We start from the raw sequence: 110524 nt of genomic DNA, 5'->3' as shown, positions 1-110524 counted from the left end.
GTCGACCAGCTGCCCGGCGGCATCAAGCTGGACAAGGTGGAGGCCGCGCCGAACGGCGTGCGGATCAGCGTGAAGGGTTCGGACGTCAAGCTGGCGGGGTAGGCGGTCGGACACCGGCGGAGACGGACGCCGGTGGACGCGAGGACGGTGACCGGCCTTGTCCGACTGGCGAGACGAGCACGTCCGTAGCGCAGATGCGCTGACCTGAGCGAGCGCCCGGAGCCGCCGGACGGCTCTCCGGGCGCCCGCATGTCCCGCCATTCGGACGATCCTGTCTCGCCATGTGACACACCGGTGACACGCCCGCCCGGACGTCCCTACGATCGAGTCCATGAAGCGACAGGCGGATCTCACGAAGCGGCGGGCAGTGGACCTGTGCCGCGTTGCCGCCATGCTCTGTCGCCCCTTCTGAGCGGAAGCCCCGGCTCCCGCGCCTCACCCGCCCTGCTGCCAGGGCATCCGTGCGCCGCTCGGCACCGAGCGCGCCCCTGCCTACTCGCACGCCCCGCCGCGACTGCCCCGGAGGAGAAGAGCATGAGCCGCAGCGACGTCCTGGTCGACGCCGACTGGCTCCAGGAGCACCTGGACGACCCGACCATCGCGATCGTCGAGGTGGACGAGGACACGTCCGCCTACGACAAGAACCACATCAAGAACGCGATCCGCATCGACTGGACCAAGGACCTCCAGGACCCGGTCCGCCGTGACTTCATCGACCAGGAGGGCTTCGAGAAGCTCCTGTCGGAGAAGGGCATCGCCAACGACCACACGGTGGTCCTCTACGGCGGCAACAACAACTGGTTCGCGTCGTACGCCTACTGGTACTTCAAGCTGTACGGCCACGAGAACGTCAAGCTCCTCGACGGCGGCCGCAAGAAGTGGGAGCTGGACGCCCGTGAGCTGGTCGCCGGCGACGAGGTCCCCGAGCGCCCGAAGACGGACTACAAGGCCAAGCCGCAGGACACCTCGATCCGCGCCTTCCGCGACGACGTCGTGAACGCGATCGGCTCGCAGAACCTGGTCGACGTCCGCTCGCCCGACGAGTTCTCCGGCAAGCTGCTCGCCCCGGCGCACCTGCCGCAGGAGCAGTCGCAGCGGCCGGGCCACGTGCCGAGCGCCCGCAACATCCCGTGGTCGAAGAACGCCAACGACGACGGCACCTTCAAGTCGGACGAGGAGCTCAAGGAGCTCTACGCCGCCGAGAACGTGGACCTCGCCAAGGACACGATCGCCTACTGCCGCATCGGTGAGCGCTCGGCCCTGACCTGGTTCGTGCTGCACGAGCTGCTGGGCGTGGAGAACGTCAAGAACTACGACGGCTCCTGGACCGAGTACGGCTCCCTCGTCGGCGTGCCGATCGAGCTCGGCGCCGCCAAGTAACCCCGACCGACCTTCTGGTCAGACCGAGACCCCTCTGGAGAAACGCATGTGTGGAGCGAAGGCCGGCGGCCCGGACGCCTCGACGATCAAGCCCGGTGAGACCACGATCCAGGGCCAGGTGACCCGCGACGGCGAGCCGGTGACCGGATACGTCCGACTGCTCGACTCGACCGGCGAGTTCACCGCGGAGGTGCCCACCTCCGCGACCGGCCAGTTCCGCTTCTACGCGGCCGAGGGCACGTGGACGCTGCGGGCGCTGGTGCCGGGCGCGACCGCCGACCGCACGGTCGTGGCCCAGAAGGGCGGGCTGGCCGAGGTCGCCATCGCCGTCTGAGCGACCGTACGAGGGCCTGTGACGGGTTCAGTGACGGCTGAGGGCCGCATCCCCTGGGTTGGACGCCAGTGGGGGGTGCGGCCCTTCCGCTGTGCACGGGCCCGCGTCAGCAGCGCCGGACCGCCGAGAGCCCGATCGCCGCGAGCAGCGCGCCGACGCAGAGAGCGGCGAGGAATCCGCTGACGGCCGCACCGTCGGGCACGCGGCGCCCGGGACGGCGTCCGGGGCGGGGCGGGGGGCCCGGGTCGGGGACGTCGGGCGCACCACGCACCCCGGGACGGGGACCGGGCGCGAACGCGGGATGGAAGGGCGGCAGCGCGTAGGCCGGCGGGGTCGTGTCCCGGTCCCGTGGCGCCGGGTTCTCCCGCTGCCGGCGCCTGCACTCCTCGTACGGCAGACCGTCCCGCTCGGCCGTCATGCGCGGTGCTCCGTCCGCTGGTGCTGGCGCAGCAGCACGTTCGCGTCGGTCTCGGCGCTGCGGTCGTACGCCACCCGCGCCGTCTCCCGCCGCTCCGCCAGCTCCAGACAGGCGGCACAGCCCGGCACGGGGCGCGGTGGCCGGCTCGCCTCGTCCAGGGGCGGCGGCAGCGACGGCACACCCTTGGCGCGCTGGTTGACGGCCCGCACACCCGCCCCGATCCGCTCCCGGTCCGTGGCCGGACGCACCTTCTCCGGATCGGCCTGCCACTCCACCCCGCCGCCGACGGGGCGCAGCATCACGTAGGGGCCGGCCCGGTCCCGGTACTCGCCGACCCTGCCGGTGGCGGGGTCGTAGAGAAGTCGTCCCGGCTCGTGGGACTCGGGCGTCGTCGTCATCACGGCCTGCTCCTTTCCAAGAACGCGTGTGCGCAGCGCGAAGGTGCGGCTACGCTGCGTGTTCGGTCGGTGTTCAAGAGCATGGCGCACGGAAACGGCGTCCGGGCTGCTGAGCGGGCCAAATTCAACGCGGGGCCCGCCAAATTCAACAAATTCAACAGGAGCGCGATGCCACAGCGGTTGGTGGTCACGGGACGGAGCCAGGAGCCGAGGGCGCGGTTCAGCGAGGAGTTACGGCGCCTGCGGAGCGAACGGGGGCTGAGCCTGCGGGACCTGGCGAAGGAGGTCGGCTGGGACGCGTCCCAGTTCAGCAAGATGGAGAGCGGGCAGACGCTGGGCGGACCCGAGGTCGTCCAGGCGCTGGACCAGTTCTACGGAACGCCGGGGCTGCTGGTCACGCTGTGGGAGCTGGCGGTCATGGATCCCGCACAGTTCAAGGAGCAGTACCGGGGCTACATGGAGCTGGAGGCGGAGGCCATCAGCCTGTGGCACTACGGAGGCGGCACCCTTCACGGCTTGCTTCAGACTCCGCAGTACGCACGAGAGCTGCTCGCCGCGGGCGGCATCAGGGGTCGAGAACTCGAACGTCAGGTGGAGGCGCGCATCGGACGACGCCAGGTGCTGGAGGGGGAGGAAGCGCCGCCGTTCCGCGCTCTCCTCTCCGAAGGCGCTCTGCGGGCCTCATTGAGGCACCCGCGTGAGTGGAGGGATCAGTTGGCGCATCTGGCGGAGGTGTTGGAGCGCCCGAACATCACCCTCTACGTGTTGCCATTCGGTACCGGGCTGCACGGCCTGATGGACACCGCCGTGACCTTCCTGCGGTTGCCGGACGGTCGTACGGTTGCCTACGTGGAGAACGATGTGCGCGGCGAACTGATCGACGACATCAGCATGGTTGAGGGCTTGCAGCGCCGATATGATGCGATCCGCGACCTAGTTCTGGGCCCGGTCGAGTCGCGCAAGTTCATCTTGCAGATGTTGGAGGAAGTGCCGTGCGAGCCGTCGACCTGAGCAGCGTGACGTGGCGCAAGAGCAGTTACAGCAACTCGGACGGTGGCGCCTGCATAGAGGTCTCCGACGACGTCCCCTCCGTCGTCCCCGTCCGGGACAGCAAGGCCCCCGCCCGCGGAACCCTCCTTTTCCGGGCCGGGGCCTGGACGGCGTTCGTGGACGGGGTCAAGCGCCAATCGGCCTGATGTGAAGGGAGCGGGTGCCGTGCGAGCCATTGACCTGGACAAGCTGACGTGGCGCAAGAGCAGCTACAGCAACTCGGACGGCGGCAACTGCGTCGAAGTCGCCGACAACCTCCCCCTCGTCCCCGTCCGGGACAGCAAGGCCCCCGCCCGTGGAACCCTCGTCTTCGGGCCGGAGGCCTGGACCGCGTTCGTGGACGGGGTCAAGGGGAACGCCCGCTAGATCTCCAGCAGCACCGTGAACGGCCCGTCGTTCGTCAGTGACACCCTCATCCCGGCGCCGAAGCGGCCCGTCGCCACGGTCGCGCCCAGGGCGCGCAGCTGGGCCACCACCTCGTCGACCAGGGGCTCGGCGACGTCGCCGGGGGCCGCCGCGTTCCAGGTGGGACGGCGGCCCTTGCGGGCGTCGCCGTAGAGGGTGAACTGGCTGATCACCAGGAGCGGGGCGGCGGTGTCGCTGCACGACTTCTCGTCGTGCAGCATCCGGACCGTCCACAGTTTGCGGGCGAGCTGCGCCGCCTTCTCCTTGGTGTCCCCGTGGGTCACCCCGACGAGGACGCACAGCCCCTCGCCCTCGATCGCGCCCACCGTCTCGCCGTCCACGACGACGCTCGCGCCGTCCACCCTCTGCACCACCGCACGCATGCGGACCATCATGCCCGGTGCCCCGCACTAGCCCGCACGGGGTCCACTATGGATCTCTTACCGCCCATCTGGGGAAGTTCGCGGGCACTCGGTCACATTGCGGTCGGTTGGGGTGGCACGATGCTTTCCACACGCCGGTCGAGGGGACGGTCACAGGCACCATGAGCACACCGAGTACCAGCGGGCGGCTGCGGACGCAGGGGACGTACCGGCCGCCCGCCCAGCGCGCCGACGGCACCACGGGCCCGGCGCTGCCCGCCGAGCCTCCCGAGCACGACCTGGCCCGGCTGAGCCTGCCCGAGCTGCGGACCCTGCGCCGCGACGCCCAGCGCGACGAGGCGGACCTCAGCTATGTGCGGCGGCTGCTCCAGGGGCGGATCGACATCCTGCGCGCGGAGCTGGGCCGGCGCGGCCGGGCGTCCGTGCCGGCGCCGGCGGACGGCTCCGTGGTCGACCGGCTCCCGGAGATCCTTCAGGACGCACCGGCCCGGCAGCGCTCCTCGGCCCGCCATGTCACGCTCGGCACCCCGCACAACGAGGAGTACGGGCAACTGGCCGCCGAGATGCTCGCCGAGGTCGAGCTGTCGGACCTGACGGCGCGTACGGACCTGGAACTGAACGCCGCCATGGGGCGGCTGGTCCGTTACGAGCAGGAGGTCTCGCGGCGCCGCCAGCGGTTGCAGCGGACGGCCGACGACTGCAGCGGGGAGATCGCCCGCCGGTACCGGGTGGGCGAGGCCCAGGTGGACGACCTGCTGATGTGACGAAAGGGCGCCGCCTCGTGCGAGGTCGGCGCCCTGTCTGCGGTGTTTCCCTCCGCGTGCTCTGCATCCGTAGCGAGCTGTTCAGTTGTGGCTGTGCGATGTCGGTATTCAGATGTCGCTGTTCAGTTGTGGCTGTGCGCTCCGGCGGCCGTCCCCTGTCCGGGCTCCCGGCTCCCCTCCGGAAGGGAACCCGAGCGGCCAACCACTGGGAAGTCCGACCATGTCCCGCAAGTTGGTTGCCAACTTCACTGTACTTATGTCCCTGGAAAGCGGCTTATAACCAGCCGTCGGGGAACTGCCGCAAGTTGGCGGGAAGTTGTACTGTTCGACCGTGGACCCGGAGCACGCCTCCGCCAGTGGGCGGACGAGGCCCCAGCGGCACCGCTCGTCCCACCGCGAGATCGCCGACGAACTCCGCAGCCGGATCAGGTCCGGTGTGCTGCGGCCGGGCGAGCGCATGCCCACGCAGGCCAAGCTGGCCGACGAGTTCGGGGTCGAACGCGGCGCGGTGCGGCAGGCCCTGCGCATCCTCCAGTCGGAGCATCTGCTCACCAACGTTTCCAAGGGCAGCCCGGCCACCGTGGCGGCCGTCCCGGGGCCGGCGCGGCCCCCGGCGGGCCCCGCCGCGCCGCCGCAGCCCACCATGGTCGGCCTCGCGCCGCGCGTCGCCGCCGCCTTCGCCGCCCCGCACGTGCGGATCGACGCCCTCTGCCTGACCTCCGTCTCGCTCACCCTGGCGATCGGCGAACCGCTGCGACAGATCCACGCGGGGCAGCTGAAACCGGCCAAGATCGACGTGCGGCTGCTGCTGCCCAGCCGCGACATCGACCTGGCCTTCCCGACACCGGTGGACGCCGACGACGGCGGTCTGCTGCACCGGCGGTGGCTGGCCCAGCGCAACGCCCAGGGCCTGGTACTGCGGCAGAACCTGCTGGCGCTGTGCACCACGCACGGGATCGACGTCCGGGTCTCCTTCCGGGCGCTGCCGTTCACCCCGCCGGTCAAGCTCTACCTGCTGGGTGACTCCGAGGCGCTGTTCGCGTACTACACGCTGGGGCGCCGGGAGCGGGAGATCGAGCACGAGCACGTGCAGCTGTACGACGCCGACGGCACCCGGTCCATGCTGTTCGCCTTCGAACGGCGGGCCGGGCAGCGGGACGCGACGTTCGTGGAGCAGTCCCGCCTGTGGTTCGAGGCGCTGTGGGAGACCATCAGTTCGGACCTGGCGCTGACGCCGTAGCCCGGCGTGATCCAGACGAGAGGCCCTGGACGCCCTGGGCCGGCCCGGCCGGCGTCACAGCGCGGGACCGGCCAGCAGGACCGCCAGCAGGACCGCGCCGGCCGAGCTGACGGCCGGGCTGTTGGCCTTGACGCCGACGGTGAGCAGGAGCAGGCCGACGAGGCCCGCGGCGCCGAACCGCCACTGGACGAGCTGCTCGAAGCCGACCACGAAGAGGGCGGAGAGGAGCGCGAGGACAGGCATGGACGTTCCCCCTTTCGGTCTGCCAACTTGACCAAGTTGGCAGCCAACTCTGATTAAGTTGTCCCCACTTGGTCCCTATCCGCAAACAACTTTCCAACAACTGCCCGTAGACGGTTCAGGGTTGTAGCGTTTGGTCGTGACCCAGGAGAACGTGGCAGTGAATGGCAGCGGGCGGCTCACGCCCCAGCAGATCGCCGACACCCTGCGCCAACGCATCCGGACCGGTGCCCTCCGTGTCGGCGAGCGGCTGCCCACCCAGGCCGAACTGGCCGAGGAGTTCGGCGTGGAGCGCGGCACCGTACGCCAGGCGCTGCGCGTGCTCCAGGAGGCCGGACTGCTCAGCAACGTCAGCAAGGGCAGCCCGCCCCGGGTCGCCGAACCGGTCCCCGCGCGCGAGGAACCGCAGCCGACCATGGTGGCCCTCGCGCCCCGGCTGACCGATGCCTTCGCCGCGCCGCACGTGCGCATCGACGCCGTCTGCCTGACCGCGCAGAGCCTGATCCCCGCCCTCGGCGAACCGCTGCGCCTGATCCACGACGGCCGGCTGCGGCCGGAGCGGATCGACGTGCGCATCCTGCTGCCGTCCCGGGACATCAACCTGGCCTTCCCGGTATCGGTCGACGCCGGCAGCGACGACGACGCCGTCCACCAGCGGTGGCTGGCGATGCGCAACGCCCAGGGGCAGGTGCTCCAGTACAACCTCCAGGCCCTGCGCGGCACCCACGACATCGACGTCCACGTCGCCTTCCGGGCGTTGCCGTTCACCCCGCCGGCGAAGTTGTACCTGCTCAACGGCGCGGAGGCGCTGTACGCGTACTACATGGTCACCCGCCGCGAGGAGCCCACCGAGAGCGGGACGCTGGAGATGTACGACACCCTCGGCTCGGAGTCCCTGCTCTTCTCCTTCGAGAAGCGGACCGGGCGCCGGGACGCCGCGTTCGTGGAACAGTCCCAGAAGTGGTTCGACGCCCTCTGGGAAACCATCACCACGGACCTGACACTCTCCTAGTGACCACAGAGACAACGACTGACACGACGACCGGTACGGCGGCCGGCACGGCCACACAGCCCTGGGAACTGCTGCGCCGCGCCCGGGTGGTTCTCTGGGACTTCGACGGGCCCATCTGCCGCCTGTTCGCCGGGCACAAGGCGGAGCGGGTGGCGGCCGGGCTGGTGGAGTGGCTGGCCGGCCGCGGGCTGCACGGCCTGCTCGACGACGCCGAGCGCGAGGCGATGGACCCGCACGGGGTGCTGCGCGCCGTGGACCGCCGGCACCCCGGCAGCGACCTCGTCGCCGAACTGGAGGCTCGTCTCACCAAGGAGGAACTGCGGGCCGCCGCGTCCGCGCTGCCCACCGCCTACGCCGACCCGCTGATCCGCACCTGGACCGCGGTCGGCTCCCGCCTGGCCATCACCACGAACAACTCCCCCCGGGTGGTCACCGCCTACCTCGACACCCGGGGCCTCACGGCCTGCTTCAGCCCCCACATCTACGGCCGCACCACCGACCTGCACCTGCTCAAGCCCGACCCGCACTGTCTGAACCGGGCCCTGAGCGCGATGGGCGCCGCCCCCTCGGACGCCCTGATGATCGGTGACTCTCCCTCCGACCTGACCGCCGCGCGCGACGCCGGCGTGCCGTTCCTCGGCTACGCGCGTAACGAACAGAAGGGGAAGCTTTTGCGGGAGGCCGGAGCCGAGTGCGTCGTCGGGTCGCTGGAACCCCTGCTGCTGGCGCTGCGCCGCCGGTGACCGCGGCCCGCGCCGGGCCCGGGAGCCCGGCCGCCCGCCGGCGCCGTGCCCGCCCGCGGACCCAGGCGGTGAGGGGCGTCAGCAGGCCGGCGCCCCAGAAGGCCAGTTGGACCAGGTCGTCTATCCGCACGTCCATCCCGAGCACATGGACCGTCAAGGCCGCCACCCCCGTACACCGCCGCTGATCAGTCAACCGCTCAGGTCCTGCCTGTTGACTGGTGAAGTTGACTGCTTGTTGCTGCATTCCCTGTCAACTAGATCCAGTAACAAGCAGGTTGACTTGACTGGTTGACTGGTCGCCGGTGTTTGCCGCGGGCCCGCCAGAGGTACGTACCGGCTGTGACGGGCAGGACGGGCAGGACGGGCAGGACGGGCAGGACGGGCAGGAAGGACGACGAGGCCGGCGGCAAGGCGTTCCGCCGGGTCTCCGACGAGCTGCGGGTGCGGATCGCCGACGGCGGTTACCCGCTGGGCACCGAGCTGCCCTCGCAGAACGCGCTCGCGCAGGAGTTCGGGGTCTCGCGGTTCACCGTGCAGCGGGTGCTGACGGAGCTGGGCAACGAGGGCTGGATCGAGTCGCAGCAGGGCAAGCGCTCACGGGTCGTCAGGAACCAGCGCATCCACTCGGCCGCGCCCCGGGCCAGCCGGTCCCGGCACCCGATGACCCTGGGTCCGCTGATCGCCGAGGCGTTCGAGCGCGACGAGGTGACGCTGGACATCTACACCCTGACCTCCGAGAGCCTCGACACCCACATCCACGCGCAGGCCGAGCGCATCCGGGCCCGCATCATCGCGCCGGAGCGCATCGCCCTGCGCATGGTGCTCCCGTCCCCGTCCATCATCGAGCTGCTGCCCTACCCGCGGGGCAAGGATCCCGCGGACGACGCCCGGCTGCTGGACCGGCTGCGCGGCATCACCGGACGGCACACCGCATCGCTGCACAAGGTCCTCGGCGAACTGCGCACCGAGAAGCTGGTCGAGTCGGTGGAGTACGAGTTCCGGCACGTCTCTCTCGCCCCGTCGTTCAAGCTGTACGTCATCAACGGCGAGGAGGTGCTGCACGGCACCTACACGCCGGTGGAGCGCCCGGTGATGCTGGAGACGGGTGAGGAGATCGACGCCGTCGACGTCCTCGGCCTCGGCGCCACGCTCACCCACCACGTCCGCGACGGCCGTCCCGACTCGCCGGGCACCACCTTCGTGGACAAGATGACGGGCTGGTTCGAGGGAGTCTGGACGTTGCTCACCGACGAGGCCCGTGCCCATGCGATAGCATCCGCGCACGCGGGCTGAGCGACCGTTCGGATCCCTGCGCGAGGGCCGGCGGACGAGCCGGCCCCGGACGACCCCGCACAGGTGAGTGGCCGACCACCGTTGGGCTACTCGGCTGGGCGCCCGGTCGTGCCGGTCGCCAAGCGGACTTACCGTTTCCCCAGCCTTCCCCTTTTCGTGTTCTCGCGCGATCGAACCTCCGGAGCGGCCAGTGGGCGCACCTCCCGTCCCCCTCGACACGACCGGGGGCCGCGCCGACGGAGCCCGCAGCCAGGCCGTCCTGCGGACGTTCCTGGAGTACGCCGCCGCCGAGGGTGCGGCCAGCGGCGGCTTCCACAACCAGAACTACGTGGTCCCGCTGTCCGAACCGGTGGCCCGGCTGCTCGGCCGGGAGCCGGGCGTCCCCGTGACCGTGCGGGTGCGGCGCAAGGGCGCGCTGCCGGTGGTGATCCGCACCTGGCAGAACGAGTCGGCGATCCTGCGGGCCGTCAACGGCGTGCTGCCCAACGTGCCCGAATGCCTCGCCGAGGGCGACGGCTTCGCCATCCACAGCTATGTGGACGGCGTACCGCTGTCCAGCGTGTGCGGGGACGGCAAGCCGGTCGACGGCCTGCTGATAAGAGCGCTGGCGGGGCTGCTCGCCGAGACGGCCCAGGTGCGCAGCAGCGCCACGCTGCCGCCGCTGCCGTCGCTGTGGCCGCGCAACTACACCGACAGCCAGGGCTTCCTCCAGGCCCTCGCCCGCATGGCCGACCTCCAGATCCGGCAGCCCAACTGGAGCGCGTTCGGCGGTCTGTTCGCCGCCCTCGGCATCCCGGAGGACGCGCTGGTGCGGCTGGCCGAACGGGTTCCGGCCATGGCACGCCGGCCGTACAGCCTGCTCCACGCCGATCTGCACCGCGACAACGTGATCATGTCGTACGGCGGTGATCCGCCCCTGATCTGCGTGGACTGGGAGCTGGCGAGCTACGGCGACCCGCTGCACGACCTCGCCACCCACCTGGTCCGGATGCGCTACCCGGACCACCAGGAGAAGGAGGTCGTCGACGCCTGGGCGCACGCCGTGCAGGCGGTGCGCCCCGCCGCCGTCAACGGGGTGGCCAGGGACCTGCCCCATTACCTCGCCTTCGAGCGGGCCCAGTCGGTGTACCCCGACGTGATGAGGGCGGCGCGGTCCCTCCAGGACTCCTTCGACCAGAAGAGCCTGGACGAGGCGACGGCCCGCGTGCACCGCGCCCTGGAGCTGGCCGCCGAGCCGCTGCGCCTGGGCCAGGTGCCCCGGGAGCGGGAGATCGAGGGCATCCTCTACCGCTGGCGGGCCGCGGCGAGCGACGCGGTGTGGCGTGGCGGCGCGGGGCGCGGCGGGCGGGTCGCCCGGGCCATCGACTGGAAGCCGGACGGGCGCGTCCCGGAGCACCCCGACTTCCCCCGCCCGGCCGTCGGGGACGCCCTGCTCCTGGAGGGCGCGGCCCCGGCCGAGCGGGTGTTCAAGGGCACGGTGCACCTCAACACGGTGGTGTGGGCTCCCGGCACCGGCTTCCCCGTCATCGTGCGGCGCAGGGTGGCGGACGCCCGCCGGCTCGAACGCAGCTTCCTCAGCGAGCACGCGGTGCTGCGGGCGATCGAGCAGTCCGGGGCGGCGGTGGCCGCGCCCAGGATCCTGGCGCTGGGGGAGAGCCACTGCGGCAACCGGGCGTACTCCGGGGACCGCTTCGCGATCCACACCTACGAGGGTCCGCGCGATCCCGGCCGCAAGCCCGCCCACCCGGTCCACGGGCTCCTTCCGCAGGAGGCGGACGGACTCGTGGACCAGCTGGCCGCGCTCACCGAGGTCGACCACGCCCAGCTCGACCCCGTCGCCGTCCGTCTGGACTTCTACGACTGGCTCAGCGACCAGCTCGTCCTGCTCGTCGCCGGCCTGCCCCAGGAGTCGCAGCAGCTGGCCCGCTTCCTCGGGCTGCCCGGCGCGCCCCGGCTGCGCGAGATCCTCGGCCGGCACCGGCTCACCCGCCGCACCCCGGCCCTGCTGCACGGCGACCTCAACCCCTGGAACCTGGTGCGCCGGGACGACGGCCTGGCGCTGACCCTGATCGACTGGGAGATGGCACTGGTCGGGGACCCGCTCTACGACCTGGTCCGGCACATGCACCTGACTCCCACCCGGCCGGAGATCCGGGACCGCATGTTCCGCCGCTGGGAGAGCCGCCTGCCACGGGAGTGCACCCGGAACTGGCGTCAGGACTGGCGGGTGTACCGGTGGATCGAGACCGTCCGCTCGGCGTACGTGGACCTGGACCGGCTGGTCACCGGGGCGAGCAGGGAGGCGCCCAACGTCCGCCGGGCGCTGGACTCGTACGCGATGACCCTGGCGGCGGCCACCGCGTCGCTGGGCCTGACCATCCCGCCCCGTTCCAACCCCTACCTGACCCGCGCCCTGGGCCTGCGGACCGGTCCGGACAGCCCTGCGTAGGCTCGCCCCCATGGGTGAGATGGGTCTGCGCGAGCGCAAGAAGCAGCGGATGTACCAGGACGTGTCGGACATCGCCGTAGGGCTGTTCCTGGAGCGGGGCTTCGACGCGGTGTCCGTGGCGGAGGTCGCCGCCGCGGCCGGGATCTCCAAGCCGACCCTCTTCCGGTACTTCCCGGCCAAGGAGGACCTGGTCCTGCACCGGATCGCGGACCACGAGACGGAGGCCGCGGGGGTGGTCGCCGGGGCGGCCGACCCGGTGGACGCGCTGCGCCGGCACTTCCTCGCCGGCCTGGAGCGGCGCGACCCGGTCACCGGGCTGAACGACCACCCCGGCGTGCTCGCCTTCCACCGTCTGCTCTACGGCACCCCGTCCCTGGTGGCGCGCGCGTACGCCCACCAGGAGCGGTCGGAGGCCGCGCTCGCCGAGGCGCTCGGGGGCGATCTGGACGCACGGCTGGCCGCCGCGCAGATGATCGCCGTGCAGCGCGTCCTCGCCCTGGAGAACTGGCGGCGGATCGCGGCGGGGGAGCCGCTGGCGGAGGTGGCGCAGGACGCGGTGGAGGCGGCGGAGCGGGCGTTCCGGCGGCTGGCCGAGGGGCTGCCGGGGCTGCGGGGCCGGGACCTGTCGTGAGACTCGGTTAAAAATGTAACTCGGTAACGTTATGGCGGTACGCTGGCGCCATGACGTCACTCGACCCCGCCCTCACGGACGCCCTGCACACCGAGCGCGCCTACCACGACGCCTGCCGTACGGCCCTCGCCGCGATGGTCGAGGGCGCCGCCGAACAGGTCGTCATCGGGGAGGACGTCTCCGCCTCGGGAGCCGACGCCGAGGTCCTCGGCCGCCGGCTGCGCAGCCAGGCCAAGGCCCTGCGCGAACTCCCGCCCGGCCCGCTGTTCTTCGGGCGGCTCGACTTCGCCGACGGCGCCCCCGGACACGGCGGGCAGAGCTACCACGTCGGCCGGGTCCGCATCACCGAGGACCCGGCCGCCCCTCCGCTCGTCGTCGACTGGCGGGCCCCCGTCTCCCGCGCCTTCTACCAGGCGAGCGCCCGCGAACCGCAGGGCGTGGCGGTCCGGCGCCGGTTCGGCTGGGCGCCCGGCAGCCGCGGCGACTCCGCCGACCTCACCGGCCTGGAGGACGAGCACCTGGGCCGGGGCGAGTCCCGCACCAGCGACATGGTGGCCCGCGAGATCGAACGGCCCCGCGTCGGCCCCATGCGGGACATCGCCGCGACCATCCAGCCCGAGCAGGACGACCTCGTCCGCGCCGCCCTCACCGAATCCGTCTGCGTGCAGGGCGCCCCCGGCACCGGCAAGACCGCCGTCGGCCTGCACCGCGCCGCGTACCTGCTCTACACCCACCCCAAGCGGCTCCAGCGCTCCGGCCTGCTGATCCTCGGCCCCAACCGCACCTTCCTCACCTACATCGCCGAGGTGCTGCCCTCCCTCGGCGAGACCGGCGTCCGCCAGTCCACCCTGCTGGAGGAGATCGCCCGCCACCCGGTCACCGGCACCGACCCGCTGAGGACCGCGGCGGTCAAGCACGATCCGCGCATGGCCGAGGTGCTGCGCCGGGCGCTGTACGCGCGCGTCACCACCGGCGCCGCCACCGACCTGGAGGTACCCGACGGCTCCTACCGCTGGCGCGTCCGAGCCGCCGAACTCGCCGCCCTGGTCGCCCAGGTGCGCGCCGAGGAACCGCCGTACGCCGTCGGACGGGAGCGGGTGCGCACCCGGGTGGTGCGGATGCTGCGCGACCGGGCCGAACGGCGTTCCGGGGTGCTGCCCGCCTCCTGGGTGCGCCGCGTCGAGCGCTGCCGGCCGCTGACCGAGCACCTCGACGCCGTGTGGCCGAAGGTCAGGCCCGAGGAGGTCCTCGCCGGACTCCTCACCGGCGGCGAGGCGCTGGCCCGTGCGGCGGACGGCCTGCTCGACCCGGACGAGCAGGCGGCACTGCCGTGGTCCCGGCCGCCACGCTCGTACAAGTCGGCCCGCTGGTCGGCCGCCGACCTGGTCCTGCTCGACGAACTCGCCGGGCTCGTCGAACACCCCGAGGGCTACGGCCACCTCGTCGTGGACGAGGCGCAGGACCTGTCGCCGATGGAGTGCCGCGCCATCGCCCGCCGGGCCGCTTTCGGCTCCCTGACCGTCCTCGGCGACCTCGCCCAGGGCACCACCCCGTGGGCCGCCCGCGACTGGTCCGTCCAGTTGCGCCACCTCGGCCGGCCGGACGCGGCCGTGATCCCGCTGACCACCGGGTTCCGGGTGCCGGCGGCCGTCCTGGCGCTCGCCAACCGGCTGCTCGCCCGCCTCGACGTCGCCGTGCCCGCCGCCACCTCCCTGCGCACCGACGGGGAACTGACCCTGCGGCCCACCGGGGACCTGCTCGCCACCACCGTGGCCGCCGTACGCGACGCCCTCGCCCGGGAGGGTTCGGTCGGCGTGGTCACGGCCGACGCGGACACCGGCCGGGTGCGGGCGGCGCTCGACCGGGCCGGCCTCGCCCCGGCCGGACCCGACACGCCCGGCGCCCGGCTGACCGTCGTCCCCGCGAGCGTGGTCAAGGGCCTGGAGTACGACCACGTCGTCGCCGTGGAACCGGCGGCCGTGGCCGAGGCGGAGGAACGCGGCGCCCACCGGCTGTACGTGGTGCTCACCCGGGCGGTGTCCCGGCTGGACGTCGTCCACAGCCGGCCGCTGCCGTTCTGACCGGGCCGGCCCCTGGACGGCCGGTGCCACGGGGACGAACCTGAAGGGTGATGCTGCTCTTCCTCGACGTCGACGGCCCGCTCATCCCCTTCGGGGCGGCGGACCACGCCTACCCGCTGTACGACGGCCCGCCGGTGCCGGTGCACCACCCGCTGCTGCCACGCGTCGATCCCGCGCTCGGCCCCCGGCTGACGGCGCTGGGCTGCGAGCTGGTGTGGGCCACGACGTGGACGGACGACGCCAACGACTGCCTCGCGCCGTGGCTGGGCCTGCCGCCGCTGCCGGTCGTGCGGTGGCCGGACGTGGACGAGCGGCCCGCCTCCCGGCACTGGAAGACCCGGCCGCTGGCCCGCTGGGCGGCGGGCCGGCCTTTCGTCTGGGTGGACGACGAGATCACCGGGGCCGACCGCGCCTGGCTCGCCGCCCACCACCCGGCCCCGGCCCTGCCGTACCGCGTCGACCACCGGTACGGCCTGACGGAGGCCGACTTCACCGCGCTGGAGCAGTGGCTGGAGACCCACTGAGGCGGCGTGCGCGCCTCACGCGCCCACGTACTCCGCCAGGTGCTCGCCGGTGACCGTGGAGCGGGCCGCGACCAGGTCCGCGGGGGTGCCCTCGAAGACGACCCGGCCGCCGTCGTGACCGGCGCCGGGGCCGAGGTCGATGATCCAGTCGGCGTGCGCCATGACCGCCTGGTGGTGCTCGATGACGATCACCGACTTGCCGGCGTCGACCAGCCGGTCGAGCAGGCCCAGCAACTGCTCCACGTCGGCGAGGTGGAGCCCGGTGGTCGGCTCGTCCAGGACGTAGACCCCGCCCTTCTCCGCCATGTGCGTGGCCAGCTTCAGCCGCTGCCGCTCGCCGCCGGACAGGGTGGTGAGCGGCTGGCCCAGGGTCAGGTAGCCGAGGCCGACGTCGGCCATGTTCCGCAGGACGCGGTGGGCGGCCGGGGTGCGGGCCTCGCCGTCGCCGAAGAACTCCTCGGCCTCGGTCACCGGCATCGCCAGCACCTCGCTGATGTCCCGCCCGCCCAGGCGGTACTCCAGCACCGAGGCGTCGAACCGCTTGCCCTCGCAGTCCTCGCAGGTGGTGGCCACCCCGGCCATCATCGCCAGGTCGGTGTAGACGACCCCGGCGCCGTTGCACGACGGGCAGGCGCCCTCGGAGTTGGCGCTGAACAGCGCCGGCTTCACCCCGTTGGCCTTGGCGAACGCCTTGCGGATGGGCTCCAGCAGACCGGTGTACGTCGCCGGGTTGCTGCGCCGCGAGCCACGGATCGGCGCCTGGTCCACCGTCACCACACCCTCGCGGGCCGGGATCGACCCGTGCACGAGCGAGCTCTTGCCGGAACCGGCGACCCCGGTGACGACCGTGAGCACGCCGAGCGGGATGTCGACGTCCACGTTCCGCAGGTTGTGGGTGGTGGCGCCGCGGATCTCCAGGGCCCCGGTCGGCCTGCGCACCGTCTTCTTCAGCGCCGCCCGGTCGTCCAGGTGCCGCCCGGTGAGCGTGCCGCTCGCCCGCAGCCCGGCGACGGAGCCCTCGAAGCAGACGGTGCCGCCCGCCGTGCCGGCGCCCGGACCGAGGTCCACCACGTGGTCGGCGATCGCGATGACCTCCGGCTTGTGCTCCACCACCAGCACCGTGTTGCCCTTGTCGCGCAGCCGCAGCAGCAGGTCGTTCATCCGCCGGATGTCATGCGGGTGCAGTCCGGTGGTCGGCTCGTCGAAGACGTACGTGACGTCGGTCAGCGAGGAGCCGAGGTGGCGGATCATCTTCGTCCGCTGCGCCTCGCCGCCGGAGAGCGTGCCCGCGGGCCGGTCCAGGGAGAGGTAGCCGAGGCCGATCTCCACGAACGAGTCCAGCGTCCCGCCCAGCGCGGTCAGCAGCGGCGCGACGGACGGCTCGTCCAGGCCGCGCACCCACGCGGCCAGATCGCTGATCTGCATCGCGCAGGCGTCGGCGATGCTCATCCCCTTGATCTTCGAGGACCGGGCCGCCTCGCTGAGCCGGGTGCCGCCGCAGTCGGGGCAGGTGGTGAAGGTGACCGCCCGGTCCACGAACTCCCGGATGTGCGGCTGCATCGCCTCCCGGTCCTTGGCGAGCATCGACTTCTGGATGCGCGGCACCAGGCCCTCGTAGGTCATGTTGATGCCCGCGATCTTCATCCGGACCGGCTCGCGGTACAGGAAGTCGTCCAGCTGCCGCCGGCTGAACGTGCGGATCGGCTTGTCCGGGGCGAAGAGGCCCGACTCGGCGTAGAGACGGTGGTTCCAGCCGCCGGGCTTGTAGCCGGGGATGGTGAGCGCGCCCTCGCTGAGCGACTTGTCCTCGTCGTAGAGCTGGGACAGGTCGATGTCCGTGACCGCGCCCCGGCCCTCGCAGCGCGGGCACATGCCGCCGGTGATGCTGAACGCGCGGCGCTCCTTCACCGTCTTCCCGCCGCGCTCCACGGTGACCGCGCCCGCCCCGCTGATCGAGGCCACGTTGAAGGAGAACGCCTTGGGCGAACCGATGTGCGGGGTGCCGAGCCGGCTGAACAGGATGCGCAGCATCGCGTGGGCGTCGGTCGCGGTGCCGACCGTGGAGCGCGGGTCGGCGCCCATCCGCTGCTGGTCGACGATGATCGCGGTGGTCAGCCCGTCGAGCACGTCGACCTCGGGCCGCGCCAGCGTGGGCATGAAGCCCTGGACGAACGCGCTGTACGTCTCGTTGATCAGCCGTTGCGACTCGGCGGCGATGGTGTCGAACACCAGCGAGCTCTTGCCCGAGCCGGAGACCCCGGTGAACACCGTGAGCCGGCGCTTGGGGATCTCGACGCTCACGTCCTTGAGGTTGTTCTCACGTGCCCCGTGCACACGGATCAGGTCATGACTGTCGGCGGCGTGCTGTGCGATGGCGTCGTCCATGCCGGCCACCGTAGCGGCGGCCGGCCGGGAGGCGCTTCTCCATTCCTGACGCTTTCCGTCCGGGCCCGCGGGCGCGGCCGGCACCCCTGCCTCCGGTCCGAACCGGTGACACGACACACTCTTGCAAGCGGGTGCTTGCAATTGTTAGCGAGGGTGGGGCAAGGTGGAGGCATGGCATCGCTGAACGTCGGCAACCTCGGTGAGTACCTGCGCGAACAGCGGCGGAACGCCCAGCTGTCGCTGCGGCAGCTCGCCGACGCCGCCGGGGTGTCCAATCCGTACCTGAGCCAGATCGAGCGCGGGCTGCGCAAGCCCAGCGCGGAGGTGCTCCAGCAGGTCGCCAAGGCCCTGCGCATCTCCGCCGAGACGCTGTACGTCCGCGCCGGCATCCTCGACGCCGAACGGGACCGGGACGAGGTCGAGACGCGCGCCGTCATCCTCGCCGACCCCACGCTCAACGAGCGGCAGAAGCAGGTGCTGCTCCAGATCTACGAGTCGTTCCGCAAGGAGAACGGCTTCGGGATCGGCGAGCGCGCCGAGGAGGACGGCCCCGGGGACGGGCCCGTGGACCAGGGGACCGGCGGCGGCAGCCCTGCGGCCGGCTCGGGCGATGCCACCGGAAGTGACACGGACGCCGGCCCGCGGCGGACGGCCGGCTGACGCCGGACCAGGGCTCCGGACGCCCGCCGTGGACCACACCCACCCAGCCGAACGCGAATCCGATCCGGGAGGACCCTCACCATGGCCATCACCGACGACCTGCGCAAGACCCTCAGCGACCCGACCCCGTTCTACTTCGCCGCCGGCACCGCCGACCTGGCGCTCCAGCAGGCCAAGAAGGTGCCGGCCCTGGTCGACCAGCTGCGCGCCGAGGCCCCGGCGCGCATCGAGGCCGTGCGCAACACCGACCCGAAGGCCGTGCAGGAGAAGGCCGCCGCCCGCGCCAAGGAGGCGCAGGAGACCCTTCAGGCCAAGGTCACCGAGTTCATCGGGACCATCGACGTCGACCTCAAGAAGCTCGGCGAGACCGCCCAGGACCTCGCCCTGCGCAGCGTCGGCGTCGCCGCCGAGTACGCCGTCAAGGCCCGCGAGACCTACGAGCGGGTCGCCGAGCACGGCGAGCAGGCCGTGAAGACCTGGCGCGGCGAGGCGGCCGAGGAGATCGAGGAACTGGCGATCGCGGTCGAGGGCAAGGCCGAGCCGGTCGAGGTCAAGGACGACCAGCCGAAGCCGGCCGAGGCGACGGCCGACCCGGTCGCGGACAAGAAGCCGGCGGCGAAGAAGGCCCCGGCCCCCCGCAAGACCACCGCCACCCCGACCACCACGGCGAAGAGGACGATCCCGCCGGCCAAGTGACCATGGCCGACGAGACGGGTCCGGGCCGGGCACCTTTGGGGTGTCCGGCCCGTTCTATGGGTACGGTGGCGGCGTAGCAGGGATCGGTCATCAACGGGCGGTGGGCAGCATGCTGATGTTGGGCTTCGCGGGTTTCATGGGCATCTTGAAGATCATTCTGATGGCCCTGGCCGCGTTCGGGCTGTTCGACGCCGCGTTCCGGCGCGAGGACGCCTTCCGTGCCGCCGACAAGCAGAACAAGGTCTTCTGGCTGATCATCCTCGCCATCGCCCTCGTGGTCAGCTACCTGTTCTCGATCCTGTCCATCCTCCCCATCGCCGGCGCGGTGGCGAGCATCGTCTACCTCGTCGACGTCCGCCCCGCCCTCCAGCAGGTGGGCGGCGGCCGCGGGTGGGGCCGCCGCCGGGGCGGAAGCAGCAGCGACGGCCCGTACGGCCCGTACAACGGCGGTCGCTGACGGCGCCCCGCCGCGGGGCTCGCCGGGTGCGTGCGGGCCGGCCCCCGGCCGCACGGCGCGGAGCCGCCGGACGGCGGGGCCGCGCCTACCGCGTCCGGTCCAGCAGCACCACCGCGACGTCGTCGGTCAGCTCGCCCCCGTTGAGGTCACGCACCTCGCTCACCGCGGCCCGCAGCAGCTCCTCGCCCCGCAGACCCTCGGACAGCTGCCGGCGGATCATCTCCAGCATGCCCTCCTGACCGAGCCGCTCCCCGCCCTCACCGACCCGGCCCTCGATCAGCCCGTCGGTGTAGAGCATCAGGCTCCACTCGGCACCCAGCTCCACCTGCATCCGCGGCCAGCGGGCGCCGGGCAGCAGCCCCAGGGCCGGGCCGTTGTTCTCGTAGGGGAGCAGCCGCGCCGGCCGGCCCGGGCGGGCGACCAGCGGGGCCGGATGGCCGGCCAGGCACAGACCCGCCCGCCGTCCGTCGGGTGCGATGTCCACCGTGCACAGCGTCGCGAAGATCTCCTCGTCGGCGCGCTCGTGCTCCAGCACCTGCTGCAACGTGTTCAGCAGCTCGTCCCCGCACAGCCCGGCCAGGGTCAGCGCCCGCCAGGCGATGCGCAGCTCCACGCCGAGCGCGGCCTCGTCCGGGCCGTGCCCGCACACGTCGCCGATCATGGCGTGCACGGTGCCGTCGGGGGTGCGGACGGCGTCGTAGAAGTCACCGCCGAGCAGCGCCCGGGACCGGCCGGGACGGTAGCGCGCGGCGAACCGCAGCGAGGAGCCCTCCAGCAGCGGAGTCGGCAGCAGGCCGCGCTCCAGCCGGCGGTTCTCCTGCGCGCGCATCTTGCCCTCGGCGAGCCGCCGCTCGGCCGTGTCGGACCGCTTCCGCTCCACCGCGTAGCGGATGGCGCGGCTGAGCAGCCGGCCGTCCAGCTCGTCCCGGAAGAGGTAGTCCTGGGCGCCCACGCGCACGGCCTCGGCGCCGCGCTCGGCATCGCCGGAGGCGGTCAGCGCGAGCACGGCGTGCCGGGGCGCGAGCCGGAGGACGTGCCGGAGCACGGCCAGCTCGTCGTCGCTGCCACTGCCGCCGGGCGCCGGGAGCGCCAGGTCCAGCAGGATGCAGTGGACGTCGTCGGTGAGCAGCCGCTCGGCCTCGGTGAGGTTGCGGGCGGTGCGGACGCGGATCGGCTTGCCGGCCGGGTCCAGCAGGTCGGGCACGATCGGCGAGCCGGCCGGATCGTCCTCGATCAGCAGCAGGGTGAGAGTGGCGCCGGTGCCGTTCACGGCCGTGGCGTCGCGGTGGGCCTCTTCCTTGAGGGGGCCGCCGGCTGCGCGGGCGGGCTGCGCCTGACCACTCTCCACGGCCGGGATCGCTCTCTGCCGCGGTACGGGTACGGGCATTGTCCTGGGTTCCTTCCCTCCCCCCGAGGGCACGGCGGCGTCGAGGGTCTCGACCCACCGACCGGGACCATAGCGGCTGGGACCGCCCCGACGGAATGGTGTGAGCCGCGTCGCTCCGCTGCCCGCCACCGTCATATGCCGCTTTCCGTACCGCAGTTGGACACGCCGACGACTGGCAGGGGATGACGAAGCTCACGTCCTGGGGGAGTTTGGGGGGGATCGGGCGTGCGACGGGTCACATGACGTGCGTCACCGGGGACATGACCCGCACCGCACCACGCGCGCGGCCGGTCACGCGTCCGGTCGCACGACCCCGAGGATCGGCATCGATCCGGCGCCCGTGATCGTCACCGTCCGCCCGGGGCGCGGCGCGTGGATGATCGAGCCCTCGCCGATGTACATCCCGACATGGCTGGCGTCGTCGAAGTAGACGACGAGGTCACCGGGCCGCATGTCCTTCACCGGGACGTGCTTGAGCTGCTTCCACTGCTCCTGCGAGGTGCGCGGGACGGGGTGGCCGGCCGCCGCCCAGGCCTGGGAGGTCAGGCCCGAGCAGTCGAAGGAGTCCGGGCCCTCGGCGCCCCACACGTACGGTTTGCCGAGCTGCCGGGTGGCGTACCGCACGGCCTTCTCGCCCTGTGCGGAGGCCTTTCCGTGGACGTCCCCGAGGGCGCCGGTGCCGAGCCAGGCGGTCTGCGCCCTGGCCGCGGCCTCCCGCTCCAGCTCGGCGAGCCGCTCCTTCTCCTTCTCCTCCAGCCGGGACTGGAGCTTCTCGGCCGCGTCGATCTGCTTCTCGATCTTCTTCCTGGCGGCGTCCTTCGCCTTGCGGTTCGCCTCCAGCTCCTTCCAGCGGGCGGAGGCGTCGTCGGCGTAACTCTGCAACTCCTGCTGGGTGCGGGCCTTTTCCGCCATCAGCTTCTTCGCCGCCTGCTGCCCCTGGAGCACCCGTCCGGCGCCGTCCAGGAACTGGCCCGGGTCGTCGCTGAGCAGGAACCGGGCGGTGTCGGACAGGCCACCCGTGCGGTACTGGTCGCGGGCGGCGGCGCCCGCCCGGTCCTTGAGCTCCTCCAGTTTCCGCCGGCCGTCGACGATCTTCTTCGCCAGCGCCGCGATCTCGGCGGACTGCTTCTCCGCCTTCTCCTCCGCGGCGTTGTACGCGTCGGTGGCCACCGCCGCGTCGTGGTAGAGCTTGTCGAGCTTCGCGCGGACCTCTTCGAGATCCTTGCCGGGCGCGGGGGTCGCGGCCGGTCCGGGGGTCGCCGTGGGGGCGGGGGTTCCCGACGGGGTGCGGGAGGGCTCGGGCGCGGCGAACGCCGTGCCGGGCGCCGACAGGACGGTCACCGCGCAGATCACGGTCAGGGCGGCCGTGAGCAGGCCGCGCTTGCCCGGTCCCATACCTCTTCCCCCCAACTGATTTACCGTCAGTAACTTACGGGCGTCTGAGGGATCGTGCCACGGCCGCGCGCAAAGCGACAGAGGCCGTCGGAAACCGGAATTCCCCCGCTCATCGCCGGATACGACGATCTCCTCGCCGGTGTGACGAACGGCGCACGGAGATCGTTCCGTTCCCGGCTCCACGAACGGGTGATTCCGACGTGGGGTCAGGTACGGGATGACGTCGCCGGGTTCAGGGCGCGGGGGTGAGCCGGGGGGTGTTGCCGCGGGGCGTCGGAGGGCCGGGCCCGCGCCCGGTGCGCGGGGCCCCAGCCCGGAACGTCGCCGTCGGACCCGGCGCGCGGAGTCAGAGTCGGGGTGCCAACGCGGCCCAGGCGAGCGTCACTTCGCCCTGTCGCCAGCGGGCCGGGGTGTCGGTGACGGGCCAGTCGGCGCTCAGGTCCCGCACCGTGCGCAGCCAGCGCTGCCGGGCGCCGTAGGAGGCGTAGGGCGCGGCGGCGGCCCAGGCGCGGTCGAAGTCGCGCAGGAAGGCGTGCACCGGCTCGCCCGGGACGTTGCGGTGGATCAGCGCCTTCGGCAGGCGCTCGGCGAGGTCGGAGGGGCGGTCCAGGGAGCCCAGCCGGGTGGCGAAGGTGACCGTGCGCGGACCCTCCGGGCCGAGCGCCACCCATACGTGCCGCCGCCCGATCTCGTCGCACGTCCCCTCGACCAGCAGCCCGCCGCGCGAGCCGCCGGCCGCCGGGGCGAGCCGGGCGCACAGCCGCTCCCACACCGCCGCGACCTCGCCCTCGTCGTACTGGCGCAGCACGTTGGCGGCCCGGATCAGCACCGGTCGCCCGGGGACCGGGACCTCGAAGCCGCCGTGCCGGAAGGTCAGCCCCTCCCGCTCGTACGGCCGGGCCGCCGCCACCCGCTCCGGTTCGATCTCCACACCGACGACACGCGTGCGGGGCGCTGCCGCGCGGAGCCGGGTCAGCAGCTCGACGGCGGTCCAGGGGGCGGCGCCGTATCCCAGGTCGATCGCCACCGGGTCGCCCGCGCGGCGCAGCTCGGCCCCGTGCGTGGCCGCGATCCAGCGGTCCATGCGGCGGAGCCGGTTGGGGTTGGTGGTCCCGCGTGTCACCGCTCCGACGGGCCGGGTGGCTGTGCGGGCTGTCATGGGTACGAGGGTAAGCGCGCCGGGGCCCGCGGGGACGCGGGGCTGTGCCGGTGCGCGGCCCTCCGCGACGCCCTCCGGGGCCCGCTGCCGCCGACGTCGACCGCGTTCGAACGGTTGATCGACCACGGGTAATGATTCGGCAAAGCCGTCTGAGGGGGAAATGGCCGGGCACCCGTTCGCTGTTGGACCAGGCTGGAGGGCGAGCCGGGCCCTCGCCAGGCATGCCCGCGACAAGGAGGAACGCCAGGTGAGCCAGTACGTCAGCAGGCTCGGGCGACGCTCCCCGTCGGCCGGCACGCGCCTGCGGCTGTACCGCAGGCCCCGCCGGGTCGCCATGCTCTCCGTGCACACCTCCCCGCTCCACCAGCCCGGCACCGGAGACGCGGGCGGCATGAACGTCTACATCGTGGAGCTGGCCCAGCGGCTGGCCGCGATCAACATCGAGGTCGAGATCTTCACCCGGGCCACGGCCGGCGGCCTGCCCCCCACCGTCGAACTGGCCCCCGGCGTCCTCGTCCGGCACGTCGACGCGGGCCCTTACGAGGGCCTGGCCAAGGAGGACCTCCCGGCCCAGCTGTGCGCCTTCACCCACGGCGTCATGCAGGCCTGGGCCGGTCACCGCCCCGGCCACTACGACCTCGTCCACTCCCACTACTGGCTCTCCGGCCACGTCGGCTGGCTCGCCGCCCAGCGCTGGGGCGTGCCCCTGGTGCACGCCATGCACACCATGGCCAAGGTCAAGAACGCCAACCTGGCCGAAGGCGACACCCCCGAGCCGCCCGCCCGGGTCATCGGGGAGACCCAGATCGTGGCCGCCGCCGACCGGCTGATCGCCAACACGGCGGAGGAGGCCGGCGAGCTGGTCCAGCACTACGCCGCCGACCCCGCCAAGGTCGCCGTCGTCCACCCCGGTGTGAACCTGGACCGCTTCCGCCCCTTCCCGCAGGGCGGCGCGTGGGACGGCGGTGCAGCGAAGGACGGCTCGTCCGCCGCGGCCGAGGCCCGCGCCGCCGCCCGGGCCCGTCTCGGTCTCCCGCGGGACGCCGTGATCCCGCTCTTCGCGGGCCGCATACAGCCCCTGAAGGCGCCGGACGTCCTGCTGCGCGCCGTGGCCGTACTGCTGGACGAGCGCCCCGAGCTGCGCTCCCGCATCCTCGTCCCGGTCGTCGGCGGCCCCAGCGGCAGTGGGCTCGCCAAGCCGGAGGGGCTCCAGAAGCTCGCGGCCCGGCTGGGCATCGCGGACGTCGTACGGTTCCGCCCGCCGGTCTGCCAGGAGCAGCTGGTGGACTGGTTCCGGGCCGCGTCCGTCCTGGTCATGCCGTCGTACAGCGAGTCCTTCGGGCTGGTCGCCATCGAGGCGCAGGCGTCCGGGACGCCGGTGCTCGCGGCCGCGGTCGGCGGGCTGCCGGTGGCCGTGCGGGACGGCGAGACCGGCTTCCTCGTCGAGGGCCACGACCCGGCCGACTACGCGCGCGTGCTGGCCCGGTTCGCCGACGAGCCGGGCCTCTCGGCGCGCATGGGCCGGGCCGCCGCCCGGCACGCCCAGTCCTTCGGCTGGGACGCGGCCGCCGCCGCCACCGCCGACGTCTACACGGCCGCGACCCAGTCCCACCGCCGTCGCGTACGCTCCCACCATGGGTGATGTCGAGAAGGCCGGACAGGTCCTGGAGAGCGTCTTCCAGGACGCGGAGCTGGAGTGGGAGAGCCCCGAGCCCGGGAACTACGTGGTCAAACTCCCCGGCACGCGCAAGCTGTCCACCACGGTGTCCTTCCTCGCCGGCCGCCACTCCCTCTCGCTCAACGCCTTCGTCATCCGCCACCCCGACGAGAACGAGGCGGGCGTCCACCGCTGGCTGCTGGAGCGCAACCTCAAGCTGTACGGCGTGAGTTACGCCGTGGACCACCTCGGCGACGTCTACGTCACCGCCCGGCTGCCGCTCGCCGCCGTCACCCCGGACGGGGTGGACCGGCTCCTCGGCCAGGTCCTCGAAGCGGCCGACGGCGCCTTCAACACCCTGCTGGAGCTGGGCTTCGCCTCCTCGATCCGCAAGGAGTACGCCTGGCGCGTGGCGCGCGGCGAGTCCACGCGCAACCTGGAGGCGTTCATGCACCTGATCGACCGTCCGGCGGACTGACGTCTCGCTTTTCTTTCGCACGACCCCTTTCCCGCCCGCCGGGCTCAGTGGCATGCTCACCGCCAACGCATTCCTGAACGTCATTCATGTGCATGAACAAGGGAAGTTGAAGGGGCGGGTGGACATGAGCAACGCGCACCTCACCAGACGGACCCTGCTCGCCGGCGCCACCGCGGTGGCCCTGGGCGCCGCGACCGGCACCGCGCGGGCCGCCGAACCCCCCGGCCTCTGGCGGGAGTTCACCCGCACCCCGCTCACCCACCCGCAGATCCCGTACGTCGGCCGGGCGGGCTGCCGGGCCGGAGCGAGCCGCTTCCCCCGTTACCGGGTCGTCGCCGACGTCACCGCGTACGGCGCCGTGCCCGACGGCACCACGGACTGCGCCCCCGCGATCAACCGTGCCATCGCCGCCGCCGGAAGGGCCGGCGGTGGCACGGTCACCATCCCGCCCGGCACCTACCGCATCGACGACGTCATCCGCCTCGGCGAGTCCGGCGTCGTGCTGCGCGGCGCCGGCAGCGGCCGTACGACCCTGTACGCGACGAAGAACCTCACCGAACTGATCGGCGTCTACGGCTCCCGTTACGGCGGCGACAAGTCCTCCTGGTCCTGGGCGGGCGGTCTCGTCTGGCTGGCGCCGAGGGCCCGTTGGGAATCCCTGACCGCCGCCATCAGGGACCGGGCCTGGCCCTTCGAGGGCTGGACCGGCAACAGGCGGGACGAGTGGACGACCCTCACCACCGTCGCCCCGGCGAAACGCGGCTCGTGGACGGTCACGGTCGCCGACCCCTCCGCCCTCCGCCCCGGCCGGCTCGTCCTGCTCCGCCTCGCCGACGACTCCGCCCACACCCTCCTGCGGCACATGGCGGGCGACGGCCCCGGCCCGGCGGCGTACGTCTGGGACGACAAGACGAAGCTGACCTCGTACGTCCCCTACGAATGGCCCGTCCGCGTCCGCCGCGTCCACGGCCGGCGCGTCACCCTGGAACGCCCCCTGCCCCTCGACATCCGCCCGGAGTGGGACCCGCGCCTGACCACGCACGTGCCGGAACTGACCGGCTCGGGCGTCGAGGGCCTGACCCTGGAAGCGGTGCAGACCCCGCAGTCCCCCCACCTCCTCGACAAGGGCTACAACGGCGTCGTCCTCCAGTGCGCCTACGACTGCTGGGTGGACGACGTCACGGTCCGCCACGTCGACAACGGCTTCGGCCTGGTCGCCGCCTCCGCCTGCACCCTGCGCCGCACCCGGGTCGCCGGCCGTGGCTCGCACCACCCGTACTTCTGCCGCGAGGGCTCCCACGACAACCTGATCGAGGACTTCACCATCGAGGAGCGCACGGTCCCCGCGCCCGCGAACACCCAACTGCACGGCATCAACGTCGAAGGACTCTCCTCCCACAACGTCTGGTCGCGCGGCGACATGCGGATGGGCACCTTCGACAGCCACCGCGGCCTGCCCTTCGCCAACGTCCGCACCGACATCACCGTGAACAACAACGGCCGCCACGGCGGGGACGCCAGCGCCGGCCCGCTCTTCGGCGCCCGCTTCACCCACTGGAACATCCGGGTCACCAACGGCCGCGCCGGCCTCGTGAAGATCGACGGGCTCGCCCCGTACTCCGCCACCGTCGGCATCAACGAGGTCCGCGAGTTCGACCAGACCGACGTCCCCGACTTCACCGGCGACCTGCACTCCCGGCTGGAGCTGTACGGCACCACGGACGCCGTGCGCCCGCGCAACCTGTACGAGGCTCAGCGCGCCCTGCTCCGGTAACGCCCCGGTGTCACCCCGACCAGCTTCTTGAAGTGCCGGGTGAGATGGGCCTGGTCGTAGAACCCGGCGACCGGGGCCACCTCGCCCGGCGGCACCCCGTCCAGCAGCAGCCGCCGGGCCCGCCCGACCCGCCGTGACATCAGGTACTGGTGCGGGGCGATGCCGTACGCGCCGCTGAACGCCCGGATGAGGTGCGCCGGATGGGCGTGCAGCAACCGGCCGGCCTCCTCCAGCGAGAGCCCCTCGACGACCCGCGCGTCCAGCAACTCCCGCAGCCGGCGGGCGAGAACGGGACTCAGGTGCCGTTCCCCGGCCGCGTGCCGCCGCAGCCGGAGCCGCAGCTGCTCAGCGACGAGTGCCAGCCTGCTCTCCGCCTCCAGCTCGTCGCCGGGTCGTGCGAGGGCGGCGTGCAACTGCCCGACGCGCAGCCGCAGCACGGGGTCCCGGAGGTCGGGGGAGTCCACGGCGGGCCCGATGAACTCCTCCCCGAGCCGGCTGCTGTCCAGATAGAGGACCCGCTTGCGGAACCCCCCGGGCGTGGCCGGCGACCCGTTGTGCGGCACGTGCGGCGGCAGCAGCGACACGGTGTCGAGCGGGGTGCCGTGCTCATGCCGGTCGAGGTCGTACCGTACGGCCCCGTCGTCCACGATGAGCAGCGTCCAGGCGTCGTGGACGTGCATCGGATAGGCGTACTCGGTGAAGCGGGCGTGGAAGACCTCGGTGACGCCCGGCACCCGGGGACGCCACGCGCTGACGAGTTCCTGCCCGGCGGCCATGCAAAAAACGTACAAGACGCGACCGGGACCCGGCCGCGAGTCTCAGTCCATGAACACTGAACCCATCCGTTTCGACACGAAGATCGCCGTGCTGCTGCGCGAGGACCTGGAACCCTGGCAGCGCCTGAACGTGACCGCGTTCCTGGTCAGCGGCCTCGGCCCGACCCTCCCCGAGGTGGTCGGCGACCCGTACGAGGACGCGGACGGGGTGCCGTACCTGCCGATGTTCCGCCAGCCGGTGCTGGTCTTCGAGGGCACCAAGGAGACCCTGAAGGCGGCGCACGGCAGGGCGCTGACCCGTGCCCTGCCGTGCGCGGTGTTCACGGCGGACCTGTTCACCACGGGCAACGACCGCGACAACCGCGCGGCCGTCCGCGCCGTCCCGACCGCCGAGCTGGACCTGGTGGGCCTGGCGGTGTACGGCCCGAGGAACGGGGTGGACAAGGTCCTGAAGGGCGCGCGCATGCACCCGTGAGACCGCTCCCCGGTGCTTCAGGCGAACATGCCGGGAACGTAGTCGCCGGCGGGCTGGCGGGCGACGACGTTGAGGCGGTTGTAGGCGTTGATCACGGCGATGAGGATGACCAGGGCGGCGAGCTGCTCCTCGTCGTGGTGCTCGGCGGCGTTCGCCCAGACCTCGTCCGGCACCCCGCCGGCCCCGTCGGCGATCCGGGTTCCCTGCTCCACCAGCTCCAGCGCGGCCCGCTCGGCGTCGGTGAAGACGGTGGCCTCCCGCCAGGCCGCGACCAGGTGCAGCCGGGTCGGGGTCTCCCCGGCCTCCAGGGCCTCCTTGGTGTGCATGTCGAGGCAGAACCCGCACCCGTTGATCTGGCTGGCGCGGATCTTCACCAGCTCCTGCGTGGCGGCGGGCAGCGAGGACTCCGTGATCGCCTTGCCGGCCGCGGCGAAGTGCTTGAACACCTTGCCGGCGACGGGACTGGCGAAGAGGTCGAGCCGAGCGTCCATGGTGTGCTCCTGGGTGGATGGCGACTGCTTGCACCTCACTGACGGAGGGAAGGCCGGGCATGTGACGTGCCCGCGTGTGACCCGCGTCACCTCCCCTGCTGCATTGGCACCACGTCCGTCACCGGGACGTGGGACGGGCGCGCTCCCCGCCAGGACGGCCGCCGGAACCGGTGTGACGATCACAGGGAGATGGCGGGTCGTCCACCATCCGTCATGGTGACTGCCAGGGAGACCACTTGATGAACCGCACCCCGCACCGTCTGCTGGGCACCGCCGCGGCGGTGGCCATGGGCGCCGCGGCGCTGCTCGGCACCGGCGCCGGCACCGCCGCCGCATCCGGGAAGGCGCACTGCGAGCGCGCCGAACGCCCGATATGGAGTGAAGGGCCGAGCCGCAACGTCACCGCCCACGGCTGCGACATCCCGGAGCAGAGACACCGCTGGTACGTCATCGACATCGACACCCTCGTCCAGCCCCGCCACAAGACGGACTACCTGGACGAGGACATCGCCGGGACCAGCACCCTGCACGACAAGACGCTGAGGTGCCTGGGCTACACGAAGGACGAGCACGCGGTGAACTGGTTCGGCTGCGTACCGCAACTGAAGTGACCCGAACCGATGTGAAGGCGAGTCGGACACGCGCCCGGCGCCGGGGAACGGCGCCGGGCGCGTGCGCTGTCGTGTGGAAACGGGCTGATCCCCGATCCGTGATCGGCACGCCGAAGGACCGATGGGAACGTCTGATCCAATGAAGGGATGACGGACGCGAGCGCATCTCTGGGACCGTTGGAACCGTTCCACGGCCGGTGGGTGGTGGGGGACACCGGCAAGGGCCACTGGGTGGAATTCCGAAGCGACGGGCTGTACCAGCACGAGCCCGACTCCGCAGGACTCCTGGTCCCGTGGTCCCGGATCATGCTGGGCATGAACCTCACCATGGGCGGCAAGTACCCGGCCAGGGGGTCGAACGGCTTCGGGGGGCTCTTGGGCGGCCTACCCGGCCCCTGGCGAGGGCGCGGCAGCGGTTACCTGCACATGACCCTGCGCCACCCCTACGAGAACTGGATCGCGCGCTTCGACCGGCACCCCCGCTCCTACCCCGGCGCCCACCTCGTCTTCCTCCAGCTGCTGACGACGCAGGTCATCGACGCGGGGCAGGCACACCTCCTGGGCGATCCCGACTGGCTGGGCCGCGTGGTCGCACGGTTGGCACCGCAGCGGCCCCGGACGTGGCGCGCGATGAGGGACGCGGTGACGCAAGCCGTGGAGGCTCAGGCATGAGGGCTGCCTGAGCCGTGGGGGAGTTCCTGGTCTGGACGTTGTTCGCGGTGGTGTTCGCCGGCGCCGCCGTGGCGATGGGTCGCGAGGCCTGGCGCATCCATGGAGTGCGCCGGCACGGCATCCGGACCACGGGCGTCGTCGTCGGCATCTGGGAAACGACCGACGGGGACGGGGACGCCCAGTTGTACCCCCAGGTCCGTTACGCGCTCCCCGGCGGCCGAGAGGTCGTGGGTGAGGGCGGGGCCCACGCGATACGCAGCCCACTGTCGGAGGGCGACACGGTGGAGCTTCTGTATCGGCCGGAGGACCCGGAGCGGATCATCCTGATCGCCTACGACAGACACATGAACATCTGGGTTCACGGCGGGCTCTCCCTGGTCCTCGGAGCCCTGGCACTGCTCTGGACACTCTCGGCGATCATTTCCCTGCCGTGAGGGGCGACCGGATCTCTTGCCGGTCTGCTCGGCGCCGGCCGACCGCGCTGTCACCCGAATGGCCCAACGTGACGTGCCACCCACATGGGTGAAGATCAAGCTGATTAGTGCCCCAACCGAGGCAATCCGTGAAAGGGGAACCACATGCGGATTCGACGAACCCTCGCCGCCGTCATCGCCACGGCAGCCCTCACCGGCCTCGGCCTCACAGGCGCCGCCAACGCCATCGCCGCCACCGCGCAGGGCGCCCACTCCTACGTCACCCCTTCCGAGTGCAAGCAGGGCGGCGGAACGGCCGATCTGACGGACAACGTCTGTAAGGGCGGTTCGCACGACGGAGAGAAGATCGACTGACGCCTCCGAGGCAGAAATTGGCCCCTTGCCCGCGAGAAACGCGCAGGCAAGGGGCCTGGCCCGCTGAGAGTCTCAGCGCTTGAAGGCGCTCTTGGCCCCCTCTTTCGCGCCGCGCAACCTGCCCCGCGCTTCGAGGGCGGCACCCTTTACCGCGAGATCATCCTTGTGCACCGCGTGAGCCAGCGTTCGCACGGCCCTTCCCACAACCTGTTCGGTCTTTGCCTTGGCCTTCTCTCCGGCACTCATCTCGGTACCTCCACGCTCACCGACCGAGTGCCCTTAAGGGCGAGCAGGCATGTCCGGCTTACGCGCCGGGAGTGCGGAAGGCGACCTCCCGGCGGGCGGCCTCGTCGATCTCTTCGAGCGTGAGGAGGGGAGTGGCCCGCGTGCGGAGGGCGCCGCTGGCCTTGACGGTGAGGCTGACGGCGGCCATCGACAAGGGGTCGGGCAGGTCGATGATGCACACGAGGTCGTCCTCCCCGAAGGCGAAGTACATGGCCTCGACCGTCCCACCGAGGTCGGCGACGACCCGGTCGACGGCGTCGCGGCGACCGCTGGCACCTTCCTTGAGCAGCCCCTTCGTGCCCTCCGGCGTGTAGGTGGCCTGAATGAGGAACTTCGCTCGGCCAGTTGGCGTTGGGTGAGTCTGGCGAGTCTGCGTTGTTCCCTGATGCGCGCGCCCGTGTGGTCATCGTCCCGAGACGGCATGGAGCCTCCGTTCTGAACACCCGATGGAACGGTACCTGCGTGGCTCTGCGCGTACGTGCCTTCCGTTCTCATCGCCCGGGTGTGGCCGCGTGTGATCGGATAAGCGCATGACGACAACGCGCCCTGTCCTCTACCTGTTCGGCTCCGCTGCCCCGCCGGTGTTCGACGTGGCGGAGGTCGTCGTGGATGCGCAGGGGCGGGGGTTCGACGTGTGTCTCGGGCTGACTCCGACCGCGGCACGCTGGCTGGAGCCGCGGAGGGCCGAGTTGGAGCGGATCACCGGGCACCCCGTGCGCAGCGCGTACAAGCTGCCGGGTGACCCGGACGTGTGGCCGAAGGCGGACGTGATCGCGGTGGCGCCCGCGACCTTCAACACGGTCAACGCGTGGGCGCTCGGTATCACTCGTGACTTCGTGGTCGCGTGGTCGCCGAGGGCATCGGCAAGGGCATCCCCATGGTCGCGATGCCCTGTGTGAACGCGGCCTACGCGCAGCACCGGCAGTTCGAGCGGAGCATCGCCGAACTGCGTGAGACGGGTGTGCGCGTCCTGTACGGCGAGGGCGGCTTCGTCCCGAACCAGCCGGGGCAGGGCGAACCGCGCGAGTACCCGTGGCACCTGGTCCTCGGTGCGGTCGAGGAGATCATCGCGCAGCGGTAGCGGCCGGTGGGCCGGCACCGCTCGCGTCCGGCGGACCCGCCGAGCGGCCGGGGGCGGCCTCACGACAGGGCGGAGACACGGACAAGCCCCTTGCCCGCGAGAAACCCGCAGGCAAGGGGCTTGATCGAACAGGGTTACTTCTTCTTCCCCTGGGCCTTGCCGGAGATCTCGGGGAGCTGGGAATTGCCTGTTCAAGAGCCGTGGGCTCGCCCGCCTGGCGGTCGTCGTTGGTCGTCATTGGCCACTGTTGAGCGGCCTCGGACGGCCCAGAGACGGCCCGGATCACGGCTCGACTGGGCCCGTGTACGCCGTCTGATCTCAGCGCGACGGACGCTTTGGAGGGACCGGTCCCGGGATCACGTCCTTGCCTAGGTGTTCCTTGATCAGGTACTTGAGCTCCGGTCCTTCGATGAGCTGAAGCCGACCATGCTGACGGGCGAAGTCGTGGCTGGCCCTGCCGAACCATGAAGTAGTGATCAGGATGCCCTTGGCAGCGCGCTTGTGCTCCACAACGCCGGCCAGCGCCTGAACTGCCTCGACACCTACGAGCTTGCTGTAGCGCTTGGCTTGGATGATGCACTCGCCGTTGAAGACTGGGTCCTTGCTGACGGCCACCGCATCGACACCTTCGTCTTTGGAGGCCTGGGTGTTCCATGCCTCCATCCCGATCGCTTCGAAGAGTTGGCGGATCAGGTGTTCGAACTCGGTGGGGGTCAGCTTGACCAGTACGGGCCTGCTGTCGAGGTCAGCCACCACGTCCATGCTGTCCATCAGGCGGTACTTGGTCAGATCGAACTCGATGATGGGCCGAATGGGTTCGAGGTCGTAAGGGTTGGGAGAGACAAGGGCATTGAGTCCCTTGAGACAGGCGGCTGGATCGACCTGGCTGAGGCGCAGCTTGCCGAACTGTTCCCTGCTGGCGCTCAGTGTGACGAGACAGGGTGAGACCTCCTGACCAGTAGCTCGGTCGATGGTCTTGACGCGACCGTTCAGGATGACGCCGTTGACTACCCGGTCGGGGTCGCTAGCCAGGATTTCGTGGACAGTCCGTAATGCGACCTGTGCCAAGACAGACGAGTAGATCTCCTTGCGTTCCTTCTCCGGCCTGGGTACCGCGGTCGTCTCATCCCGGCTCTTCACATACCTGTAGCCGCGCGCGGCGGGCACGATCGATCCCGGCGGCAGCTGAATCTCGACAAGGACGTCCCCTGTAGCGGGCCGGAAGGCGATGCGGTGCTCGTGTGGGAAGCCCATCGGGTAGGGCGAAGCATCGAGGACGGCCCCCAGGTGCGCTTCCACTGCTTCAGGATCGCCAGCGCGATACGCCTCGCGCTGCTCATCCAACTGCCTGTTGAAGGCCTCGACCTCCTCAGCGGCCCGCTGCTCCGCCTGACGGTGCTCCGCGCGCTTCTGCTCCAGCGTCTCCCGGCGCTTTTCCTCAGCTCGCGCGTGCCGCTGCTGCGCTTCGCTGAAGCGTTCACGGGCCTCGGCGACCTGTGCCTCGTATCGCTTCCTGCCGATGCCCAGGACGGCAGCGAGCCCGCCGGGCTCTGGGGGTGCGAAGTCTTCCCACCGTGGTGAAGGCTCTGGTCGGGACCAAGGCCGTTCATCTAACACTGTCGGCGTATGAGTCCTCCGCCGGCGCTCGAACGTTGTGGGCGGGTCACCGACCAGAGCGTCACGCAGCAACTGGCTCAGCTGCTCGACCTCGTGCTCGACCCCGATCGTCCGCACCTTGGCCTGTTCGGCTTGCTGCTCCAGATACGCAGCCTTCCGCTCTTGCTCCCGCCGTTTGCTGGCCGCTTCAGCAGTCTTGCGGGCACGCTCCGCTTGGCGGGTCTGTTGCTCCTGGGCCCGTCGCAAAGCCTGCTGCTGCCGTTGGTACTCGTTGCCTCGGCCACCACTGCGCTGCGCCACTCGCTAGCCCCTCCCCTGGCTCGGCTCCCCAGAGCTGCATTCCCCTCTCATCGCGCAGAATCACGCACCTTGGGGACGTGGATCCTCGCTGGGTGCGGCAGTTGCGCCACGGCAACGAGCCTAGGGACGAGTTCGGAGCCATCAACTTGGGAAGCTTGGGTTGTCTATGGATGCCTACCGGGCTGATCTGCGGTGGAGCGGCCAGAAGGCCTGCTTATCCGGCGGCCTGGTCCCCGCCATTTCCCATGGTTCCCCGCATAATCTGGCACGCCTCTGGCACGGCATGGCCGTCTGGGGTGTGCGCTCGTCGCACCAGCGACCGGCGACGCCCCGGCCTGTCCCGAGTGCAGTCAACCCATGAAGTCCGGTGGCTTCGTGCTCTCTGGCCGGGAGGACGACAATCGGCCGCGCCTGCCCGCGCGTTGTGGAGGTGTGCCGGGTTGCACATCTGGTGGAGCAGGGCCGACCGGCCTGATGAGGCTGGTCATGCAGCGCACCCTATTGGAGAGAGGCCGCGGCCTCCATCCTGGAATGCGGTAGGTCGTCCGAGGCCTGAACCTCAGCCGACGACAGTCAGCCACAATGGCGGGTGCGCTGACCGACTACGCACGCATGTGCCTCGCTGTATCCCCACCATCCTCAGCCACGCTGCCATGCCGTCGACCAGAGCAAGCCGCGCTGGCGGAAGCGTGGTGGTGAGACTTTGGGTGATGACCTCTTCGCCCCGAAGCAACTTGTGTGTGGCTGCTGCCTTGGGCTGGCGTGCCTCTCACCTGCGCTGATGGTTCAGGACCGTTTGTGCTCGTCCCTTGGTGTTTCTGGCCTGTCACAGAGTTAGGCGCTCACCGGTACTGCTCCAGCCGGCGAACCAAGAGCAGCGGCTGAAACGTCAGCATGTGCTCCGCAGACTTGGCTAGACGTACCTGTCGAGAAACGGTTGCTCTACACCCGCGAAGTGCACGAGAATCCCAGGGGCGTTGCCTGCCAAGCTTGGACCGCTACGGGATGGCTGGCGTAGCCCACTCGGAAAAAGTTCCTGACGGGAACAGGTCACGGAAGACGGTGAGTCGTTAAGTGGAAATTATCTCCTTCTTCAATCACAAGGGTGGAGTGGGAAAAACGACTCTGGTGTACAACATCGGCATCGCCTTGGCAAAGAAAGGGAAGAAAATTGTTTTTTTGGACCTTGACGCACAGGCCAACCTGACGGCTGCCGCTCTTGACCCCAAGAGAATTCTCGATTCTTGGAATGAAGGGAAAACAATCTGGAGTTGTTTGAAGCCAGTTGTTGACCGGTCTGGTGAGCTGCGCGAGGTCGACCTCCAGCAAATCCGGGACAACGTGTGGATACTTCCTGGCGATATTCGGTTGAGCGAGTTCGAGGAGATCTGCCCTCAAGGGTGGACCGAGGCTCTGGCGGGTAATGCTGGAGGGTTTCGCGTCAGTACTACAGTTCATCGATTGGCAGTCCTTCTGGGTGAAAAGGTATCGGCGGACTACGTCCTTGCTGACCTGGGTCCTAACGTGGGGGCGCTGAATCGAACCGCACTGCTTGCCTCTGATGGATTTGTTATTCCAATGGCGCCTGACCTGTTCTCGATCACCGCTCTTCCTAGCGTCGGGAAGAGTACATCTCTATGGGTTGAAGAGTGGAGGGCTGCAAAGGGATCTGCGAAACGCAGAGAATTGGACCTCGATTTTGACCTTCCGCTGGGAGAGCCGTCACCTCTAGGCTATATTAGCCAACAGTTCACGACCTATAGGCAGGTACCGGCAGCCGCATATAAGCAGTGGATTGACAGAATCCCCCAAGAGTATGAGGACGGAGTCGTTGGGCCATTGAGGAGGGCAGGGGTGCCAATTCCGCTACAACGGCCGCAGATTGGCGAGGTTAGAAACCTGTCAAGTCTGATTCCAATGGCTCAGCGTTCTCAGAGCGCTGTCTTTGAGTTGAGCGGTACAGAAGCGCGCGGATCGCAGTTCACCCGCGCCCGCGACACGTTCTCTCTCTTTGAGGGGCTCGCATCGGAAATTATCGGGCGCCTCACCCCGAGGAGTGAGTGAGCTGTGATTTTTCTAGACACCAATGTGCTTCCCAGAGTGGGGTCCCTTAAGAATGTTCTGATGTCCGCAGTTTTAAAGGTGGCGTCACATAACAAACTAAAAATACATATTTCTGAGGTGGTGCTTGAAGAGTCGGTCAACATCAGGAAAGATTTGGCGTCGGAGGCTATCCAGAAGTTGCAGGATGCTTTCAATCAAGCATCTAAGGTCATGGACCTCGATTCAATTTATATCCCTGACTTGCAGGAGATTGCCTCCTCGTGGAGAGCGGAGCTAGAAGCAGCCTTCGAGGTTTTTCCCGTCAAGGGAACACAGGCAATCGAAGCACTGAAGCGCGAAGCGGCTCGCAAACGGCCCGCTCGCGAAGGAAAGGGTGCCAGGGACAGTGCCATATGGCTCAGCATGTTGGACTCGGCTTCCGGCTATGAGGCTCCGATTCATTTCGTATCTGACAACAAGGAAGACTTCGCCGACACGGCTGACGCAAAACGACTGCATCCCGACCTTCTTGAAGACTGCAAAGCGCGAGGCGTAGAAGTTGTCTATCACAGAAACCTAGACTCTTTGCTTGATTCACTGTCGAAGAAAGTAGCCACAGCACCCGACAGTGAAAGCATCAATGGCACACTCGAAATTCTTCTGGAAGCGCTGTTCGATATCGGCCTCCCGCACGAGATCTCTCACCAATATCATTCCGGTCGGGGGTTCCTCATCGATGTTAGAGTTTCCAGCATTCGCAAAATTAAGTCGTACCAGGTGGAGGATACGGTTCTAAGTATTGTTGATCTACATTTGGATGTAGATACGGAATTGGCCGACGAGGTGGATCCTCCGAAGGTGGCACTGTTCGCGGAGTGCCGGGCGTGGGTTCAAATGAATTCCCAGACGGGCTCTATTGTCACCATAGACGTTGAGGAGATCACGTCGTTGCGCACTCGATAGCGGATATCGCGGAGTCGACCGCTCCGTCATCATGTACCCCCTTTTCCGGTGTCAGGCGGCTGATTGCCGCGCGCGGGGAGCGGAGCGACCCGCCTTGAACCAGTAGAGAAAGTTGTAACTCAGTCTGTCTCGAGGGGCTTGAAGTCGTGTGTACACCCCGGGAGTTCGACTGCCTGTCGGTGCGCGAGCGGCAGGAAGAGCACCGGTCGGATCGTCCAGGTGATGCGGGTCTTGGCGTGGGTCACTGACACCGTGCACGGCTCGGCGCGCAACAAAGCTCGGCGGGTCTCGATGCGGCCCTCGTACAGCCACTCCCATGCCTCATCGGAGGCGTCCGCGTCCAGGGTCGGTGAGATCGTGCGGAGTGCGACCGCTACCCAACGGTCCGCCTGGGGTGCCGAGTACGCATCGAACGATGCCGTCAGCGCCGACCCCCACTGCTCGGTCAGGTCCTCGGTCCAGCACTCACACCAGTAGCCCCGCTGCGGCGGTTTCAGCATGGGTGGCCTCCCAGCCGAGTGTCCGCGTACAGCTCCGCGGTGACCGTGTGGCCCTGGTCGCTGTCGCGGACGACGACCCGGTGAGCGATGGCACTGACCATGCCCAGCCCGCGGCCGTGCTCGGCGTCCTGGTCCTGGTGCTCGACCTTCGGGGCCGTGGCCATGCCGCCGTCGTCCGTGACCGACACCGCCACCACCTGAGCCGAGACGGCGACCGCCAGGTGGAAGCTGCCGTACTCCCGGCCGCTGGCCGTGTGGAGGATCGCGTACGCCGAGAAGTGGGTGACCCACGCGCCGGACCCGAACACTCAGGCCTCGATGGAGTCGCAGCTCCGGTTGCACGCCTATCCCTACCTGGGGTCGCGCCCTCTCGGCTCCTTCCAGCCCGCTCACATCCGCGACTGGGTGCGGCAGCTTCAGGACAACGGCGTTCGCGGTTCGTATGCCCGGACGATCTACTCCAACGTGCGCGCCGCCCTCAGCGCGGCCGTGGATGACGGGCACCTTCCCCGGAACCCGTGCGCCGCCCGCTCAGTCCGTCCACCGTCTGTGGACAACAAGCGCGTCGTGCCCTGGACGCCGGAACGGGTCTTCGCCGTCCGGGCCGGCATGCCAGAGCGGTACCAGGCCATGGTCGACCTGGGCGGCGGCTGCGGCCTCCGTCAGGGCGAAATCCTCGGCCTTGCCGCCGACGCGATCGACTTCGAGTCGGAGACACTTCACGTGGTTCAGCAGCTCAAGCTGAGCCGCAGCAAGCCGGTCTTCGCTCCGCCGAAGGGTGGCAAGCTCCGGGACGTACCGCTGCCCGGTCCAGTCGCTGACGCCCTCCGCGCCCACATGAAGCGATTCCCGCCGGTCGAGATCACCTTGCCGTGGAAGGTGGCGGACGGGTCTGCGGTGACCAAGCGGCTGATCTTCACCGGGCTGCGCGGCGGGCACGTCTGGCGTACGTCGCTCAACGAGGAGGTTTGGAAGCGGACCCTCGCCTCGGCCGACGTGATCCCCGAGAGGAAGCCGGGCGGGTCGTACGCCGCGTCCCGTGAGAACGGGCATGCACGCCCTCCGCCGCTTCTACACCTCGGTGCTCAAGGCGCTCGCCGAGTACCTCGGCCACTCGGACCCCGGCCTGACCCTGCGTGTGTACGCGCACCTCATGCCGTCCAACCAGGAGCGCACTCGAAAAGCCGTGGCTGCCGTCTTCGAGGGCGCATACGCTCCCGTTCGCTGAGGCAGGAGGGCGAGATGTCCGACGAGGAGTCCGCCGAGTACTACACGCTGCTCTGCGACGACCCGTCCCACGAGGTGGTGCTCGTCGACTGCGGACCCCGCGAGATGGATGTGATCCTCGCAGTGCGCAAGGTGACCGGGCAGAGCTTGTGGCACAGCCGGGTCCTGGCGCGCCAGGCGCCCGTCACTCTCCTTGGGGGGCTCTCTGCGTACAGGGCGCAGTCCGCTGTCGCTGTGCTCCAGAGCGCCGGCGCCAGAGCGGGGTGGAGGCAGGAGCCGGAGCCCGGAGAGCGCACGGCCCCATCGCCCTGAAGGTCCAGAGACGGCCCAGCGGCAGCGAAAAGCCCCTCGCCCGCGAGAAACCCGCAGGCAAGGGGCTTGATCGAACAGGGTTACTTCTTCTTCCCCTGGTTCTTGACCGCCTCGATCGCGGCCGCCGCCGCCTCCGGGTCCAGGTACGTGCCGCCGGGGGTGACCGGCTTGAAGTCGGCGTCCAGCTCGTAGTAGAGGGGGATGCCCGTCGGGATGTTCAGGCCCGCGATGTCCGCGTCCGAGATGCCGTCCAGGTGCTTGACCAGGGCGCGCAGGCTGTTGCCGTGGGCGGCGACCAGGACCGTGCGGCCGGTCAGCAGGTCCGGGACGATCGCGTCGTACCAGTACGGGAGCATCCGGAAGACGACGTCCTTCAGGCACTCCGTGCGCGGGCGCAGCTCCGGCGGGATCGTCGCGTAGCGCGCGTCGTGGGCCTGGGAGAACTCCGAGTCGTCCGACAGCGGCGGGGGCGGGGTGTCGTACGAGCGGCGCCAGAGCATGAACTGCTCCTCGCCGAACTCGGCCAGCGTCGCCGCCTTGTCCTTGCCCTGGAGGGCGCCGTAGTGGCGCTCGTTCAGGCGCCAGGAGCGGTGGACCGGGATCCAGTGGCGGTCCGCGGCCTCCAGCGCCAGCTGGGCCGTGCGGATCGCGCGCTTCTGGAGGGACGTGTGGACCACGTCGGGCAGGAGGTCGGCGTCCTTCAGGAGCTCGCCACCGCGGACTGCCTCCTTCTCGCCCTTCTCGTTCAGGTTCACGTCCACCCAGCCGGTGAACAGGTTCTTCGCGTTCCACTCGCTCTCGCCGTGGCGGAGGAGGATCAGCTTGTACGGTGCGTCGGCCATGGCCTTGAGCCTACCTAAGGGGGATGGGGGGCCGCGCCGGGCACGGGGACCCCGCTCCGTCGCCGCGCGGCGGCCGGCCGGCGACGCACCACGCTTCGGTAACGGGCTCGCCACGTCCGGGTTGATTCCCGTACAACGATTCGCCACATCCGTGTGTCTCCTCAACGCCGGGAGGTTGAGGGCTCGGGAAGAGGAGTACACGACGTGACCGTGCGTTCCTTTGCGCGGCGGATGCGACCGCGGGTCCAGCGGAAGGCCGCCGAGCGGATCTGGCAGCTGCGCACCCTGCGACGGCGCCGCAGGGCGGCGGTCGCCGATCCGGCGCTGCGCCCGGTCGTGGTGCGGGGCCAGCGGTCCTACGGCCGGGTCGTGGACCGGTTCAGCGCCGCCGAGGCCGCCGCCTCCAACCTGGATCTCGTGGTCGGGGCACTGGAACAGGAGGGCATCCCCTACTTCCTGGTGTCCGCCCGGACCCGGTGCACGATCGGCGTGAACGCCGTGGACCGGGCGCGGTTACTCGCCGCGCTGGAGGCGCGCAACGCGGGCACGGCCGTGTTCATCGGCCGGCCGCTGCCCGGCGGCCGGCTCCGGCACCCGGCCCTGTTCCTGGACGGCGTCCTGCCCGCCGCGCTGCGCACCGCCCCCGTGCTGCGCGTCGGCGAGAACCACCTCGGCCCGGCCGGCCAGCTGCTCGGCGGGCCGGAGCTGGCCTGTGACGTCGAGTTCTGGGAGGACGGCGCGGGGCTGCTCGCCTCCGCCGACGGGCCCCGGCGGCTGGCCAGGGTGCAGCCGCAGGCGTCCGCCGACATCTTCGCCGAGTCGCTCGTGGCACCGCGCAACAACGGGGTGACCGACGTGCTCCCGGCGAGCGAGCAGAAGCTGGTGACCGTGCGGGTCGGCGAGCGGGAGCTGCCCGGGTTCGCCCCGCTCACCGTGCCCACCGTGAACCAGGTGACCTTCCCCGTCGACGTCGTCTACACCTGGGTGGACGGCGAGGAACCGGCGATGCGCGCCAAGCGGGCCCGGTACCAGGACAACGGCATCGCCGAGATCCTGGACAAGGAGACGGGCGCCTCCCGCTACACGAGCCACGACGAGCTGAGGTACTCGCTGCGCTCGCTCGCGATGTACGCCGGTTTCGTCCGGCACGTGTACCTCGTCACCGACGGCCAGAAGCCGCACTGGCTGGACGACACCGCCCCCGGGATCACGGTCGTCGACCACCGGGACATCTTCCCGGCCGACGTGCTGCCCGTCTTCAACTCGCACGCGATCGAGACGCGGCTGCACCACATACCCGGCCTGTCCGAGCACTACCTCTACTTCAACGACGACGTCTTCGTCGGCCGCCCGGTCACCCCGGAGCACTTCTTCCACGGCAGCGGTCTGATGAGGATCCCGGTGTCGCCGCTCAAGATCGGCGTCGGCAAGCCGCACGCCGAGGAGACCGCCACCAACTCCGCGAGCAAGAACGTACGGCGGCTGCTGCTGGAGAGGTTCGGGCGGATGACCACGAACAACTTCATGCACACCCCGCTGCCGCAGCAGCGCGGCACGCTGCACACGCTGGAGGAGCTGTTCCCGCAGGACGTGCGGCGCACCACCGCCTCCCGGTTCCGCTCGCCGCAGGACATCGCGATGACGGCGCCGCTGCTCTACCAGTACGCGCTGATGGCCGGCCGGGGCGTCCCGGGCAGGTTCAGCTTCCGGTACGTCAACATCAGCCGGCCGGACGCCGAGCGGCGCCTGGCCGACCTGCGCCGCAACCGCCGCTTCGACTTCTTCTGTCTCAACGACGTCGACGTGCCGCCACAGGAGCGGGACGCGGTCGGGATGCGGATGCACGAGTTCCTTGAGCACTACTTCCCCTTCCCGGGTCCCTTCGAGAAGCAGGGCTGACGGTGGCGGTCATGGCCATCGACTCCCGTCACCGCCTCGTGTCACCGCCGCCCGTGCTGCGGGCCGCCCGGGACCTGCCGCTGCGCCTGTTGTCACGCCTGCGGCTGTGGCTCGCGGCCCAGCTCTGGGCGCTGCGCGCAGCCCCGGCCCGCCGCCGGCTGCGCACCGCCGTCCCGGGGCTGCGCCGGGTCGCCTGCGGACCGGTACGGCTGTACGGGCGTACGGTCGCCTCCTACACCGCCGCGGGCGCCGCCGCCGACGACCTGGAGCAGGTGCGCGCCGTGCTGGAGGCGGCCGGCGTCCCCTGCTTCCTGGTCCCGGCCGAGCGGGGGCCCGGGGTGCCGCGGCCGGTGGTCGGGGTGGAGGAGTCGTACCGTGGCGCGGTCCTCGCCCGGGGCCTCGAACACTTCGCGCGCGGCGCCGGGTACGTCGGTGCGGTGGGGCCGGACGGCGCCGTGACCAGCGCGGTGCTGTGGGCCGACGGCAAGCTGCCGCGGGCGCTGCGCCGTGCCCCCGTGCTGCGCGCCGGTGTGGTCCGGCTGGGACCCGGCGGGCAGGTGCTCGGCGGGCTGGAGGCGGGCTGCGACATCGAGTTCTGGCGGTACGGGCGTGAGCTGGGCGCGGACCCCGGGCACCTGACGGTGCCCGGCACGATCCTCCAGGGCGATTTCGGTCCGGCACTGGTCGCCCCACGCCGCAACGCCGTCTCGGAAGTCCTGCCGGCGGCGGCTCGGCAGCCGGCGGGGGAGGGCGCTGGGGTGCCGGGGCAGCGACCTCCGGCCGCGGTCCCGGTGCGGCAGCCGTCAGCGTGGTGCACCCCGGCGGCCTTCGCCGTGTTCGCCGAGCCCGGTGTCGACCAGGTGTGCTTCCCCGTCGACGCCGTGTACACCTGGGTGGACGGGGACGACCCGGCGATGGCCGTGAAGCGCCGGGCCCACCGGGCGCTGTCCGACGACGTCATCGCCCCGCGTGAGACCGGTGCCTCCCGCTACACCAGCCACGACGAGCTGAGGTACGCGCTGCGCTCGCTGGAGATGTACGCCGGTTTCATCCGGAACATCTACCTCGTGACCGACGCGCAGACACCGGCCTGGCTGGACCCGGACGCGGCGGGGCTGACCGTGATCGACCACCGGGACATCCTCCCGGCCGACGCGCTGCCCGTCTTCAACTCGCACGCGATAGAGAGCCGGCTGCACCACATCCCGGGCCTGTCGGAGCACTACCTCTACTTCAACGACGACGTCTTCATCAACCATCCGGTGTGCGCGGAGACGTTCTTCCACGGCAACGGCATCGCCCGCATCCCGTTGTCCCCGCTCAAGCTCGGGGTCGGCGCCCCGCACCCGCTGGAGCCGGCGCCGAACTCGGCCGGGAAGAACGCCCGCGAGGTGATCCGCCGCTTCCACGGCAGGTACGTCACGCACAAGTCGCTGCACACCCCGCACCCCCAGCTGCTGGCGGTCATGCGGGAGATGGAGCACCTCGGCATCGAGGAGCTGGAGCGGACGGCGTACTCCCGCTTCCGGTCCACCACCGACGTCGCGCCGGCGTCCACGCTCCACCATCACTGGGCCATCGCGACGGGCCGGGCGGTGCCGGCCGACTACAGCTTCCGGTACGTCCAGCTGGGCACGCCGGACATGCGGCGGCGGCTGGCGCGGCTCGCGGCCGGCGAGGACGTGGACTTCTTCTGCCTCAACGACGTGGACACCGACCCGGCGGACCGGGCGGCGGCACGGTCGGCCCTCCGCGCCTTCCTGGAGCGGAAGTATCCGTTCCCGAGCCGTTTCGAGCGGGCGGCACGGACGGCGTCGTACCCCGCTCCACCCGGTCGTGGCCCGATTGACGTGAACCGTTAATCGACTGGCGTTCCCAAGGCCCCCACTCGTAAGTTGTGATCACCGCTTGAGCCGCTTACCTGCATGGGGGATCCTCGATGTCACCAGCCCGTGTGAGACGCGCTGTCCACGAATCCGTCTCCGGGCTCCCCAAGGAGTTCTGGTGGCTGTGGACCAGCACCCTCGTCAACCGGCTGGGCGCGTTCGTGGCCACGTTCATGGCCCTGTACCTCACGCTCGACCGCGGCTACTCCGCCTCGTACGCCGGTCTCGTCGCCTCCCTGCACGGGCTCGGCGGGGTCGTCTCCTCGCTGGGCGGCGGGGTGATGGCCGACCGGCTCGGCCGGCGGCCCACGCTGCTCATCGCGCAGACCGCCACCGCCGCCGCGGTCGCCCTGCTCGGCTTCGTGACCGACCCGGTCGCCATCGCCGCCGTCGCCTTCCTCGTCGGCATGGCCTCCAACGCCTCCCGGCCGGCCGTGCAGGCGATGATGGCCGACATCGTCCGGCCCGAGGACCGGGTGCGGGCCTTCTCCCTCAACTACTGGGCGATCAACCTGGGCTTCGCCGTGTCCTCCACGGCCGCCGGGTTCATCGCCGAGTTCAGTTATCTCGCCGGGTTCCTGATCGAGGCCGGGATGACCCTGGCCTGCGCGGTCGTCGTCTTCGCCAAGCTGCCGGAGTCGCGGCCGGCGGCCACGGCCAAGCAGACGGAGGACGGCGTCAGCCTGGGCACGGTGCTGCGGGACGGGCGGTACATGGCCGTCGTCGGGCTGTCCTTCCTCGTCGCCCTGGTCTTCCAGCAGGGCTCGGTCGGACTGCCGGTGGCGATGGGGCGGGCCGGGTTCTCCCCGGCCGACTACGGCCTCGCCATCGCCGTCAACGGCATCCTGATCGTCGCCCTGCAGATCCCCGTCACCCGGTTCATCGAGCACCGCGACCCGCGCACCCTCCTGGTCGCCTCCTCGCTCCTCGCGGGGTACGGCTTCGGGCTGACCGCGTTCGCCGGCTCGGTCGGCGTCTTCATGGTCACCGTGTGCGTGTGGACGCTGGCCGAGATCGTCAACGCCCCGACCCAGACGAGCCTCGTCGTCCGCCTGTCCCCGGTCCACGGCCGCGGACGCTACCAGGGCATGTACACGCTCTCCTGGTCCGTCGCCGCCCTGATCGCGCCCCTGATGTCGGGCGTGGTCATCGACCACCTCGGCGCCGGATGGCTGTGGGGGACGTGCGCGGTGGTGGGGACGGCGGCCGGGCTCGGCTACGGCGTCCTGATGCGCCGCCTGCCCCCGGAACGGCCGGCCCCGGCCCCGGCCCCGGCGGACACCGCGACCGAGGTCAGTACGGCCTAGATGTGCTGTCCCGGACCCGGTCGTGTGGATCGTCCTCGTCCCGGCGTCGATGGCCCCGGTGCGGCCGGACCAAGGCGGACCTGGACCCCGAGCAGGCCCCGGACCGGTTAGGGGCCCGCGCGTACGCCTCCGGCCGCACGGCCGCACGGCCAACCAGTGACCCGAGATCAGCAGATCCGCCGGCCGACGCGGAACGCAGCGGGTGCCGTCGGCCGAGTGGAAGGCAGCGGGTGCCCGACCGCCGACGCGCAAGGCAAGCGCCGGGTGTCCGTCCGCCGACGCGCAAGGCAAGCGCGGGGTGTCCGTCCGCCGACGCCGGAGGCGAGCCCGCGCTCACGCCTCCAGCGGCACGGGGTGCACCTCGTCCGCCCGGTGGCCGGCGCGCTCGTGGACGCGCTGGACGGCTTCCGCCGAGGGCGCTTCGGAGAGGCAGTAGACGAGGCCGGACTCCGGGTCCGCCCAGGCGTGCTCGAAGTGCACGGACTCGTCCGCCTCGATGGCGAGGTCGGCCCGGTGCGCCTCCATCAGCTGGTCGGCCGTGATGCCCTCCATGCCACGGTGCACGTCGATGAACTTGGCCATGGCCCGCCACCTCCTGTCGCCGGCTGCCGTCCCACCCGCACCTTCCATGCTGCGCCCGGGGTGCGGGAGGGGCATCCGGTACGCCGGGGGCCGGTGCGAGACGCGCTCACACCGGCCCGTACGAGCCGTTCAGCCGCACTGGCAGGGGTTGCCCGACTGGCAGCCGCAGCCGCAGCCGGAGCCGCAGCCGCACGCGCCGAACAGCGGAAGGGTCCTGATCTCGGCGGGCTGCCCGGTCTCGCGCTCCTGCGTCGGGTCGGGCGTGGTGCTGGGGGATTCGGCCATGGGTCCCTCCTAGACCTGGGGCAGGGTGCCCTCGCCCATTTCATGCCCGTCGTGCCGGGCGCATCAACGGCGCACGGAGGCGTTCACGGATCCGGACGGCCCCGGCCCGCAGGGGTCACACCCCCTCGGTGCCCGTCACCGGCTGGATGTCCGGCTGCAACTCGTCCGCGTGCTCACCGGTCACCAGGTAGACCACGCGCTTGGCGACGGCCACGGCGTGGTCGGCGTACCGCTCGTAGTAGCGGCCCAGCAGGGTGACGTCCACGGCCGTCTCGATGCCGTGCTTCCAGCGCTCGTCGATCAGGTGCTGGAAGAGCGTGCGGTGCAGCAGGTCCATGTCGTCGTCGTCCTGCTCCAGCTGGAGGGCCAGGTCGACGTCCTTGGTCACGAGCACTTCGGCCGCCTTGGCCATCAGGCGCTGCGCGAGCTGGCCCATCTCCAGGATGGTGGCGTGCAGGTCGTACGGGACGGCCCGGTTCGGGAAGCGCAGCCGCGCGAGCTTCGCCACGTGCTGGGCGAGGTCGCCCGAGCGCTCCAGGTCGGCGGACATCCGCAGCGACGTGACGACGATCCGCAGGTCCGTCGCCACCGGCTGCTGCCGGGCCAGCAGGGCTATCGCCCGGGCCTCCAGGTCGTGCTGGAGTTCGTCGACCTTCTTGTCGGCCTCGATCACGCTCTCGGCCAGCTTCAGGTCGGAGTCGAGGATGGCGGTCGTGGCGCGCCCGATCGCCGATCCGACCAGCCGGGCCATCTCCACCAGTCCGTCGCCGATCGAGTCCAGTTCCTCGTGGTACGCGTCCCGCATCAGGGTTCCCTCTCATCGGTGTGCTTGGTCCCCACGCTCCCACGTTGTGCCCCGCACCCGTCCGTTTCCGCCACCCCGAATGAACCGGTACTGGCTGCAAGGTGAACTCTGGGCGACGAGTGTCCGAGGTCGCACGGTGACGGCTGTGGTCATGTCCTGCGCCGTGCCTAACCTGGTGGCATGGACGTGAACGCGGCGGTCGCCGCAGCGGCAGCGATCGCCGGGGTGCTCACCGGTGTCATCGCCGTGCTGGCGTTCCGCTGGAGCGAACGCGACCAGAAGCGACCGACCAGGACTTCCTTGCACACCGATCCCGTACTCCCGCCCGGCGTGGACACCGTACTGTCCGTGCTCCGCTCCTCCGCCGTCGTCCTCGACGAGGCCGACGCCGTGGTCAAGGCCAGCTCCGCCGCCTACGCCCTCGGACTGGTCCGCGGCGGCAAGCTCTCGGTGGAGCCCATGCTCCAGATGGCCCGGGACACCAGACGGGACGGGGAGATACGGCAGGTCGAGCTGGACCTGCCCCGGCGCGGCACCGGCCGGGGCGAGGCCCTCGCCGTCTCCGCGCGCGTGGCCCCGCTCGGCTCCCGCCTGGTCCTGCTGCTGGTCGAGGACCTGACCGAGGCCCGCCGGATCGAGGCGGTGCGCCGCGACTTCGTGGCGAACGTCAGCCATGAGCTGAAGACGCCCGTCGGCGCGCTGTCCCTGCTCTCCGAGGCGGTGATGGACGCCTCCGACGACCCGGAGGCGGTGCAGCGCTTCGCCGGCCGGATGCAGATCGAGGCGACCCGCCTGACCAACCTGGTGCAGGAGCTGATCGACCTCTCCCGGGTGCAGAACGACGACCCGCTGGAGGACGCCGAGCCCGTCCGGGTGGACGAGCTGGTCGCCGAGGCCATGGACCGCTGCCGTCACCAGGCGGGCACGAAGCAGATCACGATGGCCTCGAACGTATGGGTGCCCGAAGGACCCGATCAGGGCGGTGGCGGGCGGCGGGCGGACGGAGCGGCGGACCTGCACGTCTGGGGCAACCGGGGCCAGCTGGCCGCCGCCCTCGGCAACCTGGTCGAGAACGCCGTCAACTACTCCCCGGCCCGCACCCGCGTCGGCATCGCCGCACGCCGGATCAGCGCGCCCGGCGGCGACATGATCGAGCTGGCGGTCACCGACCAGGGCATCGGCATCTCGGACAAGGACAAGGAGCGCATCTTCGAGCGCTTCTACCGCGTCGACCCGGCCCGCTCCCGGGCCACCGGCGGCACCGGTCTGGGTCTCGCCATCGTCAAGCACGTGGTCGCCTCGCACGGCGGGGAGGTCACGGTCTGGAGCGCCGAAGGCCAGGGCTCCACCTTCACCCTCAGGCTGCCGGAGGCGGGCGCGGCCCGCGACCGCGCACAGCAGCACCCCGACCTCGACGACGAGGCCGGCCCCACCGACCCACCCCCGTACGCATCGCTTCCCGCCCCGGAGGTCCTTCCGTGACCCGTGTGCTCGTCGTCGAGGACGAGGAGTCCTTCTCCGACGCCCTGTCGTACATGCTCCGCAAGGAGGGCTTCGAGGTCGCCGTCGCGGCGACCGGCCCTGACGGCCTGGACGAGTTCGAGCGCAACGGCGCCGACCTGGTCCTCCTGGACCTGATGCTGCCGGGCCTGCCCGGCACCGAGGTCTGCCGCCAGCTGCGCGGCCGCTCCAACGTCCCCGTGATCATGGTGACCGCCAAGGACAGCGAGATCGACAAGGTCGTGGGGCTCGAGATAGGAGCCGACGACTACGTCACCAAGCCGTTCTCCTCCCGCGAGCTGGTCGCCCGCATCCGCGCGGTGCTGCGCCGGCGCGGCGAGCCGGAGGAGGTCACCCCGGCCGCGCTGGAGGCGGGGCCGGTCCGCATGGACGTCGACCGGCACGTGGTCACCGTCGGCGGCTCCAAGGTCGACCTCCCGCTCAAGGAGTTCGACCTCCTGGAGATGCTGCTGCGCAACGCGGGCCGTGTGCTCACCCGTATGCAGCTCATCGACCGCGTCTGGGGCGCCGACTACGTGGGCGACACCAAGACCCTCGACGTCCACGTCAAGCGCCTGCGCGCCAAGATCGAGCCGGACCCGGGTGCGCCGCGGTACCTGGTGACGGTGCGGGGCCTGGGCTACAAGTTCGAGCCGTAGACCGCGAGCGCTCGCGGCTGGGTGAGCGCCCGACGCATGCCGAAGGGCGGCACCCCCGTGGGGGTACCGCCCTTCGGCGTACGGCTGGTCAGTGACCGGCGGCCGACGCCGACGCCGAGTCGTGCGGGGTGGCGGGCGCACCGGAGGCGGTGTCCGACGGGCTCGTCCCGTGGCCGCTCCCCGGCTTGCCGCTGGCGGACGCGCTCGCGCTGCCGGACGGGGTGGCCGTGGCGCCGCCGGCACCGGCCGGGGCGGACGGGACCTGGCTCGGGCCCCACTTGTCGAAGTAGCTGGTGGCCGGGACGACGAAGGCGCGCAGGCTCACCTTGCCGGTCTTGCTGAAGGTGAAGGTGATCCTCTGGGCGTTGCCGTCCTGGACGGCCTCGCGGCCGCTGGGCAGCGTCGCGGACGCGTTGTCCTTGCCGCCGAGGATCAGCGAGCCGTGCGCCGGAACGGTCAGGCTCTGGCCCTTGGCGGGCTTCAGCTCGGCGGACGTCCCGCTCCCGTCCAGCGTGATCGACTGGAGGGTCTGGTCGGTGCTCCCGGAGTTGAACACGGTCGCGGAGATCACCGCGGGGCCCGTCGACTGGAGGTCGGGCTGGGTGATGACCAGGGCGTTCTGGACCTTGATGTCGCCCACGCTGGTCGCCGCGTTGTCCGGCTTGATCTCCAGGGTCTGGGCGTTGTTTCCGGCGCCGCAGGCGGCGAGCGAGGCGATCGAGAAGACGATGGCGGAGGCGGCGAGGGCGCCGCGTCGAAGGCTGCTGCTCACGGCGGCGGCAACTCCTTGAACGCGCGGGCGGCTCCCCTTGTAAAGCCGCCCTAAGTGTCTGTCAGCGGCTTCAGGCTACCGAGCCGTTCCGGCGCCGTCGCACCCGACCCTCCCCCTGGCCGCGGGCTTCCCTCCGGCTGGGGGTACTCCGCGGGGCCCGCGTGACCCCGCGGCCGCATTGCGGAGCCGCTGGTCCGTCATTCACATAACGCGACGGCGACCGCCTTGCGGGCCCTCACAACGAGGGTCGCGAAATTTCCGTGAAGGAATGCGCGAGCCTCCCCGATATTGATCACGACGCACCCCTCCGGCAGCCGTTGATCAATTCCGGAATCGTCCGGTACCCGGCCCTGGTCACCGAACGGAGTAGCGGAAGTCGCACGCTTGAGACCCGACAAAACGGGATGTTCCGCCACTTGAGGTGGCCTCCTGGGACGTGTGACGTACGTGTTTCGCCCCGCCCGCAGAGCCCCTCCGACCTGCGAATACCCCGTTCCGGAGGCTCCCCGCAGCACGTTCCGGTTGCTGTTGTCAAGCCCTGAGATATGCCCTGACCTGCGAAAACGCCATTCAGAAGACGCCGTATCCGTGTTACCCTGGATAGCCACGGAAGGGGTACCTGTCACATGACGTTCAAGGTTGGCGACACCGTGGTCTATCCCCATCACGGGGCCGCGCTGATCGAGGCCATCGAAACTCGCCAGATCAAAGGCGTGGACAAGACCTACTTGGTGCTGAAGGTCGCCCAGGGTGACCTCACGGTGCGTGTGCCAGCGGACAATGCGGAGTTCGTCGGCGTGCGTGATGTGGTCGGTCAGGACGGGCTGGACCGGGTCTTCGAGGTGCTGCGCGCGCCGTACGCCGAGGAGCCCACGAACTGGTCGCGTCGTTACAAGGCAAACCTGGAGAAGCTCGCCTCCGGCGATGTCATCAAGGTCGCGGAAGTCGTGCGTGACCTGTGGCGCCGCGAGCGCGAGCGCGGACTGTCCGCCGGTGAGAAGCGCATGCTCGCCAAGGCCCGCCAGATCCTGGTGAGCGAACTGGCTCTCGCGGAGAACACGAACGAGGACAAGGCCGAGGCCCTGCTCGACGAGGTGCTCGCCTCCTGACGCGCGACGGCAGCGAACCCTCGCTTCCGGCCCGCTCAGCACACTGAAATGCCGCGGTGCCCGATGACACTGATCCTGTCGCCGGGCGCTGCGGCATGTTGCGTCCCCGCGGCGCTCCTCGGGAAGCCGGTGGACGGGATGCCTGAGGACGGGCCCACCCGACACGCGGTCCCCCGATAATCGATCACCGGTCGATACGCGATCCCCCGGTACTCGATCTGCCGGTACTCGATGTGCCGGCCCGGGCGGATGGCTCGACCAGGGTCACGGAAAGGGTCCGGTCAAGGCGTCGCGCCCGGCACTCCTCCAGGCCATACCCACCTAGGTCGAGCACACAAACCTGACAGGAACCGATGTCTGACGAATCGCGCCCCACCCCCGCGCAGACCCCCGTCGCCGCCGTGATTCCCGCCGCCGGCCGGGGCGTACGGCTCGGCCCGGGCGCCCCCAAGGCGCTCCGCGCGCTGAACGGCACACCCATGCTCATCCACGCGGTCCGCGCCCTCGCCGCGTCCCGCCACGTCTCGCTGGTGATCGTCGTGGCCCCGCCGGACGGCGCCGCCGAGGTCAAGTCCCTGCTCGACGCGCACGCGCTGCCGGAGCGGACGGACTTCCAGGTCGTCCCCGGCGGCCCGTCCCGCCAGGAGTCGGTCCGCATCGGCCTGGACGCCCTGCCCCCGCACTACCGGATCGTCCTCGTCCACGACGCGGCCCGGCCGCTGGTCCCGGTCGACACCGTCGACGCGGTGATCGAGGCCGTACGCGACGGCGCCCCCGCCGTGGTGCCCGCGCTGCCGCTGGCCGACACGGTCAAGGAGGTCGCGCCCGCGGCCGTGGCCGGCGACCCGGAGCCGGTCGTCGCCACCCCCGAGCGGGGCCGGCTGCGGGCCGTGCAGACCCCGCAGGGCTTCGACCGGGCGACCCTGGTCCGCGCCCACGAGAGCGTCACCGAGAACGTCACCGACGACGCGAGCATGGTGGAACAGCTGGGGCTGCCGGTCGTGGCCGTCCCCGGCCACGAGGAGGCGTTCAAGGTCACCCGCCCCCTCGACCTGATCCTCGCCGAGGCGGTCCTGGCCCGCAGGAGGCTGACCGATGGCTTCTGAGGCCGGCTTCGTGCTTCCCCAGGTCGGCATCGGCACCGACATCCACGCCTTCGAGGAGGGCCGCGAGCTGTGGTGCGCTGGCCTGAAGTGGGAGGGCGAGGGGCCCGGCCTGGCCGGCCACTCCGACGCCGACGTCGTCGCCCACGCGGCCTGCAACGCCCTCTTCTCCGCCGCCGGGCTCGGTGACCTGGGGCAGCACTTCGGCACCGGCCGCCCCGAGTGGTCCGGCGCGTCCGGGGTCACCCTGCTCACCGAGGCCGCCCGGATCGTGCGCGCGGCGGGCTTCACCATCGGCAACGTCGCCGTCCAGGTGGTCGGCCCCCGCCCGAAGATCGGCAAGCGGCGCGACGAGGCGCAGAAGATCCTCTCCGAGGCGGCCGGCGCGCCCGTGTCGGTCTCCGGCGCCACGACGGACGGGCTCGGCTTCCCGGGGCGCGGGGAAGGGCTGATGGCGGTGGCCACGGCACTCGTGGTGCGGGTGAGCTGACGGCGTGGCAGGGTACCCACACGACCACCAGTGATCGTGTACTCCGGAGGGTGCCCATGTCCGCCGTACTGTCCGACCGCCTGAAGTCCGTGCTCGACGGCAAGGTGTTCGTCGTCCTCGGCACCGTCCAGCCCGACGGAAGCCCGCAGATGTCCCCGGTGTGGGTGAAGCGCGACGGCGACGACCTCCTGGTCTCCACGACGGTCGACCGCCGCAAGTACCACAACCTGGAGCGCGAGCCCCGGGTGACGGTCGTCGTCGTGAACCCCGACGAGCCGTACGAGTACGCCGAGATCCGCGGCACCGCCGAGACCACGACCGAGGGCGGCCAGGAACTCATCGACGACCTCAGCCGCAAGTACACGGGCAAGGACTACGCGGACTTCAACCCGGCATCCGGCCAGGACGCCGAGCGGGTGGTCGTACGGATCCGGCCGCGGAAGGTCGTCGGGCGGTTGTGACGGTGGCCGGGGGCGGCCGGTGAGGACCGCGCCGCCGGTGGCCGGAGACCGTGGCCGGGTGCGGTGACCGGCAGCGGGCCGGGACGCCGGGCGGGTGGTCGTAGGGAGCCGGCCGGGGCCCGGTCCCGTGGTGAGGCGGCTTCCTCGTGGGAAGGCGCATGGCACTGCCCAGGGCCCACTACTCTGGAGTGGTGACTATTCGCCTGTACGACACCAGCGCCCGGCAGATCCGTGACTTCACCCCGCTCAAGCCGGGCTGTGTCTCGATCTACCTCTGTGGCGCCACCGTGCAGGCGGCACCCCACATCGGCCACATCCGCTCGGGCCTCAACTTCGACATCATGCGCCGCTGGTTCGCCTACCGCGGCTACGAGGTGACGTTCATCCGCAACGTCACCGACATCGACGACAAGATCATCGCCAAGAGCCACGAGCAGAACCGGCCCTGGTGGTCGATCGGGTACGAGAACGAGCGCGCGTTCAACGAGGGCTACGCCGCCCTCGGCTGCCTCCCGCCGACCTACGAACCCCGCGCCACCGGCCACATCACCGAGATGGTCGAGATGATGCGGGGCCTCATCGAGCGCGGGCACGCCTACGAGGCCGACGGCAACGTCTACTTCGACGTGCGGTCCTTCCCGCACTACCTGGAGCTGTCCCGGCAGGAGCTGGACAACCTGCTCCAGCCGTCCGGCGAGGGCGAGACCGGCAAGCGGGACCCGCGCGACTTCGCCATGTGGAAGTCCGCCAAGCCGGGCGAGCCGACCTGGCCGACCCCCTGGGGACCGGGCCGCCCCGGCTGGCACCTGGAGTGCTCGGCGATGGCCCACAAGTACCTGGGCAGCGCCTTCGACATCCACGGCGGCGGCCTCGACCTGATCTTCCCGCACCACGAGAACGAGATCGCCCAGGCCAAGGCCTACGGCGACGAGTTCGCCCGGTACTGGGTGCACAACGCCTGGGTGACCATGGCCGGCGACAAGATGTCCAAGTCACTCGGCAACAGCGTGCTGGTCAGTGAGATGGTCAAGCAGTGGCGGCCCGTCGTGCTGCGCTACTACCTGGGCACCCCGCACTACCGCTCGATGATCGAGTACAGCGAGGAGTCCCTGCGCGAGGCCGAGTCCGCGTTCGCGCGGATCGAGGGCTTCGTGCAGCGGGTCACCGAGCTGGCCGGGAAGCCGGTCGAGCCGGCCGCCGAGGTCCCGCCGGCCTTCGCCGAGGCGATGGACGACGACCTGGGCGTCCCGCAGGCCCTCGCCGTCGTGCACACCACCGTCCGGCAGGGCAACAGCGCGCTGGCCGCCGACGACAAGGAGGGCGCCGTCGCCCGGCTCGCCGAGGTGCGGGCCATGCTCGGCGTCCTCGGCCTCGACCCGCTCGACCCGCACTGGGCCGGTGAGGCCGGCGACCGGGGCGAGGACCTGAACGGCGTGGTCGACAGCCTCGTACGCCTCGTCCTCGACCAGCGCGAGTCCGCCCGCGCCCGCAAGGACTGGGCCACCGCCGACGCCATCCGCGACCAGCTCGGCCAGGCCGGGCTGGCCATCGAGGACAGCCCGCAGGGTCCGCGCTGGAGCCTCGGCCCGCGCTAGCCCCCGCTTGATCGATTGTGCCGCCCGGCCCTCCGGGCGGCACACTGCATAAGACGTACGTACGAAAGCTCACGAAGACAGGTAGGTCATGGCCGCGAACAACCGTCGCATGTCCGGCAAGAAGGGCGCGCAGGTCGGCAGTGGCGGCCAGCGGCGCCGGGGCCTGGAAGGCAAGGGCCCGACCCCGCCCGCCGAGATGCGCAAGGGGCACGCCAAGCAGCGCGCCGCCGCGGCCAAGGCCCGCCGCGCGCAGGGCCGCACGCCGCAGCGCCGGGGCGGTGGCAGGTCCACCTCCGAACTGGTGGTCGGCCGCAACCCGGTCGTCGAGGCGCTCCGCGAGGGCGTCCCCGCCTCCACCCTCTACGTCCAGCAGTTCATCGACAACGACGAGCGCGTCCGCGAGGCCCTCCAGCTCGCCGCCGAGCGCGGTGGCATCAACCTCATGGAGGCCCCGCGCCCCGAGCTGGACCGCATGACGAACGGCCTCAACCACCAGGGCCTGGTCCTCCAGGTCCCGCCGTACGAGTACGCGCACCCGGAGGACCTGCTCGACGCCGCGGCCGAGGAGGGCGAGGACCCGCTGGTCGTGGCCCTGGACGGGGTCACCGACCCGCGCAACCTCGGCGCCGTCGTCCGCTCCGTCTCCGCCTTCGGCGGCCACGGCGTCATCGTGCCCGAGCGCCGCTCGGCCGGCATGACCGCCGGTGCCTGGAAGACCTCCGCCGGTACGGCCGCCCGTACGCCGGTCGCCCGCGCCACCAACCTCACCCGGACCCTGGAGGCCTACAAGAAGGCCGGCCTCACGGTGGTCGGTCTGGCGGCGGACGGCGAGGTCGAACTCGGTGACCTGGAGGCCCTTCAGGGTCCGGTCGCCATCGTCGTCGGCAGCGAGGGCAAGGGCCTGTCCCGGCTGGTCGGCGAGACCTGCGACTTCCGCGTCCGCATCCCGATGCCGGGCGGCGCCGAGTCGCTCAACGCGGGTGTGGCCGCCGGCGTCGTGCTGTACGAGGCCGCACGCAGGCGCAGCTGAACAACCGTCCGGACGGGCCTGAACACCCGTCCGGAAGTTCACACCTGCGGGGTAATTCGGGCGGCCATATGGCGCTCCGGGCCGCTTTGACGGGGTCCGGACACATCCGGGCGGTCAAAGCAGTGTCCTAACGCCACGTCACTCGGTTAGATGAGTGTGGACACCAGAACACCCCGCACACCCACGGGGGACCGTTCGTCGGGATTCGACGACGCTCCCGCGCTGAGCATGGTGAAGGTGCCGAGCGATCCGGCGCAGGTCATCGTCAATCACGCCAGCTTCCGCGTGCAGCTGGGCGCGGCGGCCAAGCGCACCCAATCCCCGCGGATCGCCCGGCATCTGAGTGCCGCCCAGGACACCGCCCGGATGCCCGTCGTGGGCACGGCGGGCCGGGCCGGCGCCACCGGCCGCCGCCGCCCCGTCGTGTGGAGCGGCAGGTCCGCCCCCGACGACACCGGCGCCCACCGGCTCCTCCAGGCCGTGCGGGGCAGCAGCGTCCGCCACGCCGACGAGCCCGAGGCCGGCGCCACCCAGGTCATCCCGCGCGTCCAGACGGGTTACGCCGACGCCTACGACGCACGCGACCTGACCGTCGAGACCCCCGTCGTCGGCCACCAGCGCACCGCCCCGGGCGCCGACGGCACCCGCCTCCTGCCGCACATGCGCACGGCCACCGGCGCCTACGACGACCCGGCCTACCCCGCCTACCCCGACGACGAGCCGTACGACACCTACCCGGCCGACACCGACCCCGGCGCGGACGGCGACGCCCCGCGCCGCGCCAAGCGCCAGGGCGACGACCCGGCCCGGCACGCCTACTACCCCGGCCGCCGGCTCAACCTCGGCGTCGTCCTGCTCCCCCTGCGCGTCTTCCTCGGCTTCATCTCCATCTACGCCGGCATGGGCAAGCTGTGCGACCCCGTCTACTTCGACGGCGGCAAGCGCGGCTCCATGGTGACCTGGCTCAACACGCTGCACCCCTGGGACGTCGCCGAGCCGCTGCGCCAGTTCGCCCTGCACCACCCGGTCGGCTCCGGCCTGGTCATCGCGTTCCTCCAGGTCGTCGTCGGCGTCCTGACCATCCTCGGCTGCTGGCAGCGCGTCGCGGCGGTCGTCGGCGTGCTGCTCTCCGCCGCCCTGATCGTCACCGTCAGCTGGAAGACCGTCCCGGTCTACGACGCCCCGGACATCATCTACCTCGCCGCCTGGTCCCCGCTGATCATCGCCGGCGCGCCCGTCTACTCCGTGGACGGCCGACTCGCGGGCGGTGCCTGGCGCCGTCTCGGCCCCCGCGCCGACATCTGGGAGCTGCGCCGCTACGTCCTGCGCCGTGGCGCGCTGATCACGGCCGTCACGGTCGGCCTGACCCTGTTCATCGGGTCCCTGCTGGGCGGCGCGGTCCGCGACTCCAGCCGCGTGGTCGTCCCCGGACCCGGCGAGGCGCCCCGCAACCAGCTCCCCGGCTCCCCGCTCCCGCAGGAGCCCGGCACGCGGCACGAGAAGACCCCGTCGGCGTCCACCTCCCCGACGGACGGCGCCACGGCCGGCGCGAGCCCCTCGGGGGCGGCGACGACCCCGGGCACCAGCCGGGCCACCTCCGGCGGAACCACCACTGCCCCGACCCAGACCCAGGGCACCACGGGTCAGGTCCCGCCCCGCCGGACGTCCCCGACGACGGGTGGCGCCCCCAGCACGACGGCGGGCCCGACGAGCACGGGCGGCGGCACGAGCACCGGCGGGTCGACGACGGGCGGCGGCAGCACGTCCACGGGCGGCGGCACCTCCACCGGCCAGCCGGGTCTGGTGGGCGGCCTGCTGGGCTGACGGAACAGGAACAGGACAGGGCCCCGTACCGGGAAAGGTACGGGGCCCTCTTCGCTCTCGGCGGGCCCGGGCCGGTCGTCCCGCCCAGGGGCCCGCGCGCCGGTCAGCGGCCGAGCGCCGCCAGTTCCTTGGCCGCCTCCGTCAGGTCCTTCGCCGTGTCGATGGCCCGCCAGTACGCCCCCTGCGGAATGGGGAACCCGGCCAGTTTCTTCTCCCTGGCCAGCCGGGGGAACGTGGTCCGCTCGTGGTCACCCCGCTCGGGCAGCAGGGAGGAGAACTCCGGCGAGAACACGTAGACACCCGCGTTGATCTCGAACGTCGACGGCGGTGCCTCGATGAAGTCGGTGATGTGCCCGAACCCGTCGGTCTTCACCGCACCCCACGGAATCCGCGGCCGGGCGAGCGCCAGCGTGGCGACGGCGTCCCGCTCGGTATGGAAGTCGGCCATGTCCCGCAGGGAGAACCGCGTCCAGATGTCGCCGTTCGTGGCGTACCAGGGCCGTTCGGGGTGCGGCAGACGGGCCGCCGCGTACCGCAGGCCGCCGCCGCGGCCGAGGGGTTCGCTCTCCACGACGGTGGTGACGGAGACGGGAAGGTCGGCCGAGTCCAGCCACTTCTGCAGGACGTCGGCGAGGTGGCCGCAGGAGACCACGACGTCCGTCACACCTTCCTCGGCCAGCCAGGTCAGCTGGTGGCCGATGATCGGAGTGCCCGTACCGGGGATCTCGACCATCGGCTTGGGCCGGTCGTCGGTGTACGGACGCAGCCGGGAGCCCTGGCCACCGGCCAGGACCACGGCTTGAGTGGGGCGCGACGCGGCGTTCGGATGGGTCATGACCGCACTGTACGTGGCGCCCCACCGCTGTCCACGGGCGGCGGCGCGCTCCTTGGGGAGCCGTTACCCGGTTCACACCGGGAACCCGCCGCCGGGGCTCAGCTGTGCGCGGCCAGCACGCCCGAGGCGAAGGCCGTGTCGCACACCGGGCGGGCGTACGACTGGGCGCGGGAGGCGCCGTAGAGGTGCACCGCGGCCCTGCCGAGGGCGCGGGCGATGGAGGAGCAGTGCCGGGCCAGCGAGGGGCGGCCGTTGACGGCCTGCTGGAGGTGGGTGAGGACCACCCCCGGGTTCTTGTGCTGCAGCTCGGTCATCAGCTGGTCGCGGAGCACGTCCTGCGGGGCCCGGGTGGTCTTCCTGGCGGAGACCTCGACCGACGAGACGTCGGAGGCGGCCAGCACCGAGCTGGAGGGGCTCCCCGTCCAGTTGACCCGGGTGACCGCGAGGGTCCCGGAGAGCACCAGGACGACGGGCAGGACGAGGGCGAGAGTGCGGCCGATACGGCGGGCAGGGCCGCCCCGGTGGCCGCGTCGTGTCTGTGGGGTGGTGGAGTGCTTCACGCGTGTGAGGTTAGCGCCCTGTGATGATTTGGAGACATTGAGTCACCCTTACGGGGGATGAGAAGGCGCTGATTTCCGGGTAACGGGTTGACGGAAGGCCCCACCGCAAGATCGACGGGAAGGGCCCCGCACGCCGAGCGCGCGGGGCCCTTGCGATGCCGTCGGCCGTCAGTCGGACAGCCGCTCGCCGGTGGACGTGGAGAAGACGTGGGTCTCGCCCGGCCGCGGCACGACGTGCAGCGTGGAGCCCTTCTCCGGCACGGAGCGGCTGCTGACGCGGACCACGAGGTCCTTGGTCTCGCCGCCGACCTCGACGGTGCCGTAGACGTAGCCGTCGGCGCCGGTCTCCTCGACGACGTTCACGGAGACGGCGAGGCCGGCCGGGGCGTCGGAGGCGTCCTTGGACAGGGAGGCGGCGACGGAGCCGTTGTGCTCGACCACGTCGAAGTGCTCGGGACGCACGCCGACGGTGACCGTGCGGTCACCCTTGTCCGCGGCGGCCTTCAGGGCCTCCCGGTTGACCGGGACGACGCTGTTGCCGAACTTCACGCCGCCGTCGGTGATCGGCACCTCGATCAGGTTCATGGCGGGGGAGCCGATGAAGCCGGCGACGAAGAGGTTCGCGGGCTTGTCGTACATGTTCCGCGGCGAGTCGACCTGCTGGAGGATGCCGTCCTTGAGCACGGCCACCCGGTCGCCCATCGTCATGGCCTCGACCTGGTCGTGGGTGACGTAGACCGTGGTGATGCCGAGGCGGCGCTGGAGGGACGCGATCTGCGTACGGGTGGAGACGCGGAGCTTGGCGTCCAGGTTGGACAGCGGCTCGTCCATGAGGAAGACCTGCGGCTCGCGGACGATCGCGCGGCCCATGGCGACACGCTGGCGCTGACCGCCGGAGAGTGCCTTCGGCTTGCGGTCCAGGTACTCGGTGAGGTCGAGGATCTTCGCGGCCTCCTCGACCTTCTGCCGGATCTCCGCCTTGTTCACGCCGGCGATCTTGAGCGCGAAGCCCATGTTGTCGGCGACCGTCATGTGCGGGTACAGGGCGTAGTTCTGGAACACCATGGCGATGTCCCGGTCCTTGGGCGGCAGGTGCGTGACGTCGCGGTCACCGATGCGGATGGCGCCGCCGTTGACGTCCTCCAGGCCCGCGAGCATCCGCAGGGAGGTGGACTTTCCGCAACCGGACGGGCCGACCAGGACGAGGAACTCGCCGTCCTCGATCGCGATGTCGAGTGCGTCGACGGCGGGCTTGGTGGAACCCGGGTAGATCCGGGTCGCCTTGTCGAACGTGACTGTGGCCATGGTGATGGACCCCTTCTACCGGCAGGAACGTGCCGGACGATCCGTTGTAGGAAGGTGGTTGGTGTAGTCCACGCGAGTGAACTGGATCAGGACGGTACCTGGCGTTCACTCGATCTGTCAGTAGTCCGGCCGGTGTGAACTTCGCGGAAATTCTCGACGGACCGGCCCCGAGACGTGGGTACACTGCACGGGCACCCAGGTGTACGCCTCCTTAGCTCAGCTGGTCAGAGCGCCGCTCTTGTAAAGCGAAGGTCGTCGGTTCGAATCCGACAGGGGGCTCGTGCGGTCCAGGTGGGACGTCGTCCCACCTGGGCTTTCCTATGTGAGCAGGCGGGCGATCTCCAGTCGCCGGGCCTCGATCGGGCGGCCGTCCTCCACGTCCCACAGGGCGTTCTGGAGCAGGCGGCCGAGGGTCCACGCGCGGGCCCGGGCGCGGTCCAGACCGAGGACGTCGGTCATCGCGTCGAAGCGCCAGCGCACCTCGGCCGCGTCGAAGCGGTTGTCCAGGGCGGGCCACAGCTCGAAGCCGGGGTCGCCGGCCAGCGGCTTGGGGTCGATGGCGAGCCAGTCGGCGCGGTCGGCGGCGAGGACGTTCTCGTCGTGCAGGTCCCAGTGGAGCAGCCGGTCGCCGGGCTCGTGGACGACCTCGCGCACGGCGGCGGCGCAGTCGGCGACGATCCGGCGGACCCCGGGGTCCGGGATGCGCGGCAGCGCCCGCGGGGTCCGTTCCAGCATGGCCTCGGCCATGTCGCCCAGGCGGCGCAGGCCGGGCGGGGCGGGGAAGGACGTGAGGTGGGCCAGCAGCCGGGCGATGACCAGGACGGCCTCGCGGGTGTCGCCGAGGCCAGCGAGCATCCGGGACTCGTCCAGGCGCTCCAGGAGCATGGTGCCGGTGGCCGGGTCGTGGTCCAGGAGCCGTACCGCCCCGTCGCCGTCCCACACGCGCAGCGCGACCGGTTCGCCCACGCTCTCCTCGTCCGTCAGCTGGAGCTTGAGGACCGCGCGGAGGCCGTCGGCGCGGACGACCGGCAGGACCAGGGCGCTGACGCCGTTCATCGACGGCCCGTCGAGCGTGAGCCGCCAGCGGTGCAGGAACGCGGTCGCGAGGTCCGGCAGCGCGGCGATGAACGCCCGTCCCGCCGCGCCGTTGTACGTCTCCTGTGCCTTGGCCAGCTCGCCGGGGATGTCAATCACGAAGCGGACGATACTGGCGTGCGTCAATCGGCTCATGCGAATTCTCCGGGGCCTGAGCGGGGTGTGGGCGTATGTCCGCGCTGCTCCCGGCACGTACGTGTGGCTGGGGGTCCTGGTCGTGACGACCGTCGCGCTGCACCACATGTCGCCGGAGTTCGAGGAGCACTTCCTGCGGCGGCGGTCGACCAACATCCATGAGCTGTCCCGCAATCCGGTGCGGGTGCTGGTGGCCAGCGCGATGTGGATCGAGAGCGGGTACTGGGTGCCGTACGCCGTGCTGTACACGGTGTTCCACGCGCCGGCCGAGCGCTGGCTGGGCACGGCCCGCTGGCTGGCGGTGTGCGCGCTGGCGCACGTGCTGGCCTCGCTGATCAGCGAGGGGGCGCTGCTGGAGGCGATCCGCCGGGGCATGGCCCCGCACTCGGCGGTGAACACCCTGGACATCGGGGTGAGTTACGCGCTGGCCGGGGTGATGGCGGTGCTCACCTACCGGATCGCGGCGCCCTGGCGGTACGTGTACCTGCCGGTGGTGCTGGCCGTGTTCGGGCTGCCGCCGGCCGCCGGGCCGACCTTCACCGACGTCGGTCACATCGTCGCCGTACTGATCGGTCTGGCCTGCTATCCGCTGGTCAGGGACCGCGGAAAAGCATGGAATCCGAAGGAGACACTGGGCGGGCTCAGGGGTTAACGTCCCGGCCATGAGCAGCTCGGTGAGCAGTGTCGTGAACGGTGGCATCTCCTTCTGGTACGCGGACGACGGCCTTCCGGCGGTGCGGGAGCCGCTGCCCGGGGACGCGTCCGCCGACGTCGTGATCGTGGGCGGCGGCTACACGGGCCTGTGGACCGCGTACTACCTGAAGAAGGCCGCGCCCTTCCTGCGCATCACCGTCCTGGAGCAGAAGTTCTGCGGCTACGGCGCCTCCGGCCGCAACGGCGGCTGGCTGTACAACGGGGTCGCGGGCCGCGACCGGTACGCGAAGCTGCACGGTCACGAGGCCGCCGTACGGCTCCAGCGGGCGATGAACGACACCGTGGCCGAGGTGATCGCGGTGGCCGAGGCGGAGGGCATCGACGCCGACGTGCACCGGGGCGGCGTCCTGGAGGTGGCCACCACCCCGGCGCAGCTGGCCCGGCTGAAGGCGTTCCACCGGCACGAGCTGTCGTACGGGGAGAAGGACCGGGAGCTGTACGGCGCCCGGGAGACCGCCGAGCGGATCCGGGTCGCGGACGCGGTCGGCTCGGCCTGGACCCCGCACGGGGCCCGGTTGCACCCGGTGAAGCTGGTCAAGGGGCTCGCGGCGGCCGTGGAGGCGCTCGGGGTGATCATCCACGAGTCCACGCCGGTGACGGAGATCCGCCCCAAGCACGCGGTCACTCCCTACGGGACCGTCCGCGCGCCCTACGTGCTGCGCTGCACCGAGGGCTTCACCGCCTCCCTGAAGGGGCAGCGGCGGACCTGGCTGCCGATGAACTCCTCGATGATCGCGACCGAGCCGCTGACCGAGGAGCAGTGGGCGGGGATCGGCTGGTCGGGCCGGGAGACCCTCGGCGACATGGCGCACGCCTACATGTACGCCCAGCGCACGGCGGACGGCCGGATCGCGCTCGGCGGGCGCGGAGTGCCGTACCGCTTCGGTTCGCGCACCGACAACGACGGCCGGACGCAGGCGGCGACGGTCGAGGCCCTGCGGGAGATCCTGACCCGCTTCTTCCCGTCCCTGGCCGGGGTGCGGATCGAGCACGCGTGGTCGGGCGTGCTCGGGGTGCCGCGCGACTGGTGCGCCACGGTGACGCTCGACAGCTCCACTGGCCTGGGCTGGGCGGGCGGCTACGTCGGCTCCGGCGTCGCCACCGCCAACCTGGCCGCCCGCACCCTGCGCGACCTGGTGCAGCGGGACTCCGGACAGGGCGGGCGGACCGGGCTGACGGACCTGCCCTGGGTGAACCACAGGGTCCGCAAGTGGGAGCCGGAACCCTTCCGCTGGCTGGGCGTCCAGGGCATGTACGCCACCTACCGCGCCGCCGACCAGCGCGAACGCCTCCGTCCGGGCACGGAGTCCTCGCGGCTGGCGAAGGTGGCCGACCGGGTGGCGGGACGGCACTGAGGCCCGGTGCGCGGGCCGGTTACCCTCGCGGCATGATTCGTACCGCGACCCCCGACGACGTCCCCGTCATCCACGCCATGGTCCGTGAGCTGGCCGAGTACGAGAAGGCGCCCGAGGAGGCCCGGGCGAGCGAGGCGCAGTTGCGGGAGGCGCTGTTCGGGGAGCGGCCGGCCGCGTTCGCGCACATGGCGGTGGACGAGACGGGCGGGGAGCCGGTCGGGTTCGCGCTGTGGTTCCTCAGCTTCTCCACCTGGCGCGGGGTGCACGGCATCCACCTGGAGGACCTGTACGTCCGTCCGGAGGCGCGCGGCGGCGGCCACGGCCGGGCGCTGCTGGCCGAGCTGGCGCGGATCTGCGGGGAGCGCGGGTACGAGCGGCTGGAGTGGTCGGTGCTGGACTGGAACCGGCCGGCGATCGGCTTCTACGAGGCGCTGGGCGCCCGGCCCCAGGACGGGTGGACGGTGTACCGGCTCACGGACGGGGCGCTGACCGCACTGGGCTCGGCCGGCTGACACCGGTTCCCGGGCGGCGGGGCGCCCTCGCTCCATGCCGTCCCGGCCGTCGTCCGTCAGGGTTCCAGTACGACCTTGCCGATCGTTCGCCGTCCCTCCAGTGCCCGGTGGGCGGTGGCGGCCTGTGCGAGGGGGAAGCGGGTGACGGCCGGGCGCAGCCGGCCCCGGGCGGCCTCGGCGAGGGCGCGCATTTCCAGCGCGCGCAGGCCGCCGGCGCGTTCCAGCATCGCCGGGCCGAGCACCGACTCCGAGACGCCCTCGACGTGGTACCCCCGGCCGTGTCCGATGCCCTCCGCCGACCAGCCGAACACCAGATGCCGGCCGCCGGGGCCGAGCAGGGCGACGGCGTCCCGGGCGACCCGGCCGCCCACGCCGTCGTAGACGAGGGTCGCCGGCCGCCCGCCGAGGTGGGCGCGGACCTCGGCGGGCCAGCCGGGGTCGGTGTAGTCGACGGCGAGGCCGGCGCCGTTCGCGCGTACCCGGGCGGTCTTCTCCGGGCCGCCCGCGAGCCCGATCACGGTCGCCCCGGCGTTCCCGGCGTGCTGCACGAGCAGCGTGCCGATGCCGCCGGCCGCGGCCGGTACGACCACCACGTCGTCCGGTCCCGGCTCGGCGAACCGCGCGATGCCCAGCGCCGTACGGCCCGTGCCGATCATGGCGACGGCGGCGGCGAAGTCCAGGCCGTCCGGGATGTCGTGCACACGCTCGACCTCGGTGACGGCCAGTTCGGCGTAGCCGCCGGGCGCGAAGCCAAGGTGGGCCACCACCCGCCGGCCGAGCCACAGGCCGTCCACGCCGTCGCCGAGCGCGTCCACGACCCCGGCGACCTCCCGGCCGGGCACGGTCGGCAGGCGGGGAGGTTCGGGCAGCGGGCCCTGGTGGCCCTCCCGCAGGGCCGCGTCGAGCAGGTGCACACCGGCAGCGGCGACCGCGATCCGCACCTGGCCGGGGCCGGGGACGGGGTCCGGGAGCTCCTCGTAGGCCAGGTTCTCGGCCGGACCGAAGGCGTACAGGCGGACGGCGTGCATGGGACCCCCAGGAAGACGAGGTTCGGTGTGATCCCCACCCTCGGACCTCAAGCGCGCTTGAGGTCAAGGGCGGGCCGGCCGAGGATCAGGGACACCGCCGTCACCGCGCTGTTGAAGGACACCTCGGCGAGCACGCCCGGGGCCGCCACCTGGTCCCCCACGAGGTAGATCCCGTCGCCGCGGTCCACGGCGGGCCGGTCCCGCCAGCTGCGGCCCGGCAGGTCCACGGCTCCCGTACGGCCGTCCGCCACGGCCTCCCGCCGCCAGGTCACCCGCTCCCGCCACCCCCGGAACCCGAGGTCCAGCAGGTGCTCGGCGCGGGCCACGCCGTCGGCCCGGGCCTGGCCGGGCCCGATCGGGAACTGCCCCTGGATCAGCTGCTCCCCGGCGGGCGCGAGGGACGGGTCCTGCGCCGTGAAGCGCTCGATCCAGCCGGGCGCGTCCAGGTCGGAGACGGCGAAGGCGTCCCCGCGCCGGGTGCGTACGGCGAGGTCGAGCAGGACGGTGCGGCCGCCCGGCCACTCCAGCGCGTCGTCGCGGAGCAGCCGACGGGCGGCGGGCAGGCCGGTGGCGACGACCACCGGGGTGTCCGCCGGCAGTTCGTCCACCCGGGCGCCGGTCTCGATCCGCACGCCCATGTCCCAGGCCCGCGCGGCCATCCGGTCGATCACCCCGCCCCAGCCGCCGCGCGGGTAGTGCGCCTCCGGCGGCAGCTTGGCGGCCCGGCGCAGCCGCTCCTGCACGAAGGCGGCGGACAGGCCGCCCGGGTCGTGGTGGAACAGGGCCACCGCCGCGTAGTGCGCAGCCGCGCGGGCGCCCTCCTCCCCGGCGATCGAGCTCGCCCAGCCGAGGAAGTCGGCGTCGACGGGGGCCGGGCCGACCCGGCGCCGCAGCAGCCTGAGCATGGCGAAGGGCGGGGTGCGGCGCAGCGCGCCGTGGTGGCGCAGCCGCAGCCGGGCGGCCTCCAGGGGCGGCAGGGCGGCGAGCGGACCGATCAGGTCCCGCTGCCTCAGCCAGGTCCAGTGCGGGCCGCCGGCGTAGAGGGCGTGCGGGCCCTCGTTGGTCCGGTACGGCCCCTGTGCCGTCCGGGCCCGCCCGCCCAGGGTGCCGTGGGCCTCGTACACGGTGACCCGGGCGCCGGCCTCGGCGGCGGTGATCGCGGCGGTGAGTCCGGCGAAGCCGCCGCCGATGACGGTGATGTGGTGCGCGGGCTTGTGCATGGTTCTCCCTGCGGTCGGTGCGCCTGTCCGGCGGTACGACGGCCCGTGCCCCGCCGTGTGTGACATGCCGGGTGTCCTTGCAGGTCGGCGCCGGTTGTCAGTGGTGGGGTGCAGCATGGGCGCATGGTGAGGCGAGCGACGGGGAGCCGGTCCGCGGGCCGGGAGGCGGTGCGGGGCGCGCGGCGGCCGGAGGTGCGGCTGCCGCCGTTGGAGCCCTGGACCGAGGGAGAGCTGGCGCCGGACGGCGACTACGACGGGCTGGAGTTCCGGGAGTGCGACCTCGCCGGGCAGGACGGCGCGGGTGCCCGGTTCATGGACTGTGCGCTGACGGGCTGCGCGGTGGACGAGACCGCGCTGGGCCGGGCCCGGGTGCTGGACTCGGTGCTGACCGGACTGCGCGGGGTCGGGACGCGGCTGGCCGAGGCCACGCTCAGGGACGTCGAGCTGGTCGACGCCCGTCTGGGCGGGACGCAGTTGCACGGCGCCGTGCTGGAGAGAGTCGTGATCCGGGGCGGCAAGATCGACTACCTGAACCTGCGCGAGGCCCGCCTCAAGGACGTCGTCTTCGAGTCCTGCGTGCTGGTCGAGCCGGACTTCGCGGGCGCGCGCCTGGAGCGGGTGGAGTTCACCGACTGCGCCCTGAAGGGGGCCGACTTCGGCGGGGCGACCCTGACCGACGTCGACCTGCGCGGGGCCGCTCCGCTGGAGATCACCCGGGGCCTGGACCGGCTCTCCGGAGCGGTGATCAGCACGGGCCAGCTGCTCGACCTCGCCCCGGTGCTGGCGGCGGCGATGGGCATCCGGGTCATGTGACCGGTGCCGCTCCAGGGCCGGCCGAGGGGGCGGTGTGGCCGCCCGGGCTCGCGCGGCTGCCCGGCGCGCGAAGAGGCGTGCCGGGTGTGACGTTCCGCGCCTCAAGTGCGCTGTAACAGACGGAGGTTGAGGCCGAACCTGGCGTCCGTATAACGGATTCCGCAGCACGGAATTCGGATACGAACACGTAAAGTCTTGACGGTGGCCTGTCAAACAAACGGGTTTCGGTGTCACTCTCTCCTCGCCCGCCGCACGTCTGTACGTCCCCTGTGGCCCCTCTGTGTCTCCACCCCACGAGACCGGACAGAAGGAGATCGAGTGAGACAGCAGTCCCACGACACCGGCGCCTCCCGTGCTCCCCGCAAGACCGCCGTGCGCGCCGCCGCCCTGGCCGGCTCCGCGGCGATGGTCGTCCTCGCCCTGCAGACCGGCGCCGCGACCGCCGCGCCCGCGCCGCACCCCTCCGGCGCCAGGGCCGTCGCGCTCAGCGCCCCGGCCCGTGCCGCCGCGCTGGAGTCGGCCCGGCGGAACGCCGGTACCGCGGCCCGCGAACTCGGGCTCGGCGCCCGGGAGAAGCTCGTCGTCCGGGATGTCGTCAAGGACGCGGACGGCACCGTCCACACCCGCTACGAGCGCACGTACGCCGGTCTGCCGGTGCTCGGCGGCGACCTCGTCGTCCACGCGGCGAAGGACGGCTCGCTGAAGGGCGTCAGCAAGGCGACCAAGGCCCGGATATCCGTGCCGAGCACGACCGCGGCCGTGTCCCCGGCCGCCGCGAAGCAGACCGCCCTCAAGGCCGCCGGTACCGCGAAGGCCACCGCCGCCACCGCCCGCGAGGTCGTGTGGGCCGCTGCCGGCAAGCCGGTCCTCGCCTACGAGACCGTCGTCAAGGGCCGGCAGCACGACGGCACCCCGAGCGACCTGCACGTCATCACCGACGCGCGCACCGGCGAGCGGCTGTACTCCTTCGAGGCCGTCGACACCGGCACGGGCACCAGCCAGTACAGCGGCACCGTCCCGCTCGACACCACCGCCGCCTCCGGCGGCTACGACCTGACCGACGGCGGACGCGGCGGCCACAAGACGTACGACCTGAACGGCGGCACCACCGGCACCGGCACCCTCTTCCACGACGCCGACGACCTCTGGGGCGACGGCACCGTGAACAACCGCCAGACCGCCGCCGTCGACGCCGCCTACGGCGCCGCCGTCACCTGGGACTTCTACAAGGCCGCGTTCAACCGCAACGGCATCGCGGGCGACGGCAGGGCCGCCTACTCCCGCGTCCACTACGGCAACGCCTACGTCAACGCGTTCTGGAACGACAGCTGCTTCTGCATGACGTACGGCGACGGCGCGAACAACGCCGACCCGCTGACCTCGCTCGACGTCGCCGGACACGAGATGAGCCACGGTCTGACCGCGGCCACCGCCGGACTGAAGTACAGCCGCGAGTCGGGCGGCCTGAACGAGGCCACCTCCGACATCTTCGGCACCTCGGTGGAGTTCTTCGCGAACAACGCGTCCGACCCCGGTGACTACCTCATCGGCGAGAAGATCGACATCAACGGCGACGGCACCCCGCTGCGCTACATGGACAAGCCCAGCAAGGACGGCGCCTCAGCCGACTACTGGTCGCGCACGGTCGGCCGGCTGGACGTGCACTACTCGTCCGGTGTCGCCAACCACTTCTTCTACCTGCTGTCCGAGGGCAGCGGCGCGAAGACGGTCAACGGGGTCTCCTACAACTCCCCGACGTACGACGGCTCCACGGTCACCGGCATCGGCCGGGACAAGGCGGTCCAGATCTGGTACAAGGCCCTGACCACGTACTTCACCTCGTCCACGGACTACGCGGGCGCCCGCACCGGCACCCTGCAGGCCGCGGCCGACCTGTACGGCCAGGGCAGCGCGGAATACAACGCGGTGGCGGCGGCCTGGGCGGCCGTGAACGTCAAGTAGCCGCGCGCGTACGGCGTCCCGGCGGCCGGGCCACCCGTCCTCACGGGTGGTCCGGCTTCCCGTCGCCGTACAGCCAGTCCTTCCAGATCCCGCCGAAGTCCTGGTCCGGGGCCTTCTCCTCGACGTACGCGGTGAAGTCGGCGGTGCTCGCGCCGGCGTGGCGGTGGGCGGCGGCCCAGCCCCGGAGGATGGCGTGGAAGGTGTCGTCGCCGACCTTCCGGCGGATCTTCTGCAGGACCATCGCGCCGCGCTCGTAGACCGGGCTGCCCGAGATGTGCGCGGCGTCCGGCTGCTTCGCCGGCGGGAACGCCCAGATGTCCTCGCGGTCGCCCTCGTACAGCCGGGTGAACGTCTCCTGGGCGGTGGGCCCGCCGTGGTCCTCCTGGTACAGCCACTCCGCGTACGTCGCGAAGCCCTCGCTCAGCCACATGTCCCGCCACGACCGCGGGGTGACCGAGTCGCCGTACCACTGGTGCGCGAGTTCGTGCACGAGGATCGAGGTGTTCAGCTGGTCGGCGGGGAAGACGGGCCGGTTCTGGGTCTCCAGCGCGTAGCCCGCGTCGTGCGGGCGGTCGACGATCGCCCCGGCCGAGGAGAACGGGTACGGCCCGAAGTTGTACTCCTCCCAGTCGAGGATCTCCGGGAGCTTCGCGAGCACCTTCGCGCTCGCCCCGGCCTGGGTGGGGTCGACGGCGGTGAGGACGGGCAGGCCGTGCGGGCCGGTGCTCCGGGTGATGTCGTAGTGGCCGATGGCCACGGTGGCGACATAGCTCGCCATGGGCCGGCCGCTGTGCCAGTGGTACGTGCTCCGGCCGCCCTTCGTGCTCTGTTCCGTCAACTCCCCGTTGGAGACGGCCTGCAGACCCTTCGGCACGGTGACCGTGATGTCGTACGTCGCCTTGTCGGAGGGGTGGTGGTTGCCGGGGAACCAGGCCATGGAGCCGACGGGCTCACCGAGGGCGAGGGCACCGTCGGCGGTGGGCAGCCAGCCCTCCTCGGAGCCGTCGGGGTCGGTGAGGGTGCGCGGGGTGCCCGAGTAGCGGACGGTGGTGCGGAAGGTTCCGCCCCGGGCGAGGTCGTCGTGCGGGCGGACGGTGAGTTCCTGGCCGGCGCGGTTCCAGCGGGCCTCCCGGCCCTCGACGGTGACCGAGTCGACGTGCAGCCCCGCGAGGTCGAGGTCGAAGGCGGGCAGGTCCCGGGTGGCCCGGGCGGTGATGACGGCCGTGCCGGTGAGCCGGCGAGTGGCCGGGGTGTAGTCCAGGGCGAGGGCGTAGTGGCCGACGTCGTAGCCGCCGTTGCCCGCCTTCGGGAAGTACGGGTCGCGCACCCCGGAGCCGCCCGGGGTGCCCCGCACGCCGCCGTCGCACGCGGTGCCGGTGAGGGCGAGGGCAAGGAGCGCGGCGAGGACCGGGACAAGGCGCACGGATCTGGACATGTCATCGATCTTAGGCACGGGGGCCCGTCCGGGCAGGGTCCACCGCGTCGACGGCGAGGCCGGGGTGGCGGGGAGCCGGGTGGGGCAGGGGCTGGGGGAGCGCGGCTGGGCCGGGGTGGCAGGGCTTGGGGGTCGGTGAGTGGCCCGGGTCAGCGGGTGCCGAGGCGGCCCGTCCCGGACAGGGCCCGCCGCGTCGACGGCGAGGCCGGGTCGGCAGGGAGCCGGGTGGACCGGGGGTCGGGGGACCGCGGCGAGGCCGGGTCGGCAGGGGCCGCTGCTGCGAAGGCGGGAGCCGGGTGCTCCGGGGAGGTCGGCGGGGCCCGGGGCGGCAGGGCTCCGGGTGGGTGAGTCGGGCCGGGGCGGCGGGTCCGGAGGTGGCCCGTCCCGGACAGGGTCCGCCGCGTCGACGGCGAGGCCGGGGTGGCGGGGAGCCGGGTGGGGCAGGGGCCGGGGGAGCGCGGCTGGGCCGGGGTCGGCAGGGGGCGCTGCTGCGAAGGCGGGAGTCGGGTGGGGCCGGGGCTTCGGAGGCGGCGCGGGTCGGCCGGGGCCGGGTGAGTGGCGGTGAGGCCGGGTGACCGGGGGCGGGGGCGGGTGGGGTGGCGTGACACCATCTCCTCCGTGCTCGACATCGGCTACGCCCTCTCCAACCGGTTCCCGGACCCTCCGCAGACCGACTACCGCCGCGCGGACGTCCACGCGCTGCGGTACGACCTGTTCTGCGGGGACGTCTATCTCGCGGACACCGAGTCAGACCGGGAGCTGTCCACAGCCTGGGGATGGGTGCCGGTGCTGGACTTCGCGTGGGCGCTGTGCGACATCGTGGAACGGCTGGACCGGGACCCGATGGGCTCCCGCGCCGCCCGCCCGCAGCGCGCGGAGCTGGACTTCACCGAGTCCACCGACCGCATGCTCTTCGAGCGCCGCTTCGGCTGGGTCGACATCACCGCCGACTGGATGCCGGCCGAGGAGTCCCCGCTGACCTTCTCGCACGCCGAACTCCGCCGCGAGGCCCGTGACTTCCTGCACGATCTGCTCGCGGACCTCACCGACCTCCACGAGGACCTGGCGGAGAACCCCGCGGTCTGGACCCTCCAGGCCCGCTTCCCCCGGGTGCCGTGAAGCGGGTGCGGTGAAGAAGGCCCCCGGGGTGTGCGCCGGGGGCCTCCTCGCACGGCTCACACCCGTCAGACGTTCACGCCGAAGTCCTGGGCGATGCCCACCAGGCCCGAGGCGTAACCCTGGCCCACCGCGCGGAACTTCCATTCCGCGCCGTTGCGGTACAGCTCACCGAAGATCATGGCCGTCTCGGTGGCCGCGTCCTCGGACAGGTCGTAGCGCGCGATCTCGGCGCCGCCCGCCTGGTTGACGATGCGGATGTAGGCGTTGCGGACCTGGCCGAAGTTCTGGCCGCGGTTCTCGGCGTCGTAGATGGAGACCGGGAAGACGACCTTCTCGATGTCGGCCGGGAGCGCGGCCAGGTCGACGTTGATCGCCTCGTCGTCGCCGGCGCCCTCGCCCGTGCGGTTGTCGCCCGTGTGGACGATCGAGTTGTCCGGGGTCTGCTTGTTGTTGAAGAAGACGAAGTGGGCGTCCGAGTAGACCCTGCCCTGGCCGTTCACCGCGATGGCGGAGGCGTCCAGGTCGAAGTCCGTGCCGGTCGTGGTGCGGACGTCCCAGCCGAGGCCCACGGTGACGGCGGTCAGGCCCGGAGCCTCCTTGGTGAGCGAGACGTTGCCACCCTTGGACAGGCTTACAGCCATTGTTGGGAGTCCCTTCCTTAGATATCCGTGCGTATCCGTGCACTCTGTGCCGACGAAGCTACCGTCACCCGGGACAACGTCGAGGGGGGTCCCCGTGGTTCCGGATCGCTTTACCTTTTTTACCGAACCGGAAATCCAGGTGACGTGAGGCGGGCCGGGCCGGGAACATGAAAGACATGTCCGGGCCCTACCTCATCCGTGGCTCCGTCTCGCTTCCCGAGGCCGAGCTGATGTGGCGTTTCTCCAGGTCGTCCGGGCCCGGTGGACAGCACGTCAACACCAGCGACTCCCAGGTCGAGCTGCGCTTCGACCTCGCCCGCACGGAGGCGCTCCCTCCGGTGTGGAAGGAGCGGGCACTGCGGCGGCTGGCCGGCCGCCTCGCCGACGGGGTGGTGTCCGTACGGGCCTCGGAGCACCGTTCCCAGTGGCGCAACCGCGAGGCCGCCGCCGTACGCCTCGCCGCGCTCCTCGCGGAGGCCACCGCGCCACCGCCCAAGCCCCGCAAGCCGACCCGCATCCCGCGCGGCATCAACGAACGCCGCTTGCGGGAGAAGAAGCAGCGCGCGGAGACCAAGCGTGGCCGCACGGGCCGGGACTGGGGCTAGGGTCTTTCGTCCGGCGGGCCGGGGCCGCACCCCGTCGCGTCTCCCCGGGCCATGTCACATCTCCCCGCTCCCCGCCGTCAGGGTGGTGCAGGAGGACCCGGGACCGCCGGGGACGACGACGGAGAGGCCGCGGCCACCCATGACCGACGACGACTTTCTCGCCCAGCGCTTCGAGGCGCACCGGGGGCACCTGCGGGCCGTCGCCCACCGGATGCTCGGTTCCGCCGCCGAGGCCGAGGACGCCGTCCAGGAGGCCTGGTTCCGGCTGAGCCGGTCCGACACCCGCGAGGTGGAGAACCTCGGCGGCTGGCTGACGACCGTCGTCGGCCGGGTCTGCCTCGACATGCTCCGCTCCCGCCGCTCCCGGGGCGAGCAGCCCCTGGAGACCTGGCGGCCGGCGCCCTCCGCGGAGCCGGACCCGGTGCGGGACGCCCTGCTCGCCGACTCGGTCGGGCCGGCCCTCCTCGTCGTCCTGGACACGCTCTCCCCGGCCGAGCGGCTCGCCTTCGTGCTGCACGACCTGTTCGGGGTGCCCTTCGAGGAGATCGGCGACATCCTGGACCGCAGCCCGGCCGCGGCCCGGCAGCTCGCCAGCCGGGCCCGGCGCCGGGTGCGGGGCGTGCAGGTGCCGGAGGCCGACCTGGCCCGGCAGCGGAAGGTGGTGGACGCCTTCCTGGCCGCCGCGCGCAACGGCGACTTCGACGGGCTGCTGGCGGTGCTCGACCCCGGGGTGGAGGCCCGTGGCGAGGCCGGTGTGAACAGCGGCGCGGCCCGGGTCGCCGCCGGCGCGGCGACCTTCGCCCATCTGGCGCGCGTCGCGCGTCCGGTCCTGGTGGACGGCGCGACCGGCCTTGCCGTGTTCGCCGGCGGCCGCCCGGAGCGGGTCCTGGTCTTCACCTTCGCCGCCGACCGCATCTCGGCGATCGACATCATCACCGGGCCCGCCCGGCTGGCGGAGCTCACCGTCGAGGAGCTCTGAACGGGCCTGCTCAGGACAGGTCCAGCACCCCCACCGTCTGGTCCCCGCTCGTCTCGCCGTTCTTCCGGAAGCCCAGGCGGAGGTAGAACTCCTCGGGGCCGTGCGGGCCGGGGTGCCAGCTGACGTACATCCGCGTGCCGCCCCGGCGGCGGATCTCGCCGGCCACGGCGTCGACGGCGAAGCGGCCGTAGCCCCTGCCCTGCTCGCCGGCGGCGATGTTCAGGCGCCACAGCCCGGAGCGGCGCACGCTGCCGTCGCCGTGCCAGTCGATGCCGAAGAAGGCCATCAGGAAGCCGGTCGTGCGGCCGTCGTCGACGATCAGGCGGGGCCAGGCGACACCGGCGGGGTGGACGTACGCCTCGGCGAGGGAGCGTACGACCGGTGAGACGGCGTGTTCCTGGTCGGGGCGGACGCGGAGGGCGACGGCGGTGTCGAAGTTCTCCGGGGTGACTTCTTCCAGACGTGGTGTCATCCGCGCACCGTAGGCGGGCGCTCCCCGGTGCCGCCACGGGATTCGCCGGCCGGCCCGGCGGGACGGCGCGGCACCCGGCTCAGCCCAACTGCCGGTACCGTCCCCGGAAGTACAGCAGCGGGCCGCCCTCGGCGCTCGGCACCCGGGCGGTGAGGACGCGGCCGATGACCAGGGTGTGGTCGCCGGCGGTCACCCGCTGCTCGGTCCGGCACTCCAGGGTGGCCAGGGCGCCGCCGACCAGCGGGGCGCCGGTGACCTCGCCCCGGACGTAGGGGATGTCCTCGAAGAGCAGCCGGTCGCTGATGCGTCCCCTCATGGCGAAGCGGCCGGCGATGTGCCGCTGGCTCTCGGTGAGGACCGACACCGCCCACAGCGGCTGCTCGTCGAGCAGGTCGTCCATGCGGGCGCCCGTGCGCAGGCTGACCAGGACCAGCGGCGGGTCGAGGGAGACGGACATGAACGCGGTGGCGGTCATGCCGACGTCCTCCACGCCCGGCGCCTCGGGGTCGTCCGGGTCCAGCGGCGGTTCCTGCGCGGTGACCAGGACCACGCCGGCGGCCAGCCGGGACATCGCGGCCCGGAACTCGTCGTTGCTCACCCCCTCAGCATGCCCGGTAGGCAGGGGGGTCGTGGGGGAGGGAGTCTTCAGCACGCCGGAAACGCTAGTCGCCGCCCCGCGCGGCCCGCATCGGCCCTCCGCCCGAGCCGGGACCTAGGACCAGCGGCGCACACAGGCGGCAACCGGCCAGATGCGTGCATCATGTGAGCACGGGCGCACGCTGTGCGTTCAGGAAACGCACAGGGCAAACGCAGAAACTCCACTCAATTGTTCACGTTCTTCTGTGACTTGAGTCACAAGAGGCAGGAATTGTTGACCCTGTGTACCGAGTGGGCTTCGCGCTGTGATTCAGTGGCGGGGAAGCCACGAAGAGGTTCAGACACAACCCTTGATTCGCTACGAGGTCTCGGGGGGAGGGTGAGCATGGAGACCGAGTCGGAGCCGTATGTCCGTCTTGCGTCCCTGCGACAGCTGCACCAGGTCATGGCCGACATGAACACGGCACGCAGCCTGGCGGACACACTGCAGACAGTCGCCGACGGCGCCGTGTCCGCCCTCGGTTACGAGATGGCGGCCGTCAACCTGGTCCGCCAGGACGGCGACCTCGTGGTCGCCGCCTTCTCCGGCAACTCCGCCGCCGAGGCCCTGATCACCGGCCGGGCCGGCTCACGCGAGTCCTGGGACCGGCGGCTGAGCATGGGCGAACGCTGGGGCGACCTCGTCTTCATACCGCACACCGAGGGCTGGGTCCTCGACGACGACGACGTCCCCCAGTGGTACACCGACGGGCCCGCGCCGCGCTTCGAGGACGAGTGGCACCCCTCCGACCGGCTCTTCGCGCCCATGTACACCCCCGGCGTGCAGGGCGGCTCCTGCGGCGAACTGCTCGGCGTCATATCCGTCGACCGGCCGCGCAACGGCCGCCGCCCCGGCGCCTGGGGCCGCGAGGCCCTCCAGATGTACGCCTTCCAGGCCGCCATCGCGATCAGCAACGCCCGCCTGCGCGCCAACATGCAGCGCGCCCTGGTCCGCCTGGAGCGCGAGCAGCAGGCCCTGCGCGCCAGCGAGGAATCCTTCCGGCAGGCCTTCGAGTACGCCCCCTCCGGCATGGCCATCGCCGAGATGGGCGGTGACCAGCACGGCCGCATCCTGCGTACCAACGACGCCCTGTGCCGGCTGCTCGGCCGGCCCGCCTCCGCGATGCGCCGCTACTCCTTCGCCGACCTCGTCCATCCCGAGGACGTCGGCACCCTGCTGCGGACCTCCGCGGAGGGCGGCCGTGCGGAACTGCGCCTGGGCCGCCGCGACGGCACCTACGTCTGGGTTTCCCTGCGCAACAGCGTCGTCGCCGACGCCGCCGACGGCCCCCGCTTCCTGCTCACCCACGTCGAGGACATAGAGGAGCGCAAGCGGCGCGAGCTCCAGCTCGCCCACCGCGCCTCCCACGACTCGCTGACCGGGCTGCCCAACTCCGCCGAACTGCGCTCGCGGCTGTCCGCACGGCTCTGCCGGCGCCCCGCCCACGCCGGCGCGCTGGAGTCCCTGGACGCGGCCTACGGCCACCCCGCCTTCGACGCCCCCGCGGGCCACGGCTTCGACTTCACGCCGGGCGCGGAGGGCTTCGACGCCTACGACCACCATGTGCACACCGTCGCCCCCGAGGACGGCCGCGACGACGGCACCAAGGGCCTCGCGGTCCTCTTCTGCGACCTCGACGGCTTCAAGTCGATCAACGACCGGTTCGGGCACAACGCGGGCGACGCGGTGCTCATCGAGGTCGCCCGGCGGCTGAGCAACGGCGTCCGGGACGGCGACACGGTCGCCCGGCTCGGCGGCGACGAGTTCGTGATCCTCGCCGACGGCCTCGGCCGGGCCGACGCCCAGGACCTCGCCGTACGGCTGCGCAACGAGATCATCCAGCCGATCCGCGCCGAGGGCCGGGCGGTCCGGGTGGGCGCCAGTTTCGGCATCGGCTGGGCCCACTGCGGGATGACGGCGGACGAGGTGTTGAAGTCCGCTGACGAGCGGATGTACGTAGAGAAACGATCTCGTCCCAAACAGCACCGGCGCGCTGGATGATGCGCAGGTCAGCGAGTTGATGCGGTCCGAGCCACCCGTTTGGGCCAGCGAGAGCGGGTAGGCTCGCCATTCCACACCCGTACCGCATCCGACCGCACCTGTTGAGGAGTACCAAGGGATGACGCCCGGCGACAACGGCGCGAGCACGCCCGAGGACGACGACCCGTTCGGCTACCTGTACGCAGACGGCCAGGCCCGGGGAGCCCAGCCGCCGTCCGGCGGCTACGGCTACCCGAACTCGGTCAGCAGGGTGCGTACGGTCGGCGAGCGCAGCTACGGCGCGCAGCAGGCCACGTACGGCCAGGGCGTTCCCCAGCAGGGCGCCCACGGTCAGCCGAACGCCCACTACCAGGCCCCGGAGACGCTTCCCGGCGGCACCCCGGCCTCCCACCGCCCCGCGGCCCCCGCGCCCGGCCGCCGCGGCCCCAACACCAAGGGCCTGCTGATCGGCGCCATCGCGGTGGTCGCCGCGGTCGTCATCGGCATCGGCGCCGCGATGATCAACGGCAACACGGACGACGACAAGTCCGGCAACGAGGCCGGCTCCACCCCGACCCAGTCCCAGACCGGCAGCCCGAGCCCTTCGGGGAGCGGTTCGGCGGCGCCGGGCGAGCTGCCGAAGTCGGACGCGAGCGCGCTCCAGCTGGCCGGCGGCGCGACCAAGGCGACGGACGTGCAGGGCGCACGGGCGGCCGGCGGTACCTATGTGACGGGCTTCAACCAGACCGGCGCCTCGATCACCTGGACCGTCGACAACATCCCCGAGTCCGGCAAATACAGTGTCTACGTCGGTTACAGCGTTCCCGGAAAGGACGCCACCGCCACCCTCACGGTCAACGGCACGGCTTCCAACACGCCTGTCGGACTGAAGAACTGGGCGCACGCCGCCGCGGGCGATTACGAGAAGGGCTGGACGAAGACGTACAACTGGATCCAGCTCGACAAGGGAAGGAACACCATCGCGCTCTCGTGCGCGCAGGGAAATCAGTGCGATGCTCTGATCGACCAGATGTGGCTGGTGAAGGGCTGGGTCAATTCCAGCGGCTGAGCCCCGAAGCGAGTGAAGTGACCTCGACAGCCGCCGAGGTCACCACGCCCTCTGCCGCCGCCCACTCGACGCGGTAGGACGTCTGGTTCGAGACGGACCGGGCTGCGGTGAAGGGAAGGCAGCTGGGCGTCATGGAAAGGACGGTCCTGGTTCCCGCCCTGTTCGTCCCCGACCATCCGCAGACCTTTCCTTGCGGGCAGGTGTGGGGATCAGCCGCTGCAGCCGGTGTGGCAAAGGCGTCGCCCAGTAACGCGCCGGTTACAGCCACCGCCGTCCGGCGAGGCCGCACTGCTCTCACGCCGCCGTCACCGACACCCGCGCAAGGAGTTTCTCGTAGGCCGCCCGGTCGAACTCACCCGCCGCAGGGGACCGTACCGTCGCCGCCGACAAGGCGACCGCGCGGGTGAGGCGGTCCGGCCAGGGGAGGTGTTCCACCAGGCCGGACAGCAGGCCCGCCACCGCCGAGTCGCCCGCGCCGGTGGGGTTGCCGAATTCGGGGGCCGGCGGAGTGGCGCGCCAGCGGCCCTCGGGGCTGACGGCGAGCAGGCCGTCCGGGCCGAGGGAGGCGACCACCGTGCGGGCGCCGCGGCGCCGGGCGTCCTGGGTGGCGCGCAGCGGGTCGTGGGAGCCGGTGAGTTCGGCCAGCTCGTCGGTGTTCGGCTTGATGATGTCCGGGCGGGCCGCGACGCCCCGGCGCAGCGGTTCGCCGCTCGTGTCCAGCAGGACGGGGACACCCTGCGCACGGGCCAGCCGGACCAGGTTCGCGTACGCGCCGACCGGGACCCCCGGGGGCAGGCTCCCGCACAGGGCCACCGCCGAGGCGCCGCCCAGCAGGTCCTCGTAACGGTCGAGGAAGGCGCCCCACTCGGCCGGCGCGATCTGCGGGCCGGGCTCGTTCAGCTGGGTCGTGTCCCCTGCCAGTTCGTCGGCCACGGCTATCGTGCGCCGGGTCGCCCCGGCGACCGGCACCAGCGCGTCGGTCAGTCCGGGCGTGCCGGCCAGCCGGTCGCGTACCGCCCGGCCGGTCCCGCCGCCCGCGAAGCCGGTGACCGTCACCTCGTGGCCGAGCGCGGCCAGGACCCGGGCCACGTTCACGCCCTTGCCGCCGGGCCGTTCGGCCACCTCGGAGACGCGGTGCGAGGCGTGCGGCCGCAGCGACCGCACGCGATAGGTGATGTCGAGAGCGGTGTTCAGCGTGACCGTGAGGATCACCCGGGCCGACCTCCCTCGAAGTCCGTGCGGCTGTCTCGGTTTCCGGGGTCTCGATCATGCCAAAGAGACGGCGGCCGGCCCAGTGCGCGGGTCGGCCTCCGTCTCCTCGACGCCGGTACGGATCAGGGCAGTTGGGGCGCTACCACCCATTCACCCTGCCGCATCACGCCCTTCAGCGCGAAGTCCGCGTCCAGCAGGACCAGGTCGGCGTCCTTGCCGGGCTCCAGGGACCCGACGCGGTCGGAGAGGCCGAGCAGCCGGGCCGGGTTGGCCGACAGGGCGGTCACGGCGTCCTCCACCGACAGCTTGTCGACGGTCACCGCCCGCTGGAACGCGCGGTCCAGCGTCAGCGTGGAGCCCGCGATCGAACCGCCCTCCACCAGCCGGGCCACGCCCTCGCTCACCTCGACCTCCAGCGGGCCGAGCATGTAGCGCCCGTCGCCGGTGCCGGCCGCGTCCATCGCGTCGGTGATGAACGCCACCCGGTCGGCGCCCGCGTGACGGAACGCCAGCTCCAGCGCGGCGGGGTGCAGGTGGACGCCGTCGTTGATCAGCTCGACCGTGACCCGCTCGTCCTCCAGCAGGGCGGCGATCGGGCCGGGCGAGCGGTGGTTGAGGGCGGGCATGGCGTTGAAGAGGTGGGTGGCGACGGTGGCGCCCGCGTCGATCGCCGCGGTCGTCTGCTCGTAGGAGGCGTCCGTGTGCCCGATCGCCGCGATCACACCGTGCTCGGCGAGCAGCCGTACGGAGTCGATGCCGCCCGGCAGCTCGGCCGCGAGGGTGACCATCCGCGCCTTGCCGCGCGCCGCGTCGATCAGCTTGCGGACCTCGGCCGGGTCCGGGTCGCGCAGCAGCTTCTCGGAGTGCGCGCCCTTGCGGCACGGCGAGATGAACGGCCCCTCGAAGTGGATGCCCGCGATGTCGCCCTGCTCGGCCAGCTCGCTCAGCAGGCCGGCCTGACGCGCCAGCAGGTCCATCTCGTCGGTGACGGTGGAGGCGACGAGGGTGGTGGTGCCGTGGAGGCGATGCGTGTGCACGGCGGTGAGGATCTGCTCGGCGGTGCCGGAGAAGGAGGCTCCGCCTCCGCCGTGGTTGTGGATGTCCACGAAGCCGGGGACCAGCCAGTGGCCGGTGACGTCGACGACCTCGGCGCCGGCCGGTGCGGTACCGGCGATGCGCTTGCCGTCGACGGCCACCTGGCCGTTCTTCACCGTTCCGGTGGGGAGCACCACGTTCGCGCCGGTGAGCAGCTGCGGGCCGGTGGGGGTCGGCCGCGCCCCTGACGGGGCGCCGTACCTGCCCGGAGTTTCCCGCTCGGTTGCCATCAGGTGCTTACCTCCGGAGTCGTAGAAGTGGCTGTCAGCAGGTCCTGCGCGAGCAGCCCCGCGCCCAGGCAGCCGGCCGCGTCGCCCAGCGCCGCCGGGACGATCGTCGGCAGTTTCTGGAAGGTGACCCGGCGCCGGACGGCGTCCCGCAGGGGCTGGAACAACACTTCCCCCGCCTCGGCCAGGCCGCCACCGATGATCAGCGTGCGGGGGTCCAGCAGGGTGAGGGCGGTGACCAGCCCGTCGGCGAGCGCGTCCACCGCCTCCCGCCAGACCCGGACGGCGTTCGGGTCACCGGACGCGACGGCGCGGGCGCAGTCCGCCGCGTCCGCCCCGGGGTCGCCGCAGGCCGCCGCCCAGGCCTCGCTGACGGCGGACGCGGAGGCGTACCGCTCCAGGCAGCCGCGCTGCCCGCAGGGGCAGGCCGTGCCTCCGGGGCGTACGACGATGTGGCCGATCTCGCCCGCGAAGCCGTGCGCGCCGGCCTCGACCCGGCCGTCGATGCCGATGGCACCGGCGATCCCGGTGCCCAGCGGCACGAACAGGAACCGGTCCGCGCCCCGGCCCGCACCGATCCGGCCCTCCGCGAGGCCGCCGGTGCGGACGTCGTGGCCGAGGGCGACGGGCACCCCGAGCCGTTCGGTGAGCAGGGCCCGCAGGGGGACGTCCCGCCAGCCGAGGTTGGCGGCGTAGACGGCGGTGCCGGTCGTCTCGTCGACGATGCCGGGGACGGCGATGCCGGCCGCGCCGGCGGGCTCGCCGTAGTGCTCGACGCCGTACGCGCGCAGCTCGGCGGCGAAGTCGAGGATGCCCGCGAGCACCGCCTTGGGGCCGCGCTGGCGGCCGGTGGCGCGGCGGGCGCGGTGGAGCAGCCCGCCGTCGTCGCCGACCAGGGCGGCCTTCATCCCGGTACCGCCCACGTCGAGGGCGATGACATGTCTCACCACGGGCCTAGTGTGGCCCTCCCACCCGGGAGAGGTCTAGTCCACTCACGTGGTGTAGACCTTATGTGTCCACATATTGAACCGTCAGACAGCAGGGTTGGGGATTTGAGCGTGCGTCGGCGTACGGCAGGAACGATCGCGGTGGTGTCCGCACTGGGCATGACGGCGGTTCTCGGCGGCTGCGGGAGTACGGGTTCCTCCGACGTGACCCTCAGACTCGTCGCGGCCGACTACGGCGACTCGGCCGCCAACAGCTCCAGGAAGTACTGGGACGCCCTGGTCAAGGAGTACGAGAAGCAGCACCCGGACGTGAAGGTCGAGGTCAGCGTCTACTCCTGGAACGACGTCGACCGCAAGGTCAAGGAGATGGTCGACGCCGGCCACGCCCCGGACATGGCCCAGATCGGCGCCTACGCCGACTACGCCGCCGCCGGCAAGCTCTACCCGGTCTCCGACCTGCTCTCCATACGCACCCAGGCGGACTTCCTCTCCCCGCTCTCCGACGCCGGCCAGTGGAAGCACACGCAGTACGGCATCCCGTTCGCCGCCTCCACACGCGTGCTCTTCTACAACAAGACCCTGTTCGACAAGGCCCACCTCACGGCGCCCACCACCTGGGACGAGCTGGCGGCCGACGCCACGGCGCTCAAGGCGGAGGGCGTGCAGTACCCGTACGCGCTGCCCCTCGGCCCCGAGGAGGCCCAGGCCGAGACCATGCAGTGGCTGCTCAGCGGCGGCAACGGCGGCAGCGGCTACACCGACGACGTCGGCACCTACACCATCGACTCCGCCACGAACGTCGAGACCTTCACCTGGCTCAAGGACGAGCTGGTCGGCAAGGGCCTGACCGGCCCGGTCGCCCCCGGCAAGCTGAACCGTGCCGCCGCGTTCGCCGCGTTCGCCGACGGCCGGGTCGGCATGGTCAACGGCCACCCCACGCTCATCCAGCAGGCGGCCAAGAAGGGCGTGAAGTTCGGCACGGTGCCGATGCCGGGCCGTACCGGCAGGGCCAGGGCCTCCATGGGCGTCGCCGACTGGATGATGGGCTTCAAGCAGAACGGGCACGCCGAGCAGATCGGCGACTTCCTCGACTTCGCCTACAACGAGAAGAACGTCCTCGAGTTCTCCCGCGAGTACGGGCTGCTGCCGGTCACCAGCTCCGCGTCCGACACCATGGCGGCGTCGGACGCCCCCGCCGACAAGGCCCTGCGCCCCTTCCTGGAGCAGCTGCCGACCTCGGAGCTGTACCCCGTCGGCAAGACGTCCTGGGCGGCGGTCAGCGCGGCCGTGAAGCAGAACATCGGCCAGGCGGTCGCCCCCGGCGGCAGCCCCTCCGGTGTCCTGACCCGCCTGCAGTCGACGGCCCTGGCGGCCGACAGCAGCAGTGTGAACTGAGGCCCGCTGTCGGTGCCCGCCGCTACCGTGGCAGGCATGGAACTGGGCACCCGCGAGAAGGCGGTCCTCGCGCTGGAGCGCCGGACCTTCCCCGGCCCCGGCGCGAAGGAGCGCGCGATTCGGGAGGAGCTGGATCTCTCCCCCGTCCGCTACTACCAGCTCCTCAACGCCCTCCTGGACGACGAGCGGGCCCTCGCCCACGACCCGGTGACGGTCAACCGCCTGCGCCGGATCCGCGAGACGAGACGCGCGGAACGCTGACGCCCCGGACGCCCCTGCGGCATCCGGGGCGGGCCCCCGGGGCGGGCGGCGCCCGCCCAGGCGTGAGCCGCCCCGAGCTGGATAGTGTCGCGGTATGGACGCTATGGACGCTCTGCCGACCCCGCGCACCCGAGCCGGTCAGGACGGCCTCGCCGCCCTGCTCGCGCAGCCCCGCACCGCCCTGGTCGGCCTGGACTTCGACGGCACGCTGGCCCCGATCGTCGCCGACCCCGAGCAGGCCCGCGCCCACCCCGGAGCCGTACCGGCCCTCGCCGCCCTCGCCCCCGAGATCGCCTCCGTCGCCGTGATCACCGGCCGCCCGCCCGAGGTCGCGGTCCGCTACGGCGGCTTCGCCGGCGTCCCCGGCCTGGAGCACCTCACCGTCCTCGGCCACTACGGCGCCGAGCGCTGGGACGCGGCCACCGGCGAGCTCACCGCCCCGCCCCCGCACCCCGGCGTGGCCGCCGCCCGCGCCGAACTGCCGGGCCTGCTGGAGCGCGCCGGAGCGCAAGAGGGCACGTGGATCGAGGAGAAGGGCCGGGCGCTGGCGGTGCACACCCGCCGCGCCCCCGACCCGCGGGCCGCGTTCGAGGCCCTGCGCGCCCCCCTCGCCGATCTCGCCACCCGGCACGGCCTGATCGTCGAGCCCGGCCGCATGGTCCTGGAACTGCGCCCACCGGGCATGGACAAGGGCGTGGCCCTCCTCGACCACGCCCGCGCCGTCCAGGCCGGCTGTGTCGTCTACGCCGGCGACGACCTGGGCGACCTCCCCGCCTTCGCCGCGATCGAGAAGCTCCGCACCAACGGCGTCCCCGGCCTGCTGGTGTGCAGCGGCAGCACGGAGGTCACGGAACTGGCGGACCGGGCCGACCTGGTGGTCGACGGCCCGGAGGGGGTCGTGGGCCTGCTGCGGGCGCTGGCCGCTCAGCTCGGCCGGGGCTCCAGCGCCGCCAGCTGATCGAGGAACCACCGGGCCGGCGGCAGCGCGGTCGCGGCGGCGGCCAGTCGCTTCGAGCGCTCCGCCCGCGCGTCCGCCGGCAGGCTGAGTGCCTCGTGCAGGGCCCGTGCCGTGCCCGCGATGTCGTACGGGTTCACCACGAAGGCGTCCTCGCCCAGCTCCTCGTACGCCCCCGCCTCCCGCGACAGCACCAGCGCGCAGCCCTCGTCGGAGACGACGGGGACCTCCTTGGCGACCAGGTTCATGCCGTCCCGGATGGGGTTCACCAGCGCCACGTCGGCCAGCCGGTAGGCGGCCAGGGAGCGGGCGAAGTCGTCCTTCACGTGCAGCACGACCGGGGTCCAGCCCGCCGTGCCGTACCGCTCGTTGATCTCGTCCGCGACCCGCCGCACCTCGGCGGTGTACTCGCGGTACACGGCGAGGTCCTGCCGGGACGGGTAGGCGAAGGCCACGTGGACGACCTTCTCCCGCCACTCGGGGTGGTCCTCGAGCAGCTGCTCGTAGGCCAGCAGCCCGCGCACGATGTTCTTGGACAGCTCGGTCCGGTCCACCCGGACGATCGTCTTGCGGCCCGCTCCGATCTCCGCCCGCAGCGCCGCCATCCGCTCGTCCACGTCCGGTTCGTGCGCCCGCTTGCGCAGGAAGTCCGCGTCCGCGCCCAGCCCGTGCACCCCGATCCGGGTGCCGGCGGGGATGCCCGGCCCGAGCACCGCGTGGCAGCAGTCCGTGAACGCGTCCGCCCACCGCCGGGTGAGGAACGCCGCCCGGTCCGCGCCCAGGATGCCGCTGAGCAGCTCGGCCGCGATGTCGTCGGGAAGGAGCCGGAAGTAGTCCGGCGGCGCCCACGGGGTGTGCGAGAAGTGGCCGATGCGCAGGTCGGGCCGGAGCTGGCGGAGCATCCGCGGGGCCAGGGCCAGGTGGTAGTCCTGGATCAGCACGGCCGCGCCCTCGGCGGCCTCCTCGGCCAGCGCCTCGGCGAACGCCCGGTTGTAGGCCTCGTACGACGCCCACTGCCGCCGGAAACCGGCGTCGAAGACCGGCTCCAGCGGAGTCTGGTACAGCATGTGGTGGACGAACCAGAGCACCGAGTTGGCGATGCCGTTGTACGCCTCGGCGTGCACGGTCGCGTCGATGTCGAGCATCCGCACGCGCTGCCCGCCGGTCTCCTCGGCCGGCAGCAGCCCGCCGGCCGCGCGCCGGACGGCCGCCCGGTCGCCGTCGCCCAGCGCGGCGCACACCCACACCGAACCCGCGTCGGAGCCGATGGCGGACAGTCCCGAGACCAGCCCGCCGCCGCCCCGCCGGGCGTGCAGCGAGCCGTCCTCGCCCACCTGATAGGAGACCGGGCCGCGGTTCGACGCGACCAGCACCTGAGCCTTCTGAGCAGCATCGAGCGTGGAAGCCATACGCCTCAACCTAGCCCGGCCCCCAACCGCTCAAACGTACGGCCCGCCCGGCGGGCCGACCGTATACGGCCCGTTCACGCCACCTTGCGCTCGGCGTACTCCGCGATCTCCACCATGGGCGGCCGCTCCTCGGTGTCCACCGAGTAGGTGCGCGGCTCGAACCCCTCCTCCCCCCGCTCGAACTGGGTCAGCGCGGGCCGGATCAGGTGGCCGCGGGCCAGCCGGAGCTGGGCGGTGCGGTAGATCGCGGCGGCCATCCGGCCGAGCGCCTGCCCGTCCTGGTGCCGGTGCTTGCGCACGCCCACGTCGACCTGGGCCAGCGCGTCCAGGCCCACCAGGTGCAGCGCGTCCACCAGCATGCCCAGCTCCACGCCGTAGCCGACGGGGAAGGGCAGCTGTTCCAGCAGGGTGCGGCGGGCCGCGTACTCGCCGCCCAGCGGCTGCACGAACCCGGCCAGCTGCGGCCAGTGCATGTTCAGCAGCGGGCGGGCCATGAGTTCGGTGACCCGGCCGCCCTGCCCGGCACTGCCGCCGAGCGGGCGGTCGTACATCGCCTTGACCAGGTCGACGTCCGGGTCGGTGAGCAGCGGGCCGACGATCCCGGAGACGAAGTCGGAGGAGAACTCCCTGAGGTCCGCGTCGATGAAGCACACGAGGTCCCCGCCGGTCGCCAGCAGCGACCGCCACAGCACCTCGCCCTTGCCGGGGACGGCCGGGAGGCGCGGCAGGATGGTGTCGCGGTGGACGACCCGGGCGCCGGCGCGCGCGGCGACCTGGGAGGTGCGGTCGGTGGAGCCCGAGTCGACGACCACGAGCTCGTCGACGAGCGGCACCTGCTCCATGAGGTCGTGCCGGATGACCGCGACGATGTCGCCGACGGTCTCCTCCTCGTTGAGCGCGGGCAGCACGACGCTGACGGTCTGGCCCGTGCGCTGCTTGGCCGCGAGGATCTGGTGCAGCGGTCGGTCGGCCACGGACCAGGACCGGGTGGTCAGCCAGCGCTCGACTTCTTCCAGCACAGTCTGTGGCTCCTCACTGGTGTCTCGCGGTTCGGACGACTAGCTCAACTGTCCCGGCCGTCGGTTACAGTCTTGAACAACGCCGATGACCATCGCATGTCGGGGGTCGGGTGCGTTCCACAACCGCATACCGCTCATCCAGAGGGGCAGAGGGACACGGCCCGGTGAAGCCCCGGCAACCCCCCTGACCGGACTCGTTCGCGCGAGGCTCACGGCCAGGGAAGGTGCCAATTCCGTCTCACGGCGAGGTGCGTCGTGAGGAAGATGAGGAGAAAGGGCCTCGCCTCCATGGCTGTGCAGACAGTTGCCACCACCAGCGAATCCACCGTCGACCTCGGCCCCGCCACGGCCCTGAGCTGTCGCGAGTGCGGCCACCGGGTGCCGCTCGGCCCGGTCTTCGCCTGCGAGGAGTGCTTCGGCCCGCTGGAGATCGCCTACGACTTCTCCGCCTACGACACCGAGGAACTGCGCCGCCGTATCGAGGCGGGCCCCGCGAACATCTGGCGCTACGCGCCCCTGCTGCCGGTCCCGGCGGACGTCGCCGGCAAGCCGAACATCAACCCGGGCTGGACCAAGCTCGTCAAGGCCGACAACCTGGCCCGCGAGCTGGGCGTGACCGGTGGTCTGTACGTGAAGGACGACTCCGGCAACCCGACCCACTCCTTCAAGGACCGGGTCGTGGCCCAGGCCCTGGAGGCCGCCCGCGCCTTCGGCTTCACCACCCTGTCCTGCTCCTCGACCGGCAACCTGGCCGGCGCCGTCGGCGCCGCCGCCGCCCGTGCCGGCTTCCGCTCCTGCGTGTTCATCCCGCACGACCTGGAGCAGGGCAAGATCGTCATGGCCGCGATCTACGGCGGTGAACTCGTCGGCATCGAGGGCAACTACGACGACGTGAACCGCTTCTGCTCCGAGCTGATCGGCGACCCGGCCGGCGAGGGCTGGGGCTTCGTCAACGTCAACCTCCGGCCGTACTACGCGGAGGGCTCCAAGACCCTGGCGTACGAGATCTGCGAGCAGCTCGGCTGGCGGCTGCCCGACCAGATCGTGGTCCCGATCGCCTCCGGCTCCCAGCTCACGAAGATCGACAAGGGGCTCCAGGAGCTGATCAAGCTGGGACTGGTCGAGGACAGGCCGTACAAGATCTTCGGAGCCCAGGCCGAGGGCTGCTCCCCGGTCTCCACCGCCTTCAAGGCCGGTCACGACGTCGTACGGCCCCAGAAGCCGAACACCATCGCCAAGTCGCTGGCCATCGGCAACCCGGCCGACGGGCCGTACGTCCTGGACATCGCGCGCCGCACCGGCGGTGCCGTGGAGGACGTGACGGACGAGCAGGTCGTGGACGCGATCAAGCTGCTGGCGCGGACCGAGGGCATCTTCGCGGAGACCGCCGGCGGCGTGACGGTCGGCGTCACCCGCAAGCTGCTGGAGGCGGGCGTGCTGGACCCGGCGAAGACCACGGTCGTCCTGAACACCGGTGACGGCCTGAAGACCCTGGACGCGGTCGCCGGGACCGGCCTCACCGCGACCATCCGCCCGACCCTGGACTCCTTCCGAGAGGCCGGCCTCGCATGACAGGCGCCCGGCCGGCAGGCCGGACGCGACCCCCCGCGTCCCCGGGGCGCCGCCCCGCCGTACCCGTGAACCCGACCGGAGGTCCGACCGCATGAGCGTGACCGTTCGCATCCCCACCATCCTGCGCACCTACACCGGCGGGCAGGCCGAGGTCGCCGCCGAGGGCGCGACGCTCGGCGAGGTCATCGCCGACCTGGAGAAGAACCACACGGGCATCGCCGCGCGCGTCCTGGACGACCAGGGCAAGCTGCGCCGGTTCGTCAATGTGTACGTCAACGACGACGACGTCCGCTTCGAGCAGGGCCTGGACACGGCGACCCCCGAGGGGGCCGGCGTCTCGATCATCCCGGCGGTCGCCGGCGGCTGAGCCGCGGATCCGCCCGCTCATTACCTTCGGTAACCGCGGTTACCGGCTGTTCGTCCGATTGCCCCCTCCGTGAGAGAAGCGGAGGGGGCAATTCTGTGTGATTGAGCGCGGTAGAGTTGGGGAACGCGGTCGCGGCCCCGGGTCGCGGGCCCTGGATTCCATGCCGCCCGCCCGACAAGAAGTAGCCAAAGTGTGCGGGTTGTCTGCGGCTTTTGTGGCCTTTATGGGGCCCGACTTGCCCTGAATTCAGATGAATTCTCACTACATTCCGGACCGCTCGCGTCCAGAATTCTCGTCCGATTGACCTGTTGCAGACGGCAGTTGGACAGATACATTCAGCCGCGGTCGACGCGTTCCGGCGCACGCCCCCGACCAGTTGGGGGGTGAGGTCTGACCCGGGTCCGCGAAGTGTGGATCTGTGCAAGGGCCAGTAATAGGGGAGTTAGGCATGGCTCAGGGCACCGTCAAGTGGTTCAACGCGGAGAAGGGGTACGGCTTCATCGCGGTCGACGGTGGTGCGGACGTCTTCGTCCACTACAGCGCGATTCAGATGGACGGCTACCGCACCCTGGAAGAGGGCCAGCGGGTCGAGTTCGAGATCTCGCAGGGCCAGAAGGGTCCGCAGGCCGACATGGTTCGCGTCACCGCCTGAACGTTTCTTGTCCGAAGGGCCCGCACCTCGCAGAGGGTGCGGGCCCTTCGCCGTGCCCCGGTTCCGCTGTTCGCGTGCGGCTGACGGGGGCCTCCCACCCGCCCAGGCGCTTGCACTCGACCATGCCGAGTGCTAATCATTGGCGTTAGCACTCTGAAGGTGAGAGTGACAGTGAAGGACCGGGTCGGTGAGGCCCGCGGGCCGGGTGGGGCAAGGAACCACGAGGCGCGCGAGCCGTCCGTCGCGGGCGCGGGCGCGGTCCGAAGGAATCACCCCCAGTCCTGGAGGGACCACTTCACATGGCCAAGATCATCGCGTTCGACGAGGAGGCGCGGCGCGGCCTCGAGCGCGGCATGAACCAGCTCGCGGACGCCGTGAAGGTGACGCTCGGCCCCAAGGGCCGCAACGTCGTCCTCGAGAAGAAGTGGGGCGCCCCCACGATCACCAACGATGGTGTCTCCATCGCCAAGGAGATCGAGCTCGAGGACCCGTACGAGAAGATCGGCGCCGAGCTGGTCAAGGAAGTCGCCAAGAAGACGGACGACGTCGCCGGTGACGGTACGACCACCGCGACCGTGCTCGCCCAGGCCCTGGTCAAGGAAGGCCTGCGCAACGTCGCCGCCGGTGCCAACCCGATGGCTCTGAAGCGCGGTATCGAGAAGGCCGTCGAGGCCGTCTCCGCCGCCCTGCTGGAGCAGGCGAAGGACGTCGAGACCAAGGAGCAGATCGCCTCCACCGCGTCCATCTCCGCCGCCGACACCCAGATCGGCGAGCTGATCGCCGAGGCCATGGACAAGGTCGGCAAGGAAGGCGTCATCACCGTCGAGGAGTCCAACACCTTCGGCCTGGAGCTCGAGCTCACCGAGGGCATGCGCTTCGACAAGGGTTACATCTCCGCCTACTTCGCGACCGACATGGAGCGCATGGAGGCGGTGCTGGAGGACCCGTACATCCTCATCGCCAACTCCAAGATCTCCTCGGTCAAGGACCTGCTCCCGCTGCTGGAGAAGGTCATGCAGTCGGGCAAGCCGCTGCTGATCATCGCCGAGGACGTCGAGGGCGAGGCCCTGTCGACCCTGGTCGTCAACAAGATCCGCGGCACCTTCAAGTCCGTCGCCGTCAAGGCCCCGGGCTTCGGTGACCGCCGCAAGGCCATGCTCGGCGACATCGCCATCCTCACGGGCGGCGAGGTCATCTCCGAGGAGGTCGGCCTCAAGCTGGAGAACGCGACCCTGGACCTCCTGGGCCGCGCCCGCAAGGTCGTCATCACCAAGGACGAGACCACCATCGTCGACGGTGCCGGCTCCTCCGAGCAGGTCAACGGCCGTGTGAACCAGATCCGCGCCGAGATCGAGAACAGCGACTCGGACTACGACCGCGAGAAGCTGCAGGAGCGCCTGGCGAAGCTCGCCGGCGGTGTCGCGGTCATCAAGGCCGGTGCCGCCACCGAGGTGGAGCTCAAGGAGCGCAAGCACCGCATCGAGGACGCCGTCCGCAACGCGAAGGCGGCCGTCGAGGAGGGCATCGTCGCCGGTGGTGGCGTGGCCCTGCTCCAGGCCTCCCAGGTCTTCGAGAAGCTGGAGCTGGAGGGTGACGAGGCGACCGGCGCCAACGCCGTGCGCATCGCCCTGGAGGCCCCGCTGAAGCAGATCGCCGTCAACGCCGGCCTCGAGGGCGGCGTCGTGGTGGAGAAGGTGCGCAACCTGACCCCGGGTCACGGCCTGAACGCCGCGACCGGCGAGTACGTCGACCTGGTCGCCGAGGGCATCATCGACCCGGCGAAGGTGACCCGTTCCGCGCTGCAGAACGCCGCCTCCATCGCCGCGCTGTTCCTCACCACCGAGGCCGTCATCGCCGACAAGCCGGAGAAGGCCGCGGCCCCGGCCGGCGGCGGCATGCCGGGCGGTGACATGGACTTCTGATCGACCTGACGGTTGATCGCTCGTCCTGCGGACCGAGGGCGGCACCCCCAGCTACCGGCTGGGGGTGCCGCCCTCGGCGTTTCCCGGGGTCGGCGGAGAGTGGCCGGTATCACGTGAGCCAAGCGGGGACCGGTCCGGAACAAGGGCCGGCGGGCAGTGTTTACTTAAGACGCTGCAACAATGCGTGCGCACATACCAATCGGTTCACCCCGTCGACTCACGAGGAGCCCCCCACGTGACCGTGACCACGCCCCCCGCCTCCCGCGCGGCCCGCGTCCTGTCCCGCCCGATCAGGCTGAACGGCCTCACCGTCCCGAACCGCATCGTGATGGCGCCCATGACCCGCATGTTCTCGCCGGGCGGCGTCCCGGGCGAGGACGTCCGCTCGTACTACGCCCGCCGGGCCGCCGCCGGCGTCGGCCTCATCGTCACCGAGGGCACGTACGTCGGCCACGAGTCGGCGGGCAACAGCGCGCGCGTCCCGCGCTTCCACGGCGAGGAGCAGCTGGCGGGCTGGGCGAAGGTCGCCGAGGACGTGCACGCGGCGGGCGGCACCATCGTGCCCCAGCTGTGGCACATCGGCATGGTCCGCGAGCAGGGTCAGAAGCCCTTCCCGGACGCCCCCGCGATGGGCCCCTCCGGACTGGTCGCCGCGGGCGCCGAGCCCACCGGCAAGGCCATGACGCAGTCGGACGTGGACGACGTCGTCGCCGCGTTCGCCGAGGCCGCTGCCGCCGCCGAGCGCATCGGCTTCGACGGCGTGGAGCTCCACGGCGCCCACGGCTACCTCCTCGACCAGTTCCTGTGGGCGGGCACCAACCGCCGCACCGACGCGTACGGCGGCGACCCGGTGGCCCGCACCCGGTTCTCCGCCGAGATCGTCGCCGCCGTGCGGGCGGCGGTGTCGCCGGACTTCCCGGTCCTCTTCCGCTACTCGCAGTGGAAGCAGCAGGACTACACCGCCCGGCTCGCCGAGACCCCCGAGGAACTGGAGGCCATCCTCACCCCGCTCGCGGCGGCCGGCGTCGACGCCTTCCACGCCTCCACCCGCCGCTACTGGCTGCCCGAGTTCGACGGCTCCGACCTGAACCTGGCCGGCTGGACGAAGAAGCTCACCGGCAAGCCCGTCATCACCGTCGGCTCGGTCGGCCTCGACGGCGACTTCATCAACGCGTTCCAGGGCGAGGGTGCCCCGGTCAAGGGCATCGACAACCTCCTGGACCGCCTGGAGGCCGACGAGTTCGATCTGGTGGCCGTCGGCCGCGCGCTGCTCCAGGACCCCGAGTGGGCGGCCAAGGTGCTCTCCGACCGCTTCGACGAGCTGAAGCCGTACGACGCGGAGGCCCTGAAGACCCTGAGCTGACCGGAGTGCCCCCGGGGGCGCCGGCGGCCAGGGTCTTTCGTCTGGATCAGCCCGGCATGATCCGGACGAGAGGCCCTAGAGGTTGCCCATCGGCTCGATGTCGACCCGCACCGGCGTCCCCCACACCCGCAGCACCTCGTAGTCGGTGAACTCGTGCACGAGCCGGTACGCCAGGGCGGGCCGGGAGCCGCGCCGCTGGGCGGCGAGGTACGCCTCCGCCTCGCGCCGGTCCCGCCTCGGCGTCCCGCACAGCTGCCACTCCTGGCCGTTCCACAGCTCCGGCAGCCACCGCTGCTGCGCCTGCGGCCGGTCACCGCGCACGCCGTACCGGGATGGGGCGGTGGGCACCGGCTCGCCCGGCCGGGGCCGGCCGCCCTGGAACTCCGACCGCCGGGCGGCCCGGCGCCGGGTCTCGCACAGCAGGCACAGGTCGGGCGCGCTCTCGTCCACCGGTCCCTGCGGGTGCTCCGGGCAGCGGGTGGCGGGCGCGGCGGTGGTCACGGTGTCGTCCAGCAGGTCGAGGGCCCGCCGCAGGTCGTCCTTGATCTCGTGCAGCCGGGCGTCCGGCGTGTCGGCGGTCAGGGCGTCCCCGTGCTCCCCGAGCAGCCGGAGAGCCCTTCCGAGGGCGGTGAGCTGGGCGTGATTCATGTCGGTGGGTGCCTCCTCCCCTCCATGGTGCCCTGACCGCGCGGTCCGTCAGCGTGCCGCGTCGCCCAGCGCCGTGCGCAGGTGGCCGCCGGACTCCGCCAGCAGGCGGGCCGCCGTCGGGCCGTCGACGCCGGCGAGGAGGACCAGGATCGCGTGCTTCACCTCGCCGCCGGTTTCCGTGAGGGCCTTCTCGATGTCGGCGTCGCTCGCGCCGGTGGCCAGGGAGACGATCCGGTGGGAGCGGGCCCGGAGCTTGTCGTTGGAGGCGCGCACGTCGACCATCAGATTCCCGTACGTCTTGCCGAGCCGGATCATCGTGATCGTCGAGAGCATGTTCAGCACCAGCTTCTGGGCCGTGCCCGCCTTCAGCCGGGTGGAACCGGTGATCAGCTCCGGCCCCACCACGACCTCGATGGCGTGCTCGGCCGCGGCGGCCAGCGCGCTGCCCGCGTTGCAGGCCAGGCCGATGGTCAGCGCACCGAGCGCCCGGGCGTGCTCGACGGCGCCGACGGCGTAGGGGGTGCGGCCGGAGGCGGAGACGCCGACCACGGTGTCGTCCGCGGTGAGTTTCAGCGCGTCCAGGTCCCGGCGGGCCAGCTCCTCGGAGTCCTCCGCGCCTTCGACCGAGGTGACCATGGCCGCGGGACCGCCCGCGATGAGGCCGACGACCCGCTCGGGGTCGGTGTTGAAGGTGGGCGGGCACTCGGAGGCGTCCAGCACGCCCAGCCGGCCGGCGGTCCCGGCACCGGCGTAGACGAGCCGCCCGCCGCGGCCCATGCGCGCGGCGACGGCGTCGACGGCGGCCGCGATCCGGGGCAGCTGCGTCGCCACGGCGGCGGGCACGCCCGCGTCCTCGCCGTTCATCAGCCGGGCGATGTCGAGGGTGGGCAACCGGTCGATCTCGGCGAGTTCCGGACGGAAGGCCTCGGTGGTCAGCGAGGCCAGCTGGTCGCGCAGGTCGTGAGAGGTCATGTCGTGAGAGGTCATAGGGGGCGGCTCTCTCCGGTGACGTGTGAGGGGGGTGGTGAACCTATGCCGGTTCCTTCCTACCCCCTAGCGCGAACCGCTCCGGTGGCGGTGCGCCAACGCCTCGTAGGAAGCGGCCAGCGCGGGCGCCGCCGTCTCGTACGTCCGCTGCGCCACTCCCACGAACAGACAGTCCACGACCAGCAGCTGACTCGTCCGGGAGGACATCGCGGCGGGCCGCAGCTCCGTCTCCCGTGACGTCGACGTCGTCAGCACGAGGTCGGCGTACTGCGTGACGGGCGAGTCCGGCCGCCCGGTGATGGCCACCGTCGTCGCCCCGCGCTCGAAGGCCACCCGGAGCGGTTCGATGACGTCCCCCGTGGACCCGGAGTGCGTGATCGCGAGGGCCACGTCACCCGAACGGAGCTGCACCGCGTTGGTCACCGCGAGGTGCGGGTCGCTGTGCGCGTGGGCTATGAGCCCTATCCGCAGCAGCTTCTGGGTGAGGTCCTGGGCGACCAGCCCGGACGCCCCTATGCCGTACACGTCGGTGCGCCGGGCGGCGGCCAGCGCGGTGACGGCCGCGCCGAGCTGGACGGTGTCGAGTCCGGCGGCGGTGTCGGCGAGGGTCTGCTGCTCCTCGTAGGCGAGCTTGGTGACGACGTCGGCGATGGGGTCGTCCACCGCGATGTCCGTCGTGATCGCGGGCGCGCGCCCGGACTGCTGCTGGGCGGCGAGCCCGGCGAGGGCGAGCCGCAGGTCGCGGTAGCCCGGATAGCCGAGCAGCCGGGCGGTGCGGACGACCGTCGCCTCGCTGGTGCCGGTGAGTTCGGCGAGGCCCGTCACCGTCAGGGCGGCGCAGCCGGCCGGGTCCCCGGCGACGGCCTCGGCGACGCGCTGCATGGACCGGGTCATGGACGGGGCGAGCGTGCGCACCTTGGCGGCGAGCGATCCGCCCGGACCACCGAAAATTTCCTTCACGTCCTGGGTCACTCCTGAAAGATATTTTCGGTTCGGTGTCCTGGTCAAGAGTGCGCACAATGGGGGGCATGGACCCCATCAGCCCCCTGGAGCAGTCACTGCACGCGGCCCGCGCCCTCGTGCTCGCGGATCTCGTCGCGGGAGACGTCGCGGAGGCCGACGTCGTCTCCCTGGTGGAGGACTCCATCGCCCAGCGGCGCTGGTGGGTCGAGCAGTGGCCGGACGGCGCGGCCTTCGTGGCCGGGCTGGTCGCCCAGGACGTGCAGGACGCGCTGCTGGAGCGGTACGGCCGCTGGCCGCTGTGCCCGGTCTGCGGCTCGGGCGACCCGCACGCGCTGGACGTGGAGCCGGAACTGGGCCCCGATCCGCACTGGGTGTGCCACAAGGCCGGCGTGAAGGTCGCGCCGGTGGGCTCGCTGGGGCCGGCCCTGCGCGGGACGACGTCCTCTTGAGGCGCCGGTGACCCTCTACATCGACCCGCCGACCTGGCCCGGCCACGGGCGCATGTGGTCGCACCTGGTCAGCGATGTGTCGTACGACGAACTCCACCTGTTCGCCGAGGGCCTGGGCATGCCCCGCCGGGCCTTCGACAGCGACCACTACGACGTCCCGTCCCACCGCTACGCGGACGCGGTGGCGGCGGGCGCCGTGCAGGTCAGCAGTCGCGAGGTGGTCCGACTGCTGCACTCGGCGGGTCTGCGCCGGCGCAAGGGGCGTCAGGCCCGGCGGACGTAGAGCCGCAGCACGGCCTCGCTGTCGTCCTCGTCGTGGACCGTGCGCTCCTCCTCCACGGTCGCGCGGGTGAAGCCCGCCCGGGTCACCACCCGTTGGGACGGCAGGTTGGCCGGTTCGATCGTGGCGATGACCGAGTCGACGTCGTCCCGGGCCAGCGCCCACTCGGTCAGCGTGCGCAGCGCCTCGGTCGCGTAGCCGTGGCCGCGGGCGCTCCCGACCAGGTCGTAGCCGATCTCCACCCGGCGCTCGTCGTCCGGGGCGCCGTGGAAGCCCATGCCGCCCACCGCCCGGCCGTCCTCGGCCCGCACCAGGGCGAAGACGCCGAACTCCGGGCGGTGCACGCCGGCTTCGTACGCCTTCAGCAGGTGGGAGCAGGCCTCCCGGGTGCCCTCGTACGGGCCGTCGTCCAGCCAGTCGAAACCGCCGTCGCCGCCGAGGGCCAGATCGCGGGCGGCGGCCGGACGGATGCCGGTGAGGGTGACGCGTCCGGCCGGCAGGACGAGGTTGTTGTACCAGGTCCAGTCGGTGACCGGGGCGCGGCCGGGCAGCTCGCCGCGGCCGGTCGCCCACAGCAGCGTCGGCCAGGGCGCGGGGCCGGGCCGGACGTGCGGGAAGAGCAGGCTCAGAACGGATTCGGCGAGTTCGGCGGGCGGTTCGTAGGGCAGGCCGAGGCCCCGGGCGATGTCGTGGGTGTGCAGCAGGGCCTCGGCGACGCCCATCGCGGCGAAGCCCTCGCGGTCGGCGCTGCCGAAGCGGGCGGGGTGGAAGGCGCGGACGCCGGGCGGGGTGGTGCGGACGGCGGCGGCCAGCAGGGCGCCGGTGGCCTCGATCACCTGGAGCAGGCCGGCGTTGTCGGTGCCCTCGGGGAGGGTGATGCGCAGCGGGAGGCGGTCCTGGGCGCGGGCGGCGAGTCGGCTGGCGTACGCGGCGAAGTCCTCGGCGATGTGGAAGGCCGTGGTGCGGCAGCTCCACTCCAGACCGGCCGCGCCGACCGCGTCCCAGTCCCGGTCCAGCGCCGTGCGCAGGACCGCCGCGCAGCTCGCGACGGCCGCCTCCACCTGATCCCCGCTCATCGTCCGCATGCGCGCACAGTACGGCGGTGGTGTGCTCAGGTCGACAGCATTTCCAGCTCGGACGTGAGGTTGTAGCGGGCGGTGGCCTCCCAGTGCTCCTGCCCGTACGGGGTGCGGTACAGCCGGGGCAGGGCGAGGAGTTGGCGCAGGACCGCCGAGCGGCCGGCGCGGAAGGCGTCGCCCGGTACGAAGTGGTACTCCTCGCGCACCTCGGCGGTGTAGACGGCGTACGCCGACGGGGGCGCGGCCAGGATCGCGAGGTCGGCGTCGCACAGCACCTGCCCGTCGCGGTCGTCGTCGGCCGGGTCGTGGGTGACGGTGAGCCGGACCAGCCGGGCCACCTCGGCCGTCCTCGCCTGCGGCACGCCGGCCTCCGGGAGGGCGCGCTCGGCCAGCCGCGCGGACCGCTCCTCGTTCTCGGAGCGTTCGGGGAGGTAGACGGCGTCGTGGAACCAGGCGGCGAGGCGGACCGCGTCCGGGTCGGCCGCGTACTCCTCCAGCACGTCGACGTGGTCGAGCACGGCGGTGAGATGGGCCACCGTGTGGTAGCGGCGCTGCGGCTCCTGCCAGCGGGCGAGCAGGTTGTCGGCGTAGGGGGCGGGGTCGGGGCCGCCGCCGGGGGAGCGGGCTGCTTCCAGGGCGCGGGCGAAACGGAGGCGCAGGGCGTCGAGGTCGGCCATGTCCCCATTCTGTCGGGTGCCGGTGCCGGTGCCGGTGCCGGTGCCGGTGCCGCTGCCGGCGTCGGTGCCGCGTCCCGGCCGCCCGTCGTTTCGCGCGTGACGGGCGTCCCCCGCCGCCCCTAGCGTGCTCCCCATGACTGAGACGCAGGAAGTACGCGATCCCGAGCTCCCCGGGCGGCTGCTGGCCGCCGAGCGCGACGTCCTCGTACCGCTGCTGCGGTCGCGCCCCGACGCCGACTTCGCGCTGCCGTCGGCCGGGTGCCCCGGCTGGTCGGTGCGGGACGTGCTGGCGCACTGTTCCGCCGTGCTGACGCGGGTGGTGGAGAACCGGTTCGAGGCGGGCGTGTTCTCGCCGGAGTCGAACGAGCGGGACATCGCCGAGCGGGCCGGCTGGACGAACGCGCGGGTCGTGGACGAGCTGGAGCGCGGGATGACGGAGGCCGGACCGGTGATCGCCGGGTCGGACGGCTCGCTGGACGTGATCGCGCTCGGCGAGTGGGTGCACGCCGGGGACGTGCGGGAGGTGCTGGGGGCGCCAGGGGCGTACGCCGGGGTGGGGCTGCCCCACGCGCTGACGCTGCTGGCGCGGCTCACCCGGCAGAAGGAGCACGTGCCGCTCCACGCCGACCTGGACGACCTGGACGAGCCGCTGAGGCTCGGCGCGGTGGCCGCCGGCGGCCCGCCCGCCCGGTACATCGGCGACGCGGCCACGCTCGTACGGCTGTACGCGGGACGGCCGCTGAACGGGGCGTCCTACGAGCTGGCGGGGGCCCGGGAGGAGGAGCTGAACATCTTCGGGTGAAGGGCGTCCCCGGCAGGCGTAGTCTTGGACCGGATTGGACTAGACCTGTAGCGCCGATGAATGGGGTGCCATGAGCAAGCGTGCAGTCCTGGAGGTGATCGCCCTCGACGTCGAGGACGCGGTCGCCGCCCAGGCCGGAGGCGCGGACCGACTGGAGCTGGTCACGGAGATGGCGGCCGACGGGCTCACCCCCGCGCCCGCCACCGTCGCCGCGATCCGCGCCGCCGTCGACATCGACCTGCGCGTGATGCTCCGCCTCGCGGACGGCTTCGCGGCCGGTGACCTGGACCGGCTGCTCGGCGTGGCCGACGCGCTGCGGCAGGCCGGCGCCGACCAGTTCGTGCTCGGGTTCCTCGGCACGGACGGCGGGGTGGACCTGGACGCGGTCGAGCGGGTCGTCGACGCGCTCGGCGGCTGCCGCTGGACCTTCCACCGGGCGATCGACCGGGCCGCCGACCGCGACGCCCTGCGCAAGCAGCTCGCCGACCTGCCGGGGCTGGACACCTACCTCACCGCCGGTTCCGCCGCGGGCGTGGACGACGGCCTGCCCACGCTGCTCGCCGAAGCGGCACACGACGGCGAGCCCGGGTACGAGCAGCAGATCATGGTCGGCGGCGGACTGCGCCTCGACCATGTCGCGCGGCTGCGCGCGGGCGGGATCAAGGCGTTCCACATCGGCGGCGCGGCCCGCCCCGACGGCTGGCGGGGCCCGGTCTCGGCGACCGCGGTCGCCCAGTGGCGCACGGCCTTGGACAGCGAGGCCGCCTAGCCCGCGCGGCGGTGCGCTCGGGGCGGTCGTCCACCCGGTGGCGTACGGCCCTGGAGGGCGAGGCGCGGCCCGGTCTCGGCGGCTGCGGCCCGCCCGGTCGTGCGCGGCCGGGTTTCGACGGTGAGCGCCCAGTGGTGCGCCGGCGCTCGGCGGCGACGTACCCGTGCGCGCGATGCGCGGTCCTGGTGGCTGCGGTCGCCGAGTGGTGTGAGGCGTTGGGCGGTGTCGCCACCTGGTCGCGCGCGGGGTGTGCTCGGGGGCGGTCGTTCTCCCAGTCGCGCGCGGCGTCGGACGGCGACGCGCCTGGTCGGCCCGGTATCGACGGCGGCGTCTCCTGTTGCCGCACAGCGCTGGACGGCTGCGCACCTGTTCGCGTCCGAGGCGCGGCCTCGGCGACGGCCCGCCCATTGCCGCACGGCGCTGGACGGCGAAGCCGCCCGGCCGCGCGGGGGTGCGCTCCGGGCGGGGCGGTCGTTCGCCCATTGGCGTACGGCCCTGGACGGCGAGGCGCGGCCCGGTTCCGGCGGGTGCGGTCCGTCCCGCCTACTCGGCGAGCTGGGGCGGCAAAGGTGCCGTGTGCGTCACGATCAGGCCCGACACCGCACGGGTCAGCGCAACGTACAGGCGCCGCAGGCCCGTGCGTTCGTCCGGCTCGCCGTCCACCACGGCCTGCGGCTCGTCGAGGACCACGTAGTCGTACTCCAGGCCCTTGGCGAGCGACGCGGGGACCAGGGTCAGCCGGGTCTCGCGGGTGGTCTCCTCACCGGGGGCCAGGTACGAGACGCCGGCCGCCGTCAGGGCCTCGGCGAGCGCCGGGACACGGGCGTCGGCGGCGATCAGGCCGGTCGAGCCCTCGTTGCGCAGCAGTTCGGCGCACGCGGCGACGACGTCGGCCGCCCCCGTGGCCGTACGCACCTCGAAGAACCCGGGGTTCTCCCGGACGGAGGCGACCGGGGCGAGACCGGGCGCGATGTGCGGCAGCAGCCGGGAGGCGTACGCGATGACGTCCGTCGGCACGCGGAAACCGGCCGTCAGCTCCTCGACGGCACCCTCCGGCTTGCCGAGGTGGGCCAGTGCCTCCGCCCAGCTCCGGGTCGCCCACGGGGTCGTCCCCTGCGCGAGGTCGCCCAGCACGGTCGCGCTGCCGGTGGTGCAGCGGCGGCCGACGGCCCGGTACTGCATGGGGGAGAGGTCCTGCGCCTCGTCCAGGACGACATGGCCGAGCGAGTGCGTGCGCTGGATCAGATCGGCCGCCTCGTCGATCAGCACGGCGTCCGCCGGCGACCACTTGGCCGCCTTCACGCTGCGGACCGGCTTCGCCCACAGGATCGTCTTCTGCTCGTCCTCGTCCAGGAGCCCGTCCGCGTGCTCGGCGAGGAACTCCGCGTCGGTCAGCAGCCGCAGCACCAGCTTGGCCGGGTCGACGGCCGGCCAGACCGCCTTCACGGCCCCCTTCACCGCGCTGTTGCGGGCGACCGCGTCCTGCACCCGGTCGTCCGGGGCCTCCCCGGCCCGCTCCATCTGCACCAGCACCGCGTGCGCGATCCGCTGCGGCAGCGCCTCGCGGGCCGCGCCGTAGCGGATGTCCCGGTCCAGCAACTCCCGGACGATGTCGTCCAGTTCGTACGCCGGCACCCGCCAGCGCCGCGACCCGCGCACGACCACCACCGGCTCGCTGGGCACGGTCACGTGGGAGTACAGCGCGCGCCGCAGGACCTCGGCCATCCGGGCGTCGCCCTTGACGATCGCCGCGGCGGCCTCGTCCGTGCCGCGCACCTCCACCTGCGCGACCAGGTCGTCCACGGTCGCCTGCCGCACGCTCAGCTCGCCGAGCGCCGGCAGGACCTGCTCGATGTAGTGCAGGAAGGACCGGTTCGGCCCGATGACCAGCGTGCCGGTACGGGCCAGCCGCTCCCGGTGGGCGTAGAGCAGGTACGCGACCCGGTGCAGGCCGACGGCGGTCTTCCCGGTGCCCGGACCCCCCTGCACGCACACCGTGCCGCCGAGCCCGCTGCGGACGATCTCGTCCTGCTCGGGCTGGATGGTGGCGACGATGTCCCGCATCGGGCCGACGCGGGGCCGCTCGATCTCCTGCTGGAGCAGCTTGCTGGTGGTGGCGGCCTCGGCGGGGTCGGAGAGGTGCTCGTCCTCGTAGGCGGTCAGGTCGCCGCCGGTGTACCCGAAGCGGCGGCGCAGCCCGACGTCCATGGGGTCCTTCTTTGACGCCCGGTAGAACGGCTGCGAGACCGGTGCGCGCCAGTCGATGACCATGGGATCGCCGTCGGCGTCGTGGACGTGCCGCCGTCCGATGTAGAACCGCTCGCCCGCGGCGCCCTCGGCCCGCTCGGCGCCCGGGGCGTGCAGGTAGTCGAGCCGGCCGAAGAACAGCGGGGTGTCGCTGAGGTCGGCCAGCGCCTTGATGCGCTCGTCGATCTGGCGGGAGAGCACCGCGGCGTTGACCCAGTTGGCGGTGACGTCGCTGATGTCGAGTGCCTCCACGTCCTCGCGCATGGCGCGCAGGGCGGCACGGGACGCGGCGAGGTGGGAGCGCTCTCGGGCGAGGGGGTCGTCGAGCGGGTCGTGGGCGGGCGTGGACAAGGGGGTGCCTCCGGTTGGCCTGCTGCGGGCTACGACGATGCCGCCCGGTTTCCGGCCGGGCGACGGCACTCCGTGGGGGAGGCGGGCAAGAGCGGAGATTTTAGGTGAACGAGCGGGGTCGGGGCCAATGGATTTCCCGCCCCGCGCGTGCCGGGACTCGACGCCGACCGCCGGGGCTCACCGGTGGCGTCGCTCCCGCGGCCCGTCCCCTAGGGGACGGGGGGTCTCAGGTCCAGGGACGGTGTCCACCCGGAGGTCTACGCGAGGCCGTCCAGGTCTGGACCCGCAGACCGATGCGATCGAGGGGTCCACAGTTCCACCATGGAGACATGAGCGCAGCAAGCATCACACCGGCATCCGTCCGCCCCCCGTCCGGCGCCACGGCCGTCGACGGCCCCCACCACCACCCGCTGGGCAACGCCCTGCGCGCCGTGAAGGTGTTCCTGGAGGCTGCCTTCAGCGTCGTCATCCTCGGCGAGTACGGCGAGGAAGCGGGCATACACCACAAGTGACGGCATAGGGTCGCGTCCGTGCGGAAACGGACGTTGACGCCCTCCTGCCCTGCCCTGCTCCTCCTCGCCCTCTCCCTCGCCGCCTTCGGCACCCTGTGCGTCCTGCGCGGCGCGCCCATGGCCGATCTCCTCGTCTACCGGGCCGAGGGCGCGGCGGTGGTCCACGGCACCGACCTGTACGGCTTCACGGTCACCGAGTGGCACCTCCCGGCGACCTATCCGCCCTTCGCGGCGATCCTGTTCGTCCCCGCGGTCTGGCTCCCGGTCCCGGTCCTGAAGGCGCTCTTCCTCGCGGGCAACGTCCTGCTGCTCGCCACTCTGGTCGCCCTCTCCGCCCGCCTGGCCTCCCGGCCCCTCCGCCCGGCCCCGCTCTGCGCGGCGACGGCCCTCGCCCTGTGGCTGGAACCGGTCTTCCAGACGCTCCTGTTCGGGCAGATCAACCTGGCCCTCGCCTGTCTCGTCCTGTGGGACCTGACCCGCCCGGCGGGTGCCCGCGCCAAGGGCGTGGCCCTCGGCATGGCGGCCGGGCTGAAGCTCACCCCGGCCGTGTTCATGGCGTACCTGCTCGTGCGCGGCCGGGTGCGGGAGGCGGCGACGGCGGGGGCGGCCTTCGCGGGGACGGTCGCGCTCGGCGCCGTCCTGCTGCCCTCGGCGAGCGCGGACTTCTGGACCCGGCGGCTGTACGAGACCGGCCGGGTGGGCAAGGCGTGGATCGTGGACAACCAGTCCCTGCGCGGGCTGGTCGCCCGGGCGCTGGGCGACCCCGCGCCGGGCCTGGCCTGGGCGCCGGTGGCGGTGGTGGTCGCCGTGGTGGGCCTGGGGCTGGCCGCGCGGGCCCGCCGGGAGAGCTACGGCATCCTGCTGACCGCGGGCACGGCCCTGCTGGTCTGCCCGATCAGCTGGACCCACCACTGGGTGTGGTGCGTGCCGCTGCTCGCCGTGCTGCTGGCGGAGGGCCGCGCCCGTACGGCCGTACTGGTGGCCCTGGTCTTCACCGCCCGCACGATGTGGCTGGTGCCCCACGAAGGCGCCCGCGATCTGCAACTGCCCTGGTGGCAGCAGCCGTTGGCGGCCGCGTACCCCCTGCTGGCGCTGGGGCTGCTGGTGTCGTACGACAGCGTGGCCGGCCGCTGTGCACCGGCCCCGGCCTCCGGTCCCCGGTGAAGGGGCCGGCCATCCGGTCCGGCGTCACCCCGTCGGAGGGTCCGTGCCGTCCCCGGCGCGGGCGCCCCCTCCCGAGCGGCCGTCGCCGTGGCCGTGGCCGTCGTGCCGTTCGTCCCGCGCGTCCCGGCTCCTCGGGACGCGCCCGCCGCTCGCGCGGCCGTGGCCGTCGTCGGCGCCGGCGATGACGACGACCTCGTCACCGGTGGTCCAGCACCGGCGTTCGGCTTTGGGCGGGTTGACGCGCAGCCCGTAGCCGGGGGCGCGGCCGGTGTCGGCGTGGCTGCGGTACCCGATGGCGCACTCGCCCCGGCCGCGCGCCGCGGCCACGACCGTGGCGAACGACGCCTCCTGGCCGGGCAGCACGTAGTCGGCGGCCGGCCGCAGATGGACCTGGGTGCCGCCGGCCGAGAACAGCTCGTCGAACACCGCCGCCAGGTGGCGGTTCTGGGAGATCTGCGCCATCAGCAGCCCGACCAGCTTGCCGCTGATGATCACGTCGGCTCCGGGGCCGAGCGGTGCGAGGGGCCGGTTGCCGTCGTCGGTGAGTTCGGTGACCACCGGCAGCTCCCGGCCGATCCGCTGTTCGAGGTGGCGCAGCACGAGCAGGGTGACGAGCGTGCGGTTGTCCGGCTCCTCCGGGGGCTCCCCGGGCCGCGGGTCCCGGCCGAGCACGATGACGCTGTCGTAGGAGGCGATGTCCAGGCCGTACAGCGTCTCCGGCCGGGTGGTGTCGCCCCCGCGGTGCACACACCTCCAGTGGGCCCCGCCGGTGCCGCAGGCCGTCCGCACGGTCACCCCGTCCTCCTCCGTCACCACGTCGGCGACGGAGCCGGGCGGTGCGTTGCGGCCCCACTCCCGGAGGATGAGCGGCGCCCGGCGGTTCCAGCCCAGCACCAGCACCCGCTCCGGCCGGGTCTCCCGCGGCCGGGGGGCCGCGATGAGCCGCTCCTCGACCCACCGTGTGCAGTCGGCGAGTTCGGCGGTGTCGTCGTCGGCGGCGATGACGATGATCCGGTCGTCCGGCCCGATCACCGTCCCCGCCGGAGGGTTCAGCCAGGGCCCGTCGGCACGGATCAGCCCCACCGCGCACGCGTTGCCGTAGGAGAGCAGCACGTCACCGAAGTCCCGGCCGACCAGCGACGGGTGTGAGGCCGGGTAGAACTCGTCCCCGGCGAAGTCGAGGAGTTCGCGGTGGACGAGGGACAGCCCCGGGCGGCGCGCGGCCTGGGCGATGAGCCGGGCGGTGACGGTGTCGCTCTCCACGACGATGCCGCGCTCTCCCGCGGCCAGACGGGCCGCGAGCAGGTAGGCGCTGTCCCGCACCGCGGCCACCACGGGCGCGGTGGCGTCGTCCCCGGACACCGCCGCCCGCAGGGCCAGCAGGGTCTTGACCACGTCCGCGTCGCCGCGCGGGTCGTCGGGCGGCAGCACGAGCACCGACTCGGCCGTGGCCGGACTGGTCAGCGCCAGCACGGCCGGATCGGTCGACGGACCGCTGCGGCAGATCAGCCGGGTCCGGCCGGTGGGTCCCACCTTGCTGTACAGGGCCTCCTCCATGGCCGTCTTGTCCCGGTCGGCCAGGACGGCCACGGCCGGACGCCGCTGGTTGGCGCCCGCCGCGACCAGTTCGCCCACCACCGTGAACACCTGCTCCGACCAGCCCAGGACCACCACGTGCCCGTGCTCCACCAGCGTGGAGCGGCCACGCCGCAGGGCGATGAGCCGCTCGGTCAGCCCGGTGGTGATGAGGCCGACGAGGGTCGAGACGTACACCAGGGCGACGAGGGCCAGCAGCACCGACAGCAGCACCCGCACCGGGCTGCCGGTGGTGCCGCCCAGCCGCAGCGTCTCCCCGGTCAGGCGCCAGACCTGCGCCAGTTTCCCGGAGAGGCCGGCCGGAGGGTGCGGAGCGGTCCACACCAGTACCGCGCTCGCGGGGACGACCAGCGCCAGGCAGACCGCCACCAGCCAGCCGACCAGGGCCGAGGTGCCGCGCGCCAGGGTCGTGTCGAACCAGTACCGCGCTCGCGCACCCACCCCGGGACCCCGCTGTTCCACCTTGTTCCCCCTCCGCGCACGGGCCTGTAGGCGGCAGTGTCCTGACCCGGCGCCCCGCGGCGCGCGGCACGGAGCGCGATTCATCCCTTCGCCGTAATCGGGTGCGGCCGGACCACCGCGGCGTGCCCCCGCGCACCCCTGCCGCACCGGTTTGAACGGCGGGTTTCGCCCGTCCGTGCCCATTCGCCGCGACCCGGGGCGCGGCGGCCCCGCGGGCCAGTAGAAGTTCGCCATGACCGAAGACCACCAGGCGGGCGCCGGCGACGGCGGCCTGACCAGGCGTACGCTCACGACCGCCGTCGGCACGACCACCGCGGCCACCCTCCTCGGCGCGGGCAGCGCGGCGGCCCTGCCCGCCGCGGCGCCCCCTCGGGCCCCCGCCCCGGAGGCCCCCTCCAGCGCGCATGGCCCGGACTTCGACCGCTGCCTCGCCGCCGCACGGGCCCTGCTCGTCGTGGACTCCGGCGACCGGCCCCTCGTCCCCGGCTACCGGCGGGTGCTCAAGGACGGCCTCCCGCGACGGCGGGCGGGCGGTTCGAAGAACGTCCTCGTCATCGGCGCGGGCCCGGCCGGCCTCGTCACGGCCTGGCTGCTGAAGCGGGCCGGACACCGCGTGACCGTCCTGGAGGCCAACGGCAACCGGGCGGGCGGACGCATCAAGACCTTCCGCCGCGGCGGCCACGAGAAGGCGGTACAGCCCTTCGCCGACCCCCGGCAGTACGCCGAGGCCGGCGCGATGCGGCTGCCCGGCAGCCACCCGCTGGTGATGGACCTCATCGGCCAACTGGGCCTGAAGAAGCGGCCGTTCTACTACGTCGACGTCGACGCGGAGGGACGCCCGGCCTCCCACACCTGGATCCACGTCAACGGCATCCGGATGCGGCGCGCCGACTACGCCCGCGCACCCCGGCGCGTCAACCGCTCCTTCGGCGTCCCGCGCGCCCACTGGGACACACCGGCCGCCGCCATCCTGCGCTCGGTCCTCGACCCGGTGCGCGACGAGTTCAGCACCGTCGGCCCGGACGGCAAGCGCGTCGACAAGCCGCTGCCCGAACGGGTGCGGGGCTGGGCCAGGGTGATCCAGCGTTTCGGCGACTGGTCGATGTTCCGCTTCCTGACCGAGCACGCGGGCCTGGACGAGCGGACGGTCGACCTCATCGGCACCGTAGAGAACCTCACCTCACGGCTGCCCCTGTCCTTCGTCCACAGCTTCATCGGCTCCTCCCTGATCAGCCCGGACACCGCGTTCTGGGAGCTGGAGGGCGGCACGGCCGTCCTGCCGGACGCCCTGCTGGCCAAGGTCCGCGACACCGTGCGGTTCGACCGGCGGGTCACCCGGATCGAGTACTACGACCCCGGCCGGACCGGCGGCGACACGCGGCACGTCCACGCCAAGGGACCCCACGTGTGGGTGGACACCGTCTCCGAGGGGCGCGGGGGCCGGGTCGTGCGGGAGCAGTTCACCGCGGACGCGGCCGTGGTGACCGTGCCCTTCTCCGGGCTGCGGCACGTGCGGATCAGCCCGCTGATGTCGTACACCAAGCGCCGCGCGATCACCGAACTGCACTACGACTGCGCGACCAAGGTGCTGCTGGAGTTCAGCCGCCGCTGGTGGGAGTTCGACGAGGCCGACTGGAAGCGGGAGCTGAACCGCGTCGACCCCGGCCTCTACGACGCCTACCGCACCGGACGGACGCCCGGCGACGGCCGCCTGCTCGGCGCGCACCCCTCCGTCCCGCGCGGGCACATCACCCCCGGCCAGCGCGTGCACTACGCCGCCAACCGCGCCGTCGGCCGGGACCAGCCGGAGGCGGCCGGCGTCATCGGCGGCGGCTCGGTGTCGGACAACGCCAACCGCTTCATGTACCACCCGTCCCACCCGGTCCCCGGCAGCGAGGGCGGGGTCGTCCTGGCCTCCTACAGCTGGGCGGACGACGCCCTGCGCTGGGACTCCCTCGACGACGACGCCCGCTACCCGCACGCCCTGTGCGGCCTCCAGGAGGTCTACGGCCAGCGCATCGAGGTCTTCTACACCGGCGCGGGCCGCACCCAGAGCTGGCTGCGCGACCCCTACGCCTACGGTGAGGCGTCCGTGCTCCTGCCCGGCCAGCACACGGAACTGCTGCCGTCCATCCCGGAGCCCGAGGGCCCCCTGCACTTCGCGGGCGACCACACCTCCGTCAAACCGGCGTGGATCGAGGGAGCCCTGGAGTCCGCCGTGCGCGCCGCCCTGGAGGTCCACACGGCCTGACGGATCAGCTCTCGGCCAGGATCTCGTCCGCGTCGACGATCCGGTAGGCGTACCCCTGCTCGGCCAGGAAACGCTGCCGGTGGGCGGCGAAGTCCTGGTCGATGGTGTCGCGGGCGACGACCGAGTAGAAGTGGGCCTGGTGGCCGTCGGCCTTGGGACGCAGCACCCGGCCGAGCCGCTGGGCCTCCTCCTGCCGGGAGCCGAAGGTGCCGGACACCTGGATGGCGACCGTGGCCTCGGGCAGGTCGATGGAGAAGTTGGCGACCTTCGACACCACCAGCACGCTGATCTCGCCCTCGCGGAACGCGTCGAAGAGCTTCTCGCGCTGCGCGTTGGAGGTCTCGCCCTTGATCACCGGGGCGTTCAGGTGCTCGCCCAGCTCGTCCAGCTGGTCGATGTACTGCCCGATGACGAGGATCTGCTGCCCGGCGAACCGGCGGACGATCGCCTCGGTGACCTTCCGCTTGGTCGCCGTCGTGGCACAGAAGCGGTACTTCTCCTCCGTCTCGGCCGTCGCGTACGCCAGCCGCTCGGAGTCGGTCAGGTTGACCCGCACCTCGACGCAGTCGGCGGGCGCGATGTAGCCCTGCGCCTCGATCTCCTTCCAGGGCGCGTCGAACCGCTTGGGCCCGATGAGGGAGAACACGTCCGACTCGCGGCCGTCCTCGCGCACGAGGGTGGCCGTGAGCCCGAGCCGCCGCCGTGCCTGGAGATCGGCGGTGAACTTGAAGACGGGCGCGGGCAGCAGGTGCACCTCGTCGTAGACGATCAGGCCCCAGTCCCGGGAGTCGAACAGCTCCAGGTGCGGGTAGACGCCCTTCCGCTTGGTCGTCAGCACCTGGTAGGTCGCGATGGTGACCGGCCGGATCTCCTTCCGCGTCCCGCTGTACTCGCCGATCTCGTCCTCGGTCAGCGAGGTCCGCTTCACCAGCTCGTGCTTCCACTGCCGGGCGGAGACGGTGTTGGTGACGAGGATCAGCGTGGTCGACTTCGCCTGGGCCATGGACCCGGCCCCGACCAGCGTCTTCCCGGCGCCGCAGGGCAGCACGACGACCCCGCTGCCGCCGTGCCAGAAGTTCTCCACGGCCTGCTTCTGGTACGGGCGCAGCGTCCAGCCGTCCTCCAGCAGCTCGATCGGGTGCGCCTCACCGTCGACGTACCCGGCGAGGTCCTCGGCCGGCCAGCCCAGCTTCAGCAGCGTCTGCTTGATCTGCCCGCGCTCGGAGGGGTGCACGGCCACGGTGTCCGGGTCGATCCGGGCGCCGACCAGCGGGGCGATCCGCTTGGACTTCAGCACCTCCTCCAGCACCGGCCGGTCGGTGGTGGTCAGGACCAGCCCGTGCGCGGGGTCCTTGGACAGGGTGAGGCGGCCGTAGCGGTCCATCGTCTCGGCGATGTCCACGAGCAGCGCGTGCGGCACGGGGTAGCGGCTGTACTGCACCAGGGCGTCCACGACCTGCTCCGCGTCGTGCCCGGCGGCGCGCGCGTTCCACAGCCCGAGCGGGGTCACCCGGTAGGTGTGGATGTGTTCGGGTGCCCGCTCCAGCTCGGCGAAGGGCGCGATGGCCCGCCGGCAGTCGTCGGCCCGCTCGTGGTCGACTTCCAGGAGCAGGGTCTTGTCGGACTGGACGATCAGCGGACCATTCACGCGCGGCACCCTTTCCATGACGGCCAAACGTCCAGTGTGCCTCATGCGGCCCCGGGGCTCCACGGCCGCAAGATCGGCGGCGGCAGCGGACGCGCGGTGCAACCTGCGCGCCCCGCCGCGAGTCCTGACACACGACAAGGCGGCGCGGGCGCGCGGCCGGGTGAGGAGTTCAGGGATGTCGGCACGCAGATGGGCCGTCGGCACCGGAGCGGTGGTGGTCCTGGTGGCCACCGGTACCTGGGCGATGCGGCAGGGAACCGTCGACACCCGGCTGTGGGAGGAGATACGGCCGGTCGTCGAGGCCCGGCTCGCGGCGGACAGCCACGGCACCGGCTACGGCGAGGACGTGCCCGCACTGCACGCGCGCTGGTTCTGCCGGGCCGAGGCGCTCGACGTGGCGGAGCGCGGCGGCGAGGTGCGCGCGGGCGTCGACACGCTGTGCCTGGAGTACGGGGTGCGCGGCGGCGGCCTGGTGGAGTGCGGCGGCGGGAAGGGCCCGCAGGTGCTGCGGCTGGAACGGGACCCGGACGGCGGTTACCGGGTTCTCTCGCGCGAGGCACCGCCGGACGGCGCCGGGAACGCGGACTGGACCGAGGCCCACTTCGGCTTCCTGGCCCGGGCCGCCCTGGACGACACGATCCCCTCCGACACCCTGGAGAGCGCCGCCCGCGCCCACTTCGGTCTTCCCGCGGACACACCGGTCGGGGACTGTCGGACCCGCTCACCCGGTCCGTCTCAGTCGTCCGCCAGCTCCGCGACCCCGGTGATCCGGTGCAGCGGGAACGTCCGGACCTCGTCCGCCGTGTGGTCGTACGCCGTCACGAAGCCGCCCTCCACGCGGATCGGGGCGATGACCCGCTGGCTGGCTGCGCCCTCGGCGTTGACGTAGCCGATCCACACCGAGTCGCCGGTCAGGACGGCCGCCTGCATGGTGGCCAGGGTCTCGGCGGCGGAGGTGCGGGGCAGCTCGCCGCCCGCCAGGGGCTCGCCGACGGGCTTGCGTGGGGTGGTGGCGGCCAGGTCACCGGCCCGGATCGCGCGGATCGCCGCCGTGAGCAGCGTGGCGTCGGGCGGCGGCGGGCCGTCCGG

111 protein-coding genes, 1 tRNA gene, 3 pseudogenes and 1 riboswitch (2 of these 116 only partly in view) are annotated in these 110524 nt (G+C 72.0%); of the genes and pseudogenes, 70 read left to right on the top strand and 45 right to left on the bottom strand.

All coding sequences use genetic code 11. The features are described from left to right. The 4 genes from AB0946_RS13210 to AB0946_RS13195 form a co-directional block, all read left to right on the top strand. A protein-coding gene (locus AB0946_RS13210) for a DUF2993 domain-containing protein (RefSeq protein ID WP_366760650.1) crosses the window boundary here: on the top strand, positions 1–102 show its 3' end. It extends 636 nt beyond the left edge of the window; only the last 102 of its 738 coding nucleotides appear in the window; its start codon lies beyond the left edge, outside the window; its stop codon occupies positions 100–102. Between the two features lie 229 nt (positions 103–331). After that, positions 332–412 carry an Ms5788A family Cys-rich leader peptide gene (locus AB0946_RS13205; protein WP_350751515.1) on the top strand — a complete coding sequence of 27 codons (81 nt, stop codon included), beginning with the start codon at positions 332–334 and terminating at the stop codon, positions 410–412. A gap of 122 nt (positions 413–534) precedes the next feature. Next, positions 535–1380, top strand: a complete 846-nt coding sequence (locus AB0946_RS13200; RefSeq protein WP_366760649.1) for a sulfurtransferase — start codon at positions 535–537, stop codon at positions 1378–1380. A 46-nt stretch (positions 1381–1426) separates the two neighbouring features. Next, a complete protein-coding gene (locus AB0946_RS13195; protein WP_145875861.1) occupies positions 1427–1714 on the top strand; it encodes a DUF1416 domain-containing protein in 288 nt (95 codons plus the stop codon). A gap of 106 nt (positions 1715–1820) precedes the next feature. On the opposite strand, the gene AB0946_RS13190 is transcribed toward AB0946_RS13195, so the two are convergent. Both AB0946_RS13190 and AB0946_RS13185 read right to left on the bottom strand, forming a co-directional pair. Beyond that, positions 1821–2132, bottom strand: a complete 312-nt coding sequence (locus tag AB0946_RS13190; RefSeq protein WP_366760648.1) for a hypothetical protein — start codon at positions 2130–2132, stop codon at positions 1821–1823. Then, positions 2129–2530, bottom strand: coding sequence for a hypothetical protein (locus tag AB0946_RS13185; protein ID WP_366760647.1), 402 nt, complete (start codon positions 2528–2530; stop codon positions 2129–2131). Before AB0946_RS13185 ends, AB0946_RS13190 begins: the two co-directional genes overlap by 4 nt. Before the next feature lie 168 nt (positions 2531–2698). Here AB0946_RS13185 and AB0946_RS13180 point away from each other — a divergent pair, with 168 nt between their 5' ends. The 3 genes from AB0946_RS13180 to AB0946_RS13170 are packed head-to-tail and all read left to right on the top strand — an operon-like array spanning position 2699 to position 3946. Then, on the top strand, positions 2699–3541 hold the full coding sequence (locus tag AB0946_RS13180; protein ID WP_132785551.1) for a Scr1 family TA system antitoxin-like transcriptional regulator: 843 nt from the start codon (positions 2699–2701) through the stop codon (positions 3539–3541). Continuing rightward, complete coding sequence (locus AB0946_RS13175) at positions 3523–3726, top strand: DUF397 domain-containing protein (protein WP_366760646.1); 204 nt, start codon at positions 3523–3525, stop codon at positions 3724–3726. Before AB0946_RS13180 ends, AB0946_RS13175 begins: the two co-directional genes overlap by 19 nt. A gap of 19 nt (positions 3727–3745) precedes the next feature. After that, positions 3746–3946: a DUF397 domain-containing protein gene (locus AB0946_RS13170; RefSeq protein ID WP_366760645.1), complete on the top strand. Its 201-nt coding sequence runs from the start codon at positions 3746–3748 to the stop codon at positions 3944–3946. On the opposite strand, the gene dtd is transcribed toward AB0946_RS13170, so the two are convergent. Continuing rightward, on the bottom strand, positions 3943–4368 hold the full coding sequence (gene dtd / locus AB0946_RS13165; protein WP_366760644.1) for a D-aminoacyl-tRNA deacylase: 426 nt from the start codon (positions 4366–4368) through the stop codon (positions 3943–3945). The two genes, AB0946_RS13170 and dtd, sit on opposite strands and share 4 nt — an antisense overlap. A gap of 161 nt (positions 4369–4529) precedes the next feature. Between dtd and AB0946_RS13160 the strand changes: the two genes are divergently transcribed. Beyond that, positions 4530–5132 (top strand): aerial mycelium formation protein, encoded by a 603-nt coding sequence (locus AB0946_RS13160; protein WP_366760643.1) that lies wholly within the window; start codon positions 4530–4532, stop codon positions 5130–5132. Between the two features lie 331 nt (positions 5133–5463). Continuing rightward, positions 5464–6372, top strand: coding sequence for a winged helix-turn-helix domain-containing protein (locus AB0946_RS13155; RefSeq protein WP_366760642.1), 909 nt, complete (start codon positions 5464–5466; stop codon positions 6370–6372). Between the two features lie 54 nt (positions 6373–6426). Here the strand turns inward: AB0946_RS13155 and AB0946_RS13150 are convergent, their stop codons facing one another. Next, complete coding sequence (locus AB0946_RS13150; protein ID WP_366760641.1) at positions 6427–6615, bottom strand: hypothetical protein; 189 nt, start codon at positions 6613–6615, stop codon at positions 6427–6429. A gap of 130 nt (positions 6616–6745) precedes the next feature. On the opposite strand from AB0946_RS13150, the gene AB0946_RS13145 reads away from it, so the two are divergent. The 7 genes from AB0946_RS13145 to AB0946_RS13115 all read left to right on the top strand — a co-directional run bounded on the left by AB0946_RS13145 (position 6746) and on the right by AB0946_RS13115 (position 15345). Further along, positions 6746–7624 (top strand): winged helix-turn-helix domain-containing protein, encoded by an 879-nt coding sequence (locus tag AB0946_RS13145; protein ID WP_366760640.1) that lies wholly within the window; start codon positions 6746–6748, stop codon positions 7622–7624. Between the two features lie 86 nt (positions 7625–7710). After that, a complete protein-coding gene (locus AB0946_RS13140) occupies positions 7711–8367 on the top strand; it encodes an HAD-IA family hydrolase (RefSeq protein ID WP_366760708.1) in 657 nt (218 codons plus the stop codon). A gap of 339 nt (positions 8368–8706) precedes the next feature. Next, the gene (locus tag AB0946_RS13135) at positions 8707–9660 is read left to right on the top strand and encodes a winged helix-turn-helix domain-containing protein (protein WP_366760639.1); all 954 of its coding nucleotides are present in this window, start codon (positions 8707–8709) and stop codon (positions 9658–9660) included. Positions 9661–9850: 190 nt separating this feature from the next. Then, positions 9851–12109, top strand: a complete 2259-nt coding sequence (locus AB0946_RS13130) for an aminoglycoside phosphotransferase family protein (RefSeq protein WP_366760638.1) — start codon at positions 9851–9853, stop codon at positions 12107–12109. Between the two features lie 10 nt (positions 12110–12119). Continuing rightward, a complete protein-coding gene (locus tag AB0946_RS13125) occupies positions 12120–12740 on the top strand; it encodes a TetR family transcriptional regulator (RefSeq protein WP_366760637.1) in 621 nt (206 codons plus the stop codon). Between the two features lie 50 nt (positions 12741–12790). Beyond that, entirely contained in the window at positions 12791–14821 is a 2031-nt protein-coding gene (locus AB0946_RS13120; protein ID WP_366760636.1) for an AAA family ATPase, read from the top strand. A gap of 50 nt (positions 14822–14871) precedes the next feature. Beyond that, positions 14872–15345, top strand: coding sequence for an HAD domain-containing protein (locus tag AB0946_RS13115; RefSeq protein WP_366760635.1), 474 nt, complete (start codon positions 14872–14874; stop codon positions 15343–15345). Between the two features lie 15 nt (positions 15346–15360). Here AB0946_RS13115 and AB0946_RS13110 read toward each other — a convergent pair whose 3' ends face one another. Beyond that, positions 15361–17730, bottom strand: a complete 2370-nt coding sequence (locus AB0946_RS13110; RefSeq protein WP_366760634.1) for an excinuclease ABC subunit UvrA — start codon at positions 17728–17730, stop codon at positions 15361–15363. Positions 17731–17901: 171 nt separating this feature from the next. On the opposite strand from AB0946_RS13110, the gene AB0946_RS13105 reads away from it, so the two are divergent. The 3 genes from AB0946_RS13105 (at position 17902) to AB0946_RS13095 (ending at position 19543) form a co-directional block, all read left to right on the top strand. After that, positions 17902–18390: a helix-turn-helix transcriptional regulator gene (locus tag AB0946_RS13105; RefSeq protein ID WP_171155071.1), complete on the top strand. Its 489-nt coding sequence runs from the start codon at positions 17902–17904 to the stop codon at positions 18388–18390. Between the two features lie 81 nt (positions 18391–18471). Then, a complete protein-coding gene (locus AB0946_RS13100) occupies positions 18472–19086 on the top strand; it encodes a hypothetical protein (RefSeq protein ID WP_366760633.1) in 615 nt (204 codons plus the stop codon). Between the two features lie 109 nt (positions 19087–19195). Next, entirely contained in the window at positions 19196–19543 is a 348-nt protein-coding gene (locus AB0946_RS13095; protein ID WP_366760632.1) for a DUF2516 family protein, read from the top strand. Positions 19544–19628: 85 nt separating this feature from the next. On the opposite strand, the gene AB0946_RS13090 is transcribed toward AB0946_RS13095, so the two are convergent. The 3 genes from AB0946_RS13090 to AB0946_RS13080 form a co-directional block, all read right to left on the bottom strand. Continuing rightward, positions 19629–20930: a fused response regulator/phosphatase gene (locus tag AB0946_RS13090; protein WP_366760631.1), complete on the bottom strand. Its 1302-nt coding sequence runs from the start codon at positions 20928–20930 to the stop codon at positions 19629–19631. 291 nt (positions 20931–21221) lie between these two features. Further along, positions 21222–22325 (bottom strand): NlpC/P60 family protein, encoded by a 1104-nt coding sequence (locus tag AB0946_RS13085; protein WP_366760630.1) that lies wholly within the window; start codon positions 22323–22325, stop codon positions 21222–21224. A gap of 346 nt (positions 22326–22671) precedes the next feature. Next, complete coding sequence (locus tag AB0946_RS13080) at positions 22672–23484, bottom strand: class I SAM-dependent methyltransferase (protein ID WP_366760629.1); 813 nt, start codon at positions 23482–23484, stop codon at positions 22672–22674. A 247-nt stretch (positions 23485–23731) separates the two neighbouring features. Between AB0946_RS13080 and mshA the strand changes: the two genes are divergently transcribed. From mshA to AB0946_RS13065, 3 genes are all read left to right on the top strand, one after another. Then, positions 23732–25126 carry a D-inositol-3-phosphate glycosyltransferase gene (gene mshA / locus AB0946_RS13075; protein WP_366760627.1) on the top strand — a complete coding sequence of 465 codons (1395 nt, stop codon included), beginning with the start codon at positions 23732–23734 and terminating at the stop codon, positions 25124–25126. Further along, on the top strand, positions 25119–25619 hold the full coding sequence (locus tag AB0946_RS13070) for a YbjN domain-containing protein (RefSeq protein WP_366760626.1): 501 nt from the start codon (positions 25119–25121) through the stop codon (positions 25617–25619). Before mshA ends, AB0946_RS13070 begins: the two co-directional genes overlap by 8 nt. A 124-nt stretch (positions 25620–25743) precedes the next feature. Continuing rightward, positions 25744–27393 (top strand): glycosyl hydrolase family 28-related protein, encoded by a 1650-nt coding sequence (locus AB0946_RS13065; RefSeq protein ID WP_366760625.1) that lies wholly within the window; start codon positions 25744–25746, stop codon positions 27391–27393. Here AB0946_RS13065 and AB0946_RS13060 read toward each other — a convergent pair. Continuing rightward, complete coding sequence (locus tag AB0946_RS13060; RefSeq protein ID WP_366760624.1) at positions 27372–28169, bottom strand: AraC family transcriptional regulator; 798 nt, start codon at positions 28167–28169, stop codon at positions 27372–27374. The two genes, AB0946_RS13065 and AB0946_RS13060, sit on opposite strands and share 22 nt — an antisense overlap. Here AB0946_RS13060 and AB0946_RS13055 point away from each other — a divergent pair. Continuing rightward, positions 28168–28644: a DUF2000 domain-containing protein gene (locus AB0946_RS13055; RefSeq protein ID WP_366760623.1), complete on the top strand. Its 477-nt coding sequence runs from the start codon at positions 28168–28170 to the stop codon at positions 28642–28644. The two genes, AB0946_RS13060 and AB0946_RS13055, sit on opposite strands and share 2 nt — an antisense overlap. 17 nt (positions 28645–28661) lie before the next feature. Here the strand turns inward: AB0946_RS13055 and AB0946_RS13050 are convergent, their stop codons facing one another. Then, positions 28662–29135, bottom strand: a complete 474-nt coding sequence (locus AB0946_RS13050; protein ID WP_366760622.1) for a carboxymuconolactone decarboxylase family protein — start codon at positions 29133–29135, stop codon at positions 28662–28664. Positions 29136–29374: 239 nt separating this feature from the next. On the opposite strand from AB0946_RS13050, the gene AB0946_RS13045 reads away from it, so the two are divergent. The 4 genes from AB0946_RS13045 (at position 29375) to AB0946_RS13030 (ending at position 31206) form a co-directional block, all read left to right on the top strand. After that, complete coding sequence (locus AB0946_RS13045) at positions 29375–29746, top strand: hypothetical protein (protein ID WP_366760621.1); 372 nt, start codon at positions 29375–29377, stop codon at positions 29744–29746. Positions 29747–29977: 231 nt separating this feature from the next. Continuing rightward, positions 29978–30418 carry a hypothetical protein gene (locus AB0946_RS13040; protein WP_366760620.1) on the top strand — a complete coding sequence of 147 codons (441 nt, stop codon included), beginning with the start codon at positions 29978–29980 and terminating at the stop codon, positions 30416–30418. 14 nt (positions 30419–30432) lie between these two features. Further along, on the top strand, positions 30433–30852 hold the full coding sequence (locus AB0946_RS13035) for a DUF3592 domain-containing protein (RefSeq protein ID WP_366760619.1): 420 nt from the start codon (positions 30433–30435) through the stop codon (positions 30850–30852). A gap of 144 nt (positions 30853–30996) precedes the next feature. Then, complete coding sequence (locus AB0946_RS13030) at positions 30997–31206, top strand: hypothetical protein (protein WP_366760618.1); 210 nt, start codon at positions 30997–30999, stop codon at positions 31204–31206. 72 nt (positions 31207–31278) lie between these two features. Here AB0946_RS13030 and AB0946_RS13025 read toward each other — a convergent pair whose 3' ends face one another. Together AB0946_RS13025 and AB0946_RS13020 are read right to left on the bottom strand one after the other, a co-directional pair. Continuing rightward, positions 31279–31452 (bottom strand): hypothetical protein, encoded by a 174-nt coding sequence (locus tag AB0946_RS13025; protein WP_366760617.1) that lies wholly within the window; start codon positions 31450–31452, stop codon positions 31279–31281. A gap of 58 nt (positions 31453–31510) precedes the next feature. Further along, positions 31511–31816 (bottom strand): GYD domain-containing protein, encoded by a 306-nt coding sequence (locus tag AB0946_RS13020; RefSeq protein ID WP_366760707.1) that lies wholly within the window; start codon positions 31814–31816, stop codon positions 31511–31513. A 205-nt stretch (positions 31817–32021) separates the two neighbouring features. Here AB0946_RS13020 and AB0946_RS13015 point away from each other — a divergent pair. Then, positions 32022–32572 (top strand): annotated as a pseudogene (locus tag AB0946_RS13015) (flavoprotein). 318 nt (positions 32573–32890) lie between these two features. Here the strand turns inward: AB0946_RS13015 and AB0946_RS13010 are convergent. Continuing rightward, positions 32891–34489, bottom strand: coding sequence for a restriction endonuclease (locus AB0946_RS13010; protein ID WP_366760616.1), 1599 nt, complete (start codon positions 34487–34489; stop codon positions 32891–32893). A gap of 1074 nt (positions 34490–35563) precedes the next feature. Here AB0946_RS13010 and AB0946_RS13005 point away from each other — a divergent pair. Together AB0946_RS13005 and AB0946_RS13000 are read left to right on the top strand one after the other, a co-directional pair. After that, on the top strand, positions 35564–36553 hold the full coding sequence (locus AB0946_RS13005) for a ParA family protein (protein WP_366760615.1): 990 nt from the start codon (positions 35564–35566) through the stop codon (positions 36551–36553). 3 nt (positions 36554–36556) lie between these two features. Then, complete coding sequence (locus tag AB0946_RS13000; protein WP_366760614.1) at positions 36557–37495, top strand: PIN domain-containing protein; 939 nt, start codon at positions 36557–36559, stop codon at positions 37493–37495. Between the two features lie 119 nt (positions 37496–37614). On the opposite strand, the gene AB0946_RS12995 is transcribed toward AB0946_RS13000, so the two are convergent. Both AB0946_RS12995 and AB0946_RS12990 read right to left on the bottom strand, forming a co-directional pair. Next, the gene (locus AB0946_RS12995) at positions 37615–37995 is read right to left on the bottom strand and encodes a hypothetical protein (protein WP_366760613.1); all 381 of its coding nucleotides are present in this window, start codon (positions 37993–37995) and stop codon (positions 37615–37617) included. Continuing rightward, a pseudogene (locus AB0946_RS12990) lies at positions 37989–38270 on the bottom strand (ATP-binding protein); the annotation flags it as partial. The gene AB0946_RS12995 and the pseudogene AB0946_RS12990, both read right to left, overlap by 7 nt. On the opposite strand from AB0946_RS12990, the pseudogene AB0946_RS12985 reads away from it, so the two are divergent. Both AB0946_RS12985 and AB0946_RS12980 read left to right on the top strand, forming a co-directional pair. Further along, positions 38263–39223 (top strand): annotated as a pseudogene (locus tag AB0946_RS12985) (tyrosine-type recombinase/integrase); the annotation flags it as partial. The pseudogenes AB0946_RS12990 and AB0946_RS12985 sit on opposite strands and share 8 nt — an antisense overlap. Positions 39224–39237: 14 nt before the next feature. After that, positions 39238–39534: a ribosomal protein L7/L12 gene (locus AB0946_RS12980; protein WP_366760611.1), complete on the top strand. Its 297-nt coding sequence runs from the start codon at positions 39238–39240 to the stop codon at positions 39532–39534. Between the two features lie 80 nt (positions 39535–39614). On the opposite strand, the gene AB0946_RS12975 is transcribed toward AB0946_RS12980, so the two are convergent. Beyond that, positions 39615–40376 carry a phosphoglyceromutase gene (locus AB0946_RS12975; protein ID WP_189814537.1) on the bottom strand — a complete coding sequence of 254 codons (762 nt, stop codon included), beginning with the start codon at positions 40374–40376 and terminating at the stop codon, positions 39615–39617. A gap of 204 nt (positions 40377–40580) precedes the next feature. On the opposite strand from AB0946_RS12975, the gene AB0946_RS12970 reads away from it, so the two are divergent. From AB0946_RS12970 to AB0946_RS12960, 3 genes are all read left to right on the top strand, one after another. Continuing rightward, positions 40581–42275, top strand: coding sequence for a stealth family protein (locus tag AB0946_RS12970; RefSeq protein ID WP_366760610.1), 1695 nt, complete (start codon positions 40581–40583; stop codon positions 42273–42275). A gap of 11 nt (positions 42276–42286) precedes the next feature. Then, positions 42287–44137 (top strand): stealth conserved region 3 domain-containing protein, encoded by a 1851-nt coding sequence (locus AB0946_RS12965; RefSeq protein ID WP_366760609.1) that lies wholly within the window; start codon positions 42287–42289, stop codon positions 44135–44137. A gap of 77 nt (positions 44138–44214) precedes the next feature. Next, positions 44215–45468 (top strand): MFS transporter, encoded by a 1254-nt coding sequence (locus AB0946_RS12960; RefSeq protein WP_366760608.1) that lies wholly within the window; start codon positions 44215–44217, stop codon positions 45466–45468. A 333-nt stretch (positions 45469–45801) separates the two neighbouring features. Here the strand turns inward: AB0946_RS12960 and AB0946_RS12955 are convergent, their stop codons facing one another. The 3 genes from AB0946_RS12955 to phoU all read right to left on the bottom strand — a co-directional run bounded on the left by AB0946_RS12955 (position 45802) and on the right by phoU (position 47140). Next, positions 45802–46050, bottom strand: coding sequence for an SCO4226 family nickel-binding protein (locus tag AB0946_RS12955; RefSeq protein ID WP_366760607.1), 249 nt, complete (start codon positions 46048–46050; stop codon positions 45802–45804). Positions 46051–46179: 129 nt separating this feature from the next. Beyond that, positions 46180–46335 carry a hypothetical protein gene (locus tag AB0946_RS12950; RefSeq protein WP_014673458.1) on the bottom strand — a complete coding sequence of 52 codons (156 nt, stop codon included), beginning with the start codon at positions 46333–46335 and terminating at the stop codon, positions 46180–46182. A 115-nt stretch (positions 46336–46450) separates the two neighbouring features. Beyond that, on the bottom strand, positions 46451–47140 hold the full coding sequence (phoU, locus tag AB0946_RS12945) for a phosphate signaling complex protein PhoU (protein WP_171155102.1): 690 nt from the start codon (positions 47138–47140) through the stop codon (positions 46451–46453). Positions 47141–47320: 180 nt separating this feature from the next. Here phoU and AB0946_RS12940 point away from each other — a divergent pair, with 180 nt between their 5' ends. Beyond that, a complete protein-coding gene (locus AB0946_RS12940; RefSeq protein WP_366760606.1) occupies positions 47321–48622 on the top strand; it encodes an ATP-binding protein in 1302 nt (433 codons plus the stop codon). Next, the gene (locus AB0946_RS12935) at positions 48619–49299 is read left to right on the top strand and encodes a response regulator transcription factor (protein ID WP_014673455.1); all 681 of its coding nucleotides are present in this window, start codon (positions 48619–48621) and stop codon (positions 49297–49299) included. The genes AB0946_RS12940 and AB0946_RS12935 overlap by 4 nt, the downstream gene beginning before the upstream one ends. Positions 49300–49387: 88 nt before the next feature. Here AB0946_RS12935 and AB0946_RS12930 read toward each other — a convergent pair whose 3' ends face one another. Continuing rightward, positions 49388–50071 (bottom strand): DUF461 domain-containing protein, encoded by a 684-nt coding sequence (locus tag AB0946_RS12930; RefSeq protein ID WP_366760605.1) that lies wholly within the window; start codon positions 50069–50071, stop codon positions 49388–49390. A 626-nt stretch (positions 50072–50697) separates the two neighbouring features. On the opposite strand from AB0946_RS12930, the gene AB0946_RS12925 reads away from it, so the two are divergent. The 7 genes from AB0946_RS12925 to AB0946_RS12895 all read left to right on the top strand — a co-directional run bounded on the left by AB0946_RS12925 (position 50698) and on the right by AB0946_RS12895 (position 57683). Next, a complete protein-coding gene (locus AB0946_RS12925; protein WP_003953493.1) occupies positions 50698–51180 on the top strand; it encodes a CarD family transcriptional regulator in 483 nt (160 codons plus the stop codon). Between the two features lie 353 nt (positions 51181–51533). After that, on the top strand, positions 51534–52286 hold the full coding sequence (ispD, locus tag AB0946_RS12920) for a 2-C-methyl-D-erythritol 4-phosphate cytidylyltransferase (RefSeq protein ID WP_366760604.1): 753 nt from the start codon (positions 51534–51536) through the stop codon (positions 52284–52286). Continuing rightward, positions 52276–52773: a 2-C-methyl-D-erythritol 2,4-cyclodiphosphate synthase gene (gene ispF, locus AB0946_RS12915; RefSeq protein ID WP_366760603.1), complete on the top strand. Its 498-nt coding sequence runs from the start codon at positions 52276–52278 to the stop codon at positions 52771–52773. Before ispD ends, ispF begins: the two co-directional genes overlap by 11 nt. A 56-nt stretch (positions 52774–52829) precedes the next feature. Then, positions 52830–53234 (top strand): PPOX class F420-dependent oxidoreductase, encoded by a 405-nt coding sequence (locus tag AB0946_RS12910; RefSeq protein WP_366760602.1) that lies wholly within the window; start codon positions 52830–52832, stop codon positions 53232–53234. 191 nt (positions 53235–53425) lie between these two features. After that, the gene (gene cysS / locus AB0946_RS12905) at positions 53426–54829 is read left to right on the top strand and encodes a cysteine--tRNA ligase (protein ID WP_366760601.1); all 1404 of its coding nucleotides are present in this window, start codon (positions 53426–53428) and stop codon (positions 54827–54829) included. 88 nt (positions 54830–54917) lie between these two features. Next, positions 54918–55859 carry a 23S rRNA (guanosine(2251)-2'-O)-methyltransferase RlmB gene (gene rlmB, locus AB0946_RS12900; protein WP_366760600.1) on the top strand — a complete coding sequence of 314 codons (942 nt, stop codon included), beginning with the start codon at positions 54918–54920 and terminating at the stop codon, positions 55857–55859. Positions 55860–56009: 150 nt separating this feature from the next. Further along, the gene (locus AB0946_RS12895; protein ID WP_366760599.1) at positions 56010–57683 is read left to right on the top strand and encodes a DoxX family protein; all 1674 of its coding nucleotides are present in this window, start codon (positions 56010–56012) and stop codon (positions 57681–57683) included. Positions 57684–57786: 103 nt separating this feature from the next. On the opposite strand, the gene AB0946_RS12890 is transcribed toward AB0946_RS12895, so the two are convergent. The 3 genes from AB0946_RS12890 to ugpC all read right to left on the bottom strand — a co-directional run bounded on the left by AB0946_RS12890 (position 57787) and on the right by ugpC (position 60383). Further along, the gene (locus tag AB0946_RS12890; protein ID WP_366760598.1) at positions 57787–58518 is read right to left on the bottom strand and encodes a nucleotidyltransferase family protein; all 732 of its coding nucleotides are present in this window, start codon (positions 58516–58518) and stop codon (positions 57787–57789) included. A 98-nt stretch (positions 58519–58616) separates the two neighbouring features. Beyond that, entirely contained in the window at positions 58617–59078 is a 462-nt protein-coding gene (locus AB0946_RS12885; protein WP_366760596.1) for a hypothetical protein, read from the bottom strand. Between the two features lie 168 nt (positions 59079–59246). Then, a complete protein-coding gene (ugpC, locus tag AB0946_RS12880) occupies positions 59247–60383 on the bottom strand; it encodes a sn-glycerol-3-phosphate ABC transporter ATP-binding protein UgpC (RefSeq protein WP_225808993.1) in 1137 nt (378 codons plus the stop codon). Positions 60384–60588: 205 nt separating this feature from the next. Here ugpC and AB0946_RS12875 point away from each other — a divergent pair. Then, positions 60589–60662, top strand: a tRNA-Thr gene (locus tag AB0946_RS12875). A 39-nt stretch (positions 60663–60701) separates the two neighbouring features. On the opposite strand, the gene AB0946_RS12870 is transcribed toward AB0946_RS12875, so the two are convergent. Further along, the gene (locus tag AB0946_RS12870; RefSeq protein WP_366760595.1) at positions 60702–61613 is read right to left on the bottom strand and encodes an aminoglycoside phosphotransferase family protein; all 912 of its coding nucleotides are present in this window, start codon (positions 61611–61613) and stop codon (positions 60702–60704) included. Between AB0946_RS12870 and AB0946_RS12865 the strand changes: the two genes are divergently transcribed. From AB0946_RS12865 to AB0946_RS12855, 3 genes are read left to right on the top strand one after another with little or no spacing between them, the layout of a single operon-like run. After that, positions 61612–62265, top strand: coding sequence for a rhomboid-like protein (locus tag AB0946_RS12865; protein ID WP_366760594.1), 654 nt, complete (start codon positions 61612–61614; stop codon positions 62263–62265). The genes AB0946_RS12870 and AB0946_RS12865 overlap by 2 nt on opposite strands. 10 nt (positions 62266–62275) lie before the next feature. Further along, complete coding sequence (locus AB0946_RS12860; protein ID WP_366760593.1) at positions 62276–63682, top strand: FAD-binding oxidoreductase; 1407 nt, start codon at positions 62276–62278, stop codon at positions 63680–63682. 32 nt (positions 63683–63714) lie between these two features. Then, positions 63715–64194 carry a GNAT family N-acetyltransferase gene (locus tag AB0946_RS12855; protein ID WP_366760591.1) on the top strand — a complete coding sequence of 160 codons (480 nt, stop codon included), beginning with the start codon at positions 63715–63717 and terminating at the stop codon, positions 64192–64194. 56 nt (positions 64195–64250) lie between these two features. Here the strand turns inward: AB0946_RS12855 and AB0946_RS12850 are convergent, their stop codons facing one another. Continuing rightward, entirely contained in the window at positions 64251–65222 is a 972-nt protein-coding gene (locus AB0946_RS12850) for a zinc-binding dehydrogenase (RefSeq protein ID WP_366760590.1), read from the bottom strand. A 47-nt stretch (positions 65223–65269) separates the two neighbouring features. Beyond that, entirely contained in the window at positions 65270–66442 is a 1173-nt protein-coding gene (locus AB0946_RS12845; protein ID WP_366760589.1) for an FAD-dependent oxidoreductase, read from the bottom strand. 123 nt (positions 66443–66565) lie between these two features. Here AB0946_RS12845 and AB0946_RS12840 point away from each other — a divergent pair, with 123 nt between their 5' ends. Both AB0946_RS12840 and AB0946_RS12835 read left to right on the top strand, forming a co-directional pair. Then, a complete protein-coding gene (locus AB0946_RS12840; RefSeq protein WP_366760588.1) occupies positions 66566–67255 on the top strand; it encodes a pentapeptide repeat-containing protein in 690 nt (229 codons plus the stop codon). A gap of 405 nt (positions 67256–67660) precedes the next feature. After that, positions 67661–69217 (top strand): M4 family metallopeptidase, encoded by a 1557-nt coding sequence (locus AB0946_RS12835; RefSeq protein WP_366760706.1) that lies wholly within the window; start codon positions 67661–67663, stop codon positions 69215–69217. A gap of 40 nt (positions 69218–69257) precedes the next feature. Here AB0946_RS12835 and AB0946_RS12830 read toward each other — a convergent pair whose 3' ends face one another. Next, positions 69258–70652 carry a M1 family metallopeptidase gene (locus AB0946_RS12830; protein WP_366760587.1) on the bottom strand — a complete coding sequence of 465 codons (1395 nt, stop codon included), beginning with the start codon at positions 70650–70652 and terminating at the stop codon, positions 69258–69260. Positions 70653–71270: 618 nt separating this feature from the next. Here AB0946_RS12830 and AB0946_RS12825 point away from each other — a divergent pair. After that, positions 71271–71771 (top strand): hypothetical protein, encoded by a 501-nt coding sequence (locus AB0946_RS12825; protein ID WP_059250377.1) that lies wholly within the window; start codon positions 71271–71273, stop codon positions 71769–71771. Between the two features lie 65 nt (positions 71772–71836). Here the strand turns inward: AB0946_RS12825 and AB0946_RS12820 are convergent, their stop codons facing one another. After that, positions 71837–72412 (bottom strand): TerD family protein, encoded by a 576-nt coding sequence (locus AB0946_RS12820; protein WP_366760586.1) that lies wholly within the window; start codon positions 72410–72412, stop codon positions 71837–71839. Between the two features lie 167 nt (positions 72413–72579). Between AB0946_RS12820 and arfB the strand changes: the two genes are divergently transcribed. Next, the gene (arfB, locus tag AB0946_RS12815) at positions 72580–73017 is read left to right on the top strand and encodes an alternative ribosome rescue aminoacyl-tRNA hydrolase ArfB (protein ID WP_366760585.1); all 438 of its coding nucleotides are present in this window, start codon (positions 72580–72582) and stop codon (positions 73015–73017) included. 139 nt (positions 73018–73156) lie between these two features. After that, positions 73157–73996, top strand: coding sequence for a sigma-70 family RNA polymerase sigma factor (locus AB0946_RS12810; protein WP_366760584.1), 840 nt, complete (start codon positions 73157–73159; stop codon positions 73994–73996). Between the two features lie 10 nt (positions 73997–74006). On the opposite strand, the gene AB0946_RS12805 is transcribed toward AB0946_RS12810, so the two are convergent. Together AB0946_RS12805 and AB0946_RS12800 are read right to left on the bottom strand one after the other, a co-directional pair. Beyond that, on the bottom strand, positions 74007–74468 hold the full coding sequence (locus tag AB0946_RS12805) for a GNAT family N-acetyltransferase (RefSeq protein ID WP_366760583.1): 462 nt from the start codon (positions 74466–74468) through the stop codon (positions 74007–74009). A gap of 79 nt (positions 74469–74547) precedes the next feature. After that, on the bottom strand, positions 74548–75120 hold the full coding sequence (locus AB0946_RS12800; RefSeq protein ID WP_366760582.1) for a flavin reductase family protein: 573 nt from the start codon (positions 75118–75120) through the stop codon (positions 74548–74550). A gap of 330 nt (positions 75121–75450) precedes the next feature. Here AB0946_RS12800 and cdgB point away from each other — a divergent pair, with 330 nt between their 5' ends. Together cdgB and AB0946_RS12790 are read left to right on the top strand one after the other, a co-directional pair. Further along, on the top strand, positions 75451–77106 hold the full coding sequence (gene cdgB, locus AB0946_RS12795; protein WP_366760581.1) for a diguanylate cyclase CdgB: 1656 nt from the start codon (positions 75451–75453) through the stop codon (positions 77104–77106). Between the two features lie 118 nt (positions 77107–77224). After that, positions 77225–78154, top strand: coding sequence for a CBM35 domain-containing protein (locus AB0946_RS12790; protein ID WP_366760580.1), 930 nt, complete (start codon positions 77225–77227; stop codon positions 78152–78154). On the opposite strand, the gene AB0946_RS12785 is transcribed toward AB0946_RS12790, so the two are convergent. The 4 genes from AB0946_RS12785 to AB0946_RS12770 form a co-directional block, all read right to left on the bottom strand. Then, positions 78138–78422 carry a peptidase inhibitor family I36 protein gene (locus AB0946_RS12785; RefSeq protein WP_366760579.1) on the bottom strand — a complete coding sequence of 95 codons (285 nt, stop codon included), beginning with the start codon at positions 78420–78422 and terminating at the stop codon, positions 78138–78140. The two genes, AB0946_RS12790 and AB0946_RS12785, sit on opposite strands and share 17 nt — an antisense overlap. Before the next feature lie 26 nt (positions 78423–78448). Further along, entirely contained in the window at positions 78449–79366 is a 918-nt protein-coding gene (locus AB0946_RS12780; RefSeq protein WP_366760578.1) for a 1-phosphofructokinase family hexose kinase, read from the bottom strand. Positions 79367–79488: 122 nt separating this feature from the next. Next, positions 79489–80616, bottom strand: a complete 1128-nt coding sequence (gene nagA / locus AB0946_RS12775; protein WP_366760705.1) for an N-acetylglucosamine-6-phosphate deacetylase — start codon at positions 80614–80616, stop codon at positions 79489–79491. A gap of 74 nt (positions 80617–80690) precedes the next feature. Then, positions 80691–81635 (bottom strand): ROK family protein, encoded by a 945-nt coding sequence (locus AB0946_RS12770; RefSeq protein WP_366760704.1) that lies wholly within the window; start codon positions 81633–81635, stop codon positions 80691–80693. A gap of 141 nt (positions 81636–81776) precedes the next feature. Here AB0946_RS12770 and AB0946_RS12765 point away from each other — a divergent pair, with 141 nt between their 5' ends. The 3 genes from AB0946_RS12765 (at position 81777) to otsB (ending at position 84249) form a co-directional block, all read left to right on the top strand. Then, the gene (locus AB0946_RS12765) at positions 81777–83030 is read left to right on the top strand and encodes an extracellular solute-binding protein (RefSeq protein ID WP_366760577.1); all 1254 of its coding nucleotides are present in this window, start codon (positions 81777–81779) and stop codon (positions 83028–83030) included. A gap of 36 nt (positions 83031–83066) precedes the next feature. Then, on the top strand, positions 83067–83291 hold the full coding sequence (locus AB0946_RS12760) for a DUF3263 domain-containing protein (protein WP_366760576.1): 225 nt from the start codon (positions 83067–83069) through the stop codon (positions 83289–83291). Positions 83292–83385: 94 nt separating this feature from the next. Continuing rightward, positions 83386–84249, top strand: coding sequence for a trehalose-phosphatase (gene otsB / locus AB0946_RS12755; protein ID WP_366760575.1), 864 nt, complete (start codon positions 83386–83388; stop codon positions 84247–84249). On the opposite strand, the gene AB0946_RS12750 is transcribed toward otsB, so the two are convergent. Then, a complete protein-coding gene (locus AB0946_RS12750; protein ID WP_366760574.1) occupies positions 84216–85655 on the bottom strand; it encodes a trehalose-6-phosphate synthase in 1440 nt (479 codons plus the stop codon). The genes otsB and AB0946_RS12750 overlap by 34 nt on opposite strands. Positions 85656–85729: 74 nt before the next feature. Continuing rightward, positions 85730–86674, bottom strand: a complete 945-nt coding sequence (locus AB0946_RS12745) for a glucosyl-3-phosphoglycerate synthase (RefSeq protein ID WP_366760573.1) — start codon at positions 86672–86674, stop codon at positions 85730–85732. A gap of 131 nt (positions 86675–86805) precedes the next feature. Further along, positions 86806–86945, top strand: a riboswitch (SAM riboswitch). 17 nt (positions 86946–86962) lie between these two features. Between AB0946_RS12745 and thrC the strand changes: the two genes are divergently transcribed. From thrC to AB0946_RS12720, 5 genes are all read left to right on the top strand, one after another. Beyond that, positions 86963–88246 carry a threonine synthase gene (gene thrC, locus AB0946_RS12740; RefSeq protein ID WP_366760572.1) on the top strand — a complete coding sequence of 428 codons (1284 nt, stop codon included), beginning with the start codon at positions 86963–86965 and terminating at the stop codon, positions 88244–88246. 91 nt (positions 88247–88337) lie between these two features. Next, positions 88338–88613 (top strand): ubiquitin-like small modifier protein 1, encoded by a 276-nt coding sequence (locus AB0946_RS12735; RefSeq protein WP_030341971.1) that lies wholly within the window; start codon positions 88338–88340, stop codon positions 88611–88613. Positions 88614–89061: 448 nt separating this feature from the next. After that, on the top strand, positions 89062–89265 hold the full coding sequence (locus AB0946_RS12730) for a cold-shock protein (RefSeq protein ID WP_004986573.1): 204 nt from the start codon (positions 89062–89064) through the stop codon (positions 89263–89265). A gap of 299 nt (positions 89266–89564) precedes the next feature. Then, positions 89565–91187, top strand: coding sequence for a chaperonin GroEL (groL, locus tag AB0946_RS12725; RefSeq protein ID WP_014673417.1), 1623 nt, complete (start codon positions 89565–89567; stop codon positions 91185–91187). Between the two features lie 235 nt (positions 91188–91422). Next, a complete protein-coding gene (locus AB0946_RS12720) occupies positions 91423–92550 on the top strand; it encodes an NADH:flavin oxidoreductase (protein ID WP_366760571.1) in 1128 nt (375 codons plus the stop codon). A gap of 75 nt (positions 92551–92625) precedes the next feature. On the opposite strand, the gene AB0946_RS12715 is transcribed toward AB0946_RS12720, so the two are convergent. The 3 genes from AB0946_RS12715 to AB0946_RS12705 all read right to left on the bottom strand — a co-directional run bounded on the left by AB0946_RS12715 (position 92626) and on the right by AB0946_RS12705 (position 95157). Next, positions 92626–93198, bottom strand: coding sequence for a hypothetical protein (locus AB0946_RS12715; protein ID WP_171155172.1), 573 nt, complete (start codon positions 93196–93198; stop codon positions 92626–92628). 48 nt (positions 93199–93246) lie between these two features. Further along, the gene (murQ, locus tag AB0946_RS12710; RefSeq protein ID WP_366760570.1) at positions 93247–94170 is read right to left on the bottom strand and encodes an N-acetylmuramic acid 6-phosphate etherase; all 924 of its coding nucleotides are present in this window, start codon (positions 94168–94170) and stop codon (positions 93247–93249) included. Positions 94171–94251: 81 nt separating this feature from the next. After that, positions 94252–95157 carry a MurR/RpiR family transcriptional regulator gene (locus AB0946_RS12705; protein ID WP_366760569.1) on the bottom strand — a complete coding sequence of 302 codons (906 nt, stop codon included), beginning with the start codon at positions 95155–95157 and terminating at the stop codon, positions 94252–94254. A 56-nt stretch (positions 95158–95213) separates the two neighbouring features. Here AB0946_RS12705 and AB0946_RS12700 point away from each other — a divergent pair, with 56 nt between their 5' ends. Both AB0946_RS12700 and AB0946_RS12695 read left to right on the top strand, forming a co-directional pair. After that, positions 95214–95597, top strand: a complete 384-nt coding sequence (locus tag AB0946_RS12700) for a hypothetical protein (protein WP_366760568.1) — start codon at positions 95214–95216, stop codon at positions 95595–95597. A gap of 7 nt (positions 95598–95604) precedes the next feature. Next, positions 95605–95880 (top strand): DUF4031 domain-containing protein, encoded by a 276-nt coding sequence (locus AB0946_RS12695; protein ID WP_366749890.1) that lies wholly within the window; start codon positions 95605–95607, stop codon positions 95878–95880. Here the strand turns inward: AB0946_RS12695 and AB0946_RS12690 are convergent. Together AB0946_RS12690 and AB0946_RS12685 are read right to left on the bottom strand one after the other, a co-directional pair. Further along, complete coding sequence (locus AB0946_RS12690; protein WP_366760703.1) at positions 95862–96953, bottom strand: GNAT family N-acetyltransferase; 1092 nt, start codon at positions 96951–96953, stop codon at positions 95862–95864. The two genes, AB0946_RS12695 and AB0946_RS12690, sit on opposite strands and share 19 nt — an antisense overlap. Before the next feature lie 35 nt (positions 96954–96988). Continuing rightward, a complete protein-coding gene (locus AB0946_RS12685) occupies positions 96989–97633 on the bottom strand; it encodes a hypothetical protein (protein WP_366760566.1) in 645 nt (214 codons plus the stop codon). A 133-nt stretch (positions 97634–97766) separates the two neighbouring features. Between AB0946_RS12685 and AB0946_RS12680 the strand changes: the two genes are divergently transcribed. Beyond that, on the top strand, positions 97767–98435 hold the full coding sequence (locus tag AB0946_RS12680; protein ID WP_366760565.1) for a maleylpyruvate isomerase family mycothiol-dependent enzyme: 669 nt from the start codon (positions 97767–97769) through the stop codon (positions 98433–98435). Between the two features lie 70 nt (positions 98436–98505). Then, positions 98506–99204: a copper homeostasis protein CutC gene (locus AB0946_RS12675; RefSeq protein ID WP_366760564.1), complete on the top strand. Its 699-nt coding sequence runs from the start codon at positions 98506–98508 to the stop codon at positions 99202–99204. A 543-nt stretch (positions 99205–99747) separates the two neighbouring features. Here AB0946_RS12675 and AB0946_RS12670 read toward each other — a convergent pair. Further along, positions 99748–101802: a UvrD-helicase domain-containing protein gene (locus tag AB0946_RS12670; RefSeq protein WP_366760563.1), complete on the bottom strand. Its 2055-nt coding sequence runs from the start codon at positions 101800–101802 to the stop codon at positions 99748–99750. A 329-nt stretch (positions 101803–102131) separates the two neighbouring features. Here AB0946_RS12670 and AB0946_RS12665 point away from each other — a divergent pair, with 329 nt between their 5' ends. Both AB0946_RS12665 and AB0946_RS12660 read left to right on the top strand, forming a co-directional pair. Next, positions 102132–102314 carry a hypothetical protein gene (locus AB0946_RS12665; protein WP_366760561.1) on the top strand — a complete coding sequence of 61 codons (183 nt, stop codon included), beginning with the start codon at positions 102132–102134 and terminating at the stop codon, positions 102312–102314. A gap of 18 nt (positions 102315–102332) precedes the next feature. Then, a complete protein-coding gene (locus AB0946_RS12660; RefSeq protein ID WP_366760559.1) occupies positions 102333–103478 on the top strand; it encodes a glycosyltransferase 87 family protein in 1146 nt (381 codons plus the stop codon). Between the two features lie 24 nt (positions 103479–103502). On the opposite strand, the gene AB0946_RS12655 is transcribed toward AB0946_RS12660, so the two are convergent. After that, on the bottom strand, positions 103503–105536 hold the full coding sequence (locus tag AB0946_RS12655) for an NAD-binding lipoprotein (RefSeq protein WP_366760558.1): 2034 nt from the start codon (positions 105534–105536) through the stop codon (positions 103503–103505). Positions 105537–105768: 232 nt separating this feature from the next. Here AB0946_RS12655 and AB0946_RS12650 point away from each other — a divergent pair, with 232 nt between their 5' ends. After that, a complete protein-coding gene (locus AB0946_RS12650) occupies positions 105769–107787 on the top strand; it encodes an FAD-dependent oxidoreductase (protein ID WP_366760557.1) in 2019 nt (672 codons plus the stop codon). A gap of 4 nt (positions 107788–107791) precedes the next feature. Here AB0946_RS12650 and AB0946_RS12645 read toward each other — a convergent pair whose 3' ends face one another. Beyond that, on the bottom strand, positions 107792–109435 hold the full coding sequence (locus tag AB0946_RS12645) for a DNA repair helicase XPB (RefSeq protein WP_366760556.1): 1644 nt from the start codon (positions 109433–109435) through the stop codon (positions 107792–107794). Between the two features lie 735 nt (positions 109436–110170). Further along, a protein-coding gene (locus AB0946_RS12640; RefSeq protein ID WP_366760554.1) for a helicase C-terminal domain-containing protein crosses the window boundary here: on the bottom strand, positions 110171–110524 show its 3' portion. Its footprint extends 2196 nt past the window's final position; only the last 354 of its 2550 coding nucleotides appear in the window; its start codon lies beyond the right edge, outside the window; its stop codon occupies positions 110171–110173.

The organism is Streptomyces sp. NPDC046870 (assembly GCF_040704595.1).
GTDB classification, from domain to species: Bacteria; Actinomycetota; Actinomycetes; order Streptomycetales; family Streptomycetaceae; genus Streptomyces; species Streptomyces argyrophylli.
This window is presented reverse-complemented; position numbering and strand designations above follow the sequence as displayed.

What these genes read in the sequence shown, in the direction of transcription:
- AB0946_RS13080 (WP_366760629.1), bottom strand. Translation starts at nt 23,484, where the DNA reads ATGACAGCCCGCACAGCCACCCGGCCCGTCGGAGCGGTGACACGCGGG.
- AB0946_RS13090 (WP_366760631.1), bottom strand. Translation starts at nt 20,930, where the DNA reads ATGCCCGTACCCGTACCGCGGCAGAGAGCGATCCCGGCCGTGGAGAGT.
- AB0946_RS12965 (WP_366760609.1), top strand. Translation starts at nt 42,287, where the DNA reads ATGGCCATCGACTCCCGTCACCGCCTCGTGTCACCGCCGCCCGTGCTG.
- AB0946_RS13160 (WP_366760643.1), top strand. Translation starts at nt 4,530, where the DNA reads ATGAGCACACCGAGTACCAGCGGGCGGCTGCGGACGCAGGGGACGTAC.
- AB0946_RS12810 (WP_366760584.1), top strand. Translation starts at nt 73,157, where the DNA reads ATGACCGACGACGACTTTCTCGCCCAGCGCTTCGAGGCGCACCGGGGG.
- AB0946_RS12960 (WP_366760608.1), top strand. Translation starts at nt 44,215, where the DNA reads ATGTCACCAGCCCGTGTGAGACGCGCTGTCCACGAATCCGTCTCCGGG.
- AB0946_RS12895 (WP_366760599.1), top strand. Translation starts at nt 56,010, where the DNA reads ATGAGTGTGGACACCAGAACACCCCGCACACCCACGGGGGACCGTTCG.
- AB0946_RS12855 (WP_366760591.1), top strand. Translation starts at nt 63,715, where the DNA reads ATGATTCGTACCGCGACCCCCGACGACGTCCCCGTCATCCACGCCATG.
- AB0946_RS13025 (WP_366760617.1), bottom strand. Translation starts at nt 31,452, where the DNA reads ATGAGTGCCGGAGAGAAGGCCAAGGCAAAGACCGAACAGGTTGTGGGA.
- AB0946_RS13190 (WP_366760648.1), bottom strand. Translation starts at nt 2,132, where the DNA reads ATGACGGCCGAGCGGGACGGTCTGCCGTACGAGGAGTGCAGGCGCCGG.
- AB0946_RS12820 (WP_366760586.1), bottom strand. Translation starts at nt 72,412, where the DNA reads ATGGCTGTAAGCCTGTCCAAGGGTGGCAACGTCTCGCTCACCAAGGAG.
- AB0946_RS13115 (WP_366760635.1), top strand. Translation starts at nt 14,872, where the DNA reads ATGCTGCTCTTCCTCGACGTCGACGGCCCGCTCATCCCCTTCGGGGCG.
- AB0946_RS13205 (WP_350751515.1), top strand. Translation starts at nt 332, where the DNA reads ATGAAGCGACAGGCGGATCTCACGAAGCGGCGGGCAGTGGACCTGTGC.
- AB0946_RS12950 (WP_014673458.1), bottom strand. Translation starts at nt 46,335, where the DNA reads ATGGCCGAATCCCCCAGCACCACGCCCGACCCGACGCAGGAGCGCGAG.
- rlmB (WP_366760600.1), top strand. Translation starts at nt 54,918, where the DNA reads ATGGCCGCGAACAACCGTCGCATGTCCGGCAAGAAGGGCGCGCAGGTC.
- AB0946_RS12665 (WP_366760561.1), top strand. Translation starts at nt 102,132, where the DNA reads ATGAGCGCAGCAAGCATCACACCGGCATCCGTCCGCCCCCCGTCCGGC.
- AB0946_RS12910 (WP_366760602.1), top strand. Translation starts at nt 52,830, where the DNA reads ATGTCCGCCGTACTGTCCGACCGCCTGAAGTCCGTGCTCGACGGCAAG.
- AB0946_RS13070 (WP_366760626.1), top strand. Translation starts at nt 25,119, where the DNA reads ATGGGTGATGTCGAGAAGGCCGGACAGGTCCTGGAGAGCGTCTTCCAG.
- AB0946_RS12650 (WP_366760557.1), top strand. Translation starts at nt 105,769, where the DNA reads ATGACCGAAGACCACCAGGCGGGCGCCGGCGACGGCGGCCTGACCAGG.
- otsB (WP_366760575.1), top strand. Translation starts at nt 83,386, where the DNA reads ATGGACGCTATGGACGCTCTGCCGACCCCGCGCACCCGAGCCGGTCAG.
- AB0946_RS13055 (WP_366760623.1), top strand. Translation starts at nt 28,168, where the DNA reads ATGCAAAAAACGTACAAGACGCGACCGGGACCCGGCCGCGAGTCTCAG.
- AB0946_RS12860 (WP_366760593.1), top strand. Translation starts at nt 62,276, where the DNA reads ATGAGCAGCTCGGTGAGCAGTGTCGTGAACGGTGGCATCTCCTTCTGG.
- murQ (WP_366760570.1), bottom strand. Translation starts at nt 94,170, where the DNA reads ATGACCTCTCACGACCTGCGCGACCAGCTGGCCTCGCTGACCACCGAG.
- AB0946_RS13125 (WP_366760637.1), top strand. Translation starts at nt 12,120, where the DNA reads ATGGGTGAGATGGGTCTGCGCGAGCGCAAGAAGCAGCGGATGTACCAG.
- arfB (WP_366760585.1), top strand. Translation starts at nt 72,580, where the DNA reads ATGAAAGACATGTCCGGGCCCTACCTCATCCGTGGCTCCGTCTCGCTT.
- AB0946_RS12995 (WP_366760613.1), bottom strand. Translation starts at nt 37,995, where the DNA reads ATGCTGAAACCGCCGCAGCGGGGCTACTGGTGTGAGTGCTGGACCGAG.
- AB0946_RS12675 (WP_366760564.1), top strand. Translation starts at nt 98,506, where the DNA reads ATGAGCAAGCGTGCAGTCCTGGAGGTGATCGCCCTCGACGTCGAGGAC.
- AB0946_RS12955 (WP_366760607.1), bottom strand. Translation starts at nt 46,050, where the DNA reads ATGGCCAAGTTCATCGACGTGCACCGTGGCATGGAGGGCATCACGGCC.
- AB0946_RS12925 (WP_003953493.1), top strand. Translation starts at nt 50,698, where the DNA reads ATGACGTTCAAGGTTGGCGACACCGTGGTCTATCCCCATCACGGGGCC.
- groL (WP_014673417.1), top strand. Translation starts at nt 89,565, where the DNA reads ATGGCCAAGATCATCGCGTTCGACGAGGAGGCGCGGCGCGGCCTCGAG.
- AB0946_RS13150 (WP_366760641.1), bottom strand. Translation starts at nt 6,615, where the DNA reads ATGCCTGTCCTCGCGCTCCTCTCCGCCCTCTTCGTGGTCGGCTTCGAG.
- AB0946_RS12735 (WP_030341971.1), top strand. Translation starts at nt 88,338, where the DNA reads ATGAGCGTGACCGTTCGCATCCCCACCATCCTGCGCACCTACACCGGC.
- ispD (WP_366760604.1), top strand. Translation starts at nt 51,534, where the DNA reads ATGTCTGACGAATCGCGCCCCACCCCCGCGCAGACCCCCGTCGCCGCC.
- AB0946_RS12840 (WP_366760588.1), top strand. Translation starts at nt 66,566, where the DNA reads ATGGTGAGGCGAGCGACGGGGAGCCGGTCCGCGGGCCGGGAGGCGGTG.
- AB0946_RS12685 (WP_366760566.1), bottom strand. Translation starts at nt 97,633, where the DNA reads ATGGCCGACCTCGACGCCCTGCGCCTCCGTTTCGCCCGCGCCCTGGAA.
- AB0946_RS12980 (WP_366760611.1), top strand. Translation starts at nt 39,238, where the DNA reads ATGTCCGACGAGGAGTCCGCCGAGTACTACACGCTGCTCTGCGACGAC.
- AB0946_RS12805 (WP_366760583.1), bottom strand. Translation starts at nt 74,468, where the DNA reads ATGACACCACGTCTGGAAGAAGTCACCCCGGAGAACTTCGACACCGCC.
- ugpC (WP_225808993.1), bottom strand. Translation starts at nt 60,383, where the DNA reads ATGGCCACAGTCACGTTCGACAAGGCGACCCGGATCTACCCGGGTTCC.
- AB0946_RS13065 (WP_366760625.1), top strand. Translation starts at nt 25,744, where the DNA reads ATGAGCAACGCGCACCTCACCAGACGGACCCTGCTCGCCGGCGCCACC.
- AB0946_RS13200 (WP_366760649.1), top strand. Translation starts at nt 535, where the DNA reads ATGAGCCGCAGCGACGTCCTGGTCGACGCCGACTGGCTCCAGGAGCAC.
- AB0946_RS12730 (WP_004986573.1), top strand. Translation starts at nt 89,062, where the DNA reads ATGGCTCAGGGCACCGTCAAGTGGTTCAACGCGGAGAAGGGGTACGGC.
- AB0946_RS12790 (WP_366760580.1), top strand. Translation starts at nt 77,225, where the DNA reads ATGACGCCCGGCGACAACGGCGCGAGCACGCCCGAGGACGACGACCCG.
- phoU (WP_171155102.1), bottom strand. Translation starts at nt 47,140, where the DNA reads ATGCGGGACGCGTACCACGAGGAACTGGACTCGATCGGCGACGGACTG.
- AB0946_RS12750 (WP_366760574.1), bottom strand. Translation starts at nt 85,655, where the DNA reads ATGGCTTCCACGCTCGATGCTGCTCAGAAGGCTCAGGTGCTGGTCGCG.
- AB0946_RS13120 (WP_366760636.1), top strand. Translation starts at nt 12,791, where the DNA reads ATGACGTCACTCGACCCCGCCCTCACGGACGCCCTGCACACCGAGCGC.
- AB0946_RS13030 (WP_366760618.1), top strand. Translation starts at nt 30,997, where the DNA reads ATGCGGATTCGACGAACCCTCGCCGCCGTCATCGCCACGGCAGCCCTC.
- AB0946_RS13185 (WP_366760647.1), bottom strand. Translation starts at nt 2,530, where the DNA reads ATGACGACGACGCCCGAGTCCCACGAGCCGGGACGACTTCTCTACGAC.
- AB0946_RS12975 (WP_189814537.1), bottom strand. Translation starts at nt 40,376, where the DNA reads ATGGCCGACGCACCGTACAAGCTGATCCTCCTCCGCCACGGCGAGAGC.
- AB0946_RS12700 (WP_366760568.1), top strand. Translation starts at nt 95,214, where the DNA reads ATGGACCCCATCAGCCCCCTGGAGCAGTCACTGCACGCGGCCCGCGCC.
- dtd (WP_366760644.1), bottom strand. Translation starts at nt 4,368, where the DNA reads ATGCGTGCGGTGGTGCAGAGGGTGGACGGCGCGAGCGTCGTCGTGGAC.
- ispF (WP_366760603.1), top strand. Translation starts at nt 52,276, where the DNA reads ATGGCTTCTGAGGCCGGCTTCGTGCTTCCCCAGGTCGGCATCGGCACC.
- AB0946_RS13100 (WP_366760633.1), top strand. Translation starts at nt 18,472, where the DNA reads ATGGCCATCACCGACGACCTGCGCAAGACCCTCAGCGACCCGACCCCG.
- AB0946_RS12865 (WP_366760594.1), top strand. Translation starts at nt 61,612, where the DNA reads ATGCGAATTCTCCGGGGCCTGAGCGGGGTGTGGGCGTATGTCCGCGCT.
- thrC (WP_366760572.1), top strand. Translation starts at nt 86,963, where the DNA reads ATGGCTGTGCAGACAGTTGCCACCACCAGCGAATCCACCGTCGACCTC.
- AB0946_RS13085 (WP_366760630.1), bottom strand. Translation starts at nt 22,325, where the DNA reads ATGGGACCGGGCAAGCGCGGCCTGCTCACGGCCGCCCTGACCGTGATC.
- AB0946_RS13045 (WP_366760621.1), top strand. Translation starts at nt 29,375, where the DNA reads ATGAACCGCACCCCGCACCGTCTGCTGGGCACCGCCGCGGCGGTGGCC.
- AB0946_RS13110 (WP_366760634.1), bottom strand. Translation starts at nt 17,730, where the DNA reads ATGGACGACGCCATCGCACAGCACGCCGCCGACAGTCATGACCTGATC.
- AB0946_RS13180 (WP_132785551.1), top strand. Translation starts at nt 2,699, where the DNA reads ATGCCACAGCGGTTGGTGGTCACGGGACGGAGCCAGGAGCCGAGGGCG.
- AB0946_RS13095 (WP_366760632.1), top strand. Translation starts at nt 19,196, where the DNA reads ATGCTGATGTTGGGCTTCGCGGGTTTCATGGGCATCTTGAAGATCATT.
- AB0946_RS12870 (WP_366760595.1), bottom strand. Translation starts at nt 61,613, where the DNA reads ATGAGCCGATTGACGCACGCCAGTATCGTCCGCTTCGTGATTGACATC.
- AB0946_RS13195 (WP_145875861.1), top strand. Translation starts at nt 1,427, where the DNA reads ATGTGTGGAGCGAAGGCCGGCGGCCCGGACGCCTCGACGATCAAGCCC.
- AB0946_RS13105 (WP_171155071.1), top strand. Translation starts at nt 17,902, where the DNA reads ATGGCATCGCTGAACGTCGGCAACCTCGGTGAGTACCTGCGCGAACAG.
- AB0946_RS12845 (WP_366760589.1), bottom strand. Translation starts at nt 66,442, where the DNA reads ATGCACAAGCCCGCGCACCACATCACCGTCATCGGCGGCGGCTTCGCC.
- AB0946_RS12715 (WP_171155172.1), bottom strand. Translation starts at nt 93,198, where the DNA reads ATGAATCACGCCCAGCTCACCGCCCTCGGAAGGGCTCTCCGGCTGCTC.
- AB0946_RS12890 (WP_366760598.1), bottom strand. Translation starts at nt 58,518, where the DNA reads ATGACCCATCCGAACGCCGCGTCGCGCCCCACTCAAGCCGTGGTCCTG.
- AB0946_RS12940 (WP_366760606.1), top strand. Translation starts at nt 47,321, where the DNA reads ATGGACGTGAACGCGGCGGTCGCCGCAGCGGCAGCGATCGCCGGGGTG.
- AB0946_RS12690 (WP_366760703.1), bottom strand. Translation starts at nt 96,953, where the DNA reads ATGAGCGGGGATCAGGTGGAGGCGGCCGTCGCGAGCTGCGCGGCGGTC.
- cdgB (WP_366760581.1), top strand. Translation starts at nt 75,451, where the DNA reads ATGGAGACCGAGTCGGAGCCGTATGTCCGTCTTGCGTCCCTGCGACAG.
- AB0946_RS12850 (WP_366760590.1), bottom strand. Translation starts at nt 65,222, where the DNA reads ATGCACGCCGTCCGCCTGTACGCCTTCGGTCCGGCCGAGAACCTGGCC.
- AB0946_RS12835 (WP_366760706.1), top strand. Translation starts at nt 67,661, where the DNA reads ATGGTCGTCCTCGCCCTGCAGACCGGCGCCGCGACCGCCGCGCCCGCG.
- AB0946_RS12680 (WP_366760565.1), top strand. Translation starts at nt 97,767, where the DNA reads ATGACTGAGACGCAGGAAGTACGCGATCCCGAGCTCCCCGGGCGGCTG.
- AB0946_RS12830 (WP_366760587.1), bottom strand. Translation starts at nt 70,652, where the DNA reads ATGTCCAGATCCGTGCGCCTTGTCCCGGTCCTCGCCGCGCTCCTTGCC.
- AB0946_RS13060 (WP_366760624.1), bottom strand. Translation starts at nt 28,169, where the DNA reads ATGGCCGCCGGGCAGGAACTCGTCAGCGCGTGGCGTCCCCGGGTGCCG.
- AB0946_RS13050 (WP_366760622.1), bottom strand. Translation starts at nt 29,135, where the DNA reads ATGGACGCTCGGCTCGACCTCTTCGCCAGTCCCGTCGCCGGCAAGGTG.
- AB0946_RS12760 (WP_366760576.1), top strand. Translation starts at nt 83,067, where the DNA reads ATGGAACTGGGCACCCGCGAGAAGGCGGTCCTCGCGCTGGAGCGCCGG.